This is a genomic window from Pseudomonas sp. Larv2_ips, assembly GCF_963879675.1.
In the GTDB taxonomy this organism is placed as follows: Bacteria; Pseudomonadota; Gammaproteobacteria; order Pseudomonadales; family Pseudomonadaceae; genus Aquipseudomonas.
In genome coordinates, this window is sequence record NZ_CAWOAW010000013.1 from 285,499 (window position 1) to 398,716 (window position 113,218).

The window sequence follows — 113,218 nt, forward strand, 5'->3', positions numbered from 1 at the left end:
CTGCGTACCGGCGACAACAAAACCGTGATTGTGCCTAACGGCATCCTGTCCAACGGCATCATCACCAACACCAACCGCCAGCCTACCCGCAAGGTAGTGTTCGACGTGGGTGTCGACTACGAAGCCGACCTGCAGAAGGCTCGCGAAGTGCTGTTGGAGCTGGCGAAAGACCCGCGTGTATTGGCAGATCCTGCGGCAGTTGCTGTGGTGTCGACCTTGGGTGACAGTTCGATCACGGTGTCTTTGCGTTGCTGGACCAAGACTTCCGATTACTGGGACGTGGTGTTCATGCTTAATGAACTGTCGCGTGATCGCTTGAAAGGCGCGGGCATTGATATTCCGTTTCCACAGCGCGTTATCCGCGTGATGCAGGAACCGGCTGCGAAATAACTAAGCGCAGTGTATCGAACTTGGCCGAATGGTCAGGTTCGATGCGCGCCGTTAACCTCGTTAGTTAGCTTGCTAGTTATTTTTTAGTGAAATAAAACTGCAATAAAAAAGCCGCTCCCTTGCAAACAGGGGAGCGGCTTTTTATTTAAGGCCTAGGCCTTAAGCCATCGTTGTAATCAAACTGGCAATTACAAGATGTTCAACGGGTATTGCGCGATCAGACGCAGTTCGTCGATAGACGCCGAACCGTAGTACACGCCATCAGACGAACGATAGGTCGCTTGACGCACGCGCAGGCTCAGGTCTTTTGCTGGACCGCTCTGAATCACGTATTTGGCTTCGATGTCACGTTCCCACTCTTTGCCGTTGGAGGTCTCTGCGGTGTTAGCGCCGGTACCTTTGACGTAGCGAGTCATGAAGCTCAGGCCTGGCACGCCGAAGGTGGCCATGTTCAGGTCATAACGAGCCTGGAACGATTTTTCGTCTTCTGCGTTGAAGTCGGAACGGGCGATGGAGTTGGCCAGGAAAATCGTGCCGCCGCCGTCTACGCCGTAGCCGTAGTCACCGTCACCGCTGACTTTCTGGTAGGCCAGGGTGAACGTGTGAGCCTGGATGGTGTACGCGCCTTGCAAGCTGTAGGCACGGTTGTCCAGTTTGGTGGTGCCGTCTTTTTCTGCGCGTTGCAGGCCGGCGCCGTCGCTCTTGGTGCTGTAGATGTTGAAGTCAACGGCCAGGGACTGTTCGTTGCTCAGCGCGTGAGTCCAGTTCAGGTTGGCGTAGGTTTTCTTCCAGTAGTCTTCAGTCTTCGCGTAGTAGAGGCTGGCGCTGACTTCTGGAGTCAGGGCGTAGACACCGCCGATGAAGTCGGTTTTGGTCAGGCCCAGGCTGTCACGGTAAGTCTGTGCTTGTGCCACGCTCGAGGTGAAGTGACCACCTTCAAGTTTCAGGCCCTTGATCTCGTTGCTGGTGATCGAGATACCTTGCGGCAGCTCTGGCAGCAAGCGGCTGTCATCGGAGGCGAATACCGGCGCGGTGGTGTACTGGTCGCCGACTTTGAGCACGGTGTCGGAGATGCGGAACTTAACAGCGCCGCCGCCTTTGGAGTAGTCGTCTTGCGCGCGGCCGTCTGCACCGGTAGGGAACAGTCCAGTGCCCGAACGACCCTTGCCGCTGTCGAGTTTCACGCCCAGCAGGCCGATGACATCAACACCGACGCCGATGGTGCCTTGGGTATAGCCCGACTGGAACAGGCCGTTGAAGCCCAGGCCGGTTTCGTCTACACGGCTTTTGCCGGTGTCGTTGTTACGGAAGTCGCGGCTGAAGTTCAGCAAGCGAGTGTTGATGCTGAAAGTACTGTCTTCAACAAAGCCCTTGGAATCGTCCTGGGCGGACGCCATTGCGAACTGCGAGGTGCCTGCTGAAACAGCCAGGGCGATCATGCTCCACTTCATCACGCGCATCGTGATTTGCTCCTTTGGTTTTAGGAAGAGTACTGCCGTCCCACCTGTATTTTTATCTGGGCGGCTCTTTCTTTTTTGTGTCGGCGCAAAGTTATATCACGCGGACCCTATTGACGATACTTACCCATCTATCCTTTCAGCTTCTTTACGAGGCTGTCGTAAATTGCTATTTCCATGTCGCAAATTCACAGCCCGATTGTCACCAGGCTGACAACTTAAGTGCTGTTTTCAGACCGATTTCGAAGTTTGAAATCTTCCATGATACGCACTGAATCGCTTGTGTTTTTATCGCGAAACACCTGCTTCCAAACGGGTGTCGTTGCCGACGATAGTGAGGTGAATGCAACAAGCGTGCACAAAGCGGTAACCGAATGTCATTTTTTCGTGAAAAACGTTACGGGAGTGTAAAAACCGCATAAGCACGGGCTTTTTACGCCGTTTGGTTTGGGCTTGACGTCCAGGTGTTACACCTGTGAAGAGGTACCTAAATCCTGTGCCAGAGAAAAACGTTACCGGTTGACCCCCATGAGTGGGTAATCGGCGGATCCCTTTGAAGCACAGGTGGGTCATTTTGGTGCATCCCGTCGAGGCCCGATTTAGCGTAGCTCAAATATTCGCCTGCCTCTAAAGGGTGCAAGTTTTTTATCCGCATGCATCCAGGCTTTCCGCATTCGCCGTGAAGCGTTGCGCATTCAAAGGTATGCTGGGCACCTGAAATTGACCTGCCAAACGGAGTGCCCGCGTGTTCGCCTTAGACCAACGCCTGCAACAAGACACACTGGCTATTGGGGACTTCCCGCTCTGCCGCCTGCTGCTGTCCAATGACTCGAATTACCCATGGTTCATCCTGGTGCCGCGCATTGACGGTATCAGTGAAGTGTTTCAGCTGGATGTCGCCGATCAGCACACCTTGTGGCAGGAAACCACCGCCCTGGCGGCGTTATTGAACGAAGGGTTGGCAGCCGACAAGATGAACATTGGTGCGCTGGGTAACGTTGTCAGCCAGTTGCACGTGCATGTGATCGTGCGCAAGCGTGATGACGCCGCCTGGCCTGCACCGGTGTGGGGCAAACATCCGGCCCGACCGTACACCGAAGAGCAAGTAACGGCGATACGCACCCGACTGCGCGCTTTATTGCCTGCCGGCTTCATCTTTAGCCAGGACTGAATTATGGATCTGCAAGACCGCGTCACCGACCTGGAAAGCCGCCTGGCCTTTCAGGACGACACCATTGAGACCCTCAATGACATTCTGGTCACCCAGCAGCGGGCGGTAGAGCGCCTGCAGCTGCAGATGACGGCGCTGCTCAAGCGTCAGGAAGAAATGGGTGGCCAGTTCGAGTCATCCGAAGAAGAAGCGCCGCCGCCACATTATTAAGGCGCGCCATAAAAAAACCGCGACCCAGCCAGGCTGGATCGCGGTTTTTTTTTGCGCCGAGAAAGTATCAGCGACGCGGCAATGCCGCGATCACGTCTTCGGCTTGCAGGCCTTTGTCACGGTTCATGACGGAGAACTCCACGCGCTGGCCTTCGACCAGAACGCGGTGACCTTCGCCACGGATGGCCCGGAAGTGGACGAAGATATCGTCGCCCGAATCGCGGGAAATAAAGCCGAAGCCCTTGGAGGTGTTGAACCACTTCACGGTACCGGTATCCCGGTTGGTCATGTCGTAGTTTTGCGTGGCTGCCGCTGGGGACGAACGGTAGAAGCTGATGGCCAGGTGAAGAACGATAGCGACCACAGCAATCACCAGGCTGAGCAGGATAGCCGGGTGGCCGCCGACTTCAGGCATAGGTGCCAGGAGGGTGAGGGTTTGAACGACAACGGTCAGTACCAGCAGCGCGCTGACCAGGTTTTGCAGTTGATGACGTGTGCCTTTGTTCCAGTACGGGATCACCGGTGCCAGCGTCAGGTTAAGAAGGCCGAACAAAGCCAGGTACAGAGCGTCGTGTTGTTCCAGGTAGGGAGGGCTTCCCTGTTGCAAGCTCGGTATAAAGGACAGCAGCAACGCTGCAACGCCCGTTAGCAGGTGGACGATTTTCAACATTTTGATTAACTCACGTTAAGAAGGATCACAAGGAAGAGCTGACGGGCACGGTTCGCTTCTGAACAATGGGAGGCGTTGGGCACGTGCACGGGTATCAGCCTATGTGGTGCGCCGCGCAAATTAACGGCAACCACACGCCGTCTATTTAACAGCAAAGGCTGTGCCTACTCAAATCAAGCATTTCGGGGTGTTGCAGGCGCAATGGCATTTCTGCTTCAAACACTTGTCCTAGACAGGTGCGAAGTTTTTCGGCGGCATTTCGGGGGTTTTCCTACTCAAGGCTGAGGCCTGCGCGCCGCCGATTGAACGGGGACCGCTGGGTGTTGCAAGCCTGTCATGCAGCGGGGCGATTTGCCGCACGCCAGTTGCGTGTGTCGGGCTGCACACAGCCTGCACTCTTGCTAGAGTGGTCCTGCACCTGATCAACGAATGCTCGTCAATTGAAGGGGAAAAACATGGCAATCGATATTGGTATCAGTGAAGAAGATCGTAAATCCATCGTCGATGGGCTTTCACGGCTGCTGTCCGATACCTATGTACTGTATTTGAAGACCCACAACTTCCATTGGAACGTCACGGGCCCCATGTTTCGTACGCTGCACTTGATGTTTGAAGAGCAGTACAACGAACTGGCGTTGGCAGTGGACTCCATTGCCGAGCGTATTCGTGCCCTGGGTTTCCCGGCGCCGGGTGCCTATTCGATCTACGCCCGTCTGTCTTCGATCAAGGAAGAAGAGGGTGTGCCCAGCGCAGAAGAGATGATCAAGCAATTGGTGGCGGGCCAGGAAGCCGTGACCCGCACCGCGCGCGGTATCTTCCCGTTGCTCGATAAGGTCAGCGATGAGCCGACCGCCGATCTGCTGACCCAGCGTATGCAAGTCCACGAAAAAACGGCGTGGATGCTGCGTTCCCTGCTCGAAAACCAGTAACGCTCCAGCCCCAAAAGCAAACCGAGCGGTGCCGTCCTGGCGCCGCTCGCTTGTTTCTCTGCGCTTCCTGGCGTTGTCCTACGACTATCGACTCCGCGTCTTCTGGCTGCCTGGCACGTCCTGCTGTTTTATAGGGTCACTGTCCGATGGGAGAAACCCATGGGCTGCTGTTTGGCAATGGAGTGTCAGGTGTATGTCACGCGGAGTGGGTAGTGGAGTGATGGAAACCTGCGGTTTTCATAAGATAAAAGTCGATCCTTTCGCTAAGGGCTTCGATATGGGACTGGCCAAGCCATTGTCCCGGTCGGTCAGGCTCAACGGGTTTTCCACGTGCCTGCGGCTTGAGCAGATCTATTGGAATATCCTCACGGAGATAGCCAGGCTCAATGCCTGCTCAGTCAGCGCATTGCTGTCTTATGTCGATCGGGAAGTGCATTTGCGTTACGGAGGAGTGAAGAACTTCAGTGGCTTGGTCAGGGTGGTGTGCGTGGTTCACGTATTAAAAGGCAATACGGCGTCGCACCACCCTGACTAGTCAGGTGGCACCGGGCCGGCCCGCTACCTGGCGGGCAAGGCCTGGGGCAGAAAGCCGGCTGCGCTGCTTCGATTTACCAGATATAATCCCGCGCTTTGCTGCGCGTGCCGGGTCTTTACCCACAGGGCGGGTGCAGCGCAGTAATGATCTGATCGCCGAGACATCTCCATGCCCATGTACGATTATCAATGTGCTTCCTGTGGTCATCAGTTGGAAGCCATTCAGAAAATCAGCGCAGCGCCGCTGGTCGATTGCCCTGCCTGCCAGGCACCTGAGCTGAAGAAGATGTTGTCCATGCCGGGCTTTCGCCTGAGCGGCGGTGGCTGGTACGAGACCGACTTCAAGACCGGCGCCAAGAAGAATCTGGCGGGCGGCGACAAAGCAGACTGAGTTGAACTCTACGCGCAGGCTCCTGCATTATCCGTCCCCTGCTTAACTGTATGGTGACGAGGCGAGCCTCCACCGAAATTCGAATTACGAGAAGTGAAACCACTATCATGATGCGCAGCCACTATTGCGGCCAACTGAACGAGACCCTGGATGGTCAGGAAATCACCCTGTGCGGATGGGTTCACCGTCGCCGTGACCACGGCGGGGTGATCTTCCTCGATATCCGTGATCGTGATGGTCTGGCCCAGGTGGTGTTCGATCCGGACCGCGCTGAAAGCTTCGCCGCCGCCGACCGCGTGCGCAGCGAATATGTTGTGAAAATTACCGGTAAGGTTCGCCTGCGTCCGGCCGGTGCCGTGAACGCGAACATGGCGTCCGGCGCGATTGAAGTGCTGGGCTACGAGCTCGAAGTGCTGAACGAGTCGGAAACCCCGCCGTTCCCGCTCAACGAATACTCCGACGTCGGCGAAGAAACTCGCCTGCGCTATCGCTTCCTGGACCTGCGTCGTCCGGAAATGGCCGAGAAGCTGCGCCTGCGTTCGCGCATGACCACCAGCATCCGCCGCTTCCTCGACGAAAACGGCTTCCTCGACGTCGAAACGCCGATCCTCACCCGGGCCACCCCGGAAGGCGCGCGTGACTACCTGGTGCCGAGCCGTACCCACGCCGGTTCCTTCTTCGCCTTGCCGCAATCGCCGCAACTGTTCAAGCAACTGCTGATGGTGGCCGGCTTCGACCGTTACTACCAGATCGCCAAGTGCTTTCGCGACGAAGACCTGCGCGCCGACCGCCAGCCGGAATTCACCCAGATCGACATCGAGACCAGCTTCCTCGATGAAAAAGAGATCATGGGCCTGACCGAACAAATGATCCGCAACCTCTTCAAGGAAGTGCTGGACCTGGAGTTCGGCGAGTTCCCGCACATGACCTTCGAAGAGGCCATGCGCCGCTACGGTTCCGACAAGCCAGACCTGCGTATCCCGCTGGAACTGGTGGACGTGGCCGACCAGCTCAAGGAAGTCGACTTCAAGGTGTTCAGCGGCCCGGCCAACGACCCTAAATGCCGCATCGCCGCCCTGCGCGTGCCTGGCGGCGCGAGCATGCCGCGCAAGCAGATCGACGACTACACCAAGTTCGTCGGCATCTACGGTGCCAAGGGCCTGGCGTACATCAAAGTCAACGAGCGCGCCAATGGCGTTGACGGTCTGCAATCGCCGATCGTGAAGAACATTCCGCTGGACAACCTGAACGCGATCCTCGATCGCGTTGGTGCGGTCGACGGCGACATCGTGTTCTTCGGCGCCGACAAAGCCAAGATCGTCAGCGAAGCCCTGGGCGCGCTGCGGATCAAGCTGGGCCACGACCTGGACCTGCTGACCTGCAAGTGGGCACCGATGTGGGTCGTCGACTTCCCGATGTTCGAAGAGAACGACGACGGCAGCTTCAGCGCCTTGCACCACCCGTTCACTGCGCCGAAGTGCTCGCCTGAAGAGTTGGAAGCCAACCCGGCAGGCGCGCTGTCGCGTGCCTACGACATGGTCTTGAACGGCACCGAGCTGGGTGGCGGTTCGATCCGTATCCACCGCAAAGAAATGCAACAAGCGGTGTTCCGCCTGTTGGGCATCAACGAAGCCGAACAGGAAGAGAAATTCGGCTTCCTGCTCGATGCCCTGAAGTACGGCGCGCCGCCGCACGGTGGCCTGGCATTCGGTCTGGACCGTCTGGTGATGCTGATGACCGGCGCCCAGTCGATCCGTGAAGTGATCGCCTTCCCGAAAACCCAGAGTGCTGCGGACGTAATGACCCAGGCTCCGGGCGTGGTGGATGCCAAGGCGCTGCGCGAGTTGCACATCCGTCTGCGCGAGACGCCAAAGGCTGAGTAAGGCTGCTGCGTGAAAGCGCACTGAGGTTTACGCAGTCTAAAAAGGCGCATCTTCGGATGCGCCTTTGCGTTACAAGGGTTGTGCTTTCAAGAGGAAAACCCTGCCTGGGGCGGGATTGATAAGGTTTCTAGAGAATTTCGGAGTTGTGTTATGGCTGGCCATTCCAAGTGGGCGAACATCAAGCACCGCAAAGAGCGTCAGGATGCCAAGAAAGGCAAGATCTTCACCAAGTGGATTCGCGAGCTGACCGTCGCTGCCCGCCAAGGCGGTGGTGACCCGGGCTCCAACCCGCGTCTGCGCCTGGCGCTGGACAAGGCTCTGGGCGCGAACATGAGCCGCGATATCATCGACCGCGCCGTGGCCCGTGGTGCCGGCGCCGCCGACACCGACGACATGGTCGAACTGAGCTACGAAGGCTACGGCCCGGGCGGCGTGGCGGTGATGGTCGAGTGCATGACCGACAACCGCAACCGTACTGCGGCAGCCGTGCGCCATGCGTTCAGCAAATGCGGCGGCAACCTGGGCACCGACGGTTCGGTGGCCTACCTGTTCGAGCGCAAAGGGCAGATCACCTTTGCGCCGGGTACGGATGAAGACGCGCTGATGGAAGCTGCGATGGAGGCTGACGCCGACGACGTGGTGACCAACGAAGATGGTTCTATCGACGTGTTCACCTCGTTTGCCGGCTTCTATGCGGTGCGCAACGCGCTGGAAGCGGCAGGTTTCAAAGGCACTGACGCGGAAATCGTGATGCTGCCGACCACCAGCGCCGAACTGGACCTGGACGGCGCGCAGAAAGTGCTGAAGATGCTGGATATGCTTGAAGACCTGGATGACGTGCAGAACGTGTACTCGAACGCCGACATCCCGGAATCTGTAGCCGAGCAGCTAGGCTGAAGGGCGATGTAGATCAAAATGTGGGAGCGGGCTTGCTCGCGAAAGCGGTGTATCAGTCAGCATATGAGTTGACTGACACATCGCTTTCGCGAGCAAGCCCGCTCCCACATTAGAGCTTCTCTGTATCAAAAATTGTTTTTACCCAACCCGCAGGCGTTATGACTTTAATCCTAGGTATCGACCCCGGTTCGCGCATCACCGGTTTTGGCGTGGTGCAACAGACCCCGCGCGGCTGCGTCTACGTCGCCTCGGGCTGCATCCGCACCGGCGCGGGCGAGTTGGCCGAGCGCCTGCAGATTGTCTACCGCGGCGTGCGTGAAGTGATCCAGACCTACGGCCCGGTGACCATGGGCATCGAAAAGGTGTTCATGGCCAAAAACGCCGACTCCGCGCTCAAGCTTGGCCAGGCCCGTGGCGCCGCGATTGTTGCCGGCGCGGAGGAGGGCATGGAAATCGCCGAGTACACAGCGACCCAGGTCAAACAGGCTGTGGTCGGCACCGGTGCGGCGAATAAGGAGCAGGTGCAGATGATGGTCATGCACATGCTCAAGCTCACCTCAAAACCGCAAATCGACGCCTCCGACGCCCTGGCCATTGCCATTTGCCATGCGCACACGCGCTCAAGCTTGCTGCCGCACGGCCTGGGCACGGCACGCAGTCGTGGCGGCCGGCTGCGTCTCTGATAGCATCAGCGCAATCGTTATTTCCGGTCAGGCCTCGATCTGACCCCAAGCTTTAAGGATCTGAACCGTGATTGGACGCTTGCGCGGCACCCTGGCTGAGAAACAGCCGCCGCACCTGATTCTGGATGTGAATGGGTTGGGGTATGAGCTGGAAGTGCCCATGACCACCCTGTATCGCCTACCGTCGGTCGGCGAGCCGCTGACCCTGCACACCCATCTGGTGGTACGGGAAGACGCGCAACTGCTCTACGGTTTCATTGGCAAGCGCGACCGCGACTTTTTCCGCGAGTTGATTCGCCTGAATGGCGTAGGGCCAAAGCTCGCGCTGGCATTGATGTCGAGCCTGGAAGTCGATGAGCTGGTGCGCGCGGTGTCGGCCCAGGACACTTCGGCGTTGACCAAGGTGCCGGGCGTCGGCAAGAAAACCGCCGAGCGCCTGCTGGTAGAACTCAAGGACCGCTTCAAGGCCTGGGAAGTGGTGCCGAGCATGTTTGCCCTGGTGCCGAACCAGCCGGACATGCCGGCAGGCCAGGTCGCCAGCGCCGAGAGCGATGCGGTCAGCGCGTTGATCTCCCTGGGCTACAAGCCTCAGGAAGCGAGCAAAGCCGTATCGGCCATCAAGGACAAGAACCTGAGCAGCGAAGACATGATCCGCCGAGCCCTGAAGGGAATGATTTAAGTGATTGAAGCTGATCGTCTGATCGCGGCCACTGGCCCGCGCGACCGTGAAGAAGTCCAGGACCGGGCCATCCGCCCGCTGAGCCTGGCCGAATACATCGGCCAGCCCACCGTGCGCGAGCAGATGGAGTTGTTCATCCAGGCCGCGCGCGGGCGCAGCGAGTCCCTGGACCACACCTTGATCTTCGGCCCGCCGGGGCTGGGTAAAACCACGCTGGCGAACATCATCGCCCAGGAAATGGGCGTGTCGATCAAGTCCACCTCCGGTCCGGTGCTGGAGCGTCCGGGTGATCTGGCGGCCCTGCTGACCAACCTTGAACCGCACGATGTGCTGTTTATCGACGAGATTCACCGGTTGTCGCCCATCGTCGAAGAAGTGCTCTACCCGGCCATGGAAGACTTCCAGCTCGACATCATGATCGGCGAAGGCCCGGCGGCCCGCTCGATCAAGCTCGACCTGCCGCCGTTCACCCTGGTGGGCGCGACCACCCGCGCGGGCATGCTGACCAACCCGCTGCGAGACCGTTTCGGCATTGTTCAACGTCTAGAGTTCTATAGCACCGCAGACCTGGCGACGATTGTCAGTCGTTCGGCGAGTATTCTTGGCTTGCCGCTCGACCCGGAAGGCGCCTTTGAAATCGCCCGTCGAGCGCGGGGCACGCCGCGGATTGCCAACCGTTTATTGCGACGTGTGCGCGATTTTGCTGAAGTGCGCGCCAAGGGTCATATCACCAAGGCCGTGGCCGATTTGGCGTTGAACCTGCTGGATGTGGACGAACATGGCTTCGACCACCAGGATCGACGTCTACTCTTGACCATGATCGAGAAGTTCGACGGCGGCCCGGTGGGTGTGGACAGCCTGGCGGCGGCGATCAGCGAGGAGCGTCATACCATTGAGGATGTGCTGGAACCGTACCTGATCCAGCAGGGGTACATCATGCGCACGCCAAGGGGGCGGGTGGTGACGCGTCATGCTTATTTGCACTTCGGGTTAAACATTCCGTCACGATTGGGCGAGATGCCTGTAGTAGACGAATTCCTGGATGCAGTGGACGATTAAAAAGCTCACGTCAGTCGATTTATCTGATGTTTGTGCTGTCCTAGTGGCTGGTAGCGTCATTCAGTTGCTGCAAATGTTTCAGAGAATGGAAAAAACAGTTGCCCAGCCGGATTGGCAACCTGAGGAGTAAGCACTAGAGTATGCGCGCGCAAAACGGGGATCAGTCGTTCGCACATCGCTGTCGCGTTTATTACGAGGACACCGATGCCGGCGGCATCGTTTATTACGTCAACTACCTCAAGTTCATGGAGCGGGCTCGAACCGAGCGGCTACGGGAGCTGGGCTTTGCCCAATCCCAGCTGGCAGGGGAGGACCTGTTATTCGTCGTGCATTCCAGCGAGGCGCGTTATCACGCACCGGCGCGATTGGACGACGAGTTGCTGGTCAGCGCTGAAGTAATCGAATTGAACCGTGTCAGCCTGCGCTTTAAACAGCAAGTCAGGCGGGCAACGGATGCAACGCTGCTCTGTGAGGGGCAGTTCCTGGTGGCCTGTGTGCGCACCAATAGTTTGAAACCCCGGGCCATTCCCGAAGCTCTACGTGCGGCCTTTGCCGGCGTAAGCGGCGCGGGTAAACAATCAAAGCAGGAGATTTAGCGTGGAACCTACCGTCGTCGACCATTCCTCCATGTGGAGCCTGGTCAGCAATGCCAGTGTCGTGGTTCAACTGGTGATGTTGGTCCTGGTAGCCGCATCGGTTACCTCTTGGGTCATGATTTTTCAACGCAGCAATTTGCTGCGTGCCGGTCGACGTGCCCTGGAGAGCTTCGAAGAGCGCTTCTGGTCGGGTATCGACCTGTCCAAGCTGTACCGCCAGGCCGGCAGCAACCCGGACCCGGATTCGGGCGTCGAGCAGATCTTCCGCGCCGGCTTCAAGGAGTTCTCCCGCCTGCGTCAGCAACCGGGCGTTGACCCGGAAGCAGTCATGGAAGGCGTGGCCCGTGCCATGCGCGTCGCGATTTCCCGCGAAGAAGAGAAGCTGGAGCAAAGCCTGCCGTTTCTCGCCACCGTCGGTTCCGTGAGCCCGTATATCGGCCTGTTCGGTACGGTGTGGGGCATCATGAACTCCTTCCGTGGCCTGGCTCAGGCCCAGCAAGCGACCCTGGCCACCGTGGCCCCGGGTATCGCCGAAGCCCTGATCGCCACCGCGATCGGCTTGTTCGCTGCTATCCCCGCAGTAATTGCCTACAACCGTTTTGCCGCGCGCGGCGAGACCTTGATCAGCCGTTACTACACCTTCGCCGATGAATTCCAGGCGATCCTGCACCGTAAAGTGCACACCAGCGAAGAATAAGCAGGTAATTCCCAATGGCTTTAATCGCTCGAGCTCGCAAAAAGCGCAAGCCGGTCGCCGAGATGAACGTAGTGCCTTACATCGACGTGATGTTGGTGCTGCTGGTGATCTTCATGGTGACCGCGCCGATGCTCAATCAGGGCGTGAAGGTTGATCTGCCCAAGGTTTCCAGCGAAGCCTTGCCGCAAGACAACAACACTCAGGTCCTGACCATTTCGATCAAGGCTGACAAGACCTATTACTGGAACCTTGGCAGCGAAGTCGACACCCAGAAACAGCAGGACAAGGCCATGACCTTGCCGCAGATGACCGATGCCGTGACCAAGATCATCCGGTCCGGCAACGAAGGCGGCAAGCACACCCAGGTGTTCATTCGCGGCGACAAAGTGGTCGACTATGGTTCCGTCATGGGCGCCATGGGTGGGCTGCAGAAGGCCGGCGTGGGTAACGTTGGCTTGATTACCGAGGCGCCCTGATGCAGCAACAGCGAGAGCCGTCCGCCTCGGAAAGCTACTTCTGGCCTAGCGTCTGGGCAATTGTCCTGCACGTCCTGGTGTTTGGCATGCTGTTCGTCAGCTTTGCCATGACCCCGGACTTGCCGCCAGCCAAGCCGATCGTGCAGGCGACCCTGTATCAGCTGAAATCGAAAAGTCAGGCCACCACCCAGACCAATCAAAAGATTGCGGGTGAGGCCCAGAAGTCGGCTGCGCGCCAGACTGAAGTCGAACAGATGGAACAGAAGAAGGTCGAGCAGGAAGCGGTGAAGGCTGCTGCGGAACAAAAGAAAGAAGAGGCGGCTCAAAAGGCCGAGGAATCGAAAAAGGCTGACGAAGCCAAGAAAGCTGACGAGGCGAAAAAGGCTGATGAAGCCAAAAAAGCCGATAAAGCTGCCGAAGCTAAAAAAGCCGAAGAGAAACAATTGGCTGATATAGCTAAAAAGAAGTCTGAAGAAGAAGCCAAAAAAGCTGCCGAAGAAGAGGCCAAGAAAAAGGCCGCTGAAGACGCCAAGAAAAAGATAGTCGAAGACGCGAAGAAGAAAGCCGCCGAAGACGCCAAGAAAAAAGCTGAAGCAGACGAGGCGAAGAAGAAAGTCGCCGACGACGCGAAGAAGAAAGCTGCCGCCGACGCCAGCAAGAAAAAGGCCCAGGAAGCAGCACGTAAATCCGCCGAAGAGAAAAAGGCCCAGGCCTTGGCAGATTTGCTTTCCGACACGCCGCAGCGTCAGCAAGCCTTGGCCGATGAACGTGGTGATGAAGTCGCGGGCAGTTTCGACGACCTGATTCGGGCACGGGCAGCGGAAGGCTGGACACGTCCACCTTCGGCACGCAAAGGCATGACAGTAGTGCTGCAGATCGGCATGTTGCCGGACGGTACGGTGACTTCGGTCAGCGTGGCCAAGTCCAGTGGTGACGGTTCGTTCGACAGTTCGGCGGTTGCCGCGGTCAAGAACATTGGCCGGTTGACCGAGATGCAGGGAATGAAACCAAGCGACTTCGCTCCCTATCGTTCATTCAAGATGACATTCACACCTGAGGATCTAGCCTTGTGAGAAACCTTCTTCGAGGAATGCTTGTCGTTATTTGCTGTATGGCAGGGATAGCGGCGGCGGATGAAAAGAACATCCTGGTTACCAGCGGTAGCGATCGGGCCACCCCGATTGCCGTAGTACCGTTCGGCTGGCAGGGCGGCAGCGTGCTGCCGGACGACATGGCCCAGATCGTCAGTGACGACCTGCGCAACTCCGGTTACTACGCGCCGATTCCGAAAGGCAACATGATCAGCCAGCCTAACCAGGCCAGCGAAGTTGTGTTCCGTGACTGGAAGGCGGTGGGCGCCCAGTACCTGATGGTCGGCAACATCACGCCGGCCGGCGGTCGCCTGCAGATCCAGTACACGTTGTTCAACGTGGCCACCGAGCAGCAGGTCTTGACCGGCAGCGTATCGGGCACCGCCGAACAACTGCGGGACATGGCGCACTACATCTCGGACCAGTCGTTTGAAAAGCTCACCGGTATCAAGGGTGCTTTCTCGACACGTCTGCTTTATGTAACGGCTGAGCGTTTTTCTGTAGACAACACTCGTTACACTTTGCAGCGTTCGGACTACGACGGTGCACGCGCTGTAACCTTGCTGCAATCGCGTGAGCCAATCCTGTCGCCGCGCTTTGCGCCGGACGGCAAGCGTATTGCCTACGTATCGTTCGAGCAGCGCCGTCCACGTATCTTTGTTCAGCACATCGATACAGGTCGTCGCGAGCAGATCACCAACTTCGAAGGCCTCAACGGTGCACCAGCCTGGTCGCCGGATGGTTCGCGCCTGGCGTTCGTGCTCTCCAAGGACGGCAACCCGGACATCTACGTGATGAACATGGCTTCGCGCCAGATCAGCCGTGTTACCAGCGGCCCGGGCATCAACACCGAACCGTTCTGGGGTAAGGATGGCTCGACCATCTACTTCACCTCCGACCGTGGCGGCAAGCCACAAGTTTATAAAGCGAACGTGAATGGCGGTGGCGCAGAACGCGTGACCTTTATTGGTAACTACAATGCCAATCCTAAGCTTTCGGCCGATGAAAAGACGTTGGTGATGATTCACCGTCAGGATGGTTTCACTAATTTCCGGGTTGCGGCCCAGGATTTGCAGCGCGGAACCGTAAAAATCCTCACAGATACCAACCTTGATGAGTCAGCTACTGTTGCGCCCAACGGCACCATGGTAATCTACGCCACCCGCCAGCAGGGCCGGGGAGTCTTGATGCTCGTGTCCATTAATGGACGCGTAAGGCTCCCGCTTCCTACCGCTCAAGGCGAAGTCAGAGAACCGTCCTGGTCCCCTTACCTGAACTGACGCGGCGCTACAAAAAGAAGTACTTAACACACTGGGGTTCATTAGGAGTTTCACGATGGAAATGCTGAAGTTTGGTAAGTTTGCTGCTCTGGCTCTGGCTCTGTCCGTAGCCGTTGGTTGCTCGTCTAAAGGCGGCGACAATGCCGGTGAAGGCGCAGCTGTTGATCCAAACGCTGGTTACGGCGCTAACACTGGTGCAGTTGACGGCTCCCTGAGCGAAGAAGCTGCTCTGCGCGCTATCACCACTTTCTACTTCGAATACGACAGTTCGGACCTGAAGCCAGAAGCCATGCGCGCTCTGGACGTTCACGCGAAGGACCTGAAAGCTAACGGCGCTCGCGTTGTTCTGGAAGGTAACACTGACGAACGTGGTACTCGTGAGTACAACATGGCACTGGGCGAGCGTCGTGCGAAAGCCGTTCAGCGCTACCTGGTACTGCAAGGTGTTGCTCCAGGCCAACTGGAACTGGTTTCCTACGGTAAAGAGCGTCCAGTTGCTACTGGCCACGATGAGCAGTCCTGGGCTCAAAACCGTCGCGTCGAACTGCGTAAGTAATTCGTCATGCGAACGTGCCGTCGTGCTCTAACTGTATTGGCTCTCAGCCTCGCACCGCTTGCGGTGTGGGCTGCGGTTCCTGTGGAAGATAGCAACTCTGGCTATAACAATAGCGGGAGCAGTTATCCGCCAGCGGGTTATGGCACGAACGGCGCCTATGCTGGGGGAGCGGCTACGTCCGCTCCCTCGGCACAGGGCGAACTGTTCAACCAGCTGCAACGCATGCAGGATCAATTGTCGCAGCAACAAGGCACGATTGAAGTTCTTCAGAATCAAGTGAACCAGCTTAAGCAAGAAGGCCTGGAGCGTTACCAGGATCTTGACCGACGCATTGGAGCCGGCGTTACACCTGCCGCCACTCCTGATAATTCTTCTGCCGGTGGCGCACCAAGCGCCGCCGGTGGTGCAGCAGCAGGGGCCGCGGCGGCAAGCCAAGCCCCTGCCGCCAGCAGCGAACCGGGTGATCCGGCGAAGGAAAAGCTGTATTACGATGCAGCCTTCGACCTGATCAAAGCCAAGGATTTCGATAAGGCCAGCCAGGCCTTTACCGCATTCCTGCGCAAATACCCGAACAGCCAATACGCGGGCAATGCCCAGTACTGGTTGGGCGAGGTCAACTTGGCCAAGGGTGATTTGCAAGGTGCAGGCCAGGCTTTTGCCAAGGTCAGCCAGCTTTACCCAAAGCACGCCAAGGTGCCTGATTCGTTGTACAAACTCGCTGACGTAGAACGCCGCCTGGGTCACACCGACAAGGTCAAAGGCATTCTGCAGCAGGTGGTTGCCCAATATCCGGGTACCTCCGCTGCCCAGTTGGCACAGCGGGATCTGCAGCGCTTGTAAGCGATGCCTCCCGTTTAGAAGAAACCCGCGCCTGGCGCGGGTTTTTTCGTTAGAATCCACGCCCTTTTATGAAACACGCTTCCTGGGGTTTGCGCGTTTGCGCAATTCCTTGAAGTGCCTGACGGAGGCGGACAGCCTGTTTAGCTGTTACGCCCGTGGCGACTATGCAAGACACATTACGTATTACCGAAGTTTTTTACTCGTTACAGGGTGAAACGCGCACTGCTGGCCTGCCTACTGTATTTGTACGGCTGACCGGCTGCCCCTTGCGTTGCCAATACTGTGACAGCGCCTACGCCTTCAGCGGCGGCACCGTGCGCACCCTGGACGACATCATCGAGCAGGTTGCCGGTTTCAAGCCGCGCTACGTCTGTGTGACGGGCGGCGAACCCCTGGCCCAGCCCAATGCCATCGCGCTGCTCAAGCGGCTGTGTGACGCCGGTTACGAGGTTTCACTCGAAACCAGCGGCGCCCTGGACATCTCGGCCGTGGATCCGCGGGTCAGCCGTGTGGTCGACCTCAAGACCCCTGGCTCCAAAGAGGCGCACCGCAACCTGTACGCCAACATGGACCTGCTGACCGCCAATGACCAGGTCAAGTTCGTGATCTGTTCCCGCGACGATTATGACTGGGCGGCTTCCAAGCTGATCCAGTACGGGCTGGACCGTCGTGCAGGCGAGGTGCTGTTCTCTCCCAGCCATCACGACCTGAACGCTCGCGACCTGGCTGACTGGGTGGTGGCGGACAACCTGCCGGTGCGCCTGCAGTTGCAGCTGCACAAATACCTGTGGAATGACGAGCCGGGGCGCTGATATGGCTGATCAAAAGCGCGCAGTCATCCTGCTTTCCGGCGGTCTGGACTCGGCCACCCTGGTGGCCATGGTCCGCGCCCAGGGCTTCAACTGCTACACCCTGAGCTTCGACTACGGCCAGCGCCACCGCGCCGAGCTGAACGCCGCCGCGCGCGTGGCCCGTGACATGGGCGTGGTCGAGCATAAGGTGATCGGTCTCAACCTCAATGGCATCGGCGGGTCCGCGCTCACCGACAGCAGCATTGACGTGCCCGAGGCGCCCGGTGAAGGCATTCCGCTGACCTACGTGCCAGCGCGCAACACTGTATTTCTGTCTCTGGCGCTTGGTTGGGCTGAAGTATTGAATGCGCGCGACATCTTCATCGGTGTCAACGCGCTGGACTACAACGGCTATCCAGACTGCCGACCAGCGTACGTCGAGTCGTTCGAGCGCATGGCCAACCTGGCCACCAAGGCCGGCGCAGAGGGGCAGGGCTTCCATATTCAGGCACCGCTGCAGAACATGACCAAGGCGGACATTGTGAAGACTGGTGTAGCACTTGGCGTCGATTACACGCTGACTGTTTCCTGCTATCAGGCAGACGATGACGGCCGTGCATGTGGGAAATGCGACGCCTGCCGACTGCGCGCAGAAGGCTTCCAAGCGGCCGGAGTTACTGACCCCACGCGTTATTTCTGATTTATTTAAAATAAGGTGTTGAATAATCCTTAGAAATCAGTATTATACGCGCCACCACACAGCGGGTCGTTAGCTCAGTTGGTAGAGCAGTTGGCTTTTAACCAATTGGTCGTAGGTTCGAATCCCACACGACCCACCATTTTCAAAGCGGATGTGTGTTTAGTAGGGCGGAGTTGAGCAGTATCTACTCGATCGACATGCAGCCGTCTGCGGCAAACAGTAGTTTTGTTGTCGCATGATGTCAATGTGCAACGGATTTTCGTTGCACATGCCGGGGTATAGCGCAGTCCGGTAGCGCGCCTGCTTTGGGAGCAGGATGTCGGGAGTTCGAATCCCCCTACCCCGACCATATCCGTTAAAAAAGACGCCTATTTAGGCGTCTTTTTTTTGCCTTTTTTTTGTGCGCACATTTCTTTTGCGCGCAGGATCCTCTACCAACGCGACGTTGGCATGCGCGAAACGTGCTAGTAAGCGGTAGGGCGCTGCTGCTCCGCCGGCGCGCTTATCCGTGATCGGTAGTTATGGTGATAATTTGGTTGGTCTCGCTAATTGAGCGAGCGAATACCCTGATGCCATGCTTGGCCTTCTGATCGCAGAAGACATGAGTGCAGCTAGGGTATTCATTTCTACAGGCGGATGTTCCTGATCGCTCGAAGGTTCCTGTATTTCTCCAAAATAATTGGCTACGTGATTCAAAGCTTGCTTAAGCGCTGGATTCGTCGAAAGTTCCATGGCTATAGCTATTTCTTCCAACGCTTTGGAAGAGGTCAGCTTCACAGTCGGTCTGTCTAGCCTTCTGACCGTCCCATGTGATCGTGAAGACTGTCCGCTCGAGTCTTCACGCCGGATACGCTTTAATGCCCCTTGCATCACGCTACGCTCATGCAAGACTGTGCGCATGTGGCTGTAGTCGACCTCGACATAGCTCATGGTCGTCGCTATGTTCGAATGATTCAGCAGATTTTTCGTGAGGTGGATATTGCGATCTGGTTCTTTCATCAGATCCGTGGCCAAGGTATGACGAAAACGATGCGGGGTGATTCGAGCTCCAAATTTTTGGGTCAGCTTGCGGTACATTGCTTCGACCTGATCCGACGTCATTACTCGCCCACGGTAATGCATTGAAAAACGGTTAACGTTAAACAGTTGGTCATCTGAGGTGAAGCCAGCGCGCTTCGCTTTATCCACAATTAATTTTAGGTGGGGCGCAAGACCCTCCATGATGGGCACTGAGAACTCTCGGTGTGTTTTTTCTGTCTCTCCACGGATTAGAATCATCTGCTTATCAAAATCGACGTCTTTGTAGCGCAAATGCAATAGTGCATTGAGCCGTATACCTGTGTAGTAGAAAACTTCGAACACAGCCAGCCAAAACCAAGCAGGTGTAACCTGGCTACGCTCGTGTGTGCAGCGCTCCTGAGCCTCGAGGGCTTCGAGCCAATTTCGAGATATCTGAATAAGTTTGGCATTAAGTATCTTGCTTGGGCGTTTAGCGGGGGTCACGCAAGTTTCTTTAAATGGGTTGACCGTTGTATGTTTCAGCATTTCGTGCTTTATCGCATACGACCATACCGTGCGTAGATGGCTCGAGTAGGTATTCCAACTGCGTTTTGCCTTACCATTCGCGAGAAACTGTTTTCGCCACGTAAGGATCGACCTATGATCAATTTCTTCGATTGGGGTAGCCCCGAAATGTGCGAGCATCGCTTTGGCTGAGGATTGATAAATCTTTGCAGTTGCTGGTCGAAGGTCACGCGCAAAGATGTATTCCTCCGTAAGTAGCAAGGCGGTGGTCATTGTTGCGACTCCATTGATCCTAATTTTAAAGAAAGGCTTGCGTTATCGAGAGGTACTTCTGAGAAAATTGTGAGGGGGTCCAATAGTAAGTAACCCTTCAGCTGTTTTGATTTGCGAGGGCCGATTACGTCGCAGTTCCATATGTTCAGGCTCTTCAGGGTTTTTCGATGAAGTTTTTGCTTCTCGAAACTTCGTTGAACCAACTGCCAAGCGTTAACTTGCTGTGCTTTGGCTTGCTGTTCAATGTGGGGGAACTCAAGGACGTAGCGCTTGAATATTCCTGGCGTCACCAACATAGCGGTCCCGGCTACGGTATGGACCAGTGCTTTGGTGTCGTTAATAATGATTTTTCGAGAGGCGATCCCTTGTTTTAGCCATTCAACGAATCTCTGGCCGAGCTCGGTGTTACTGGGCATTACAATGACTTCTTTATCAGTTGGTGCATGCACGCCTCCTGGGTTAGGAGAGTGGAGGGGCTCGCTATCATCCGGTTTCGAAGACGCGCTCTGTATTGCTGGCAAGGAACTGTTTTGGGCGTTTTCTAGTGGCTCATTGACATTATTTAGGAGTGCCAGTAGCGCGTCAAATTCAGCCGGATCATCCGAAGTACGTTGTGTTTTATCAGCTGATGCCGTTGGTGCCGGCGTTAATGGCGCTGGTGCAGCATTGGCTTCAGCCGCTTGAGGTGAGCTTTTCACTGGAGCAGCGCTGTGACTTTGCACCGCAAGCTCATCCACTGCATTGCCAGCCTCAACCTCAAGGGTGCCTGCGTACACAGTGGGCCGTTCGTTGGGATCACTCCAAATCAGTGAGGGTGAAAGCTTGAGCAGGGTGAAGGTATTTCGCCAGCCGCTACCGTTGTCGATCGTTGCTTTCCAGATGGCCTTATCCTGGGCGTTGGTCTGGATTACACCCTGGTCCTGCAGCATGTTGAAGAAGGGGGCGTTCGAGCTGGGTACGCCTTCAACGCCTTGAGTCAGCAAGTAGGCGCGGAGTTGATCGGCAATCGGTTTGCTGACTAGCCACAGAGCCTCTTGTGTCAGCCATCCATCTGACGGGCCATCAGGCTGATTCAGCTTGAAGGTGTCACGGACCAGGTAACGCAAACCGTCCGCCAGCTGACGTTGCAAGGACTGTTTTGGCGCTGACAACGCACGAGCTGGGTTACCGCCAAGCTCCTGGGCGACAGAGGCCTGGTCGGCCTTGACCACAATCTCGCCTAATATTCCGGCGTGCTCATACTGGCCGGCCAGCACAAAGATCAGTTGCGACCAGGCTTCGGGGAAACCGCTGAGCCAGTCTAGGATTTCCGAGGAAAGGATCTGCGCGTATATCAGTGCGGCAGCGGCCCCGTGCAATTGGTAATTGCGTCCTTTCACATAGCGAAAGCGATAAGGGCGATTGATTGGGCCGTGCCATGGGTGCCAGGTTTTACCTCCCTCCAGTTCGATGTGCACGTCGACGGCAATCTTGCCGAGGTCGTGAATCAAAGCGCCATAAGCAGCTGCGGCAGTCCACGCTTCGGCCTGGGCCGATTGAGACTCCGGTGGTGCACCGATGGGTAGGAGGTAGGTCTGTCGAATCTTCAACGCATAGGCGACGATCTCTAAGCCGTGATCAAGCATGCCGCCTGGGTGTGCATGGTGGTGGTTCTGCGAGGCAGGGAGCTGCTGGACCAACTCTGCGTAGCGCTCCAGTGGGCGCCGATAGAGCTCCACAAACTGTGAGCGCGATAACGAAGCACGCTGCCATATGTTCTCCAGCAGTTTTTGACGCCTTGGGGTCGCCAGCAAATCCTGTCCCTGGGCAGGTTTCAGAAAACCGTTTGGTGAAGGGGCAGCAGCAGGTAAGGTTTTGCTGCGGCGGAAAAATGAGAACATCACCAGCTCCATCAATGAATCATGGACTGGCTTTTCCGCTATCTGGTGGGTTTACTTCAATGGGAAAAGGTCACCGGCTGCGTTAGGGTATTTCGAGAGGCGTTACGCCATCAGTGTGACGCTTTAGGTGGCTTCGCCTGCGCAGAACAGTTGCACGACGAGGTTCCGAACCCTTTTTTATTGAGTGTCGCTCCAGGAATTGCGACTAACAGCAGGTGAGGGCGACGAGCTTTTTGCGTAGCAAGCCCTTTCGGGTAGGGCTTTTACCCTTGTGAACCATTCCATTCGCTTTTGCAGAACCCTTTACCCTTTGGGCCATTTTTGCTCTGAAAGGTGGGTATATGGCAGGAGCAGCCTGTGTAGTTCTGTGTCAGATGGCTTGCAGCAGCGATAAATCAAGACTATAAATAGTGTCAAAGCGCCTCTAGTTATGAGGCAGTCGAGGATGAGCATCATGACCACACACACCACTCCGGGAGTTGCAAGCCGCTTGGGTTATGGCTTGGGTGTGATCGTGCGCGCCGTTTGGTTCAGTAGTAATCCTACCTGGCGCTGGGTGAAGCGTCTGGCACTGATAACATTTGCGGCCTATTCATGGCACTGGTTTGCTCATGCGTTTCTGGCGGTTTTGATGGCCGGTTTCGTTTTCGCTGTCGTTGTTGTGACTTTTTCCTCGCGTCGTAAGGTGACCTCTAACGAGGTTTTTGGCGTTGGTTGGCAAAACGGGCCTGATGGTTGGGGTTATTACGATATGTATGGAAACTGCCATACTTTTGGGGATGATGATGAGTAGCGTCTTGCCAAGAGCTACTCATAACATCAGATTATTTTCCTCAGCTCTTTGCTGCCTTGCGATCCCGCTTGTTTAACATCTTTAGTGCCGCTGGTAAGTCCTTCTAGGGCATTTCCTGCACTGACCCCTGCCCACCCCAACGCTCCTACCCAGAAGACGGGCAGAATAATAAACATTGCCCCCATCACGAAGTTCAAGATCGCATCCTGAGCCGTAGCGTTCAAACCCATCACTGGATCAAAAGATAAGTGCGGTGAGCCTGCTCCATATAGGGCATCCAAGATTGTGGTATCGACCCACCGCGCCAGTTGAAACCAAAAGTCCACGAAGATCAGCGCAAAAAATACAACTGTCATGGTCATGGCTACTTTCAACTGATAAGCGCCGACGATCAGTACCAGCGGGATGCAAATCACCATCGCCATCTTCAAGAACGCCATAACCATTGGTAGCGCCTGACGAACCATGTCCATGGCCGGGAAGTAGGCCAATGAGCCCAGTGCTACCCCTAGGGTGCCGGTAACACGGGCTGCGCCATTCCACACCGTCCCGTTAATTTGTCCACCGTAGTCTGTATAAACATCTCCTTTCACCTGGTTCGACGGTGAGACCAGTTGCCGAACAAGCGAGTCGGTCACTTCGTCCTGGGACAGCCACTTCGCCCATCCAAGCATTTTTGTCATGAGGTCAGGAGATACCTGATCTTTGATACGATCTCGTAAGCCTACTCCGCTATCGGACCACCATTGTTTACATGTTGGATATCCTCCACCTCCGCTCACCTGTGGCAACCCCACATCACGCGAAGCGTTGTATGGCCAGGACGTTCTAGGTGTCTTGGAGTAGTCCGTGTCGTAGTAGCCCGAGGTGTTCAGCAAGAAGTGGGAGCCGACCCAACTGAGGTCCTGTAAGAACTGGGGATCATTGGCTTTAGTGCCCCAGTCTGGTTGACGCATGAAGAGCCGGGCGCGTGAAGGCCCGTAACAGTCGTGGGTGAAGTCGCCGATTTCCTGGGCCAGCAGTGGGTTGTTGATCTTGGTGTTGTTCACCTCCATCCGGACTTGTCGCAGGTCGGTCCCACAAGGGATGGCTGCGACTGCTCCGTTGGTTAACCCTTTTGACAGCGCATGCATGAAAGCCCACCACATGGGCATCTGCGCACTCTTTCCAGCCAAAGAGCTAAATGTCGTGTTCCAGCCGGTGTCAGCTGGTTTGGGTAAGTTGTATTGGCATTGCTGGGCTCTACTTTGATCGAACGCCAAGGTATCGAAGCTCACATTGACGGCAGGGACCGCGAAGAATGCGACAACGACGTAGCCAACATAGATGTTGGTCTCGATCCGGGCCAGTGAAAGTACGCCTTTGTTACCCTCGTCAGCCCCTTCTCCACGCACCTTGATCCATTCCCGAATCACGATTATGCAGAAGGGCAGTGCGAACAAGCCGGTATCTGAAACCATATCCCAGATACCGTTGTTGATGATCCAGCCGACCAGCGTCAGGTAGTACTCCAAATAGTCATTGGTGTAGAGCGTCACTGGACACCTCCTGCCTGATACAGCACTTTGCTCATCTCAACCATGGCAAACAATAAAGCCACCATGACCTCGATCTTCAACAGGCCTTTGCGCCTCGATTGCGGCAACCGAGCCTTGAGCTTGAGCCAGGCAACCGCCAGTGCGATATAGAGCATCACTCGCCAGGTGAAGAGCGGCCAGTAGTTGTCAACACGCCATCCTTGCCATTCCTCGACACTGTCGAACATGCTCATCAAGACGGTGCTGAGTAGAACTACGAGGCAGGTGGTTGCGAGTAAAACACCCGTTATCACGAGAAGTCCCCGCCCGATTCGCCGAGTCATTGAAAGGTTGGGGGTGGCGACAGGATCCTGATTGTCAGTCATGGCCTACACCTCACTGTTTGCTCTTGGCAGGTGATTGCAACTGATTCAGGCGGTCCGTTTCTGGATCTCCTGGAAACACGCCGCGTGAATCTTCGGCCCGAGCTTTGCCACGTTCAATGATGGTCAGTGGTGAGTTCTTCGCGAGCTGCTGACGCATGTCCAGTTCCATCTTCAGATTGCCAATTTCCTGTTGCAGCGATGAGCTTTGCTGGCCCACCGCTTGGACGGCGAGGTCATTGGCTGCAACGTTCGGTTCCCGACTGCCCGCCATCAAGGTGCGCTGAAGGGTCAGGGCCTTCTCCAAAACGTCGGACAACGCGACTTCTGAGGCAAGTCTACGAGCCAGTACGTCCTGATCCCGCTCATCCTTGAGGGCTGCTACGACGCCCCGGGTGATGGGCAGCGAATTGCTGCTCGCTGCTTCCAGGTTATCGACCGACAGAGTCTTGCCTCCGCTGAGTAACTCCTGCAGGGCCTTCAACTTGGTGTCGTAAGTTTCCTGGATCAGCGGTGTGAGCCCTACGCCTGCGGCTGTAACCGTTTTAGGGCAGCTGTCACAGGTCTGTTGTTGCTGTTCCCCCAGCACACGATTGGCAAAGGTCGTGGCCTCTTGCGGCGATGACCAGACGTTGCACACCATTCCATTGTTGCAGCTGTCCTTATTGATCGATGAGGTATCACCGGCGGCACGTTTGTTCAGCAGGTTGTAGCCTGCCTTGGTGACGTCCCCCACGATACGAATAGGTTTTTGGCCTGAACCGCCTGCTCGATCCCCCCCGACCCAGGTGACGCCATCATTGCCGCCTTTCTTTTCGACTTGTTCCACAGCCGACACTGCGTCCGTGTTGGTGGTCAGCGTCTGGCTCATTGCTTGACCCTCAGCGAGCTTGCCCCAACCCATTTGATTACCGGCGATATCCGCCATCTTTTCACCAATAGCCCGGCAAGTGCCTTTGGACCGGTCAAAGTCCAATCGGGCTTGCAGGATGCCGTTGGTAATAAGGTTGTACAGGGCCGGGTTTGCGCGTTGAAGGATCAATGCTGGCAGCGAGGCTACTGCGCTGGTGGCATTCTGTACCACCGAGCTCATGATGTTCTGGAATCCAGAGGTGGCACCGTTCAACTGGTTTTGCAGGGTGTTGCTCATGCTCATGTTTCCGCAGACCAGGTTGTTGTTCCAGCCGCCGCCGACGGAAATACTGTCCATGTTGCCGGCGCTCCCCATGGTCACGGCATTCCCCCCGCCGATGTTGTAGAGCACGTCGTCACCGATAACGCTGCCAGAGGACGAGACGTTGATTGGGTCGGCAGATTGCGCTATTGCGCTGCTAAAACAGCAAATGAGGCAGATCGCCAAAGGGGTGAGTTTCATGTGGTGCTCCGGTCGCTTAGGTTCATAGGAAGTCGGTGCTGCCGAGGAAGGTTTGGCCACGACGTTGACAGCATGAGTAAGGGCGCCAGAGTGCCCATGCATATCCGCCATCCTGCGAGTCGATGTTGGGTAGGATGGTTGGGAATGTCGCGCAGGTGGGGTTAAGCACAGGGGTAAGCTCTTGCCACTTTCCTGTCGAGGCGTCACCTTCACGCAGCGCTCCCGCTGGCCAGTAGCCGGGATAGGGAAGGGCGAGCATCGGTAAATAGACATGTGCTTGGCCGAGACGAGTAACGACGTCGCCGGCGCGCTGTGCGATGACAGCACCCGTCTTGTAGTCATCTGTCTGGTTGAGAAAACCGCTACGGGGATAGACATTCCCCCAACTGCTTGCGGATAGCAGGCTGCCTACCTCGCGCAGACCTGGGATGAGTGCTTCGGGGTATACGGCCTCCGGGACACCATATCTCCACGCAATCGGGTCGAGGGTACTGAGGAAATAAGGAACGAGCGGCAATGTTGCGCCTTTGCAGACATAACCCGAGGCGCTGGCGAATTGGCTTAACGTGGCACCACCAGGATGGCCAATAACGTCGGCCTCCTTGAACTTGATGATGTTGTTTTCAGCAACGTGGTTGGTGGTGCCGTCATTACCGGCTTGGGCCATAGGATTTGGCGTACCGAGAGGCGACATCTCAATCCACGGGTTTGCTCCCGTGTTTGAGTAGGCCGATACCACGGCGTCCGGCACGTAGTGACGAACCTTGGTGGACGTTTTGACCTTGCAACCGAAGGGCGTGCAGAGGAGCCAATAGCAAATGCCGACCACCCTGTATTCCAGGCACGTAGGTGACAGCGTCGATGCAATGATTGTCGCCGAGGTGATCGCTGCTGAAGCGCTGAAAGACAAACTGAAGGTGATGGCCAGTGACAGTGGGCGGATCGCAAAGCGTGAGCGTCTCATCGTGACAAGCTCCGTGCTCGATCAATCTGCGTGACGGCTTTAGATACGTCTGTCTCCCCGTACACAACATATCGGCGGTCGACGACGACTGCGGGGATCTTTTCTATACCCACACTCCAGGCATCTGTGACGCCCTGCTGGGCTTGAGCCAGGTCGTTTTGAAGACGTTTTCCGGCAGGGCTTGATAGGAAACGTTGAATGGTTGCTTCAGCCTGGCGCGGATCGGCAGAGAGCTGGCGAGATAGCAGCTCCTCGAGGCGTTGCTGGTCGTCGAGACGAATGATGCGCACGCCAGTAGGTGCGGATACAGGATGTGCCTGATCAGTGATGACCCATGTTTCCGCGTGGGACGCAGTGGACAAGAACAGCAGCAGTGAAAACAGCCAGCGCCGCGTTTCGCTAAGGTGGGTAAGGATCTGGAGCATGGCACCGTACCTGATATGGATTCAGGTACAGAAGACCGGATGGTCGTCTTGAGCGCAGTAAGAAATAGGAATTTGGAGGCTTTGGGTATTTGAGAGCGGCGGGTTCTTGAGGATTGGATTAGAGATGGCACTTGGTCGGCTTAAATTGACGACGCAGCGGGTTACGCAGTTAACTGGCTATCCATACAGTAATTATTCAGGCCAAGTTTATGAACGCGACCCTTCTTGGTCCCATCGCCGCTGATGGTCATCCTCTGCCGATGTACTCCAATCCTGTCTCGGCCGGCTTTCCATCGCCTGCGGCCGATCACCTGGAAAAGTTGATTTCGCTGGATGAGCTTTTTGAAATCCGTGCACCACACGTGTACCTGGCTAAGATCCAGGGCGATAGTATGCAAGGTATCGGCATTTTCAGCGGTGACTTGGTGATCGTTGACCGAAGCAAAACTGCTCGTCATGGCGATATCGTTATTGCGGCGCTCAACGCCGAGTGCGTGTGCAAGCGTCTGCACAATCGAGATGGCCAAGTGATTTTGATAGCTGAAAATCCTAAATATCCCCCCAGGTACGTAATGGAAGGCGACGAGCTTGTGATATGGGGTGTGGTCAACTACAGCGTGCGCGACCATGAGCGATAGTTCCGGCCTTGCTCCCGGCTTGCCCGTTTTTGCACTTGCCGATTGCAACAGCTTCTACGCCAGTTGCGAGCGTGTGTTTCGTCCGGACCTGGCCACCACGCCGATCGTGGTATTGAGCAACAACGATGGGTGCGTGATTGCTCGAAGCTACGACGCAAAACCTTTCGTCAAAATGGGCGCGCCCTATTTCCAGATCAAGGACACGTTGCGCCGACACGGCATCGTGGCCTTCAGCAGCAATTACGCGCTGTACGGGCAAATGTCCGAAAGAGTCATGACGCTGATTGAGTCCATGGTGAGCGACAGCGAGGTCTATTCCATCGATGAAATATTTTGCGACCTGACCGGTATGCCCGGCGATATCACCGAATTTGGCCGAAAGATCCGTGCCAAAGTCCTAAAGCACACCGGTATCCCGGTGGGTGTGGGTATTGCCCACACCAAAACCCTGGCAAAACTGGCCAATCACACGGCAAAACGCCTGCAGGCGCAAACCGGCGGTGTCGTGGATCTGTGCGATCCGTTCAAACGCGACTGGGTGTTGCGCAATACCGCCGTAGAAGAGGTCTGGGGCATCGGTCGACGCATGACGGCGCACATGCAGGCCCTGGGCATTTGCACGGCCATGGACTTGGCCAAGGCGGATCCGCTCTTGCTCGGCCGCAAATTCAGCGTCGTCCTGGAGAAAACCGTACGCGAGCTCGCTGGCACTTCGTGCCTGGCCCTGGAAGAGGCTGCACCGGCCAAGCAGGAGATCTGCTGCAGCAGAATGTTCGGCATGCGCCTGGAGACGATCGAGCCGATCAAAGAGGCGGTGGCCACCTACGCGCAGCGGGCTTCGGAGAAGTTGCGGGCACAGCATTCCCTGTGCAAAAAGATCCGCGTGAGCATCCGGACCGGCATGTTTAACCCCGATGAGGCGCGTTACGCTAACGGCGTGGTCGTGGAGCTACCCTACCCTACCAATGACGTGCGTTTGATCACCAAGGCCGCGACACAGGCGGTGGAACGCCTGTTCCGCCCTGGGTTCCGATACAGCAAGGCTGAGATTTTGTTGATGGACCTTCGTCAACCAGGTGAATTCACCGACGACCTGTTCGCGCACACGCAACCAGCTGCAGCGGACAAGGTGATGAACGTTCTCGATGAAATCAACAGCCGGTGGGGCCGTGGAACGCTGCGCGCAGCAGCGGTGCCGGCGGCGCCGGCCTGGGCAATGCGTCGTGAGTTGATGAGCCCGAACTACACCACCAGGCTTGATCAGCTCTGGACGGTGAATGCCAATTGAGGCATCAGAATTGAGGGAGTTTTCAAAATGTGCAGTCATTACGAAGCACCGGCGCCGCAGCGGGTAGCTGACACCTTCGGTGTTGAACCTTATGAACAGGGCAAGCTGGATCTGTGGCCAGGCTACATCGGGCCCTTCATCCGCAGTGCGGAACACGTCGACCTCGAGGCAGAGTCGCCGTCGCCGAATGAAGTACTCGCCGGTTCGTTCGGCCTGGTCCCTTCCTGGAGCAAAGACACCAAAATCTCGCGCAAAACCTACAATTGCCGATCGGAGACCGCGAGTGCGAAGCCGTCTTTTCGCACCGCTTGGCGTCAGTCACACCACTGCATTATTCCTGCAGCAGCGATCTATGAGCCTGACTGGCGAACGGGAAAATCCATTCCCACGCGCATAGTTCGGTCGGATGGTGAATTGATGGGAATCGCCGGCCTGTGGGAGAAATGGCACGAGCCTGGTACCGACAGGATCCTGCACAGTTTTACGATGCTCACGATCAATGCCGATGACCATCCTTTCATGCGCAACTACCATAAACCCGAAGATGAAAAGCGCATGGTAGTTATTCTGCCAAAGGGGCTGTATGCCGATTGGTTGAAAGCCACGGCCAGCGATAGCATGGAGTTCATGCGTCAGTACCCGGCCGACCGCATGGCAGTCGCCATGTGAGGCTATACCGCTGCCTACGCTAACCTGAACTGACTAAAACGAGAGTGGTTGAATGACCAAAGATGAACTGCGACAACAGCTGCAGGAGCAATTTGAGAAGCTCTTGCAAGCAAAGCCTGACGCGGTGACGCTATATGCGGCAGAGCCGGAACCCGAAACCAAGCCGTGGAAAAAGAAGCCGAGCCCGCTTGATCAGGCATTTGCACAAGACCTGGCTGAAATTGAAAAGGCCCTGCGGGCCGAGGGATAGCCCTGGGCAGCGCCTGGTACCATTTTCCGTGAACAACAGAAGCACCATAAGGCCGGGGCTATCCTCAGCCTTTTTGTTGCCATACTATGTTAGGATTGATGACTATTTAGCGCTTAGAGTGATGCATGCCCAAGGCTATCGTTATTGAAGATGAACAGCTTGAACACGCGGTGAAGGTCGCCAGGGTTAGTAGCCCCGAGAACGGCAACCGAGATGCTGCATTGTTGCTGACATGCTTTGGCACCGGCATGACCGTGACAGAAGTTTGCCGTTTACGTGTAAGCGATTACCTGGCCGAATCCGGCACGGTGCTGATTGACTCCCAGGTACGTGCAGAAATTGCCTACAACCATCGTTCAAGGCCATTGTGCTGGACCAGTAAGAAGCTGACCAACGCGATAGACGCTCACCTTGAGGAACGGCTTGTGCGCGGTCATGGCGTTTCATCCAGGGTGATGGCTTATCGGGGCCTAGACCCTGATTCACCGTTGTTCGTCTCCGGTCGAACTGGCGAGGGTTTGAAACTCAGCGCCCAGCGCCGTGACGGGAAGACGTACTACAGTGCGAATCAACTCAGTCGGTTGTACTCCAGGCTGTTCGCTCAATCAGGGATCGAGGGAGCCAGCGCGCACTCTGGACGGCGAACCCTTGCGGTCAAGCTTAAGCGCCGGGGCATTGATCTACGGCATATCAGCGAAATATTGGGCATAGAAAGCCTGGAAGCAGTTAAGAAGCTCTGTGCCGGAGATCCTGCGCGCTTGGGCGACATTGTGCGGAGAATCATTTAATGACGCTTGTACGAGCATCAAAAGTATGTTGATTTCAATTGATCTGAAAAACTTCAAGAGCTACGAGAGGGCGAGCCTGCCGTTGTCGGCCATGACCTTTTTGATCGGCGCCAATGCCTCGGGCAAGAGCAATGTGCTTGAGGCTATCCGACTTCTTAACTGGCTGGCCAAGGGGAGTCGTCTTGATGACATCACACGATCTATTCAGAGTGGGGATGCGGTGGTCCGAGGGCAAGCAAACGACCTGCTACGCGACCCTCTTGTAAGCTTCAGTCTTGGAGGTCGATTCGAGGGTATGCCGCAAAGCTGGGACCATTTTGAAATCTCGATTGGTCTTGTAGCCGATCAACTGGTCGTTACGGCAGAAAGCGTTGTGAAGCATGGTGAAGCAGTACCTCTATATCAAATAGACGGTTTGCCTAACTCCCATACTGACGAGATCAGAGTTGCATACAATAATTTCAAGCGTGGGAAGAATAAGCCCCATATCCCTTGCTCAAACCGGCAAGCCATTTTTTATCAACTTGAAACGCCTGGTCGATTCGAGTCGGGTCATCAGGAATCACAGCGTGTAATTCCCGCTGTGACAAAAGCTTTACGCGAAACCTTGCGTAATGTGGTGTTTCTTGATCCGCGCCCTGCGCTGATGCGTGACTATGCATATGTGAAAGACGACCTTATCAAAGAGGACGGCAGCAATCTTTCAGCCGTGCTCTATCAGATTTCCCAAACCTCGGAACAGAAGGCAAAGCTGCTTGCGTTCATCAAGTCTTTGCCCGAACAAGACATCACTGATATCGAGTTCATCAAGACTGATCGCAACGATGTAATGGTTCGACTGGTGGAGTCCTTCGGGCAGAAAAGCAGGAAAGTAGATGCCCCTTTGCTCTCTGACGGAACGCTTCGCGTGCTGGCTATTGGTGCGGCTCTATTGACTGCTCCTGCGGGAGCGCTGGTGGTAATCGAAGAAATCGACAATGGCGTTCACCCTAGCAGGGCGGAAACCCTAGTAAAGCAACTCCAAGCCATCGCTGCAGAGAGGGAACTGCGGGTTTTACTTACATCACACAACCCGGCGCTCATGGACGCATTGCCTGATAGTGCGTTGGCTGATGTGGTTGCGTGTTATCGCGACCCGGAAGAAGGCGACAGCCGTTTGGTACGTCTAGGTGACCTAGACCGATACCCAGAATTGGTGGCACAAGGTCCGCTAGGGCAACTCATGACGCGACGGGTTCTTGATCGATTTTTAAAAGACAGTACCACCGAGGAGGAGCGTAAGGCTCAGGCACTGGACTGGTTGGCGGGGCTTCGCCAAAGCACACAAGGAGGAGAGGAATGACAGCTGTTTGTTTGATCGACACCTCCATCTTCGTAGAGATCCTTAATGTGCCTATGAAGGCCCAGCGACACCTTGAGACGCTCCAGCAGTTAGAGCAGCGCATACACGGGAGGGAGTCGCTGTTTTTGCCGATGGCCACAATACTCGAAACTGGTAATCACATCGGGCAGAACGGTGATGGTGGCATGCGACGTAGCTGTGCAGAAAATTTTGTTCAGCAGGTTCAGGCCGCATTAGCGGGACGTTCCCCATTCAAGGCCATCAGCTTCTTGCAGGAGGATGAGATGCACGCTTGGTTGTTGGAATTTCCGGCACACGCAATGCGTGGCAGTGGGCTCGGTGACCTATCCATTATTCATGACTGGCAACGTCTTTGCTCACTGAATCCGGCGAGACGAGTTTATATCTGGTCTGCTGATAACCATCTCAATGCGTTCGACCAAGCACCTCGACTGTAATGTCCATGAATATTCCCGGTAATGCCCAAGCCCAGCACATGTTGGGCCGAGGCCGTAGACGGGGCACGAAATGCGCCCCTCATTACGGAGGATGGAATCAGTGGCTAAGTACAAAGTTGAGCAATTCGATCACGTCATCAAGGACAACGGTAACGGTTACGACAATCTGTACCTTTCTCTCACGCTCGAAAACTCGGCAGGAAACCCAGCCAAGCGCGAGTATCGGATTTTTAAGGATGAGGTTTGGACCAGCCTGCAGGCGCTGACTAATACCATCATCAATGGACTCACTTTCGCCAAGCAAACAGGCGCATGGATTGAGCTTTCTGACTTCGAGGCGCGAACTTATCTGTCTCTGGTCTTGCCTAGCGCTGCCGGCAAAACAAATATGCGGATTTCTGCTGAAAAACTTTAAGTGGGTTGATCAAAGAGTAGTTGTTGCATGCCCGCTAGCGGGCATGTCGAGAGCCGATTTATCGGGTCGTCTGCCGACAGTCACAGACACAATGGAAAAGATAGCCCTGCACGGAAAATTGGTTGAAGTACGAAGTGAATGGGAGCGTCCCGAACGCGGCTGTGGCAGCGACTTCACCTGACAACTGATTTGGCTAAGGAACACCTATGAATGATTTGGGCTTCGCCGATGACAAGCCGATCTATTCACATGATCAAGACCTGCTTGGGCGATCTGCATTCGCGAATAACCTGGCAGCGGCTATTGCCAGCTGGAAGAACAAAGAAAGTCTGGTGATCGCCTTGATGGGGGCGTGGGGCAGTGGCAAGAGCTCGATCAAGAATCTGGCACTCCAGCATTTCAGCGCAACGCCTGAGCATCAAGTCATCGAGTTCAACCCTTGGGAATGGGGTGGTCAGGAGAAGCTGAGCGCGTCCTTTTTCGATGAGGTTTCTCTCGCCATCAAGCGCAAGGACAAGAGCAAAGATGGTAAAAAGCTGGCCAAGGTGCTGCGCCAATATGGACAGAAGCTCAACGCAAGCGCGGCCCTTATGGAAGGATTCGCCAAGTACCTGCCCCTTTTTCTTGGTTCAGCGTTTGTGACGTCGACTCTCAGTGCATGGCTTGAGGAGCCAGCGGTTAAGACGGCAATGGCCGTACTGACTACGTTGTCCGTACTCGCAGCCGGTGCGCCGACGCTGAAGAAGGTCGGTAAGTTCTTGTTGGATCGTGCCGAGGGTATGGACAAGTCGGCGAAGGAAGCTGAGCTCCCTTTAAGCGAAATCCGCCATGAGGTACGCACCTTGCTGGCGAAGCGCGACCATCCGTTGCTGATCGTGATGGACGACATCGACCGGTTGTCTGCGGAGCAGATGAAGGCTTTGTTTCAACTGGTGAAAGGCAATATGGACTTCCCGAACGTGGTGTTCCTGCTGCTGTTTCAGCGAGACATCGTCGAACAAGGTCTTGAGCGCGCCGGCTTCAAAGGGGCTGAATACCTCGAAAAGATCATCCAAGTACCCTTTAGCGTACCGGTATTGTCCTCTGAGCGGCTGGAGTCGGTGCTGTTCGAGCGACTCAACGCGATCCTGGCCAGCGAGCCACAACTGGCGGCCCAATTCGATGCTGGTTACTGGGGAAGCGTATACCGGAAGGGACTTAATCAGTTTTTCCATAACCTTCGCGATGTCTACCGTTACACCTCCACGCTCGCCTTCCACTGTCGGTTGTTGCGCGGTGTCGACGTAGCCGAGATCAACGGAGTGGACCTGTTCGCCCTGGAGTGCCTGAGAACCTTCGCCCCGTCCAGCTACGAAGCCTTGTCTCGGCACAAGCTGGCCTTGACCGGCAAGGGGCGAGAAGCAGGACATGGTGAAAAAGACCGCATCAGAACGAAGGTCGAAGGTATCTGGGCGCTCGCACCTCCGGACTGTCGCGAGGGAGTAGAACGGGTCATTCAGAAGCTGTTCCCGACCCTAGATTGGGTCTTCAGGAACACGACCTACGATGGAGCCACGCATGCTCAATGGCTGCGCGAATCCAGAGTGTGCAGCACCGAGGCCTTCGATCGCTACTTCGAGCTGGCACTTCCGCTTGGTGGTGTGTCGAATTCGCAGCTCCAGTCGCTGAAGTCGCTGCTCACGGACAGTGAGAAATTTTGCGACATATTTCGCCATAAGGACGAGGCTCAGCAGCGAGCGATATTGGGCAGGTTGGAAGCTCACATAGACGACTTTCCTATCGAGCAGTCGGACTCGGTGATAGAGACCCTTTTAAACGCCGGAGAGGTCATAGTCAGTGGCGAATCGACCTTCACCTCACTGTCCCCGGATACGCATTTGTGGCGCATATTGAAGTTCTTTTTAGACCGCCACCAAGAACCGGCAATACGCAGCGAACTACTCTTGCGCGCGTTCGAACGAGCCAAGGGGTTCACCGTTCTCACGCATCTATTGAGCAGGGAATCCTCGCTTCGACTCAAGTCGGAGCCCTGCGAGCTGGATGATGCGGGCTTCGAGCAGCTCAGGCAGCTGTTTGTTTCAGAGCTGCTGAAGAAGGCCGACATAAATCCTGAAGCCTTCCTTGAGCATGGGAACTTCACGTTGTTCGCCTATCGGCTGAACGCCATGGCGGAAGGGGCGGGAAGCCAATGGACTAAGCGCCAGGTCACTACCCTTGAGCGTTTTATTCTCTTTGCCCGGTCCGTTGTGGTTAAAACCACGCAGTATGCGGGGGATGTCGTTTCTGAGCATTACTCCATTCGGAGCTCTACGCTAGACGAACTGCTCGGGATCGAGGCTTGTCGAGGCTGGATGAGCCAGGTACAGCAAGACACGCTGGATGGGCCGGCCAAACAGGCTGTCGAGCTGGTAGGCCATGCACTGGAAAAGCATCAACGAGGGGATACGTCCGATTGGGACTGACTCGACAGGGTGAAATGATTTGCAGGGGCCACCGCCCCGGTTAGCTGGCAGCCAGCGTGGCTGCTCAACCGGGAGCGGGTCCGCGCCCCGTCAAGCGTACTGAAGCAGATTGATCGAGGAAAAGTGCCCGTCGCTCGCCGTCGTGATGGCATGCTGCCTTTAATCAGTAACCAACGGAGGCCACGGCCATGAGCGCAGCAGTAGAGTTTGAAACCCAGATTGACGGCGAACAGATCAAGGGGTGGGTGGTGAAAAACGGAAGTTCTTACTGGGCGTATGGGGACTTTCGTGGCGAACGACTTGATGTCCGCAGCACCACCCAATCAGGAGCTAAAGGTAAGTGGCGTGACAAGGCCAACCACAAGGCGAACGAGTAGGAAAAAAGCCCATGGGCAGAAAGCGAAATCAGGCAATGAGCGACTTTGCGAAGCAGATCCGCCAGTACAAGAAGAAAACCAAAGGAGAGGGAGGCAGAATTGGCTTGGGCTTGGAGTCGTCTTTCAAACCGAAAAAAATAAAGCGTGATGAAGTCGTTCTCGATTCGCAGACAACGGCCGATCAAGAGAAGGAAAAATCCATCTTGTATGCTCCGGGTTGGACGTTGAGTTCCAGCGCGGACGATTGACCTAGGAAAACGCTCAGCTGCGCCCCAAGCCCGGCCCTGAAAAAGCCGGGGCCGTGGACGTAGAGGGGCGCCTCTTTCGCGTTCGCGACAGTCAAGGTAAGAAAATGTCAATCAGTCCTGTAATCCCCGTGTTTCAGTGTCCACGTGATATCGCCCTGAAGCTCTTTCGAGAAGCTGGCCGCGCTTGGAATTCAACTAACTTGGAAGAGATGGGAGATCACCTTTTCAATTTCTGTGTAACCAATTCCTCGTTGCGGGACTGGATACTGCAATCAAAAGATGAAAAGGGGGATGCGGCTTTTCATAGTGCTTGGAGGGCAAAGGCTGATGGGCTGTTTGGCGAATGTGCCGATATAGCTAACGCCTCGAAGCACCTGGTGGTAAAGCGAGTTTCGGTCAGTGTTGGAAATCAAACATTGTCCGCGTTAGGCCCAAATGGCGTGATCAAAGGCCTTGAGAAAGAACGACAAGCCTTTAGCATCGTTCGTTCAGGCGGTGAGGACATAGACCTGCTTATGTTTTTCTTCAAAATTTGCCGGGAATGGGAAGAGCATTTTGAAAATGATCCAACCCTTGATGCGCTCCCCTTCCATGGTGAATTTTTGCTCACCACTGTCTAGGAAACCCGCGATGAAATATTTCGAGTGGGAAGGTGCAGTGACCCAGGCGGTGGCCGATGCCCTGCAAGTCAGTCGCTCCGACGCTTCCGGCATTGTCGAGGCGCAGCCGTTTTACATGCAGCAATCGTGGGGCAAGGGCATGGATGCACTGCAGACCGCTGCCAAGATCCTTGCAGCCGCCCAAGGCGAATAACCGAGGAAAACGAAGGAATATCACCGCATGACATCTAATGCCCGAAATGAGGTTGCTGCAAAAGTCGATCAGCTGATTATCGACATCATTGCTACTGTCCGTCCGGTTGCTCACACGACCCTGTTGAATGGCGCTCTGGTAGAAATTGGTAAGTTGTTACTAGACCCCGCCATGCAGGAGCAAGCCGCGCCAGTGTCGCAAATGTGGCGTTTGCTGATGGGGCTCCATATTGCAGGATCTCTAACGGAGGACGATCTCTATGACTTTGCGGGGCAGTTTCGGGATTGCTCTCTGCGTCTCTATCCAATCAAAGAAGACTGAGAATTTTCCGCACAGCCCTAAAACCTGAACAAGTAGGAAACCGCACCAGGTACACCACAAGCCCCGGCCCGAAAGTCGGGGCCGAAGACGTAGAAGGATGCCCATTTTCGCGTCCTAACCAAAAGATATGGAGCGATCATGGTTATCGTGATGAAAATAGTGATTTTCGCAGCAGTATCAGTCGCCATGATTATTCCAGGTGCGCTTTACATCGCTAAGGAGTGCGGTAATTTCGGGCTAGGAGTTGCTCTTCTGCTTGTAATACTCGCAGTAACAATCGGGCATCAAAAGCAAAAGGTTCGGGAATCGAAAGAGTAAATGGCAGATTCCCCGGCGAGCATCGTACTTGCTGGCAAGGCGCCGAAGTAAGCAGGAAAAGTGACCATGGCACAACTGATCGAGGCGATACGCTCGAGCGCCGCAAAGTGGCGAGCAGGCAACCAGGAACAACGTGAGGGCGTCGTGTCGGTGTGGAACGGCGAGGTGTGAAGCGACGTGCTAACGACCTGAAAGAAGCTGAACAGTGCTCAAAAGGTGGTGCGGGTCCGAAATATGGTCCCCACCACGACGATGAATAGGGAACCCACATGAGCGCTCTGGCTCAGTATTTAAATTTTCAAGAATTCTTCCCGATGGGCCTATTCCTTGTAGGGCTACTGGCCGGCCTCCCGGTCAGCGCCGTGGCGGTGCGGTTGCCTTATGCCGTGAAGCGCCAGTGGCTACTCGATGCATCAGGGACTTTGGGTAATGTGCGGGGGCCTAACTGCGCGGGCCGACTCGGTATGGCGTGGCGACCGGATCACCTCAGCCTGCGCGTGGGTCTTACCATGCTGGGCATGGGACTGCTCTCGGGCTGGGCTGGGTTGCATTATGGGGTAGGCCTGGCTGCGTTCGCGGCTATAGTCCTGGCGGCGGGTTTGCTGACCTTGAGCCTGATTGACCTCGATCATCAGCTATTGCCGGACGTGCTGGTGTTGCCGCTTCTGTGGTTGGGGTTGATCGTAAACAGCGTTGAACTGTTCACCTCGCTGACCAGTGCAGTGTGGGGAGCAGTTGGAGGCTACCTGCTGTTGTGGATTTTTCGCGGCGTTTCCAATCGGTTCAGCGGCACTGATGGCATGGGCCAAGGCGATCTTAAGATGATGGCCATGCTCGGCGCCTGGGGGGGCTGGCAGATCCTGCCAGGCGTTTTTGTGCTGTCGTCCCTGGTGGGCACCTTAGTTGCCGGCGTGTGGATCGCGGCGGGCAAAATTGATCGCAGAAACCCAATCCCCTTTGGTCCGTTCTTGGCCGCTGCAGGTTGGCTCGCGCTTTTGTACTCGCCGGATTGGGCTGCGATCTAAACGCCAGTCCTTCACCTGGTACGACGGTGAACCAGCACTGAAATATCGACGCCGGTGAGGCCGACAAAGCTGCAGAAGTCTTCCAAGTCGATTTGGTACGCGCGCCGGGTGCGCGGGTTGTCGATATCGGCGAACCATTCCACCCCGGCCAGCTGCTGGAATTCAACGGTGTTCAGCTGACGTTCACCGGCCGGCAACAGCACGGCTGTGGAATGGGGGAGTGGGTCGGCTATGGAATGCCCGGCCCTGTAGGTCGACCTGCCGCTTGTTCAGCGGCGGCCCATTCCCAATATTCCCGGATCAAGCGCTTGCCTTCAGCCTCGGGCACCAGGTGCTGCCAGTTCTGCTGTTCCAGTTCCAGTTCCAGTTCCTGGACGCCACGAGTTAGAGCGCAAAGCTGATTGATTTAATGGTCATTATATAGGGGGTTGCTGCTCCTTTTTTGAGCTAACCAATCAATGGCTGATAACAACAACACCCCATCAGCAGGTCCCTCAAGCTTTACGGAGCGGCCTGTCGTGTTGTCTCTAATAATGACAGTAGGAGTGGCTGTTACCCCGGCTTTGATGGCCTCCGCCGCCTGCTGGTCCACATGCTGGGCGATCACTTTGTCGGTGGCTGCACAGGACAACAGGGCCTGGTTAGTAACACCAACAACGTTCAGATCCCCTTTGAAGCCCTCACCGTTACTTCCGGTCCGGTCAAAGATTTGGTCAATGGCTTGCCAGAAGGCAGGCGCACCACCAAGCACACCGGCACATTCAGCGAGCTTGGCTTCATGAGATGCGGCCGGACCGTGCACATTCAGTGGCAGGTGATGCCACTGCAGGTTTACATCCTTCTGCTGCTGTATCCAGGTTTTCAACGCGGGTGTGTACGCCTTGCAGTAGGGGCACTCCAGGTCCGCGAATTCAGTCACAGTCCAGCGTGCTTCGGAAGGGCCAAATAACCACGGACCTGTGTTGTTCGCAGATGGTATCTCACTTCGAGTGAGGGCTAAGCAGGCCATTGATGTGCCTGCCAAAACGCACCCCAGCATCACCCAAAATTTGCGAAGGCCTGTCATGCCCGAGCCTCGGCAGGCTTCGATGAAAGCAGCGCTTGTTTACGGAGGGCCTCAAGAAGAGCGTTCTCTGCATTCTCGGGTTGTGGGTGCTGTCGCAGCCAGTTGGCTAACACCGCGTGAAGTTGGGACTCGATGTCACGACGATCCACCGCACGAACCAAAACCTGTTGCAGTTCCTCTATCAGGACGGGGGCGCAAACCTCCAGCGTCTGCAAAGCATCCTCACCAGGCTGTTCAAGCAACTGGGTCAGACTTTCAATCAGGTTTTGGGTCAAGGAATTCAGTGTTCTCATACGTGGCGCTCCAAGGCCGTGACTTGCTCGGGAAATGTGATGATGTGAGGTTCGATACCGCGATAGCGGTCTAGCGTTGCGGCAACTTCAATGGCCGCGTCGAGCTCGTTGCAGCCAGTGGCCTGCATGATGTCGTAGCGTTGTTTCTTCTCTTCCGGTTCCGTCATTGCCAGCGCCAGGTACAAACTAGGTGGTACCACCCGGAACAACATTTCCATGCTTTTGGACAGCACTACACCCTCCGTAAACTTCCCGCTTTCCTTGCGTGCGGACAGCATCATCGATTTCTGAGCTGGGGTCAGTTCACGAAAGCGTGCGATCTTCTCCACCTCATCAGGCGGCATGTTCAAGCAGATCCACCACTCGATCATATTGAGCAGGGCCGATGCCTCTGGTGGCACGTCGTCAACGTTTTGAGTAGCCATCCAAAACCAGGCTCCCAGCTTTCGCCACATTTTGGTGATCTTGACGGAGTAGGGTGACAGCAGTGGAACCTTCAACTGGATGTGGCCTTCGTCAGTGAAGAAGATCAGGGGGCGGCCTTTAAATTGATCCCGCTCGGCGATGTTGTTGACCGTGTTGAGCAGCGAAATGTAGGCGATGGCCATCTGTGCGCTGTAGCCTTCTCGGGCATACGTGGCCAAGTCCACAATGGTGATGTCCGCTTCGGGCCATGGCGTACCAGGGCGGTTGAACATGTCGCCTTCAGTGCCCATGCAGAACATGGATAAGGCTTCCGCCATCTCAAGGAAGCGTGAGCTTCGAGCTGCCGGTATACCCGGTTCATGCCCCATCTCTCGCAGTGCCTCACGAATGTCTTCAGGGAGCACGATGCGTTGTTCCGCTACACATTTCTGTGCCGCATTGAGAATGCATTGACGGATGGCACTACGGTCGGCCCGTGTAAGACGTGCATCCTCTTTATCTTCACCACCGGTAATCATCAGTCTGGCCGTGATCTCCATTTCACCCAGGATGTCGCGTTGTTCATCTTCGGTTTGGCTTGCCAGGTGTTCGTCCGAGGCCTCAAGGTCATCAGCCTTGAGCGTTTTGACGTTTGCGGTGGGCTCAATCAATTTTTCGGCATCGGCGAAGGGCGCTAAGCTAACCCCTGATCCAGGTGCGAGCCGAACACGGTTAACCGTCAATCCGAGCTTCTTGGCAAAGTCCCCCAGCAGGCCAAAACTGTTGCCGGCCTCAACGATGAAAAGGCGCGGCCGATAGATGGCAACGATCTGACTAAGGATATTTGTTGCGCTGGCCGACTTTCCTGAACCCGTAGGGCCGAAGATGAACAGATGCGCGTTCATCTGGCGGTCAAGTTTGTTCAGCGGGTCGAAGGTGATCGGTGCTCCACCTCGGTTAAACAGGGTGATACCTGGGTGCCCGGTTCCGGTCGACCGTCCCCAGACGGGAGCCAGGTTTGCAATGTGTTGAGCGAACATGAGTTGCGCGTACCACTCCAGTGCTTTGCGCTCATTGGGATCAAAATTGCCGGGCAACCATCTGAGGTACGAGTTTAAGGGGGCAACCTCATCGCGGGGCTCCACGGGCTCCATACCCGCTCCCAGCAAAGCACTGCTCAGTTGCAAACTGCGCTCCTGCAGCTCCAAGTCGTCTTTCCCGCGTAGGTAAAACGCTACGCTACCCCGGTACAGCTTGTGCTTGCGGCCGAGCAACTGGCGGGCGACAGCAACGTCTTCGCGGGTCAGGATCGACGCTTGGGTGTCACCAACGGCCTTGCGTGAAAGCTGCTCCAGGTGGCCTTCAAGTATGTCCTGCGGAGTGATCACGAGGGTGATGCAGAGAATGGTGTCCTCTGGCATTTTGTCGAACAGCGCATTGAGCGCATCACCGCCCTTGCGTGTTTCACCGGTCAGGTGGCCCGTCTTGGGCGCTTCTCGCAAACGATCGAGCATCACCACGCGGTGGGGCAGGCCGTCGAAGTACCACAAGCCTTTCTCTGTATCCGACAGCGGTTCGCGGTAACACAGGTTTTGCGAAAAGTCGGTCCCGCTGGCCAGCGGCAACTCGCCTTCCACAGTTGCCGGAACCTGCTTGCAAACCACTTCATAAAAACGGCGGATATCAGCGTCTGCAGGGCCGAGATGGTCAGGCCGTGGATTGAACCAGTGAATCAACCAGTGTCGGATAGCCTGGCCATCCATGCGATGGGTTTTAATGCCGGCGTTCGCCAACCCGCCTACCAAGCGATCACAGATTATTTTTAGGTAGGGGGCAGGTGCTTGGCCGCGCACGTCAGCTTGTGCCCCCTGAGTGCGTCGGTAGACGACAATGCGGACACGGCGTTGCTGGCCCCTCCAAGGCAGTTGGCTGACCTTGGTGTCTTCAAACAGCCCACCTGGCTTGGAAATGGCTTCCAGGTGCTGCTTGATCAGCTTCAAGTATAGCTCGGTGAAGTCACTGCCCTGTGCTCGGGGTTGGATGTAGTCGTGCAGCTGCTGCAGGTAATTGTCCCAACTGGTTTCGTCCTGAGCGTACAACTGCACGACCCACGGGGAGGTTTCAAGCTCATCGAAAGAGTCTTGCAGGGCGTTTTCCAGGGCATCCCGGGCTTTGCGCAACCAGTCGGGATCTCGACCTTCGGTACCGATCGGTGTCAGTTCGAAGAACGCGGCACGAGACACGCCGTCTTCCAACAGCATGGCTCTTTCTGCCGGCAGATAGTCCACCCACGGCAGAAGATCCACGAAAGAGGGGTTCACGTCGTACATGCGGTCGACGTCAGCGGTAGTCGCTGGTTTTTTCTTTGGGTTGCGCCAATCACTCGGCGAGGGAATGCCCATGGCAGCCAGGCGTGCGAAATACCGCTCGGTCGCAGCCTCAAAAGATTCAGTCGCTGATGCCTGCACGTCGACATGCTCGGTAGCATTAGCGGCGAGGTCCGGCTCGACTCGGTCTGAGCCGTGTCTTTTAAAGCGCTCAAAAAAACTCATCAATAAGCCTCCGTGCGTTCACCGGGCATGGCGTATTGCACGCGCTGGTACAAAGGGAACACTGTGGTGTAGCCCGGGATAGGGGCTGGATCAGAGCCCGCCAAATGAGGAAATACGTACATCACCAGGTCGGGGTTGGGCAGACGCTTGAACTGGCTGTAAATCTCGTTTTGAGAAGAGCGCGTAAACCTCGAATTTTCTTCCAGAACCGTCTGATCGGTTTGCAAAGGCCTGCGCAGGTCTTGGCGGGCATCGAGCAACTGCCGGTTCCCGGTGCTGCTTGAGCCACTGGCGCCTTGATCCCAAACGTCCATCATCGTGCTGTCGCCATGGGGAAGAAGCTCGTCCTTACTGGTGGAGCAGCCAGTCCCGAGCATTACGATCACCAGGTAAATTCCGATTTTCAAAGAATGATTAGTCAAGCGCAGTCGAAGCATGACGGGCTCCTGAGCGATAGTTGACCTTGCGGCCTTGGAGTTCGTAATCGATGGTCAGCTGCTGGTCCAGGTGAACGGCAACTTTCGCCCCGGGCTGCACGTACACTGCCGCGAAGGCTTGCCCGTAGAGCTTGTTCACCCAACTGGACACATCATTGACACCTTGGCCGATGATCTTGCCCATGGCGTCACTGCCTGAGCCGCCAACTGAACCGATGGTCCCGGACTGCGGATTTATAAATGAACTGCTGTTTCCATCCGATTTGATGAGGGAGGCAGCGCCGGCGCCGGCCGCGGTAATCAGTACCTGGGAACCGATGTATTGCGAGGCGTTGCTTTTACGATCGCCACTGATGCACGGAATACCGTAGGCATCGCTGATCCAGCCCAGGCCTCCCTGGATGGTGGTTTGGTTAGCATTGTTCTGGTTATTGCTGTTCTGACTGCCATTCGTTTCTTCTTGTGGCTGTGGCAGCGTGCGTACCGTGCCGTCATTAAAGACAAAAGTCAGGCTTTTGATCTGCCCGCGTACGCAAGACAAGGTCCAGTCGCCGGACGCTGTGCCGCTGGCCACGGCGCCGGCGACGTCGGGCAAATCGATACCGTTGGCGGTGAGGTTGTCCGGGCCAATTAGCACTTTGAACGGGTAGGGGTCGTTGACCGTGCCGTCGATGGGCACTCGGCCGATCAATGCGGACATCGCGACAGAACCCATCAATGTGGAGTTCTGTGGCAGCGTATAGACCTTGCGTACCTGTTTGCGGGCCTCCTGTGGCGAGATCTCACTCGCAACGTTCTGAGCGCCCGTACGCAGAGCATTTTGGCCTCGATCTACGGACTCGCCGAAGGAGGTGGGGAAGTTAAATCCCGAGGCGGTTTGATTGGATCCGGCAGCGATGGGCTTTCCATTGATATCGACAGGAGTAGCGTCCTGTGGCTCGATCCAAACGACATCCGGTCCAGGTGCGCCTTTGAAGTCTTGCCCATCACCAGGCTGAACGCCGAATCCGATCGGCAAATCCGATCCAGACTGATTGCTGCTAGCTGATTTGCTGCTCAGGCTGTTGTATTGCTGCTGCAGCGTATCCAGGATGGTCTGGCTCTGTTGTTGTGACTCCTGTTTCATCGTTTGCTGGGCGTTTTGTAGCTTGCTGTCAACGTTGTCGTTGATCGACTGCAAGCGTCTTTGTAGCTCAAGGTTTTGTTGCTTCAACTCATCGTTGTTCTTCAGCGCATTGGACACCTGGTCTTTGAGCTGTCTGCTTTCCACGACGATGGTGCGCAGCGTGTCGCCGGGGGTATCGCCGTCAACGCCAAGCTTTTTAGCTTCCCCCGTACTGAGCACGAGCGTTTCTGGAGCCTGAGCCTGCTTCTCAGAACTGTCCTTACTGAATAGTTTGACCACCACGAATAACGCCATGATCGCGAAAGGGATGACCAGGAATTTGACCAGAGGATTACTCTTCACGGCGACCTCCTTTCGGATCGATCTGGCTGACGGCCGCCGGCAGTAACGATTCGGCCAAACCATGGCCGCGTGTCACCAGATAAACCGTTGTGGTGTCACTTGCATCACCCTTGGTGCCGAGGTACGGGTGCTGAAACGTCGCCGTTGTGAAGTCCCCCATCAGATCCCGAGGATCCAGTGCAAGTTGCTGAGTGCTGGTGTTGCGCAGTTTCACTGCCGTCACCCAGTAGTCGTCTAACCGCCACGCTCCTAATGCAGAGGCCTCGACCGGCAACGTCGGGAGCAAAGTGGTGAGGTTAAGGCCCCGCTTAAGATTGACCTGGGCGATACCGTTTACAGGCTCAACGGTGCGCAGAGGGGCATATAGCATCTGTGCGGCATAGCGTGTAATGACCACAGGGATAGGCGTCTCACGGCGAGGTGTCGGTGGATCCTCGTCTTGAACGTTGGGCTCCGACATGGTGGCCGGAGCGCGACTGGTCGTTGGCTTAGAGCTGGCCTGCCCGTAACGAGGCGAGGGACCTTCACCGGCAACAATTTTTGCAGGCTCGGGCGCAGCCTGATTTGGTTTGCCTTCTGTAGCGATGATGTCCACCAACATGATTTCGCCACTGCTCATATTTTGGAGCTGCAGGCGAGTCGGAGGTATGGGTTCTTTGGCCAGAAGGTACAGTGCGCCACCCGTGCTCTGGACGCGCAGCTTATCAACCAAATTCCGGGGCAGACCCACTCGAACATTTTGGTCGACAAAGACAATGCGTTCCTGGCCGACGATCAAAGGCAGTGCCAGTGGAATTCGGTCCCAGCGTAAAATTTCAACGGCGTTGGCCAGCCCGCAGAAGTTGAGAATCAGTAATCCGATAATCAGCAGCCGACGCATCATCATTTACCTCCCGAACGGGCAGGTTTTGCGGAGACTTCGATGCGCTGAGGGTTACTGCTGTAGCAGTCCCAAGCCAAGCCAAAAGGATTTTTTTCGGGATCAACGTCGGAACGAATGATGTGCAAGGGGTAGCGAGCCAGAGCTCTTTTTACACGCTCACCTCCGTAATGCTCGTCGGCAGTGATATCCAAGTTCACCGTCCAGTCGTTGATACTGTGCTGCTCGACATGCTGCTCCGAGGTATCGGTTATGCCTCGACCTGGTATTTCAAATACACCACGTTCGCGCTTGCGTAATTCCCCGCTGTTGCGGCGCAGTTCGAAGTCTTTTTGCAGATAAGCTTTGCAACTGGGCGTGAGGTAGCCGCCCAAACGGGCGATGTTGTTTTCGTAGTCGGTTTCCCCGTCGACAGGCCAACGATTCATTTGCTGGAAGATATACAACCCAAAGGCATACACAGACTCTGGGGGGACATCCCACCACTGACGGGTGCTGCCCGACCGGAGGTCAGGCGGCACATGAATAGTCAGATCACGCGGCGCGCTCTGCCAGCCGTAGGCCATGTAAAGACCCAGGGCAATCAGTAGGCCAATGACCAGGCGCAGGCTGTTGATATGGGACAGTTGGGCGTCCACTTTTTTTCGATAAGTCATTGAGCCCCCGTTCTACGGCAGGTCCACGCACCCGTGCGTGTGATCAGGTGGGCCTTGTTCCAGGTAGGAAGATGTCGTGCAACGCTCAGTTGCATCTGGCGGTAGAGCCAGGTGTCCGGTCGGCCGCGTTTCCAACGTCGTAAAAAACGGCTGGAGAGGGTCAGCCCAAGGATCGCAAAGAGCATGGCTGTGGCGATAATCAGCGCCCAGATATGGGTCAAAATTGCTGCCAGAATCCCAATTACCAATCCTGAGCCGGCACTGATCGCTAGGGTTGCCCACATTTCATCGGCAGTGAGGCCGCCCATGATGACCGGCTGATTGTTCAGCCGCACCGGGAGGAAAATTAGCGTCCCATCGTCAGAGAGTTCTGTCATGGCCAAGGCTCTTTAAAGAATGTTAGTTGCCTTGGTGATCAGGAAGATGGCGACACCCAAGATGGCCACACCGACAGCGGCCGTCGCTCCAAGATCAGCCCATTTCTTCTTGCCGTGTTGGATCTCGTGGTAAACGCCGAAGGCGTGCCACGCTACCCCGGTGAAAATGACGGCGCAGACGATCAGACCCATCAGCGACATGCCGTCAAAGGCGTAGTTCTGCATGGTTTGCATCAGGTTAGAGCCCTCACCTCGAGTCGGAGGTTGGGACTGGGGGAGGGCAGCCATGGACAGTTGTGGAAGAGCAAGCATGCCGATCAGCATGTAGCGTGTTTGTGAAAGCAAATTCATGGTGAGTCTCCAATACGATCAACTGAGTACAAAGGTGGTGAGGATCATGCAAAGCAGCAGGATGCGAACCAAAGAGGTCGAAGCAATCGTCCGGTCAAGGTTGCCGGTGGCCCATCCTCGGTAGCAGCTCCAGACGGCCCAGGCCCCCCACACGAACGTGATAGCCACGGCCACGCCGACGAAAAATAGGTAGCTCGACGAAGCCGGGAAACCACTCGCCGCTTGAAAGGCGGACGCCTGAGCGCCGTTCATGCTCATGGCTTGCGACCTTCGGTGGTGTATTGGCCCGAAAGCTCGGCTGGATCCCGAGGTTGGGCTCGGCTTGGCGTCAGGTAGCCCTCCAAGCCATGGCGGATGCGGGCGATGTCACCCGCCAAGCGCTGGTAATCGAAGAAGTACCGTTTGCCCGGCTCGTCTGCTACTTGAGCGCTACGACGTGCTGTGTCCTCCAAGGCATTCAACTGGCGGATCATGACGTCCAGGTTGGCCTGTTCGGAGGCAGAAGCAGCTACCGCTTGGGAGGTAGACAGAATGATCCCGAAAAGCGAGATCAGTCCTGTCAATACGAATCGGCATGTAAGGGCGGGTAGACGCAGTGTCTGGATCACGGCTAGGCTCAAGTCATTCCTGTTGCCGTCAGCTTGCCGTGATCACACTATAGTCGCCGCAAGAAAACCATATTCCGGGCCGTTAGGATTTCTTCGTACGGTAACTGCACCCTCAGTCTCGGTGGATCGAGCGTTTGAAGAAAAGAAGATAGCCGGTGGGCAAGGCAATGCCGTATGCCCAGCCCTGGGCATTTTGATTGCCAATCTGGACTTCGCCCCTGACTACGGGTTGAACGCTGATCAGTTCCCAACCCTCTTGGCCTAGCTGAGCAAGGCGCTGCTGGTGTTCCGGATCCTGCAGGAAACCTTGAATGTCAGGTTCGGTAGATGGCTCTTCGGACTTGAACATGAAGAGTTTTTTGGTTCGGACGAGATAGTTCAGCGGGGCGAATTCGGTATGGTATTCAAATGCCTGGCGACTCATGGCGACATCCTTCATGTGTGGAGCTGCCAGGTTTTCAGTATTGAGGATGTGCAATCAACCGGAAATACTCTGCGACTGAATCGGTGATTTTCGTTGCTTGGCGAAGCTGACGTTTAAGCCTGGTCGGTGTAGCATCTTAGTGAATCTCATTACTACGAGCGTCTTATGACGGCCTATCAAAAAGATTTTCGACGTTTTCAGTTTCCAGGATTTGATCACATAGGTACTTGTTTTTTAAGGGTGCGAGTGAATTCAGATGGAACGTCTATATTTCTATGTTCCCAGCTCAAAAATTACACCGGCACATCCGTGACTAATGTTGTTGAAGAAATTTTCGTAAAAGCCGTGAGTGAGTTGCAGAAATCTGGCCTATTCAAAATAAAGCGTCCACATTGGTACAGTCTCAAGCGCGAGTTGAGCTTTTCAGAAATTGTAGCCCGCAGCTCATGGGTGGAGCATTACCCCAAGGGCGTGGGCATTTCATCCGACAAAGATACATATGCGTTGGTGAGTTTTGATCGCGATCTTAAACCCGCTTGGGACTACGTCTCATTAGAGCGTGCGATAAAAATATGCGGCGTTGAAAAAGATTTCTTCCACATCTCGCAAGAAGATCTCGATTATGAGCAGAAATTGGAGTCTCCCTACTAGCCGTCTATGAGCCGCCTAACAGAGGTATCAAAGACGCTCTGCTGGGTGCAAATTCCCTTTAGCGTACTTGCCCTGCTAGAGATGTTCTTGCATCCACATAGCGCTGCATGATGGATAACACCATCGAATTTAATGCCAGTATCTTCATTGCCCGCGTCACGGCCACATACAGCAAATTCAGCTCATCGTCTTTACGACCCTGATCGATATCGGGGGACAGAGGGTCAGCGCTAAAGTCGTCATACAGGCTGACAAAGTCCCACTCTAACCCCTTGGCTTTATGCCCTGTCGTCAGTGTGATCGTGGCATCCAACTCGTTGTCTACTGACCGAGAGCGTAGTGTCTGGATGCGCTGAGGCAGATCGGGATAGGCAGCGATGATCTTGATCGATCGCAGCATCTCCGAGTCTTGGCTCACCTCGGCAATTTCAACGTATTGCGAGAAGTCCCGGTAATCGCGCAGTAACTTACGGTTTTGCACGGATTGGTTTTGGTTGCGGCTGAACAGATACAAGTCTTCCAGGTCGCGCAATGAATAACTGTCGATGCCACCTACCCAATAGATCTTAGGCTTGCTCGCTACCAAACTAAGCGCGTTCTCTATGACGCCGGTAACCGTGCGATGGATGTATGTGCGATGCGGTAGGTCTTCAGGAAGCGCACGTTTAACCTGGGTTTTGGGGCCTAACCCTTGCAGCTTTCGAGTTTCACCCTTGTAAAAAAGGATGATGTTGGCCACATGCGCGACTGCTGGACCGAAGCGAAAGCTCTGGGTCAGGTAGTGGCGCTCTGCATCGGCCATCCAATCGCTGTTGAGAGCGTCTTCGGCACCACGGAAACGGTAAATCTGCTGGTGAGGGTCGCCGACGGTGACTTTGCAGATGCGCTGTATCCTTACCAAGTCGGCAATGACCGGGTTCACGTCTTGACCTTCATCGAGCAGAATCGCCTTAAATCGCTGGCTCAGGTCAGGTTTACTCAACTGATACAGCTTTAAATATCCATCGTGGGTGATCAACATTCCCGTGTCCTGCAGGTCGATCATCCGGTTCCAGATAATTCTGGCGACACCCAGTGCACTGTCCAGAAATCGTTCCTGCGCGCTGGTGAGCATTCGTTGACCCTGAAACCTGGGAAAGTGTCCGCGGCCGAGCTCGTTATCGGCGCTGGCCATGAAGTTGTTCAGCGTACTCAGCACATCTCGTACCAGCTCCCAGTCCTGGGTATTGATGGCCCTGGCGATATCGGTGAGGCGTAAGTTATTGGTCTGTTTGGCGGCGTATTGGCTGCCATAGACCGCATAAGCCAAGCCATGCGCCGTCTTGCAGACCACATTGCGAGGAAAGCGTCCCTTGGCTGCGAGCTCGACGGGTTTGTTGTAGCAGAGATAAAGCATTTTCACCGAGGCGTGGTGGGTGGCATAACCAACCAGTGTTGTGGTTTTGCCTGTGCCGGCGAAGGCTTGGACCAGTAGCTTCTCTGCTGTTGAATCGACGATGGGCTGCTGTTCTTGTGTCCACTGCATGGGCAGCTCCTAGAGGTATTTTTTGAAGCTGGAGACAGTGATGTAAACCGATACGCCCAATAACAACGCGCACGGCAGCAAAATAAGCAGGGGGCTGACGCTGATCGGGATAGCCAGGTAAATCGTCCATGGCACGATGGCCAGCGGAATAATGGTTCCGCGTGCTTTGTGATACAGGTAGCTCGACTCACGGCCGGAGCCGAACTTGCGTAGATCACGTCGCACCAGGCCATCCACCAGGCCCGTAAACGCCGCCAGTGCAAACAGTGGGATTGTCAGTGTCAGGATGACCATTCGTACGCAAAAGGTGAGCACGGTATAAAGCATGGCCAAGCCGTAATCCTGGAACTTGATCATGACCCGACCGAGTTCGTAGCGCAGGTCGAACATGCCGGCGTGCTGAGGCGACGTGGAGCGAGCGTATTGGGTCAATGAGTTAATGCTGTCTTGCAGGCCGCTTTTTACCATCAGCCAATCATAGGTCGTTTTTGCCAGCCAGGTTGCGGTGCGTCCTGGTTCTTTGATGACAACGCTATGTAACAAGTCCTGGGACAGCCAGCCTAGTTCATGCTCAAACATCTGCTGGGCGTGCTTCCATCCAGCATCAGGCCAAAACACGTACATGCACAGCCACTCAACGAGAATGGCGCCCAGCAGTGAGCCGAACATCACCCCCAGAAAGTGGAATGGGGCTGAAATCACCATGCCCAAAAATGATTTTTGCCCTTCCTGCTGTTGCTGGGCTTTTTCCGCCATATCGGCCATCGCTTTGCTCCTTTACGCTAAGCGACTTTGTCGTCGTTGGCCATCAGGCGGAAATCGTCGACCAGGTCTTCGGGCAGCGATTCGCTTAGTGACTGATATCCCGGCGCTTGCCACCATTCGCTGTTGGTTCCTGATCCTTTACGCATTCCTTCAACCAGGGCCTGCAGATCCTTGGGCATCACCTCGTCGGGATCACTTGCCGGCAACGGCATACGGATTTTCCAGAGGTTGCCGCCTTCGATCAGGGCAAAGCATTGCCCCTTGGGCAGAGCAACCACATGCGCCGGCTCGATCATTGGCACGCTGACGCTTTGGATCTGGTCGTGGGTGTTGGAGGTAAAGGCCGTCTTGCCGTTGATTGCGTCATTGGCGCTGCTGGCCGGTGTGCTGGTAAACACCTGAACCTTGGGTAATTGATTGGTCAGCAGCTCGGCAGTGGCGGTCTCGCGCACACGCAACATAAACAGGTTGTTGAAGTTACCGATGACCTGGCCAGCTTTTGCCCTGTTACCGATCTTCGCTTCAATGTCGCTCATGGTCTGGGTATAGGCGGTGACTTGCATGCCTGCGCCGCCGCCTTTGTTGATCATTGGTATAAATTCTTCGCCCATCAGTTCGTTAAACTCATCAGCATGCACGTTGATCGCCACCTTGGCGCCGGAGGCACCGGGCAAGCCGTCGTCGATACCGAACTTGTAGATGTGACCTGCGACTGACACCAGGTCGCTGAACATGGAGTTCCCAACGGCGGCAGCCACTTCGGTATCCGACAGTGCATCCAGTCCCACATAGACCACCGCTCGTTTACGGATGACCTGCATCCAGTCGAAGATGGGTCGCGGATCTTCAAGATCCATGTAGTCAGGCGAAAGCAGCTCGGCAATTCGTCCTGTGGTCAGCTTCTCCAGCAGCGGCAGCAGGCTGGCAACGATCTTGTCGAAGTAGGTTTTATCATAGCGCACTGCTGATCGCAGACCCTCCATCACAGGGTCCGATATGCGCTTCTGAGTCAAGTACATGTCCAAGGCCACTACACGTAGTGGACGGTCCTTCATGGCGAAACTGAGGTTTTTGCGATCGATCTTGCCCTCAAGCTCGACAATGGTTTGCCAGGCTTTAGGATCATGTTCAGCAAAGTGTTTCTGTGCATACTCGATGAAAAGCGCATCGATGTTGGTCACGTGCTTGAGGATCTGCTCGTAGTCTGGCCGACGGCCGAGGGCCACCAAGGCACGTGCGATGATGTTGACGAACCGCCAGGCGAACTCACGGAATGCTGCTGAGTTGCCTTCCCCTGATAGCTGACCGGCAATTCGGGTCGCCACCTCTGAAATACGCCCAAAGCGGCCCACGGCGTTGTAACGTGCGGAGTAGTCAGGCCATCCCAGGTGGAATACATAAAATTCGTCCAGTCGGCCGGCACGCATGCATTCGATGTACATGCGTTTGAGAAGGTCGGCATCGCCTTTAGGATCGAAGACAATCACCACCTCGCGATCAAGGTTCATCTCTTCGTTTTGTGCCGCTCTGCGCTGGCTTCGATGGACTGGCTGAACGCGTCGACCCATCTGAACGCGGCGTCGAGACCGGCTACGGGTGCGTCTGATGTCCTGGGTGATAAACAGTTCCGCCAGGCGGGTCTTACCCACCCGCGTCGTACCCAGCACCAGGGAGTGACCAACTCGTTCACCCAGCGGCAAGCTAACGTCAATTTCATGGGGTTCTATACCGTGTAAACGCGGTAATCCACCCACTGGCGGCAGTGGCCGCACCGGGTTAATCGCTACGTTCCACGAGGTGGCTTTGGTCAGGAGTCTGAGTGGAAAGGGGGCGAACTCCAGCCGCTCCTCGATGCGCCGTGCCAGGGAATAGATCGAGGTTTGCTCGACATACTCGGCGTATTTGGGCAGATAGGTGTCCATCAACCGCTGGGTGTGTTTCTGAGTCCAGCGAAAGCCCTTACCGATGAACAGGCGTTCATTACTGACCGGCATGTCCTTGCTGGTCATGGTGTAGTGGGGGAGACGCCGAATATTGCGTCGATACCGCAATACAACCAAAGCCTGTCTCAGGCGCACATATCCAAGAATCAAAAAGCCAAAAGCGGACATCACTCCAAATAAGGGCGTCAGCGCAAAGGCCCAAGGGGCGTAAATACAGAGCAGAGCTGCTGCGGCACAGACACAGACCGTGTAAAGCTCGACGGCAGGACGGAGCAATGCCTCAATGGTGAAAGAACCGGCCATGGTTGGAGCCTTCTATAGCTAAGGGGTTTTCAACGGGAGCTGTTCGTCCAGCTCCTGGCTTACTTGTGATATCTCGTGTGAAGCCAATCGATCAGCTAATTTCAAGCGCATTGCGATGGCATCACCTTGTTCTGTCGAGGTCACACGACCGCCATACAGCCAGACCACATACCTCACTTGCTCCAAGATGAGCTGGCATGTTCGCGGGTCTTCCGGTTGTCTGATCACCACTGTGAGTGACTGAGGTGGTGGCATCCTTGCCTCCTATTGCTGAATGGCTGTTGCAGTGATGAGCAGCGGGTAGTGCTTGATTTCAAGACGTTGCGCCAGGTCATTCGAGGGGGCTGGGACTATCTGAAGACCATCCGCCCAACGCTGCACCTCGGCAAAGCGTTCGGCGCTGGCCACATTCACTACGATCCCGACTGCGTGTAGTTGCTGCAGTTGATCGCGGCGTTGTGAAAGCCAGTTTCTAGACAGCTCATCGTCGCCAACCAAGAACAGTGGTTGCAAACCCGGGGCATTGATTACCCGGCCTTGTAGTTCTCCAGGTGTCAGTTGGTCTGAGCGCACTGGAAACGACCCTTGACCGCGCACTCCGATGTTTTCTAACGGTGCAGACTGGCCGGTAGGTTCCGGGACCAGGTCTTGGTAGTAGGGTAGGGCGGAAACGCCGCCACGGTCTTTAACCACAATCAATGAGCTTGCATACGCCACAATGGGCGAGGCCGAACACAGCAACAGCATTAAGCTCAACAGTTTTTTCATGGGTTGTTCGCCATCAGGTTGATACCGGTGACCCGGCTGAGGTGTTTGGCAAAAGCTCGTCGGTAGCGGGCAGCGGGTTCGCCTCCGGCAGGGCGGTGGTACCGGCCAGCAGCAGTGATCCAATCGCCTCCTTTGGCTTTTTGCTCAGCCAGAATCTGGGCCGTAACCGAGAGGTTTTTGTACGGATCCAGCCCTTCGCAGGGATAGCTATAACGGTGGCCGTTGGCACCGATGTTGGTTTGTCCAAGACCGACGTCGACCCTACTTGGGCCTGCGGTCTGAAGGGCGATCATCAACGCTCTGCAAGCATCGCTGCGTGTCGCAAAGCGATATCCGGCGCCGGCGACATTCAACGTCCAGGGCCAGGGGACGATCTGGCCGCGAAGTCGGGTGCCACTCTCTTGCAGTGCAACGGAGTACAGCACCTCGGACGGAACGCCGGCAGGCAGGGCAATCAACTGATAGGCCGGTGGCGGAACCTCGGCACCGTTAGCAAATGCCGCGGTGAGCAGTAGCCCCCCCGTTAAAGCCGCGTGAATTACAGACGCTGCCATTGTCCATTCACCTCGCGTACCACGGCCGGCAGCTCACCGCCGAGTCCAAGGCCAAGCCAGCGGCCGGCATCGTGATTCAGTGTTATCTGGCGGCTGCGTACGCTGGTTGGCTCGATGCCAGCCAGGATTGCCCAGCGGCGGATGGTCTCGTCGTCCCCTTGGCTGCCCACGAAGTAGAGATCGAAGGGTTGTTTCTGAGCCTGGAGGTCTTTCACCCGGGCAATACAGCTGGTGCAACGGTCTTGAACAAATACGGCTAATCGACCTGAGCCTTTGAGAGCATTTGTCGCGCCGGAGGTTTTAGGAGACAGCGACTCTGATGAAATTTGAATGACTTTTTCGTTGGGGTATAGGCGAGCGAAGGCTTGGTCATACGCCTTTTGATAAGCCAGTTCCTTGTCGATACGTTGCCGTTCAGCTTGCACCTGCAGTTCAGCGTAACGCCGGCGTTCTTCCGCTGATTTAGCTTCGATACCCAGTGCAGTCAGAGGATCCAGTCCTGGTGAATAGATGCCCCGGGGACCTTCCATGACGGTGCGATAGCGACTCCACTCTTGGGGTGTTAATCCCCACTCGCGGGCCAGTTCTGTCTGGCTGGCCCCTTGAGAAGAGTTCTGGGTTTCGCTGTTTTGCGTACTGGTGATGGACGTAGAAGGCCCAGGTGCAGCTGAGCAACCATAAGCCATCACAATGGCTGCCAGACCAATAATCAACGAGGCATTTTTAGCGTTCATTTTCTTTGAGAGTGTGAGAAGGCCAAACATAAAGGAGGTCCTATTGCGCGACGGTTATGGTTTGCGGCGTTCCTGCCACCTCGAATCGTGCGGATTTGCCGTCCAGAGCGTTTAGGCGCCAGGCCGTACCGGCCACGGCATCACCCGGTCGGATGAGGTAGATCTGGTTTAACTGCGTGCTGCCAGGCGGTGCTACGGACAAAAAACGCTCACCGCCCCGGTATTCAATACCGACGATGGTGAAGGGCGGCGCTTGCGGTGTGATAACGCTGGTACTGGGCTTCTGAGCGGGACGAGGCTTGCGTACAACAGCTTTGGGCTTAGACGGTGGGGCTGAAGATTGCTTGATCTGGGCTTGGCTTAATTCGTGAACACGACTATCGAGGGTTTCGACATTTGCCTTGAGCACCACTAGCTCACCTGAAGACGCAACATTACGAGAGAGATCCTGCACTGATTCGGTTGCTTGTTTCGCATAGGCCTGTGCGGCATCGATCCGATTTGACAGTGCTTGTTGTCCGGAGCGGAAGTCATCGTTGCTGACCCACTGCTTGCCATCAACAGTGTCCAGCCGTTCATCGACTTTGCTCAGGCGCGTCAGCATTGCATCGAGGGACTCTTTATCAGCAGTCGTAGACATGCTGATCCTGAGTAAGGACAGTTGATAATGTTCATAGGCCAGCATGCCTGTCAGGGCGACGAGGCAGAGGCTGAGTATCACAGTGGTTCGGGTAGGGCGTGGTAGGTTCATGGGCGTCCTCGCGCAGAAGCGAAGACACCCTCTCAAACACGGCTAGTGGGGTGCAGCAGGAAATAGGTTTTCCAGACTGCTTTGTTTTTAGGGCATGCCGTTGTGAACGGTTTGCCCACGGACAGCTAGGCTGCACCGCAGTGACGGACTTCTACTTCGCGATATTTCTGAACAAACCCTTCAACTGTAGATTGCCCGAGTCAACCAGGTGGTTGTCATCATAGTATAAAGCCACTCCATTTTTAGATCCCATGCATTGCCCATCTGGGCAAAGGTAAGGAGTCGGATCGATAACTGTGGCGTTACACTGTTTCGCGGCAGCATCTATTGCATTGTTGGCGTCGTAATTCCGCTTCTGATAGCTCATAAGAGATATCGAGATATCTGATTCATGTTGAAAAATACGTTTATGCAAATTTAATCCTTTATAAACGCTAAAAGGCATTTCAGGGATAGGTCTAACGATATATACAGGATGATTTTTAGCGATAGAGCAAACAGTCTTCGAATATTCTGAAGTGTATGCATTGATAAATTTCTGACCTTGAAGATGCTCTTGTCCAGTAATATAGGTGCGATAGCTGTTTCCACGGTCTGAGTCTAAGTACATAGCTGCCCGACTAAACAGGACAACTGGGATTCCGTGGTAGGACTTAGCCAGCGTATCCATTTTTTCGCGCATAAAGCCATGACATTTATCAGCTAGCTCTTTGTCATGCATCTCAAAATTTTGCAATATCGGGCAGCCGCCACGCGCCCAAGATAAAGCCGCTTGTTTATTCTCCATTTGCACTGCTGCTGCAGTGGACTCTGCGTGACTGTCACCGAACAATATGACAGATATGTCTCCTGAGCCAAGCTTGCAATCAGCTGCACCATAAGGGTTGGGGTGGCATTCGCGTTCATAAAGCTTGCTGGTGTATTCCGGTCTACCTAAGTCGACGTAAGCAAACCGTACTCCAGGATGGTCTTTGACCACGGAGGATAGGATTGCAGAGATACCAATCATGACCAAAACAGCACATGCATATTGTATTGCTGCTTTGCGTGGCAATATTTTTTTGTTTGTTCTCGATTCAATAAAGTAAAAAGAGAGGGTGCCTAGTACAAAAGAAAGAATAACTGCGGCTACCACATGGGGAAGGCTGTTTAGTAATCCGCAGGTGTACAGGAATACAACTAGTGGCCAATGCCATAGATATACAGAATATGAAACCGTGCCTGTATATTGTAATACTCGATTATTGCCAAAGATCGATTGCGAATTTGCTGAAATTACAAGGGCCGCACCGAGAACAGGAACCAAGGCAAGATAACCCGGCCAAAGGTCTTGCTCAGTAAAGCAAAAAATACTTAAGAGAATAGCGGCCAGGCCAAGGCCTTCGCACGCATATCCAATTCGTCTACTGACGTGCAGCGGGTACAAAAATACCAATCCGCCAACGATTAGCTCCCAGGCGCGAGTAGGCAGCATATAAAAAGCGAAGACTGGGTCAGCCTTCGAAAAGTATATAGAAGTTCCCAGAGATGCAAGGGCAAGAACAATCAAAGATATTTTGGTTTTTTGAGTGCCAAGTAATTTGTGAAGGCCCATCACAATCAGTGGATATACCAGGTAGAATTGCCATTCGACAGATAGCGACCAGGTGTGCAGTAGCCAGTTTTCATGCAACGGAGCATCAAAGTAGTTCCCAGTTTTGGCGAACATAAAATTTGAGTTGAAGAAAAGACTGCTTTTGATCGACCGGATAGCGTCACGGTAGTCATCTAAAGGGAGATAGATGAATCCAAATATCAGTAATGCCACGCACAACGTTAGGAGAGCCGGAATAATACGGCGCGCTCTCGATACATAAAAACTAAGGAGCGAGAAGGTCTGTGCTTGCAAACCGTTGAATATAATTCCGGTCATCAAGAATCCGGAAATCACAAAGAAAACGTCGACCCCAATGAACCCCCCACCAAATCCACTGATCTGGAAGTGGAAAAGCACTACGGATAGAACCGCCAGTGCTCGTAGTGCATTTATACTTTTCCGGAATTGCATCTTCGCGTCCATGATCACGTACATAGTGGGGTGGCATTGTAGTGGCCATGGAGTCGTATTTGAACAAGAAAATGGTGTTCAGCCTCAGTAGTTTTTATCGTCGATGATCCATGGATCAGAGGGTGATCGTCCGCATCATTTTGCACATGACAAGCTGAGATTAGCTTCTGAACAAAAATGGCCACCCGAAGGTGGCCATACAGTTATGCAGCAATCAACTGTCTTGCAAGTGCCATTTCAACCGAGTCCCCATCCTGGTTTAACGAATCAAGGCCCGAATCGGGAACATCTCCCGACGTGCTTTGCGCCACGGCGATCTTTTTGGCCATCAACTGCAGACATGTGATCTGAGAGCTGTTGGCATAGCCAAAGAAAATCACCCGCACGGCTTGCTTCTGCCCAATCCGCCAAGACCGCCGAGCTGCCTGTTGAAGGGTGTACACGTTGTACCCAGTCTGCAGGAACGCGATGGTCGGAAAGTCGAGCAGATCCAGACCGGTCTTTACCAGCTCAGGGTTAGTGATCATCACATCGACCCCACGATCTACCTGGTCGAGAATCCAATCCTCGCGCCTGGCGGTATCGACTGACGCCCTTAAAACCGCCACTTTCAAACCGGCCTGTTCCAGCAACCGTTTGAGGCGTGAAGTGGTGTCACGAGTGCCGCTGTACACGGTGTAGGCCAGGACTTTGCGGCCTTTGGCTTTTTCTGCGAGGCAGAGGTCGAGCAATGCCTGTTCCTTGGGCATACTTTGTTCATCTGCAAAGATCGACGGCACAAAAGCCAGCGTGTCCTTGCTGCGTGGATGTTTGACAATCTCCGGCCGGAAACAGCAGTCTGGCCAGGCCAGCAGTACGTTGAGTACAACCCCCAGAAGGGTCGTGTCTCGGCGTGCCAAAGCCTGGCGAAGCTCCTGCGTCAGTTTCCCTGCTAACTGCTGATAGGCCGATGCCTGTTCTGCAGACATGGCTATGTCGATAAACTCCTCTTGGTACGACGGCAGCACATTCCCACCGATATCTTTGAGTTTCAGGAACACGGTGAACGGCAATACGAAACGGTGAATGCCTTTAGGACCGAAGCCTGGGGCTTTTACCGTACGCACTGAGAGCTTTTTACCCTTGGCAGTTTTGTGTGACTCGTTATCTCGTTCGGTGTAGATATCCTTCAAAACGCCGTGATCACGCATGAACGACATGGCCGCAGGGGCCATGCTTCCACGTGCGTTTGGTCGGTAGCCGTCCTCGATCATGCGGCGGGTAAGGATCCGAAACAAAAGATAAAACAAGTCGTCGGCGTAGCCGCCCATGAGCGTACCGGTCAGCAATACACACTTTCGTGCTTTGGCTGCCAGTACACCCATGGCCTGGCCCTGAGCCGAACCACTGTTTTTGTACTCATGGCCTTCGTCCACCACCAGCAGGTCGAAATACCCATCAGGCAAGTAGCGCTTGATGAATTCAGTGGGTTGGTAACCGCCTTCACCAAAACCAAACTCGATGTTGGCCATGGCACGTTCCATGCGCTTGGCCTGGCGGTCGTTGAAGATGAAGTTGCCTTGAGCGTCCATCAGGTTGATGAACTCGCTGACGTTATCGATCAGCATCGAGGCGAGGAAGTCTTCTCCGAAATCGTTCAGCAGTTTGTCTGCGCGCACTGGGCCAATGGTCGGAATGCGGCACATTGACTTCAGAATGGTTGCTCGGCGTGTTCCGTTTTCAGCTTTGCCTGGGCGCATAAGCGTCCAGAGTGGGCCTTGACAGTGAGGGCAGCTGCGACGGCGTTCCTCTTGGTGAAACTCTTCGACGGTGACCCGGTTGCCTTCCTGGTCTTCCAGTAGCCGTCCGCAGTCTGGACAACCTGCTAGTCGGTGCTCGCCACCAGCACGACGTGGCCAACACACCGAGCGCCAATGAAACCCCATCCGCATGCGTACGCGCCCGAGGATGAAGAACTCTTGCCGCCCGTCGTAGGGCTCTTTCAGTTGGTCGCGCAGCTTGAGTAGCTTGACCAGGCTGTCGGGTCCATTGAGTACCCAGACGCGGGCGTCTGGGACAGTTTCGAGAATCTCTCGCCGCCACTTGTAGACCAAGTGTGGTGGAGAAACGACCAGCGTACGGCGATAGCCAGCTTTGTGCATGACGGCGGCTACAGCGATGGCCATCATGGTTTTGCCAGTCCCCATCTCTGCGTTGATCACCGCAGCCTGCTCGTCACGATCCAGCAATAACGCTGCAACGGCTTGTACCACTTCGGCCTGAGCGGAAAATGGCTGACGTTTGAGTTCATCCATCACCCGTTGCCGGGCTGGGTCGATGTGACCGGCGTAGACCGGTGGGTTTGATCGGTTGAGTGAGTCCAGCAACTCATCACCGAACTCGTCGATGAATTCGGTCAAACCGATGGAAAGAGGTGAAATTGGGGCGTGTGATAGGTCGTTCATGGTTGTTTCTCCTAAAAGGATAAAACAGGGCATGCACGACACCCTCACGGGTATTGTGAATACCCTGTGGGTTGGATAGGGGAGTCCCCTATGGGGTTGGTGGGTCAGTAGTCCGATGGCAGCAACAAGGTTGTTACGCTTCGGTCGGCTTCAGTGATGATCCAGAGCCGGGTTTCATCCCCGGCGTTGATGTCGTAGCTTGAGAACAGACGCTCTCCGGTAGTCAGGGCTCGCTGGTTACTACTCCAGTCTTCCTGGGGCAGTTCCCCCCAGTCGCCGGAGAAATGCCTTCGCAAGTAGGTACTCGGATCGAGGTGTCCATGCTCCACCAGGTGGTGTACGGATTGGGTCAGTACCAATTGTCCAGCTTCAAACGACAGGCGTGAGGTGGTGTCCGGAACCACCGTTGCAATTACTTCAACAGCTTCAGGTTGTCGTTCCGCCGAAGAGGTGATGGTGACAACGCGTCCTTGGTTGGGAGATCCCGGCGTCATGTCCCATGCCCGAATGATCGGCACGAAACGATCGGTCAGGATCCTTACCTCAGAGACGTTACCGTCCTGATCTTCGGTAAACTCGGTCTTGTGGACCTTGTCTTTATAGGTATCGCCTTTGAGCACCAGTACCCGTCCGGACTTTGAGGAAACGACGCCCGATATCGCGCCGGCAGCCAGGGCTAACGCCAAGTGCCAACGGGACAGTTCTCGTACTGGTGGCCTTGGTTGAACACCCGTTTGACCAAAGTGCAGGGTGAAGTCTGGCCACATACCGCGAAGCTGTTTAACTTCAGCGCTGAGCTGCTCCGGTTCAAGGCTGATGCGATAGAAGTGCTCCAGTTCGCTGGTCGACGACAGGACCCTATAGGGCTCCCAAGACCAACTCTCAGGTAACACTTCTGCATTCAACGTCCCGGCGCCGATCGCCTGAAGTCGTGCGCGTGTGTATTTCACGTCTTGTGGCCGAGCCAGATCCTGTCGTCGGATACGAATACCGAATATCACCACCTGTTTGAAGGTTAGATCCGCTGCGCTATAAATCCGCAGCCCGGTGAAATGATTGCAGAGCCAACCGCACAGCTCATCGTCCAGGACGTAGTGCGGCACGATGAATACCAACACGCCGCCGTATTGCAGCAGCGGGAGCGTTCGCTGATAAAACATCTTCTCCAAGCGGCGGCGTCCGTTGCCCTGGTACTGCGACGCGCCAGAGTGATCGGAGACCAAATCTCCATAAGGTGGATTGAGCCAGAGTAGACCGAAGGCCTGACGACTGATCATGGTGTCCATGAGGTCGCTGTGCAGAACGCGATCCAGCAGCGTCCTACAATGTTCGGCACGCTCTTTGTCGTATTCAACTGCGAATGTGCCTGTGCGGTCTCGCCCAAGAAAATGAGCTGCTTCGGCCAGGGCGACCCCTTCGCCGGCACATGGATCGCAGATCCGCATCTTACCGGTGGGAGAGGGGGCCAATGCCTGCAGCGTCCGTTCCAGAGTCGTCTCGTCGGTAGGGTAGTAGCCATTGCGAGCGAAGTTGCGCGCCAGGCGTGGGAACATCAAGGCCATGATGAGGCTCCTGAATCAAGGCTCAAAACTGAGCGTGGGTTGAGAGATGCCCCTGGCGGATCAGATCACCTAGGGCGGGTTCAAGTACGTCGAGCTGCAGCGACAAACGCCAGGCCGAGATAGCACCTAACGATCCCGGTAGGGACTGCAACATGTCGTGTTGGGTGAGCACTTCCATAACTGGGTTATGCCAATGCGGTAGCAGCGGTAATGGGCATGTGTCCATGACCAGGGGCCAAAGCTTTTGATGAGGAAGCTGCCCGTTCTGTAGAAGGGCGTAGGAGAAGTGATTGGCCCGGTCTGGATACGCGCAGCGCCGGTCGAACAGCCATAGGTGTACCAGGCTGCCGAATAACGTCCCGCGAAATTGCCGGGTGGTTCGTTTCTCCAGCATGTCGACGTTGGGGAAGACTGGAAGACTCCGGCCGTCGACGACGATATGAAACTGGTCCAGGCCGTTTTCAGCGGAGCCGAGGGTCAGTCTGGCCAAGAACTCCTGCAGTGCTGTGTCACGGCCCCAGGCCGACAGAAACACTAAGTTGCGCTGCTCGTCGCAGGCACAGGCATCGACATACAGATCAGGACATTCGTCGACCTGATAGAGTCGTGTGAATGAGTGGGTGGACATTTTGCAGCCTCCGGAATGGAGGGCAGCTCCAGTCCCTGAAGGGCAGGTCGCTGCCCCTCTGGGTTATGGATGATGTGTTATTGAGTGCGCTTGAATGAGCGGGTGTGTGGATCGAAGCTAGTGGTCGTGTCGCCCTGGAACAATGGCGATTGACCTATCATGTAGAGGTTGAGCCGGTACAGGGGCCGCAGTTGCAAGGCAGCGTCCGCTTGCGCCTCTGTCAGTCCAATTTCGATGAAGTGCTCGCGCATTTCGTCATCATCGGACACTTCGTTGTTGGTCAGTTGGTCTTCGACGGTCAGCAGGATGTGCTCACCGATGTCTGAGAAAATCGGATTCATGGAGTGTTTCCTTGGTGGTGGAGCTCCCGCAAGGTGGGAGATTGGCAGCTCCAGGTTTGTTGTTTGAAGTCCAGCACATAGCCAAGCTCGCCGAGGCGAGTGCATTGCTGACGCAGGCGCTGCCGGTCAACTGTGGTGTCAAGTTTGACCGTATCCCCCAGTGGCCAGATCGTGCCAAACAGAATCGCGTCTTGCTCAGTGGCGTTCTCCGAACTGGGTAGTGGCATCCCAAAGGGGGCGTCCTCTTGTGATGACGCTTTGTCGACGTTGCTTACCGCGGTTGTGGTGGTCAGCGCTTTGCGCTGTCGCGCAGGCCTTGTTTGAGTTGAAGACGACTCTTCATCTAAAGGATCTGGCTCGCTCGGTGAAAGCTTGGCAGCGTCCTCCGCCGTCAAGTTGTCCACGTCGTCGAGACTCATGCTTTCGAGCTTGGCCCGGATCTCAACCACTAACCGGCCGGCGGTAGAGTAGTACGAGGGGCGTATTTCAGTGATGAGGAAATCGCCTCTGTATTTGCCTTCATCGTATTGGTCGAGAAGCGCGTCTTTGATAACGAACTCGCCGATTGAGGTTGATAGTCGGCCGACGTTGAAGTCGCCATTGCGGCCGCTGATAGTGCGGATGGCCAACTGGCCTGGGATGTTGATCATGGGCAGCTCCACACTGCATGGGTGTAAGGCTACGAGTGCATTACTCGCACAATGAAAAAAGCCCGACAGTGTCGGGCTTGGGGTGGTGCAGTGAGTTCTGAAGGGTTTATAGGCAGGAGGTATGGGTTTCTTCCTTGAGTGAGATGTACAGATAGAATGAACCTGGCGGCGATTCTATGCGGTCAAGTTTTAGGTCCAACCAGACTCGATCCGAATTGTCGCCGGCAGGCAGCAATCGATAGAGCCCGAAATGGATTTGTGAACAGTCAGGCTGCATATGCAGTTCTCGGTAGGCCTCCAGGACGACATCGCCCAATCGGTTACTGATTACTGATACATCCTGTGGGTTTTCAATATGCACCGCTTCTTGCCAGGCCCGGGGCGTCAGAACGACCGGAAGTTTGAGCAAGTCAGACGATACGAGGTTATTGGTAGTAAGCATGTAAATCTCCAGGTGCGAAAACCACCTGGCCCGTTCGGGAGATGGTTTCCCGATGGGTCTTTATGCTGATTTGGAATCAGCTTGATAGTCAGCCAGTGTTTCCTGGCGGGTTAGTAGTATTCGGGGTGCATAAGCTCATCTTCCAACTCCCAACGAGCCCTTCGATATTCCTTGAGAAGTCCGAACTCCGACAACATTGGGCTGTTTTCGGGATTGAATTCATCTCGATGGTCCATCTTTGCCAACGTGATCACCCTATCCAGTACTTCTAACCAAAGATCTGAAGTAAGGGGGTAGCGCGGGTCTTCATCGGGATCGAGTGTCGGGTTGCTCGGCAGTAGCTTATCCAGCTTGCTATAAACACTAGCTTGAGCAGCTAAAAGACCGATTTCGGTCAGCAGCGGCAGTCGTTGAGGATTCATCATCATGGTTTATCTCCTGCGTTTGGAAATCACCAATCCCGAAGGGAGGCGTTCCCTTCGATATGAATATTGAAAGGCGCCCAGGGGGCGCCATGATTTCAATCATGCTGATTGACGTTGTTCAGGATCTGGCTGTCCTTTGCCGTCGTCATCCGAATCATCTCCAGCAGCACGATCCTGGGCAGGAAGGGGCTCAGTAGAGTCTTTCGGTTTGGCTTGGTAGACAGTATCGCCATCGACCTTGATCCAGCCGATAAAAAGAAGACGTCCTTTGAGGCTTGCCCCAGGTTGACCCTTCTTATCGCCCTTTTCATAGATAAAGCAGTCGGTCCAGATGTCACCGATACGGAAGCTCACAAGGACCTTCTTTCCTGCATCAACAGCAGCTTGGCTACGACGAATCAGCTTTTCAGCTTCGGCGCCGACGACATTACAGTCGATGTAGGAGTACTCGGTGTCGTCTGACGAACCGCGTAATGCAGCAACAGTGACAGCCATGAATGGCTTGCCCTTGCCGCGAGGTTTCACTTCACGGATACGGTTGAGGTAACCAATACCGGTGGTGTGAAGGTCGAAGAACTTGGTTTCGTTGGTTTGAGTAGTGCTCATGGTGATTCTCCAATTTCGAAATAGCAGAAAGCGGAGAAACACTTCGCCCTTGGGGGAAAGTATTCCCCGCGAGGGTGGGTAGAGCAGACAGTTGAGCTTAGTGCAGCATGAGTTTCATAGCGGCAATCATCACACCAGCTGTTGCTGAAATCATGACGCCCATGCGAATAGTCAACTTAACCTCAAGCTGAGATATCTCTGTTCTCAAATCAGCTGCAAGGTCAGTACGAAGAGCTGCGATGTCCGATTTAGTGGCCAAACGTGAAAACATATCAGCCTCCAAAGCATCAATTACAGCGTTTGCTTTCTGTTCCGGAACGTTGATCGAAATCAGCGCTTGGTAGAGAGCCAGTTCGGTTTTCATCAGACCTCCAAAAATTTGAGAGGCCTGCCCTGACGGGAAAGGCCCGTCATGGGTAGGAAAGGTGCTTCCATCGACAAAGTCGACTGATCGCGCTACCGGAAGCTATGGCGATCTTGGGAGTGGATCAATGCGGTAAACCGCATCGTAGTCTTTCGGATCCAGACTACATGGGCATGTTGCTGACGACGTCAGCTATACATGGACACAGCATGAAAATCCTGTTGCTGATTGTCAAGCCCCAGGTGAAGGGTTTCAGAGAAACCTCCCCAGCGGGAGGTTTCCTGCTGGGGTGAATGAGGGAGGTTAGCAAGCAGCAGGTGTCAGCTGTTGAGCCTTACCCCGTGAGCGCGGTTTGCGCGTTGTCTTTTCGATCACTCGGGTATTTGCCGCATACCACAGGTTCAAATCAACACCCTTGGCACGAACCATCGCTGGCAAGTGATCCATTTCACGCACCATGCTGTCAGGGACGCATGGTGGTGGAAGCAGCCCATGAGATTTAGCCTGTGCCTGATCTGCTGGACGTATGTTCGACTTCTTCATGGCGCGCCAAAACTCTCGGGCAACAACGCCGAGTGCAAAACCGAAGTTATAAGTGAGTTTGGACATGGTGATTCTCCTGCAGGTTGAAATGCGGAGAAAGCACTGGCCCTATCGGGGAAGTGATTCCCCGCGAGGTGAGTAACATCAGATGCTTCTATCGACGATTGTCGACCGACCGCGCTACCAGAAGCTCAGCAGTCTTGGGCGAATCAACACGATTGACGTGTCGCAACCTTAAAGATCCTGGTTGCCTGGGCATGATGCTGACGACGTCAGCAATACACGTCCATATCATCGAAGGGGGGATAGTGATGTGTCAAGCGGGGAGGGATATTTCGGGGAGGTCAAAGCAGGTCCAGTTTTGCAGGAGAAGTTACCGAGAGTAGCTGGTTCAACAGTCACTCTCGGATTTAGTACAAAGCGTCTTTCAGAAAAAAATACCACCTGTGTGGTGTAAAGGCGTCATCGATCCCTGGGCTGTGATCTGAACGTCTCACTTCCTACACCTGGCCGATTATCGTGGCTGAGGCCAGCAAACATAAGGCACGCATCCGCGCACAAAGGGAGCCCTGCGTTTCGCCGGCGGGCCACCGGCAGGGAAAAGCAGCTACCAAAGGGTAGCCTGATAATCCTTCGAAAGATCATCAGGCTACCCTTTGTGTGAGCTTTAAAAAATGTGGGCCACAACACCAGTGTGGCCCTGAGATTACTGTGCTTCGAACCTCAACAAAGCTCTATGTGCCTTTGAACTCGCAATTCACGAGTTAGACGGCTGCGTGTCTGGCTTGAACAGGGAGACACAGGGAGAGCTTTGAACCAGATTCGCACGCCCTTCCCGGAGCTCAGCGTGCTTTGGGGATGGAGATGAGGCGAACCGCATCTCCGGGCGCTACTGATGACCGCCAGTAGCCAACGGGGTGGAAACGTTGTTGCGTACATTATGTTGTTAGGCTGGGCGATATGCAACATAGCCAGTTTTGACCTGGGCGTTGGTCAGTTCACTGCAGTGATGGCACCGTCAGGTATAACAGATGGAATGGGGATACCGGTCACTCCAGCTTTCGGGGAGACAAGCACTCCCGCGCGATTCACACCAACGGTAGTCGACTGAATCAGATCGACCAGCGTCGATGGCATCCCTGCCGGCGCCGTGCCGTTGTAAAAGGTGTAGGTTGTTCCGGCATTGATGTAGGCCTCAATACCGAGCGGTTTCACAAACCACGTCGGCAGGTTCAGTGCAGCGTCATCAGGTATTCCAGAGAAGCTTGGATTGGATTGCGCGAATCCAGCGGCAGCGGATCGGTAAATCAGAAAGTTGCGTCCTAGCGAATCAATAGTGGCGAAGTCGGAAGCGGTTTGCGCTTGCTGTTGGTTTTCCATCAAGATCCCCGTTGCAATGATCAGAATCATCAAAACAGCCCAATTCAATGTCATGGTCATCGCTCCTTGTAACTAATTCAATCAGCGAGCTGGCAAGCTGCTGATTGGTCTACGGCTTGCTACAGGAATAACTTAAACAAGGGTTGCAGCCACCAATTTGGATACCTCCAATTAAGTTTGGGACTAATCCAGTCGGGCAGCTATAGCCCCCCGTGATTCTGTTTACATACAGCCCTGCGATGCCTGTCATGAAACCAGTTCCTACCCCAGCTGGATCGCCCTTATTCGCTGTCCATACACCTTGCTGACAAGAGAGCATTATTCCCGCTGCACTCTTTGCAATGAGCGTGCGATCGCTGCAGGCGGAACCTTCTGTAGCAAGTCCACCGACGGAGATGAATTCGTTGGTAGCGATTCGATCGTAGGCAGTTATTTTGCCGGTTGAAGTGATCTTCCCACCCCAGAGCTGGCCGCCGGTTGAGAAGTTTTTGTCGTTGTACACCTGGACCCAATCGGGGCTGTTCTGATAGATACCACCTCCCCATTTTTCGCTGTACCAGCCAGTGTCGCCCCGAGTTCTGAACCATCCACCCGTGTACGTTTCGCCCGTGACGTTCGCGGTCGACGCGTTCACATTCGCCGTGGCTGTGACATTGCGCGCTGTCACGTCGGCACCAGTCGTAACGTTGCCAGAGGCGGAGATGCTCCCTGCATTATTAATGTTGTGATTGCCCATACCGAGGTCAGTATTCATCGTGTTGAGCTCAGGGTGGTTTGGCACAGCATTTCGATACAAGTAGTCGTTGGCCAAGGCGCCGTCCATGAGAAACAGTGCACTGGCAGTGTGGCCTGGCCCAGGCGCAATGGAGTAATTACTCAGCGCGACTTGCCAGCCACCGCGGATGCCTTGAACGACGTTAGGATTGGTTGTAGATATAAAACCACCAGGTCCTCCAAGGTTTTCAGCAATGGCACGCACCCCCATTTCTGGAAGTTTCTGTCCGCCCGTGGTGACCACAATCGCTTCTAGCTGATTGGGATTGGGTTTTCGGGCAAGGCCTAGGATGGTCTGCCCGAAAACATTGGTGGGACTGTAACCTGCAGGCAGGTAATTAGCGTTGATGAGCATCGGCACCGTAATTTGCACTGGCACGGTCGCCGACGCGTTGGCGAGCACTACGTTGAAATTGTCTTTCAGGTACTTGGCCTGGGCCTCTGAAATAGTTCGCTGTTGGTCGGCCGCAATTCGATAATCCTGGGCATCCATTTGTTTAATTTGCCAAACCATCGCCAAAGTCACAACGACACCAAATACGAGCAATCCGATTGCCATATCCAGGCTTAAGAAGCCTCGCTGTTTGTTTTTAATGGTCATTCCAGAGGCTCCTTGAAGATTGGTTAGCGATGTCTTGGCCGAGCAGTGTGATCTTCCCTGCATGGACTTTTTCTCGAATGCTGGGACCGTCATCTCCCGAGAAGAGCAGGCTCTGTAGGGTGAGTCGACGGCTCCCGTCACTATCCATCGACAAAGACTGATGGATGACTGCCACCAGGCCTTTTGAAAGAAGTTCTCGGGCGTTTTTCAACAAGGGCTCACCCAGGGCCGCTAAACGCTCAATGCCATGCGTGACGCTGCCGGCATGGCCCGTACAGATAATGAGATGACCGTTGATTGAGGCCTGAATGACTTGCGCAGCGGTTGGCCCGTCACGTACCTCACCTACAAACAGAAAGTCCGCCCTTGTTCGCAGAGCAAGGACTAAGGCCTCCTCGTAGCCACCCATGCGCCTGGAAACAGGGACTTGAATGCACCGACCCTCTCCGTGTCTACCATGCAGGAACGGCTCTGGTGGATCCTCAACCGCCAGGCAGATGCCGCCCCAGGCTTCAAGGCGGGCTTTTACAAGGGATGCAGCACTCGAGGTTTTCCCTGCACCCATCTCTCCGCAGATGAAGATCAGACCGCGTATCGTGTCGCTCATCAGGGCATTCTGGAGGTGGTCGGGCAGGCCAAGCATGTCCAGGGGGCGAATTTGAACCGACGACTTGCTGAGTACAAAAACCGGCTTGCCGTTTAGATCCACCAACTTTGTGACCCGAAGGACAATGCCATCTTCGAGCAGGGCAAACTCCGGATCTTGGGTCGCGGCGTACTTCTCTTCGCATAGCTGACGGATTCGTTCTAAATCAGCCCGCCATTGGACGGGCGCCTCGACTCTTCTCGCCTGTCCTGGGAGTCCTTTGGCGTCGGCAAAACCGTCGCCAAGGTACAGGTCGACGAATTCTGCATCGGAGATCACGCTCACACTGGACTCCTTAGTACGAAGTCCAGGCGATGGTATTGGCATCCGATGAGCAACTGGTCGCAGCGGCTACCGCTGTGATTTCGCCGGCAATGGCAGTACCACCGTTGATCGCCGTCGTGGTCTGTTTGTCCTTGGCCATGTTGGACGCAAGCGTGATGCAGGCATTCTTAGGAAGGTTGGATTCGGTGATGGTGAAGGTCATACCATTACTGGTCACAGTCACGGCTCCGTTCCAACGGTTGGATAAGGCGTTGCCGTTAATGCTCATACCGCCCGTGGCTTCCAGGTTGATCAAAGACGGGGCCAGGTTGGTACCGGCTGTTGCGTACCCAGTTGTGCTTTTCAGCCTTTTTGTATTGCTCAGCAAGGTGCCCAGGTTGCTCTGTTCGATGGTGACGTCCGAGCTGCCGAACGTCCTGTACCCCATGAACACGATAAAACCGAGTGCCACGGCGATCAGCATCAGCCAGAACATCCCGTCCAGGGAAAGAAATCCGCGTTGGTTTTGGCGGCTATTTTTTGTCATCTTTACGACCTCATTTGGGTTTATTTAAGGGTTTCTGTCACATTGCCGGCCAACTGGAAGATGCCGATCACCACCAGAATCATCATGATTCCCATGGCCATCGAGGACACCCCAATAAGCGACTTCGCGATGGCCTCGACACGCTGGAGCGTTTGCTCCAGCCAACGGTTGGAAAATCTTTCCATCGATTCGGCGAAACCTTTGCGGGTGGCGAGCACTTCAAGAAAATGCATGGCCATTGGGTCTGGAAACTCGTGGCCAGCAAGTTTCAAGGCGGTACCGAAGTTTTTGCCGGCACTGACACCGTAATGAATGGCGCTCAACCGTTCCCTGAGCCACGGAGAGGCGTTGCGCTGCAGCGACTTCAATGCATCGAGCTGGTTTATGCCTGATCGCAACATCACAGCCATGTTTAAAAGGAAGATCGATCCGTGCAGCGCCTTGTAGACCGACCACGGCGGGAGCTTTTCTGCGCGCACTCTGAGCGTTTGTAGGATCTTGTTCATCTGCAGCTTCCACGTCGGGCTTGCTGCGGTGATTTGAAGTCCACAAAAAACCGGTAGAGTTACAACGGACGTCAGGATGAGCGCGACCAGGCCCACCAATGTCACTAGCCCGTAGTGAGTTACGAAATTGGATAGCGCGTAAAGAAACGCCGGCACACCTGTCCAGGCGTCGGGATTGGAGCGCTTTGTCATTGAAGGCACCATCCACATGGCGATGACGTAAAGCAGCGCTGCCATAACGCTCCACACCACTGAAGGGTAAACTGTGGCTGAGGCCACCAGCTTGCCGATCCTCTGGCGTATTTCAATGATCCTCACGCAGTCTCTAAAGGCCTGCACCAGGTTGCCGGTCTCTTCCCCGGAAGCGATCAGTGAGTTTTCGTCATAAGGCACCCAGCCTTCGCATGACACGCTGAACGACTTACCTCCTTTGACCGATTGCGCGATTTCACGACAGGCAATCGACACGGGATGCCGTTTTTGGCCGTTATCACTGAATGCTCGCGCAACAGTATTCAGGGCATCCTCAAGTTGAACGCCATCCCCATGGATGCCCATAAGGCTTTCATAAAATTGAATTCGCTCGTTCTTGCCGAACTGTTTGGCGTAAAAGGTTTCTGCCCAGCGGTTTAGCACGGCTCTGACTTCACTCAGCATGGGCGAGCTCCAGGGTTTGCCGGTCAAAGTCCAAGGGCCCCACCATCATTTCGGCGTGACGTGGATCTACCAAACCTTGTTTGAGCTTGAGGATTGTGTGGGCAGTTTTAGTGATGCCGCCCATTTCCTTCACCCAGTAACGACGTGCTGCACTGGCCCCTTTTTTATTGAAAACGTGCATGAAATTGTTGTCGGTGATGAGCGCCTCCGCGGCTACCGTACGATCAACGACACCCAAACCTTTGCATTGAGGGCACCCAGGGCCTTTGAGATAGGTCAGATCGACCGCGTCCAGGACGCGTAGGCGTTGCGCCAATGCACCGTTGAGCTGGTCCAGGTGAGCTGCGGCAGGTACACGACAGTGAGGGCATAGCACGGGAAGCAAGGACTGATTGACGATGCTGGTCATCAACGCGGGATCTGTCACAAGGTAGCGGTCTACCCCCATATCAATTAGCCGCTGAAGCCCTGCTACCGCGTTATTGGTGTGCAAAGTAGAAGACACCAGGTGCCCGGTCATCCCGCCACGAAAAGCCGCTTGGGCCGATGCCAGGTCTCTGATCTCCCCATACATCAGGACGTCCGGATCGAGTCGCATCGTGTTGGTGATGCCGTCGCTCCAGGTTTCTCCAGAGCCCAAAGGGGACTGGTTGGCCATAATTGGATATTCGGGCGGATCCTCCATGGTCAAAATGTGTTTTGTGCCACCACACTCTTGATAGAGCAGGTTCAGGTTGACCTGCTGAGTCTTGGATTTGCCGGAACCAGTGGGGCCGGTGATCAAGTTCACGCCATAAGGAAAGCTGCGGATACGGCTAAACGCCTCAATTTGCTCAGGGAGAAAACCGAGAGCCTCAAGGGTCATTTTGGTTTTGTCGTCATACAGCAGACGCAGAACCATCAAAGGACCCTCTACGAGCGGCCTGGTGGCAACCCGGGCACCAAACAGACCAAGTTGATCTACGTAGGATCGTTTGATACGTGCGTCCTGACTGACTTGTGGTTGGTAGTGTTCTTTAGCAACATCACACATGCTGTTGTAGAGTGATGAGCAGAGCTCAAGACCCACCTGGCTTTGATGCTGCTCTGCCTCCCACAACAGCCCGTGAATGCGAAAGAAGATCCTGGTGATGTCGTGACCCACTACAAAGTGAACATCGCTGGCATTATCTCGATGGGCCTTTCCTAGCAGCTGCACCACCTGCGCCTGGCGTTTGGTCTCGGTTGTCGAGAGGGCTCTGCCATTGGCGTCGTCATTAGCCTGGTAGAGCGCCTTGATCGAGCTCATCGGGCAGATCTTGACTTCAAACTGATGATTCTTGTGTTCCAACTCATCCTCGAATGCCATGACATAGGCATCCGTTTGGTGCTGGGCGGACACATATAGAATTCCATCGCTGGTCAATGCGCACAGCTGACGTAACTCCGGTCTAAGCTCGAAAGAACCGCCAGGCGCAGTGAGCAATTGCTGATGCGAATTCAGCAGCGCGGCAGCGGCCTCATCGAGAACTGGTTCCGCTTCAGTATGTATTTCAGTCAAAGTCGTCATTGGCTCGTACCTTCACCGTTGTCCTTGGATCAACCCGGGCAGCGTGGTGGCTGACGGGATAGTGCTGGAGACGGGGTTGTTGGTACTGGAAGCGCTTCCCGGTGGAACATTGGAAAACCCGAGGGGGAAGCGCTTGCCATCACGTTCCAGTGTCACGCTGTCTACGGTGAGGTTCGCCACTCGGTAGCCTCCTGGGAGTTCCCGCGCCGAGGCGTCTGCGTTCACTTCAAATCCGCTGCTGTAGAGCAACGTGGCACGAAGCCGCCTTGCGGAGCCGAATATGGCCTTGACGACAGGCAGTTCTTGCTGAGTATCGGTAGCGCGTGTGGCGGTAATAGGTGGTGGGACTAGGCCTTGAGGTACGAATGAGGCTGGAGACTGGGCTGTTGAATGGTTGTCATCGCCGTTGATTGACCGCTGAGCCTGAGCCCTTTCCGCCTGCGCTTTGAGAAGGATCGTCTGGCTTTGAACGATGGCCAGCTCTCCTACGTTGACACCGGAGACACTGTTTTCCGCTGCCCAGCCAATAGAGGGTCCGGCAGCAATAACCAGGCAGAAAAACTGCTGAATTTTACTTCGCATAAAGGTCACCTATAACTGACCACTCAAGATGGTCGGCTTTGTAATCCGCTTTGATTTCTGTAAGACGAAGCCCCTGACTTGGAGCGCCGGATAAAGAGTCGAGTGGTGTAATCCCCGTGGTGTAGCGCAACTCGAATTGCTTCCACTGAGGAGGTGGTGGGGGTGGTGGAGCAGGCTGACCAGGTAATGCCGGCTGGATGGGCACTACGACCGGCACCTCTTTCAAAACGGGGCTTTGGCCGAAGCTGTGCAGCCAGGAAGACAAATTCGCCAGCACGACGATCGCTTCCTTGAGTGGTTCATCACCGGCTGCTGGCAAGGAAATGTCGAGCTTCAACGTGGCCGAATTGCCGTCGTCAAAGAAGACCGGCCGATCAGCATAGTGGCCCTGTGTTGCCTGTATCAGAGCGTCTGCTGTGCTATTGCCCGTGCGTTTGTACGATGACAAGACCTTTGCACCGTCGCAGGCGGCGCTTGTGAACAACCAGCCTTTGATGGACAGGGCAGACTGATAAATGCCGCTGCTGCAACCCTCAAGGAAGTCTTGGACAGAAGGGCGTTTAGCCCAAGGATGCTCCAGCGCCTGGGGCAACTGCTCCACGCCAGATTCTTGCTGCAGCCTGGCTAACTCTGCCAGGCGAAGTTGTTCGGCCTGGAAAGCTGCTTCTTTGGCTATCCGGTCCTGATGACTCTGCCATTGAACCCACGCGATGATGCCGGCAGCGATCAGCGCACCAACAATCACAAGTTGCACCAGTTCCGCTTTGGATAGCCCAAATACGAGTGGTCGAAGCCGGTATTCACGTTTCAGATGCGAGGGTTGCAGCAGCTCTTCCACGTCCAGTGGTTGACCACCCATTTCAAACTCTGTGGGTAGGTACTCTTGGTCGAAGTTGATACCGCGACTGCGTTGCTGAACGACTCTACGACGAACCTCGGCACCGGTGCCGATCATGTCGCACCCGGAGATCACACCTCCTTGATACACCGCGACGAGGGCATACTGGTCGAGGTCAGCGTCCGTTCTCCAGGCCGCAATCCACGAGTCTCCCAATTGACCAGCGAGCGTCGCTGCGAGGGAGTACATGCCTTTGGTGACTTCGTCGCTGCGCGCAACGAAACCAGCCTGAATGATTGCCGATGTTCTGCGAATGGCGACGATATCTAACTGGTGTTCACGGCCGTACTGCCTTGCTTCCTTCATGTGTCCAGTGACACTGCCCAATGGATGCCAGCGTAGGCCTGTGACGAACGATTTTCCTCTGTGCTGCAGCACCTGCACGCGCGCCGAGCGAGTGCTTTTGGCGATCTCCGCGACCATGGCTTACCCCTTGAATGCTCTGCAACGCAGCAAAGGGCTGGGGCAAGAGCCCCACGGATCGTTGGCGGCTGGAAAATTCAGGGCGCTCGGGCTGCCAGTGTCGCTATCAACAACAGGTGTAATCAGCACGACCAACACATTGTGCTCGGTGTTGCGGATGCGACTACCGCCCAGGCCGAAGAATCCAGGATCACCGACACCGGATTTGGTCGCGTTTTCGCTGTTCTCCTCAAAGCCCGTCAGAACCAAGGTTTGGCCGCTACGCAATTTGACTTTGGGAGACAGGTTCTTGGTGTCGTAATCGGCGGTTTGAACGCTGGAACCATTGCTGGTGAAGGGGGTGAAGGTGGGTTTGCTGCTCATGCTCAGGGTGATCATGAGCAGCAGATTGTCCTGATCAATAATCCGAGGAAGCAACATCATGTTGAAACCGCTGGTGATCGTCGCCGGAGTCAGTGAGGTTGACGATCCGACAGAGGCCGTCGTGGTTGTCGAACTTGAGGCGATGTAGCTTTGGACATTGCCGATCTGAATAGGGGCCGGTTGCAAATTGAGCGTAGTCACCGACGGCGAACGGACATTTGAAATTCTGCCCTGCTCCGACAGTGCCTTTATGATCAAGTTAGATCCCGCCCAGGGCGACCTGGAGGTGTCCAAGATGCTCAGAGAGCCTGAGACCGCATTTGCGCCAATGCCCGTTGTGGCATTTTTAAGGGAGAAGCCCCACTTGTTGTTCAGGTTGGTATAGACCGCGGTCCAGTCCAGACCATTCTGGTCCTTATCGCTGAGGGTCACCTCGAAGACTTTGACGTTGAACAGCACCTGGCGCGTGATGCTGCGGTTGATCGAGTTCAAGTATTTCGAAACGTTGGAAAGGACTTCAGGACGGTCGTTTACCGTCAATGTCCCTGTTGATCGAGAAAGGAACATACGACCCTGCGGCTGCTGGCTTAGCATCGCTTGGACGTTTTTTTCGATATCTCCGATCAGTGATGTCTTGATTGAGACGGTTGTGCTCTGGTTACTGCCAGACTCGCCCGAAGCGCCAGATGATGAAGATCCGCCGCCCCCTCCGGAGCTCCCACTGCCAGTGGAGGTCAGCAAACCGGATTTCACAGTGCTTTCGATGACCTGATCATCACCAAACGCCCAGACATCGAAGGTTTTGGTATCGAAGTAGGTAACGTGCACGCTGCGATCATCGGATAAATAGTTCCATGCCAGGCCCTGTTGAGCGGTCACCTGATTCAACAAACCAGAAAGCTTGCCGCTGTACTTAACTGGGAATGTACGAGTCGCAAAGAGCCCATCCATACCCGTAGATCGGGCGTTGCTCGGCATGTTGCCGATGACACCGGCTGGCATGAAACTGGACAGGTTATCCGGTGATGCCATAACCGGTGGCGTATTAGATCCTGCGTTACCTTGATTGCGAATGGATAGAACGCTTGGGTCGATCGCATCTGGAGCCACGATGACTGGAACTCCACACTCGCTCGTGATGTAGTTCGCGACCTCTGCGATCCCAACGTTATAAGACGGGCGATAAGTAATGTCGCAATCCATGGACAGCGGCAAACCGCGCTTGGCGACCATGGGTTGTTTTGAGACCCATGGCTTGTCGCTGAATACCACGGTTTCGCGTGCAGGCTCTTGTTGCTGATTGCGAAGGAAGCGGCTGTATTGAGAGGCGGTCGCGGCGTCGTTTTCGGCACGGCTGGCCGACTCATTCACCCGCTGCAGTGAGCAGGAACTGATCAGAGTCATGATCAGCAATGAGGCTGTGCCTCGGATCCAGAGGCCTGCAGTCATCATTTTTTCCTCTCTGCGATGTAAAGCACCAACTGTGCTGGGCTGCCGTCTACGACGAATGAGCGAGGGGCTGAGTCGTACAGCGGAAAGATCTCTTTGATAGCCTCCTCAAAGCTGCCCTCAAACCGTAGCGGGGCGTCGATGGGGTAATCCAAGTCGTCGACCTTCCAAATTAGCGTCCACTTAGCCCTTGCTGCCCAGGCTTCTACGGTTTGCCGAAGGGTTGAGCCACTGGTTGCCGTCCATATCTGGGCCAGCGGCTTTGGAGCGGTTACCACTGCGGGAGTAGGCTTTGGCGCGACTGAGGTACTTGGGGCAACGTTTCCAGACTTCCCAATGCTTGCAGGCTGAGTGGTGGAAGCGTTAAGCGCCGAGGTGACTGACGGGCTCGCTGTGGTTTTCCCGGAAGAGGTCGTAATAGAGCCATCCTTGGCGGGCACTGCTGGGGTAGATACTGGGGTTGCAGCTGCTGGTGCTGCAGGAGCAGTTTTTATCGGCGCCGGTGAGGGCACGGCGACGACAACGGTACCGGGCGTTTCGCCGCTGGTAGTGTTTTTCGGAGTCGCTGAAGCCAAAGGAGTGGAAGGTGCGGAGGTAGCAGCCACTTGCATTGGAGCAGTGCGCGATGATTCCGGGAGCTGGTAACCAGGGCGCAGCACGTAACACACCTGGCGATTCACTTCATCCACCTTCACCTGCCAGGCCGGACCCGCGAGCACTTGCAGCGTGTTACGCAATGTCATTGGCCCAAGCTTGTACTGGGCCGCTGGGAGTGGTCGCGTGTAAAGGATGTTGACGTGACCGGTGTCGGGCGAGCACAGCGTGTAGCCTGAACGATCCACGACGTATTGCATGGCATCGCGCACATTGGGGTGCATGTTGGCAGGAATGCTGATGTCAATGATCTGAGCCATCAGGTCACGTTGACCCGAGTCAGGCAAGGTACTGACCAGGGTGTAACGACCGTAGCGCACGACCGGTTCCTTTTCAGGCACGGCGCCGCTGGGGTAGAGGTCCGGCGTCAACATATCCGGGTTACGACTACTATCAAACGCCGGCTTAGGCGTCTGCGGCGTATGAGTTGCGCAACTGGCGACGAGTGCGAGCAGGGAGAGTGTGGTGAAGTGCCTGATCATGTGCCGAAAGGCCCCCTTTGATGATGGAGGCACAGTGACAGCTAGTCATAGACGACGCAGCAGGAAATAGAGAACTGCGTCGTAAGGTTTTTAAGCGAGCGTTAGCTTTGCTAGAACGGCGATTTCTTACGCCAATGAAAATGATCGATTTGTTTTCGCACGCCTGCGGTTTTTTTCAAGAAGAGCCCACATGCTCACGCAAAATGCTGCGGCTCCCCCAAGGTCCATGCAGAACTGATCCGTCTGAAAAAAACCATGAGCTGCAACCTGGCCCATTTCCCATTGCAGGGAGAGCAGGACATAACTACATGCTAAAGCACCCGTCCAATGGGTGAGGTAACTGGGTCGTACCCTTGTCGTCAGCCATCTACGAAACTTCACAAATGCCAATATTCGAATCTCCGACTTTATGAAATGTGGCTTATTTGTAATGGAGGTGGCGAATAGAATTATCGCTACAAATGCAGCTGGTACCGCGAAGCCTGTGGTGAAGTGTTCAACAAGGCTCGCATTTCCAAATCCAACAAGCTTGAAAATGGCACGTATTGGGAGGTGTGTCTCGTAGCGGCTTAAGAACGCAAATAGCGCACACATGAGGGCGGTGGCTACTAGAAAGTACAGCTTAACTGGAAAAGACGTTCTTCTCATAACTACCCTATAACCATTTTTCTATCTTCGCGAATTTTACACATAAGGCGGGTGCTTAAACCAAGCTGTCTGCACAAGAATATTGTGGAATCCAGACTTGAGGAAAGCCTAATGAACTGCTTACAAGTAATTCACCAGTTCGGATCTAGCGTTGGCCACTGCATCCGGCTCTATCAGGTCGCTCGCTAGTTGTCGTTTATCCATCAGCATTTGCCATAGCATCTGATCAATGGTGTTCTCCACCAGCGGGATTTTCACCACAACCATGCGTAGCTGCCCATTCCGGTAGGCTCTATCCTCAGCCTGATCCTGTAGTCCTGGCGTCCAGGGCAGCCCCAGGAACATGACATAGTTGGCAGCAGTCAGGTTATTTCCGGTACCGGCGGCAGAGGTGGTCGCAGCGAACACTCTGGTGTCAGGATCACTTTGAAAACGGTCGATCGCTTTTTGGCGTTTGCCGAGGGAGTGACTGCCTACCACGGTAACGCAACCGTATCCGGCTTGCTCGCACTCCGCTCGCAGGGTGCTGACAGTGTCCTTGAACTCACAGAACAAGATGACTTTGTCTTCCACATCCAGTTCGCACAGCAGCTCCATGACGACCCGAACCTTCACCTGCTCCAGCAATTGGCGCAATGAACCGAGCCTGGCGAGACTTGGTCTGTCTTCAAGGCGTATCCGGTCGTATTCACGACGTTCCTCGACTGAAAGCTCTACCGGCAAAGTCTGACGCTGCTTGCCCTTGAGATCTGTGAGCACGTCTTTACGTCGACGAAGCATCCAGTCGCCAATCGCATCTCGAAGATTCTTGCGAAATTCCGGACTGCCGGCGAACTGTTCGCAGAACTCTTTCAGTGACAGCTTTCCAACGGGGTGCCCTGACAGTCGTAGAAGCGTGTGAAGTTCTGATTCTCGATTGAGCACCGGAGTCCCGGTCAATAAATAGCGATTGGGAACCTTGGCTGCAATGTCGAAGCCATGGCGCGTCCACGCGGCGGTGGGCTCTTTCAGACGGTGAGCCTCATCGATGATCATCACTTCAAAATGGCCGGCCTGCAGGACATAGTCGCCCAAGCGCTCGTAGTTGATGATTGTCCACTGCAACGACGGATCAAAGACCTGCTGACCTATTCTGGCTTCGGGATACACCATCTGGATTTCACGTTGCCAGTTGATAATCAGAGTCGACAAAGTGATGACAAGGATGGGGCGGTCTCCCGCTCGAATAGCGGCAGCGATGATGGCCTGACGTGTTTTTCCAAGGCCCATATCATCGGCGAGCAATGCACTGGTCCGTTGCAGCAAATGCCGGATGCCCGCTGGTTGATGGCTGAGCAATGAATAACTCGCCAGGGCCAGATCGATTTGTTCAGTGGTGAACTCGGTCCGCTCGATGGATGGCACAGCGGCAAGGTAAACGTCGGTTGAAACATCTTCGTTACCAGACGGAGCCGCGCGCTCTTGGGGCGGACCTCCGAGGCTGATGCGAGTTACTTCATCTGCGGGAACAATAGATCCGTCGGTCAGCAGCTCCTGCACGGTGTCGAGGATCTCGAACTGATCTTCAGAAAGCCCCAGCTCAAGTATGAGGTTTGAGCGCACCAGTTCGGCAGTCGAATCAATGCGCCAAGACTTGGACTGGCCAAGGAACACGCCGTGCATACGGCGAGATACAGCAACGGCTCCAGGGTGATAGTCGCCAGACAACAGAATGCCCCCCTGAGCCAGTGGAGCAATTCTGAAAGTTAAACCCCAGGTGAATGCTTGCCGGTCTGGTGATTGTTGCGCGTCTGCAAATTTTGCGGAGAAGGTCTGCCAGCTCTCGTTGAAACGGCTTTCGGTCAACTCCATCAGGCGGTGAAAGAGCAGATTCAGGTCGTCCAATAACTTGCCTTTCGGCAATCGCCAATATCGATGATGTGGATGCTCCGCGCGACGGATGTAGAAACCATCACGCTCAAGAAACAGGCGGTTGGCCCCCTCGACGTACTGCAGCAGGATCCCGAAGTCATAGCCGTCGAAGGTCACCTTTTCGACCAGTTCCTGCCGGCCGTTTATGAGACGCGGACGGCTCATGTTCTGCTCAGGCGCAGGTTGATCCATTCCGCGCACCCTTGAGCGTGTAGTTGTTTCCGGTTTCGATTTGTATAGCGAGACATGGATAGGGTTTGGTCGGGCCATTCCAGATTGATGGCCAGTCCACCCGATTTGATCTTTGCCCAAAACCACTGGTAAGCCCGGTCAACCCTTGAGCCCGATTTAGGTGTGCGATTGCGGAGCCCCCTCAGTTGTATCGTGACCAGGTGTTTAGGAGTCAATGTTGCCGGTGTCTCGCCCCAGGCACTCTCATCCATTTGGATTTCGGCAGAGGCCAATGATTGCCCGTTTTCGCGTACTGAAAAAAGACGACAGTTGCCCCGATAAGCGCTGTAGTCGTAACCATCAATGCAATGGCCCAGCGCTCGATGTTCTGCATCAAGGTCCGCTGGGCATGTCAGCTCGACAATTTGCAGCCCATTCGGGCTTACGAGTGGTGTGTCGTTTGAACTAAGCAGCGGTCTCCACGGAGTTAAAGAGTCTGTTTTTGTTTGCGGATCTGCGGCATCAAGAGCTTCACGTATGTCTATCAATGCGAGGTGAAAGCTATCCACTAAGCTGGCGATCTGGTGATAAGTTGCAGTACCAATGAAGCTTTTGAGTTTTTGCAGTGCTTCGCTGGCATCGGGTCCGTAGCTCTGATGTATGTTGTTGAAGAGCTCGTTCAGGTCTCGCAAATCGTCCGCGATTTGGGACCAACTGGGATCCGACCAATCAGTTGGACACCCCGACAGCAGCCTGTTCCAGTCCTGCGTTTGCTCACGCAGTTGATATGGGATTTTATCCAGCAGGGCGAAGAACGTGATCCAGTGCGCTTTTTTAAGGGGACGTCGATTGCCAAGTGAGGCTCCTAACAGCAGTCGATGCCAGGGAGCTTCAGGCCCCTCACGATTGATACGGGTCAATGCACTGCCGGTATCGTATACACGTTGTTGCCCTAAATAGCGCACTGCAGTACGCGGCGTCTGTAGCAGCCACGCCAGGGTGTCGGTAAGCGGAAGACCTGCGTCTGCAATGCGACCTATCAGGCACTCTTGAGCGATGATCAAAGACCCATCGTCGCTCCAGTTTGGGCGGCATTCTTGAAGTTCGTCCCACGGGCAGGTCATGTATACCTGCTCCTGCTTATCCCACGGCCATGGCCATTGATCTACCAATACCAGAAGTGGAATCAGTACCGGTTGAGCTTTAAGCGCCTGCAATCGGCGTATCCGGTCGCCTTGAGCCAGCCAGTTATAGAGCTTTGGGGAAGGGCATTGCGCCGAACGGATAGCGAACAGAAGCTCCTGGTCCAGGCACTGGCAAAACTGCTTCAGCGTGCTGCCAATCTGCTTCAGGTAAAAGCGGTTTCGAGGATTGAAGTACCGATTGTTGCTCACCATTGAATCGTGGCCTCTGCGACTGAAGCATCCGAGATCTTCAATCGATAAGGCTTTCGCCCTCTCTCCAGCCGACTTGCAGAAAGAGGTCAGGAGGACGTCTGCATACCAGCGTTTTTCAAACCTGAGCAAGAGCTGCTGGGCCACTAGTGCGGTGGGTTTTTTCTTGTGGACGCGGTCCTTGCCAGTGATTTTGCAGGCCTTCACCAGATGACCATCGAAGTACTGGAGGTGATCGCCGATTCTGGCCAACACTGGACGTATTTGATCATTTGGTGAGGGCAGGGTGACGCACCAGCACCGAGTGTGAACGGTTGACCTCAGGTAGGTTTCTATGAATGAGGTCAGTCGGGCGGGCGGTACGCTAAAATGCAAAGCCCAGGTCTGAGCAACTTCAATTTGTCGGTCAGAGAACTTCTCCAGATGCGGCGCTAAGAGGCGCAGTCCCAACACCGATTGTCTCTTCTGTTCGCTCACCCATGACCTCCTCTGCAATTTCGCAGAGGAATGTCAGGTATAGGCGCGGTCGGCTTCCAGGGTTAATGCGTAACGGCGTTGACGGTGATTTGTATCGACAATGGCAGAGGTCAACCCCCTCTGGGTTTATTGAGATCGGGTTTGCCATTCAAGTTTGGAAAACTCACCTTGCAACCATTCGATTTGAAGCCCGTGCACCCCCAAAAGTCATATCCACCGTCTCCTTTCTTCTGCCGCCTTGCGAGGGGCTGATTGCATTTCGGACAGTTGAAAGCACCACCAGATGCAGCTGCGCGTGGCGCGGAGGTCATGGCCACACTCGGCATTCCACGTTGCTGAGACAGTTCCTCTTCCAGTCGCTTATGCAGACGTGCAACGACGGCGCCGTAGGTGTCTTGGCCCTGGGCGATTTTGTCCAGGTCGCGCTCCAGCTCCCGCGTAAAATCCAGCTCCACGAAACTGAAGAACCCTTCCAGCTTCGCGATAGTTTCCTCCCCTAGCTGCGCCGGTACCAGCTTGCGGCTCTTTTCCTCGATCAGGCCTTTGTTGGTGATGTTCTTCAAGATCGAGGCGAATGTACTGGGACGACCGATACCGCGCCGTTCCATTTCCTTGATCAGGCTGGCCTTGGTGTAGCGTGAAGGTGGTTGGGTTTTCTTTTTGAGCAGTTCGCCGCTGTGGACTGACAGAATCTGTTTTGGAGTGAGCGCTGGCACGGGGTTGTTTGCTTCTGCGTTTTCCTCCTCATCCGTATCATCGCCCTTGAGCACCTTCAGCCATCCCTGGTGGCAGAGTGTTTTGCCCGATGCAGTGAAGCGCAGCGCTTTTCCGCCAGGACCAATGGCGAGCAGCTTAGCAGTGCACACGTCGTAGATGGCGGCTTCGAGCTGGCTGGCCAATGCCCGAACCCAGATCAACTTGTACAGGGCCAGTTCGTCATCGTTTTCACCAGCGGATCTTTCGGACCAATATGTTGGTGTGATGGCAGGGTGGCCTTCCTGCGCGCCTTCCGCGGACTTAAACGTCCTCCGTTCGTCGACGGCCGTCATCCCGAGGGCTTTAGCAACCGTTCGAATATCGTCCATGGCTTCATCCGGAACATTGGGGTTGTCCGTCCGGTGATAAGTGATCACGCCTTGCTCGTACAAGCGCTGGGCCACCTGCATGGTTTTGTCCGGATCCCATTTCAACGCGTTGCTGGCGGCCTGTTGAAGAGTGGATGAGATGAATGGTGCAGGAGGATGACGCTCGGCCTTGCGATCCTCGCAGGACTCCACGACCACATTTCGAGTGCCGGCGACGTGCTGAGCCAGGTTGCTATCCTGAACATAGGGGAAGTCCTTGCTTGCGAAATCCGGTACCGGTTGCCACTCGGCATACCAAGTGGTGCCCCGACTTACATCGGCAAAGAACAGACGCACGCCAAAGTGATTGATCACCTGAAAGTTGCGGATCTCGCGTTCGCGCAAGACCACAAGAAACACGGCGGGTGATTGAACGCGGCCAGCGGAAGTAGGTTTGCCCATCAGGCGCCGCAACTCTTGGGTCACCAGGTACCCCACCAAGCGGTCAAGCACACGCCGGCATTCCTGTGAGGCAACTCTGTTCAGATCGATTTGTCGAGGATTGGCCAGTGCCTCTTCAACGCGCTTGAGAGTGATCTCGTTGAAGGTAATGCGTTTGTAGGATTTGACCGCCAGTACCTGCTGGATGTGCCAGCTGATGCTTTCACCTTCACGATCAGGGTCGGTTGCGAGGTAAATTTCACTGGCCTGTTTCGCTGCTGCCTTGATGGTTTTGACGGCCCTGGCGCTCTTATCCAGGATCTCATACACGGGTGTGTAGTTTTTACGTACTCCGGTGGTGATCATGCTGTCGTCCTGACCTTTGGCCGGCAGGTCGCGGATGTGCCCACCACTTGCAACCACCTGCCAGTCTTCGCCTGGGCGTAGTTTCTTCATCATTGGCTGGAGCTTTTTCAGCTTACCAGGTGCTTCGATGATCAATAGCTTCACGTTGTGTCCCTCTCAAATAATCAGAGCGGGACTGTTGCGTCAGGCAGGTAGGGCTTCAATAGGAAATGGTCAATGCGTGGGGGAGGGCATTATGTGGCTATAGGTCCAGCGATAGCTGCTGTGCCTGGGCAAAGCCCTTTAGCCACGACGCACGCATAGCGGGGTGTTGGTAAGGGCAGTCATACACCCGTAGCCCTTTGCGCGCAGCGGCCGCACCAGTGGCAAAAACCGTCAGGTGAGGGTTGTTGGAATGTCGCTTGTCAGAGGTTTTAGGCAAGAAGGCGTTATCACCCATGCCGGTTGCTCCTCGATGCTAAAATTCATCTACCAGCAGATCCGCGCATGGCGCGATTTTTTACGGGAAATTGTTACAGTCAGATGCCGGGGCGTCGAACCAATCGGCGGCCTTTAGCCAATGTACGAAGAACTCGACAGATTGACCACTTCGACGTTGCAAATCGTGTAAATCGCCATGAAGCTCAAGATCCTCAGACTCATCATCCCAGTTGAAAAGTTCGAAGTAGTTGGTGTCGTAGCGATCCGGATTTAAAAGCTCTTGTATGAATCTTCGTGCGACGAATGAGCTCATGTCACTATAGTCATTCGCCCAGACGTCTTTATCACGCCAACCAGCTTTGATCCAGGAGGCGAGTTGAATGTTATCGGTGATACCGTAGTAGTCTGCTGCGTTTACGTCGCTTTCATCACAGTACCGCCAGTAAAGCCGCCCCAAAGTGGGGTGATCCGCTGCTACCAGAAGCCAGCCATCTGGACACCTCACCTCATCATCGTCCCGCATTGTCATACACCTTAAGGCTTCACGGTTGGGGAGGGAAAGACGTTGAGGGTTTCCCTCCACCACAAGCTTCACGATTGGGGGCCCGAAATTAAGCCCCTGTTATCAGAACGGACGGTCAGGGTCCGGGTACTCGTCGAAATCAGGCGCAGGCTGCGGACTGGATTGATCACGTGACGTGCTGCCTTGGCTCTGCGAAGGTGACAGGGTCACGCTCGCAATCCTGTGCGGCAAGATGGCGACCCGCGAGGCTTGAACCTTCAGAGCTGCATTTTCCTCACCGTCTTTTTCCCAGCGATCCATTACGGCTCGGCCGGAAACGATCACGCGCATGCCCTTCTGAAATAGGTGCGAGTAGTGTTCAGCATCTTTGTGCCACCACTCGACGTTTGCCCAGAATCCCCCTCGATCTTCGTATCCGCCTTTACCGTCCGGAATCGAGTTGTCGAAGTAGACGTTGGCCCGCATGAGCCTTCGTGGGTCCTTGTTGCCGTTGGCGAACTCTTTGAATTCCGGGGTGGAGCCGATATTGCCTTCCCAGCCTTGTACGGGTGTGGACATGAGTGTTCTCCGACGTTATGGATGTTGCGTTTGATTGGTGAGCTGCTGCAGTCGAGCGGTGTACACGGCCTCTGCCTGGCCCATTTTTTCGGCGCACTCGGCGGCCTGTTTGGTAATCGAGTGCAACAAACTCATTTGCATGTTCAAGGTGATGCGCTGCAGCTCCATCACGTAGAGGTCCTGCAGCATGGATTCCGGTGTTCTGGGTGAGCTCATCATCTCTGCCCAAACTCCCACGCCCATCCGACGGTCCGTCACTTTCTGCCAGCGCAGAAACTGGGTACCGGCTTGGGTGTTCTGTTCAGTGAGTCGCACTGGAACAAGGGTGAATGGATATTGGCGGGCCTGGCTCAGTACTTCCTGGGCAAGAGCTTTTAAGTCCGATTCTTGAGCTCGGCAAAGATCGGCAAATTGGGTCAGCTCCCCCTTACCTTTAAAAGGCTTTAAAAGGCCTTTTAGTGAGGCGGCCTGTTGCAGTCGCTGGAAGGCTTCCTGTTGCAGTGGCCGGAAGGCGGTCTGTTGCAGCGACCCATCATTGGAGGGAGTCTGGCCCATGATCTTTAACCCTCAACGGAGTCATCGAGATGATCATCCGTCTCGGTTTGCTGCTGACCGCGGATGATCGGTGGCGCGAAATTCGAACGGCGGGTGCCTTCCAGGATGTCCTGTGGCAGCTCACCGTAGCGCTCGTACATTTTGCGGGCTGCTTCAGCCTTGGCATTGTTAGCGGCGAAGTCATCGCGTGCAGCGCCGGAGTATTTGTAGATCTGGGCCAGACCAAAAAGTCTGCGCAGTACGGCTGCGCCTTCATCTATCCAGGTTTCCATGTCATGACGACCGACCAGACCGACATGCTGGGCCAGCAAAATGCGCCTGACAATTTCGTCGTAGTTAGTCAGCAGGTACACGGCCTGGAAGCCGAGTGGATTTGCGATATATAGAGGGAGGCTGACAGGCTGGATGGACAGATTCTCGCTGATGCTGATTGCCGGGGGAAGGGAGGCCATGGCTGTGTCGAGACGATCTTCGATGGTTTTGAGTGCCTCCTTTGAATCGCAGATTTTCTCTTCCAGCAGGATCATCCACCAATCTGAATACGGATCATCCTGCTGTGCGCCACGTGACATGCGATTGACTACAGTGCAGAAGCCAGACAATCCGATGATGCCAACCTTGACATCGTTTTTTGGGCGTCCCATCCAGATCCGTGCAGCGTGATGCGTGTGAAGGGTGAGCTTCACATCGCTGCGTAGTGAGCCAATATTGAGCCGGTAATTGTCAGCCATGGTGCAGTTATTCCTTGGAAAGAGGATTGACATGGCCATGCTGCAATTGGGCTGCTAAGGACGCAGCAATAAATCCATAGTCAGACGGAAGGGGATTTGTTGAGGCGTCTATATATAGAAGGAGGGCTAAACCCCCTGATTGGCCGCGTCCATCGATATCCGTTCCTGGCTGGGTGTTGTGGGCCACAGCACTTAGCCGACGGCCACCACAGATTACGGATCCTGTCAGTGTGATGCTGGCCGCATCATCCAGTCGGTAGTTATGTGGCCCACATAGCTTCGAGTTGCCACCTGGAGTATCGAATCCCTGGTGAGTGTTGTGGGCCACAGCACTTAGCCGACGGCCACCACAGATTACGGATCCTGTCAGGGTGATGCTGGCCGCATCATCCAGTCGGTAGTTATGTGGCCCACATAGCTTCGAGTTGCCGCCTGGAGTATCGGATCCAGTCGGGGTGGTGTGGGCCGCAGCACTCGGCTGACAGACATTTCCGTCTGAAGTCATGGATGTCTAGTTCTGCGAGGTTTCAGCAGGTGCAGCATCTCGCTCAGGGTCTGATTGGCGGTGTGTATCGATTCCGGATTGCCTGGAATAGCCACCGCTTTTGCCGAATGATCAATCTTTTCGGGCCTCTTGTCTGCCGGAGGACTTGCAGCGTTCTTGTGACAGAGGCTAGAGGCTACCTTGTCATCAGGACTCCAGTTGCTGTTGAAGTCGCCCCGAACCGCAATGGCGACAAGAGTCATCAAATACCCCAAAGGGTTTCGAACGCTTCCCGTGTCACAACGGTGCACCCATTGCTTGATGAGCGCAGGTTTCACCTCTGGAGGAACTTTCTGCAACGCCACAAGGGCACTCTGTTTCTGATCCGTGGGCAGCCGGTGCAGAGAATCCAGGAAATCTACAGCCGTGTCATCTGACGTGTGCGGTACATGTACAGAGCTTTTACAAACATCATTGTTTGTATCTGTATACGTACTATATGAGTTCGGATTCCGAACTGAGTCCGAACTCAGCGATTTACGGCTGAGTTCGGATTCCGAACTCAGCTCAAAAGCGATTCGCTTATCGCTTATTTCACTGAGTTCGGAATCCGAACTCACTGTGGAGGCAGGTGTATTTTGCTGAGTTCGGATACCGAACTCAGGCGCAGTCGAAGGCTGCAGGGCAGTTGCCTGAACCCATGACTGACTGTTCAAGCGAGCTTCGATGATGTTCAACCGAGTTGGTAAGCGCTCACCAACATCCGGATCCGCGGCGAACTCCTTCCAGGCAATTTCAGCGACTTCACGAATCGCCTTGGTCTGATGTTCCATAGATTGAGCGAGTAACTGCAGATAGTCTTTGTCGAACTCCAGTGCTTCACCGGGTGTTACGGGTTCATCGTGAAGGAGGTAGACGTTGCCTTGAACCTGACCACTGAGGTCATTACGCACGCGACGACCGAGGCTGAGCCAGCGAGTCAGGCGAAGGGTGACCAAGGCTTTTGATACCGTTTCACGGGACGCCGGTCTGCCGGGTAGCATGCCCAGGTATGGCCGTAGCTGCTCATAGGTGGGGAACGCCGTCATGCCGTCGTCATTAATCAGTAGGCGGAATACCTGCCAGGCATTTCGCTCAAGCGGAGACAGTCGATCATCCAGAAGCAATCGACGAGGAACTGTCTCATGAGGGTTACCGCTGAAAATAATGCCAGAGTAGGGCGCTGAGCCCTCAATCCCCGGGGGGGTCGACTCTTTTTTCTGACGCAGATGAGCCTCAAGATGCCCTGATGCAGAGTCTAGAAGTGTCGAGAAGGGGAGCCGGGACAACTTCATAGATCGTTGTCACCTTGCTCCAGTGTCACTGCCGGTAGGGCCAACTGATGGTTGGCTGATGACACCAACTTCAAACCTTTTGTGAATCCAGCGCTGGGATGCGAAGGCGGATAAAGACCCTCTCTGATCCAGGACTGAACGCGATGCCAAATAATCGCTAAGCTGAGGTTTTCCGTGCCTTCAGCTGAGTCTGCGCCCTGTGGGGCATTGAGTTCTTCTGCCACCAGCATGGCCACGTCCAGCAACGCCAGGCTGTCATCCAGCTCAACCTGATGCTCTTTCATCAAGTGGGTCCAGCGGTACCAAAGCTGGGCATCCATTTCTTCACTGAACTCTCTCCATCGTCCACGTCGTGCCGTTACGCCGATCACCAGCCTTTGCAGGGCGACGTCTTGGGGTGACAAGCCAAAGAACTGTTGCAGCATCTGCGTCGTAGCGCCCAATCGGAGAGCACGTTCAATCATGCGTACCTCCTCGTCAGAACGTTGTGCTCCGGTCAGCAGCTTCTTCACCATGTCCCCATCAATCGTGACGCTGCACCAGGAAACGGGAGTGTTAAGCAGCAAGCTCAGCACCGAAGGTTGTTGAAGCTGGGCCAAAATTTCGGGCTCCAATCCCATCTCTATGCAGCGACGGAGTTGGCCGTTGCGCATGTGGTGCAGCACCTGAGACAGGATGGCTTCATTGATAGGTGTTTTGGACATACGACTCTCTCCCTGCCATCGACCCAATCAGCTAGATGAACTCGGATTGTTGTTGGCCATTGACTTGATTTCTAAGTCGATCAAACGTCTTGCGAGACGAATAATTCGAAAGAGTTTCACCAGCGCGCCATCGCTCAGACGATTCGTGTTATCTGGAGATTGATCCTTGGCATAGGGTTGACCCAAAAGGATCTGGCCGAGCCCCGCTGCAAACTCGAAGTCGGTAAGCGCGTCGACCTGTAGTTCAGGCTGTTGCTGAATCATCTTCAACGCGATGGCGGTCGATCCGCTTAACGACTGAAGCAGAGTCAAGGTGTGATGAGCTGTGGCAGTGACTTCTATGTCTTCACTCGGGTGGCGATAGCTGAAGCCCACACCGCCGTCCACGTCCAGGAATTCACCAGGTGCATTTACTGTGCTCGCCACTTCCCGTGCCAACTGAGCTATATGCTGACGCAGGGTGACCGGATTATCGATCTCGCGTTCGATGTACCAGAGGTCAGAAATGGGATTCAGCCCACCGGCTTGGACCGGGATTGCCACCAAAGCATTGGCAGCAAAGTCAGGCAGTATTTCACCATCAAGCGCTGCGACTTCGCGCTTCATCTTTTCGACCCTTGCCGAAGTCGTCACTGGACTCGCAATGTGCCCGTCCAGTCGACTCTTTTGCTCTTCGAGACTCATGTGCGCCAAGGAAGGTGGCGTAACCTGCGGTTTGATTGGATCTTTGCTTTTTTGTTGTGCTGTGTTGGTTTGAATCGCTCCCCCGGTTTGGGGGGCGGGCGACTGTTGTGCCGGGTTTTGAGGCGGAGGGTTACCGATCTCGGTCGAGCTAACACCCTGCGGAATACCACCCAAGGTTATGGTGGGTTCAGGCAATTCGAGTATCGGTGTGGATCTTCGCAGTTGGTCCTGATTCTGGGTAATTTCCAGCAGAATTTTCTCGTACCCGAGATTCAGTGGCTTTTGCAGTTGTGCAATCAACTCGTCTTGAAACCGCTGAAACAGAAACTCTTCGGCATCTCCCTCAAACTGAGCCAGAACATCTTGGAAGACTGTTTCGAACTCAAGAGGCAGCTCGTTTCCTTGCTGCTGATAATTACGCTCCCAGCACTGAAGGGCGGTTTTTCTCAAACCTAACAGTTTTATAACTCGATCAAATCCGAGGCCTGAGTACAACATTGCGGGAATTACAGGTAGCAAGTAGCGAACAGCATCTTGCATTCTGCTGATATGGGGCTGAGAGATCGGATACCCGTCAGCTTTCAAACGTCGAGAGAGTTCACTTTGAGATATCGATCCGCCTGCTTCTTCCTCATATAGCGTTCTTGCCTTATCGACACCAATTGCCCGCTCGATGAACAGCAGTTGCCCCTGCAGATCGTTTTCGGCCAAGTGCCCGGTGAGAGAGATAATCTCCCCCCGGACTGCATCCCATGGACGAAACAGGCAGTGGAACCTGAAGAATTTCTCGTCACCGGTCTCACGATACAATTCATTGAGAATCGCCAAGCGAGTGTTGCCTCCGTTCCGGATCCGGAACTTCTCCTCACCAGGCTTACGGGTCACGGGCGGTGGCGTATCCAGGCCACGCTGACGGATCGACTCCTTGATGTCGTCGTATTTTGGGTTGCGCGTGGTCCGTGGGTTCTCGTCATAAGGCAGCGTCTCATCCAATGTCAGCAACATCGGTGTGTCGACGATGGGATCGCTCAAGCGGGCGGCTGCAGGCGACTTGGATTCGAAGCCAGGCAACTGCAGCTTTTCTTTCATGCTCTGGGCCAATGACGGTTTCATACTCTTGCCCCAGCTTGCTCATTGGCCGGAGCTGCGGCCAACAGTTGGTCGATGATCTTGTGGGCTCGATCCAAAGCGGCTTCAAGCCCCGCGGTCGCTTCCAGGCGGTGAACGATTTCCGAGTTCATTGACCGGGTGTTTTCACGTGCCTGCAGTGCGATTCGCTCGCGCATTCCGTCCGGAAGGCGGACTACGAATTTTTCTTCGAGCTGACGTTTGGTTTCATTGCTCATAGCGTTCTCCATTACTTGTCGGGCAGGGGTATGTTCAGCGACGTTTCAACTGATCACTGAGTTGGGTAGGCAAACCTTTGATAGTGAGCGTGCTTGAAGCCTCGTCGTACTCGATCTTGTCGCCCAGCAGGTGCGCTTCGAAGCTGATGGATAAGCCCTCGGCACGGCCGGTGAAACGCCGGAACTGGTTGAGGGTGCGCTTATCCGCTGGGATCTCCGGCGACAGGCCGTAGTCCTTGTTGCGGATATGGTCGTAGAACGCTTTTGGCCGATCTTCATCGATCAAGCCCGACAGCTCTTCCAGGCCCATGGGCTCGCCGAGCTTTGCCTGGCTGCTGGCATAGTCCAACAGGGTCTTCGTTTTCTCGCGTGCGGATTCATCCGGAAGGTCTTCGCTTTCAACGAAGTCGCTGAATGCCTTGAGCAGGGTGCGGGTCGCGCCCGGGCCGTCAACGCCTTCCTGGCAGCCGATGAAGTCGCGAAAGTACTCCGATAACTTCTTGCCGCTCTTGCCCTTGATGAATGAGATGTACTGCTTGGATTGCTTGTTGTTCTGCCACTCGGACACGTTGATACGCGCTGCCAGGTGCAGTTGGCCAAGGTCTAGGTGACGCGACGGGGTCACGTCCAGTTCGTCCGTCACTGCCACACCTTCACTGTGATGCAGCAGGGCGATCGCCAGATAGTCGGTCATGCCTTGCTGGTAATGCGCGAATAGCACGTGGCCACCCGTAGAAAGATTTGACTCTTCCATCAATCGTTGCAGGTGCTCGACTGCCTCCAGGCTAAACTGCGTGAAGTCCTGGTTACCGTCGAAGTACATCTTTAGCCAACCACTGAAAGGGTATGCGCCGGACTCTGCATGGAAGAAACCCCACGCTTTACCTTGCTTTGAGTTGTAGGCTTCGTTGAAGTCGGACAACATATTTTCTAGGGCTTGCGACTTCGCCAATTCGTGTTGGTTGGCATGCAGGACCGCAGGTGTGCCGTCGGGCTTCTTGTCGATCAAGTGAACGATGCAATGTCGAATAGGCATTAGATGGCTTCCAGAGTACGTTGAGATTGAGTCCGATCAGCGCGACGAAGTCGGGCTTTAGCGTTGAGGCCTGAGCGGTGATCGCTTGAGGTAGACGAGGTGTAAATGGACCCAAGCCCAGCTTTGGTGAACTTGATGTGGCCACCGTGAGTTCGAGAGACGGTCCAGCCGTTTGCCTCGGCAAATTCCACCAACTGGCGAAGGTTTTCGTGCTGTCCACGTAAACGGCTGACAGTCATTGATCAACATCCTTGTCTGCCAGAACATTGCCCGCCTGAATCGCAATGATTTCAGCCTGGTCACCAGGAAACTTGGTACCCAGCTCATGTAGAAAATGACGTGTTGCTTCACGAGCGCCTGGCACGCGAAACACAACGCTGCAGTGTTGAACTGGCTCTGGATGTTGCAGGTGGGACATCACAGCCACTTTCAAAGAGCAGCTTTGGAGATGACGGGGTACCCAAATCGACCAGAAATAGCTTGAGAGCAACGCTCCTGCGCAGAGCAGTTCGACGGTGAGCGTTGAACTTGCTGTTTCGGATACTTCTATGTAGCCGAGCTCCTGAAACTCGTGAAGATCTCCACGCATACTCAACGGGACCACTGTGCTGTGGTCACGAGCAAGGCGACCAATAGCTTGAGCAAGAGCGTCCAGTTCAACGGGGTTGATCCCCGTTTTATGAGCGTGAACCACGGCCGAGGATTCGAATCCTGCACCGGCATGAATGCTTGGGAAAAGCGAGGCGTTACTGTGCATCTGGCACCTCCAGAAGCTCCTCGATGTCATAGCTATTGCAGGTTGGGCAAATCAGCACGTCCACTTCACCGTCAGGGGAGGCCGGTACAACTCCACTCACCTGATGTATCGGATGGTGACCGTCACAGTGACGGCACCAATGAGAGATAGCGGGAGTATTTTTCATGGCTGAACCCCTTGCCAGCCACTGCTAGCACTGAGATTTGCAAAGCGGGTTTGGTGTGGAATAAAGGCGGTGCGCACCGTTCCGGTCGGGCCGTTACGAGCCTTGCCGATGATGATTTCTGCAATGCCTTTGTGTTCGGTCTCCGGGTGATACTTCTCGTCGCGGTACACGAATATGATCAGGTCCGCGTCCTGTTCAATGGCACCGCTGTCACGCAAATCGGCGTTTATTGGGCGCTTGTTAGGGCGGCGTTCCAGTTCCCGATTGAGCTGAGAAAGGGCGACTACAGGGCAGTTCATCTCCTTGGCCAGCGCTTTAAGTGCTTGGGAGATAGCGCTGATTTCATTCGCCCGGTTTTCTTGACCTGGGCAGCGCATGAGCTGCAGATAATCGATAAGGATCAGGCTCGGGTGGCCGAACCGGCGAGCCGCACGGCGGGATTTAGCCCTGATCGCACCAGGTGTAAGACCTGATGAGTCGTCTATAACCAAGCGCTCACCGTAGCTATTGATGCGCGAAACCGCGGCGGTCAGTTTCGGCCAATCTTCGTCATCGAGCTTGCCCTTCAACAGCTTGCCAAGGTCGAGATGGCCAAGGATGGCCATCAGTCGATAGATCAGCGCTTTAGCTGGCATCTCCATGCTGAAAACCTGGACAGTACAATCACGCTTTGCCTGCAGCGCTGTGTCCACAAAGTTCAAGGCCAGGGATGTTTTACCCATCGACGGACGTGCGCCGAGGATGATCAAGTCGGCTTCCTGGAATCCAGATGTCATTTCGTCCAGGTCGTCCAGGCCTGAAGGCACACCGGTCACCACTACATCACCATTGAAGTGCTCATCGATTTGCTCAACCACCGCCGTCAGGCACTTGTTGATGTTGACGAATTCCGATGCGCTTCTACCTTCACCCAAGGCGAAGAGTTGCTGCTCGATGGATTCCTGAACTTCCGTGGCATCTGCCTGCGGATCTGTAGCTTCGCGAGAGCACTGGTAGCCCAGGGTCATGAGCTGCCTGAGCTGAGAGCGGTTACGTACGATGAATGCGTAGTGCTCTATGTTCGCCACTGAAGGAGTATTTTTCGCCAGTTCGGCGAGGTAGGCGAGGCCACCCGCTTCTTCGGGATTCTCCAATGCGTCATGTATGGTGACGATATCGAACGGAATGGCCTTGTCGGCCAGGCTGGCAATGGTCCCGAACAGCAAGCGATGGTCGTGTCGGAAAAAATCGGAGTAATCCAGTTTGTCCGCGACGAGATCCCAGGCATTATTGTCGAGCAGCAGCCCGCCTAATACGCCTTGTTCGGCCTCGACGGAGTGGGGTGGAGATAGGTCGAGATGATTCATTTCAACCGCCCCTGATCTATCTGCATAAAGCCGCTGCCGGTAGCTGCACCCAGAGCTTTGACCATGTCCACTTCGACCTTGGCCGAATTGATCATCACCTGCGCAACTTCGGCCACGGCTTTGGCGCGATCGATTTCCATTGGCTTGTCTGGATCCAGCAGGCCTTCAATGGCGACGAACAGGTGATTGCGAAGATCCTCAATCTTGTTTTTCATGTTCAGCCTCACGAATGGTGCGCTTGAGTTTGCCGACAGCGCGGATTACGGACTTCAGCTCTTCCGGATAGCGATGGATGGTGTTGCGGCGCATACGCTCCGCTCGACTGAGCAGCTCAAGATTGTCGATAGCGATATGGGCCTTATTACCGTCCTTGAAGCACACGCAATGGTTGATAGGGACGGGACCGTTATGCTCCTCCCACAGCAAAATGTGCACACCTTGCCAGTCAACTGGTGGGTAACCGGTGTCAGTGATTTTTCGCTGCAGATACCCATCCGGTGTTGTGCGCAGGCTGCCAATCGGAAGCCAATTCTCGGGCCGGGTTCCTGCCTTGAACTGTGTTGTTCCCATGCGGCCGACTGAGGGAAGTCCCTTAACGCCTTTGTTCCAAGGGGTCATGCCCTTGGCAAAGCGGTGCTCAGTGCCAGTTCTGCCATCAAATCGACCACAGAGATTGCTGCTTAGAAATTCAGCGCTTTTGGATAAGCCAAGGCGTTTGGCCTTTGCGTAAACCTGATAGACGCTGAGTCCGATTTCATCGGCCAGTGCCTGGGTAGTTTCGTTGGGGTAGCGGGCAACGAGCATGCGCTCCTCAGCCTCACTCCAAATATGATGCTTTTGAATCTGCACCAATCCCAATCGGGAGCGCGCATGCTCCAAGGTAGCCTTGGCCAGAGGGGACAGATATTGACGTGTCATTGCCCACCTCCGGAAATGAGAGCGGGGTGGCCTGTTTTCCCTACGCCGCGATGGAGCTGGACGTTTTGCCCTTGATTCCAACCTGCGGTCATCGACCCGGTATCGTGGCCTTTGGCTTCGCGGGACTGGATCTCGAAGGTTTTCAGCATTGGATGGTGGTGTTCCAAGTAAGCGCTGATAGCTTTGCTTGTTTCACTGTCCATTGAGCCGGCGAATTCAGCCACTTTGTAACTCACGGCGTTTATCCAACCTTCTGCGAACAGGGCACCTCTACGGCGCTTGGTTTTCAGTTGGCATCGCTTTTGTTGGGCTACATGCTCACGGCGTGCTGCCACCAATTGGTGATGCAGTGCGGAGTACGCATGCGCAGCGAGCTCTGGCGAAATACCTTTGCCCAAGAACTTGAAAGACCAGCCCTGTAAAGGGTTGTAGTAGGCAATGTGTTGGCTATCGAACGCTCGCGCACACGTCTGAGCGAGCAGGTGAAGCCAATCTTGGGGAGCTCGGCGGGTATGTGTGGCAACGCTCGCTTCATCAACCGTGTGAGCCGCAACTTCGATGGCTTCGAGGTTGTACTGTTTCATCAGGTTTCGGGCTTGGCGAAGCGCTGTTTCAACTTCATTAGGCGATGCACCGTTGGAGTTGGCCAGTGCAAAGCATTTAGCTACTTTTTCAAGAAGTCGTTGCTTATCCATCACTCATCCCCTTCCTGCTGGGCACGAGGGGAGAGCGCCTCTGACCAAAGACGCAATGTTTCCTCTTCATCCACTGAGAGATAAACCCGGGCGCGACAGTCTGAAACCTTCTGTTTCAGCACATTGAGACGGTCCTGGACGCTGGAACCATCGTCGTAAGCAATTTCCTGCTCGATAGCTTGCACAACGTCATTACGCAGAGAGAGGACCGTGTTTATCCAGAACGCACTTGGGCTGGTCCAGCCAATGAGCTTTCGTGTGCGGGCAGGCGACAGGTAGTCACGGAGCTTGAGATTGAACTCACCAGGGGAATAACCATTCCTGAAAACGTCTGCGCGATTGAGCGTCAGCGCGGTTTTAAGAATCTCCAGGAGAGGTTCCAGAGCAGCTGGATCAGGGACAAAAGGTCTCAGATATGTATCAGCTACCAGTCGCTTCGCTTCTGCATCTCGTGCTTGTTGACGCCGCTTGGCCACGCTTTCGTCGCGGCCGCGCTTCTCCTTTGCGTGCTTTATGTTCGAATTCAATGACTCGATAAGCTTCGCGGCGTCCTGCAAAAGCTGACGCTGTTCAAAGCTCAAATGGGCACCAATGCGGCCGGGTAGATGTGTACCGCTCGTCAGAGAGTGGATGTCACGAGCGGTCCCACTTAGTTTGGCTTGCAAGCTGCGTAATTGTTGGGCGCTGTAGTACTTGCCAATCTCAAGGATGACGTCTGCAGTAATGCTGCGAGCATCGGTGATAGAAGGCTTTGCCATCTCAACGATCCTCCCTCACCAATTTGGCTACCCTCTCTTCGGTCATGGCCTCGAAGCGCTCGCGCCATTCAGGGAAAATTTCAATGGCCAATTGGCGGATGACGACTAGGGCTGCTGGGGATTTGCGGTTGGAAGGCTGGCGATATTCCAGGCGATGTGCTGGAACGCCGAGGGATGCAGCGCTGCGAAACACCACTGCAGTAGGAATAATGCTGTCCAAAACGCTGATTTCTTCATTGTCTTGGAATATTTCGCGCACTGACTGCTCGATCACCTGCGCGTCGGTGGTTTGATCGAGGTTGTTTATGGCGATCCGCACGGGAGGGATTTTCATCCCCAGGCGCCCGTAGGCGCGGAGCCCATCCAACATCTGCATGGTTCCACGGCTGAATTCGCGTGCTGCGAGCATGTTGGGTGGAAGAGGGGATATGACCAGGTCAGATGCCAGAACCACCATTTCTAGCATGGCCGATCTAGCACCTTGGGTGTCAATCAGTACCAGGTCGAAATGACCTTCGAATGCCGGCATCAGATTGGATAGGCGCAATCTGCCGTCCGGTGCCTGCAGGAGCAAGCTGTTCAGTTGGTTATTTTCGTCGTTCGAGATCACCAGGGACAGATTGGGAATTGTCGTGCTGGAGATGATCTTGAGGGAGTCGGTGATATTGAAAGCGAGCAGATCATAGATGCCGCCCTGAGCTTCCTCGACCAATTGGTAATACGAAGAGAGCGAAGGCTGGGCTGGATCCAGATCGATCAGGAGGGTACGAAGGCCTGCGTCCGCGCAGAATGCGCCGAGGTTGGCCTCTATGGTGGTTTTACCAACGCCGCCTTTGGTCGAAACGACCGCAGTGATTTTCATGGTTTGGAGCCTCTAATGTGAATTCATTAGAGGCTGCATCGAAAATCGGGTAGATTTTGGCCCATAACCAATTGGTTTCGAGACCTGAAAACCAGTTGGCTTTTAACCAATTGGTCGTAGGTTCGAATCCCACACGACCCACCATTTTTGGCGGTTTAGAAAATCCGGAAGGCCCACGCAAGTGAGGATTTCCGGGTTTTTTTTTGCCTTTGATTTGGGCCTTGCGACGCCAGGCTTTACTGCGAGCCCTTGGCATACAGACTTATCGCAGCCTGTGCATCGATCAATAGGTAAACCCAGCCCGCTCGGGCTGAGCCTGCCACCAAGCCCCCAATGCTTTGCCACGCCGAGCGGTTAGCCAAACCGCCCGGTAATGTAGTCCTCAGTCTGCTTCATCTTCGGCGTGGTAAAGATCTGGTCGGTCTTGCCGTACTCAATCAATTCCCCCATGAACATGAACGCGGTGTTGTCCGACACCCGTGCGGCCTGCTGCATGTTGTGGGTCACGATGATCACCGTGTACTGCGTCTTCAATTCCGTAATCAATTGCTCGATGCGCCCGGTGGAAATGGGGTCGAGCGCTGAGGTCGGCTCGTCCAGCAGCAACACTTGCGGGCGCAGCGCGATGGTGCGTGCGATGCACAGTCGCTGTTGCTGGCCACCGGAGAGGCTCTGTGCACTCTGGTTGAGTTTGTCTTTCACCTCATCCCACAGGGCGCCGCCGCGCAGGGCTTGCTCGACGCGATCGTTCATTTCGCGGCGGGAAAGTTTTTCGTGGTGGCGCACGGCGTAGGCGATGTTGTCGTAGATCGACATCGGAAACGGCACCGGCTTTTGGAACACCATGCCCACGTGGCTGCGCAGGCGATTCATCGAGTAGCCGGGAGCGAGGATGTTTTCGCCGTTGAGCAGCACTTCGCCACGGGCTTCCTGCTTGGGGTACATCGAGTAGATGCGGTTGAACACGCGCAGCAAGGTGGATTTGCCGCAGCCTGAAGGGCCGATGATGGCGGTGATGCGTTTTTCCGGGATATCAATGTCGATGGCGTTCAGCGAGCGCTGGTTGTTGTAGAAAAACTCCAACCCGCGCACCTGGATTTTGGTTTTTTCGTGAGCAATGCCGGTGGCGTCCATCAGTGAGACCTATTGCGTAAAAGAATCAGGCGGGATGTCAGGCTCAGCACCAGCACGAACAGCGTCAGCACCAGTGCACCCGCCCAGGCGAGCGCGTGCCAGTCATCGAACGGGCTCATGGCGTACTGGAAAATAACCACGGGTACGCTGGCAATCGGCTTGAGCAGGTTGCTGCTCCAGAACTGATTGCCGAAGGCGGTGAACAGCAAGGGCGCGGTTTCCCCGGTGATCCGCGCCAGGGCGAGCAGGATGCCGGTGACGACGCCGGCCTTGGCCGCTCTCAACACAATCTGCAGCGTCAGCTTCCATTGCGGTACACCCAATGCCAAGGCTGCTTCGCGCATGGTCGAAGGTTGCAGCTGGAGCATTTCATCGGTGGTGCGCACCACTACCGGGATCACCAATAACGCCAGGGCCAGGGCGCCGGCGATGGCGGAAAACCCGACCTGATGGTTGGTCAGCAGGTTCAGCGGCAGGATGACGCCGGTGTAGATAAACAGGCCCAGCACAATCGACGGCGCCGACAGCAGGATGTCGTTGATAAACCGCACCGTGGTGCCCAGGCGCGAGTGGCGGGCGAACTCCGCCAGCCAGATTCCCGCCATCAGCCCGATGGGCGTGCCGATCAACAGCGCGATGCCGGACATCAGCGCGCTGCCGTAAAACGCATTGGCCAGTCCGCCTTCGGTACCGGGTGGCGGAGTCATCTGGGTAAACAGGCGCAGGTTGAGCGCCTGGAACCCATTGATGAGGGTGGTCAGCAGTATCCACGCCAGCCACAGCAAGCCAAAGGCGGTGGCGCCGCAACTGAAGAACATGGCCACGGCGTTTTTAAGCGCGCGTTTGCGGTACAGGCGTTCGTGAGTATTCATAACCCTTCCTTACGCGACAGGCGCATCAGCATCAGGCGCGCCAGTGCCAGCACCACGAATGTCACGATAAACAGCAAGAAGCCCATGGCGATCAGCGCGGAGCGATGCAGGTCGGTGTAGGCTTCGCTGAATTCGTTGGCGATGACCGAGGCAATCGAGCTGCTGGGCATCAACAGGGACGCGGAAAACTGTTGCGCGTTACCCAGTACGAAGGTCACGGCCATGGTCTCGCCAAGGGCGCGGCCCAAGCCGAGAAAAATCCCGCCTACGACGGCCGAACGGGTGTAGGGCAAGACGATGTCCCACACCACTTCCCAGGTAGTGCTGCCAAGCGCGTAGGCCGATTCTTTCAACGGCGTGGGCACACTACGAAACACCTCATGCATCACCGAGGTGATAAACGGCATGATCATCACCGCCAGCACGATGCCAGCAGTGAGCATGCCAATTCCCAACGGCGGGCCCTGGAACAGCGAGCCAACAAAGGGCAGGGCACCCAGGTAGTCATTGATCAAGGGCGAGAGGTGTTCGGCCATGAACGGCCCGAACACGAACAGGCCCCACATCCCATAGATGATCGAGGGGATACCGGCGAGCAGTTCAATGGCCGACGCGACCGGCATCTTCAGCCAGGGTGGCGCGACTTCGGTGAGAAAAATCGCAATGCCGAAACTCACCGGCACCGCAATCAGCAAGGCCAGAAACGAGGTGACCAAGGTGCCGTAAATCGGCACCACAGCACCAAAGTGGTTGTTCACCGCATCCCATTCGGTGCTGGTGATAAAGCTCCAACCAAAGGTCTTGAACGCCAGGCCGCCGCCCCACAGGGTCGAGGCCGCAATGGCACCCAGCAGCACCAACACCAGCATGGCTGCGCCGAACATCGAGCGTTTGAACCACAAGTCGTGGCGTTGATCGCGGGTGGCACGACGGTCGCCCGCGGTGTCGCCTGCGTGAGTAGTCATAACCAGCGGGTGGACGGTGTCGTTCATATCAGATGTGCTCACCGCCTCCCGCAATCAATGAGGAAGGCGGTTGTAGGGCGAATCAGTTGGCGAAGTCAGACTTCCAGTAACCTTCGATGCGCGACACCAGGGAGTCCGGCAGGGCTACGTAGTCCAGCGCTGCTGCCTGTTGTTGGCCTTTTTCCAGCGACCATTTGAAGAAGCTGAACGCTGCCTGGCTTTGCTCGGCATTCTTGGGCTGCTTGTACATGATGATCCAGGTGGTCGCCGTGATCGGCCACGCGCCTTCGCCTGGGGCATTGGTCATGATCAGGTTGAAGTCTTTGGCATTGGCCCAGTCGGCGGTGTCCGCGGCTGCCTGGAAGGCCTTGGCGTCAGGTTTGACGAATTTGCCCGACGCATTCTTCAGCTGGGTGTAGGTCATTTTGTTCTGCAGCGCGTAGGCGTATTCCACAAAGCCGATAGAGTTCTTGATCTGCTTCACGTAGGCCGAAACGCCTTCGTTGCCTTTGCCGCCCACACCCACCGGCCACGGCACAGTGGTGCCGAAACCGATCTTGGTTTTCCAGCTGTCACTGACTTTGGCCAGGTAGTTGGTGAAGTTGTAAGAGGTGCCCGAACCGTCGGAGCGGTGCACCACGGTGATGTTTGCCACCGGCAGGTTCAAGCCAGGGTTGAGCGCGGCGATGGCCGGGTCGTTCCAGGCCTTGATGTCACCGAGAAAGATCTTCGCCAGCACGTCGCCGTCGAGCTTCAACTGGCCCGGCGCAATACCTTCGACGTTCATCACCGGCACGATGCCGCCGATCACGCTGGGGAACTGGCCCAGGCCGCCGGCCTTGAGCTCGTCGGCGGACAGCGGGGCGTCGGAGGCGCCGAAGTCCACGGTGGCGGCCTTGATTTGGGCAATACCGCCGCCGGAGCCGATCGACTGATAGTTGATGCGGTTGCTGGAGTTCTTGCTGTAGTCCTGCGACCACTTGGACAGCACCGGGTAGACGAAGCTGGAACCGGCGCCGGTAACGTCAGTGGCGTGGGCCACGCCGCTCAGGCACAGGGCGGCGAACAGAACAGACAGACTTTTTTTAGTCGGCAACATCACGACAACACCTCAAGGGAAGGGGTAAGTGGATAGGTCCACCTGTCCAGGACGTGACGATTTAATTCCTGAGATATGTCTGTTTAATGACGGTTTGGCTTTATGAAGAAACATTTAGAAATGTTTGCGCCGATGAACGCGGGCTTGCCCACGTCCACCGCCGCCGTGCTGCTTAGTTGATGCTTTGGTCGATCCCCGCTTGCAGCACCTGGTTGTCACTGTGCCCGCCCACTCGCAGCGGCCCAACGTTGAAGGCTTGATCCTTACGCGTGGCGTCGTCCTGTTTCTGGGTCAATTCATCCTTGGCCCCCAACGCCAGATTGACCGGTGATTTGGACAGGTTCAGCCCCACATCCGCGCGGTAGTCGCTGCCAGTCAGCGTCGTTGCCGTCACCTTGGAACCGCCCAAGTCGACCTTGCCATTGTCCGCACTGATCCGCGCGCCCGTGAGGCGAGTTTCACCACTCACCTGCAGGTTGACGGCCTGGGTACCGCGCAGGCCCGACGCTTGAGTGACGCTGTCTTTCACCCCATGGCTGACGTCCAGCTTCAACGTCGGGGTGTAGGACGTGTTGCCGCTTTTGTCGCCAAACAGCACGCCTTCTGCGGTATCGGCCACCGCACTGCCGGTGGTGTTCTTGCCGCTGACGGCGTAGCTGTCAGTGGTTTTTGGCCAGACCTTGTCCTTGAGGTCGGACAGCCGAGAGCCCACGGCCTCCTTCTTGTCCGCCAGGTAAGCCTTGGCTTTGTCCACGCCTGTACCGAAGGCGCCACGCGGCTCGGGGTTCACGTCGTAGCTGCCGCTGCGGGTGAGTTTTTCGCCGAGGCGCTCCTTGGCGTTGCCGACGCTGTTGACCACGCTGTCCTTGGCCGAAGCCAGGTGCTCGGTGCCTGTGTCCACGGCGTTTTCGAGCTTTTCACGGTGCTTGTCGAACGCGCCCTCGGCCTTGGCTTGCACCTTGTCCTTGAGCGGGCCGCTGGCCTTGGCCAGTTTGTTGACCACGCCGGGCTGGTTTTTTTCGGCATCCAGCTTGGCGTCGACGTTGACCTGGGTGCTACTGACTTGATCCTTGCGGCTCTCGACAACGAGGTTGCCGCCGACGTTGCCACTGACGTGCTGCGCTTCAATCCGCGCGCCAGCCAGGTGCGTATCACCGGCACTGTTGATGATCACGTTATCTGCCTTGATCAGGCTGTTCTGCTGGGTGGTGCCCTGCAGGCGATCCACGTCGACCTTGGCCCGCGCATTGATGGCGTGCTGGGTCTTGGGTGTGTCGTGCTCACCGGCGTCGGCCAGGGTGGTTTTGCCGCCGCTGCCGCCTGCGCCCAGGGTCACGCCCCAGGTGTTATGCGCCTGGGTCGATTGCGCCGATTCTTGCAGGATGCCGCCGTTCTGCGCCTCCAGATTGACGCTGTCAGCCACCACCTGGGTGCCTTGCAAGTGGATGGCATCCGCCGTGGCGGCGCCGCTGGTGAGGCTCACGTTGCCGTTGCTGTGCAACTGGCCGACGCTAACGCCTTGGTCGTTTTCCGCGCCTTTGCCGATGTTGAAGTTGGCGCTCAGGCTGCCAGTCGTGCCGCTGCTTTCGGCGCTGCTGGTCTTGCCGGCCCCCAGCGTCAGGCCGCCGCCCAGGTTGCTGGTGCTGCTCACGTGAGTAGCGGTGGCCGCCTGCAGATTCAGCTTGCCGCCGGCGTTGAGGCTGATGTCACCGGTCTTCGCGGTGCTGCTGCCGCCCTGAGTGCCTTGCAAAGTCATGTCGCCACCGCTGCTGAGCTGGACCGGGCCGTTGCCCTGCAGCGTCGCGACGCGCGCCTGATTGTCGTGGGCGTCCAGGCGCTTGTTGTCCAGTTGCACACCGGCACCGAGGTTGATGTTCGTACCGTTGCTGCCCGGTGCCGTGCCGACGGTCAATGAACCGCTGCCACGCAGGCTGTTATCGGTGTTGTTCTGGGTATCGTTGGCCTGGTTCAACGCCAATTCGCCACCGGCCTTGAGGTTGACGCCGGCCTGGCCGCCGTTGAACTGGCTGCCTGCATAACGCGCGTCGCCCTTGGTTTGGATGTTCACACCCTGGGCTCCGGCATAGCTGCCAACCACCGCCGTGCTGCCGGACTCGCGTACATCGCTGCTGCCGCCCGCGCCGCTGCCGCGAATGTTCAAGTCTTCACCGGTGCTGGTGTAGACCCGCACGCCGGCCTTGGCGTCCACGCCTTGCTCGCTGCTGCTGTGGGTGTTGGCGGCCGCCGTGGCGAGGTGCTCGCCGGCCTTGATCTTGAGCCCGCCCTCGCTGGCGCGGTATTGCGTGCCTTGATCCTCCAGGGTGTTGGCGACATTGACCTGCACCGTGCCACCACTGAACTGGCTGACCACAGCAGTGCTGTCCTGCTGTGTGCGGGTCTTGTTGGTGTGGCCGACTTCCACATCCAGCCCGACATTCGGTTGCTCCAAGGCATCCAGCAAGCCGGGCTGATGGAATTTGGCCTGGGCCACGCCTTCGACGGCTTTTTCGATTGGCCGGGTGATGCCTTTGTATTCAACATTGGCACCGACGTCGGCGGTCCAACCGTTCTGCTTGTGTGTACTGGTCTGGGTGTTATGCGCCGCCTGGTTATCGACCTGGGCCGCATTGACCTGCAACGCGGACCCCGCCTTCACCTGCGCGCCCTGGCTGGTGAGGGTGTTGCCGGCGTTGATCGTCAGCGTGCCGGCCGACGTCACGCGGCTGGTGTGCGCTGTGGTTTTGTCACGGGTGTCATTGCTGCTCTGATGGCTGAACTGCGCACCACTGCCGGCTCGGTCCAGGCCGCCGGTGTAGTACACGCCGCCGGCAGTGGTGGTCGCGTCAGTTTGATTGCGGGTGCTGTCACCGGTCGCCAGCAATTCGACGTTTTTACCCCTCACGCTCGCATCGCCTGCTGTGGCTTTAAGGTCGGAGCCTTTGATGCTCACCTCGCCACCCGCCGTCACGGCCAGGCTGGCGCCGCTGAGGCTGGAGGCCTGCTGCTTCGTGGTAGCGGTTTTGCTGGTGTGGTGCTGGTCTGCATAGTTCACGCCCGCCCGGTATTGGCGGCTGCCGTCGGCGGTTTCCTTGGCGTAGCCATCAAAGCCCCGCGTGTGAGTGCTGGTGGTGGTGTGGGAGGTGTTTTCAACCGAAGCGACTTTGATGTCACCCTTGGCATCCGCTTGCAGTTCGCCTGCCGCAGAAACCTTGGCGCCGCTGACGCTGATGTCCTTGGCGCTGCGCAGTGTGAGGTTGCTGTCCGAGCGCAGGTCGCTGGCGACCACGGTGCTGTCCTTGAGGTTCTTGCGACTTTCATCCTTGCTGATGCCGAAGAACTTACTGTGGTTGCTGTGGCTGTTGTCGTGGGACGTGTCTTGCACGCCGTCGATCACCAGCGAGCCGTTGTCGCTGATCACGCTGGCCTGTTGGCCGCCGCGCGCCTGGCTGCCGCTGATGCGCACCTCGTCGGCCTTGACGATCAGCTTGCCGTCGGCGTTGACCTTGCTGCCGGTGTTCAGGGTCTTGCCCTTGTCGCCGTCGCCGTTCTTGCCGAAGAAACTGCCGCCAGTCAGGTCGCCGGAGTAAGCGTTGTCGCGGCTGCTCTGGGTGCGGCTGGCGCTGGTGATGTCCACTTGGCGGGCGGCCAATTGAATATCGCCCGCCGATTTCAGCTCGGCGCCCTGCAGCTGCAATGTTTGCTGGCTGGTCAGCGCCAGCGCCTTGCCGGCCTTGAGGCTGCTGGTGACGCTGCGCTGTTCGCTGCTGGACTTGTCCCAGTTGGCTTTCCACAGGTGCTTGCGATGGTTGCCCTGGTCGCGGGTTTCATGGGTTTGGGTGGCGGCACTCAATTGCAGGTCGGCGCCGCTGTCGACGCGCAGGGCTTGGCCCGCTTCGACGGTGCTGGCCTTGATCTCGGTGTTGGCGCCAGACGACAGCGCGGCGTTTTGCTGCGCGACGACGCTGTTGCCGTGCTGGCGCGAGTCCTTGTCGGTGGTGGTGCGCTCGTAGGTTTCGTAGGTGAACAGGAAGTTGCTGTTGTTCCACTGTTCACGCTTCTCTTGCAGCGTGCGGCTTTCCAGCGTGCTGAGCGTCAGGTTGCGGCCGGCGTCGAGCTTGACGTTGCGCCCGCTGACGTCAGCGGCAGCCAGGCTCAAGTCCTTGGCGCTGTGCACGTCGACATCGCCCTGGCGACTGTGCACGCCAGCGCGGGTGGCGGCGAGGCTGTCGGCGTGGACCTGGCCGCTGATATCGAGGTCGCCGGCCGAGCTGACCTTCACCCCGTCGCGGCCTTCGACTTGCACCGCGCCCACCCGCACGCCGGCACCTTCGGCGGTGCTGATGATGTTGATGCGGCCAGCCTGCATGGCCCCAAATAGACGAGCGTCGATGCGCTGGTCCTGGGTTTTGCTCGCCGGGTCGACCTGGCGCACCTGGCCGCTGGCATAGTCAACCTGATTGCGCCCCACCGTGAGGTTCAATTGGTCACGCGCGCTGAGGCGCCCGTCGCTGTCGATGCGCGGCGCGATCAGGTTGATCGAACCCGCGTCGTTTTGCAGGCCCTGGCCTTGCACCGTCAGTTGGCCGCTGGCATCGCGCGTGTTCAAACCTTGCAGCTTGCCGTCGTTGAGTTCAGGCCGGCCCACCACCAGGTTGGCATTCGGCGTGTTGATGAAACTGCCGCCGTTGACGGAAATCCCGTTGGGGTTGGCCAGCACGTAATCGGCGGCGCGGCCAAAAATCTCCTGGGCGCCGTTGATGGCCGAGGCGTTGCGGCTCACCACTTCGTTAAGGATCACGCTCGCCGCCTGGCCCTGGAACTGCGGGTTGGCCGCCAACTGCCCGGCGAGTTGCGATTGGCCGGCCTGCAAGGCGTTGTTCAACACCACGCCCTGGCGATCGACGTTGTAGTCCAGGAACTGGTTGTGGGACAGGCCACCGGCGTTCGGCGCGACGATGTTGACGATGGGCACGCCGCCCTGGTTTTGCAGCTGCGGGGTACCGCCAGGCCCTTGGACGACGCTCAAGCCACCGGCCAGCACCAGCTGCGGCAGCAGGAACAGGCTGGCGATGGCCCAGCGCAGTTTGCCCTGAGGGGAAAGGTGAAACGTATGGGTGTCAGTCGGCATAAATATATTCGCTCTGTGTTGGCTGATCCGCGACGTGCGTTGTTCGTTGCAACGCTGCTGAGGGGGCCAGGTACGGCGGTTGACTCAGGCTAAAAACCGGTGGTTGCTCATATTTGCAGGCTCAAGCGCGTCAGCCAGACCTCCGGCTCCTGGCCAAACCCTGTGGGGGTGTTGAGGTTGCGTTGGTAATCGAGGTCCAGTTGCACGTTCTTCCAGCTGAGGTTGAGCCCGGCACTGGCCCCGCTCAGGCGTTGGCCCGGTGCGCCGTGTTCGCGCTTGACCCAGCCGTTGTCCAGGCCCAGGCGTGGCGTGATCTTTACCGGCAGGTCGCTGTTCAGCGGCAGGCGCAAGGTGTTGCGCCACACCGCGCCGATGGCCCCGGACGCACTGTTGTCGCGGTAGCCGCGCACCGCCGAGTCGTCGGTGCCCAGCAATTGTTCGATGGCGGGCAACGTATCCGGGCTGTATTGCGCCGAGAGCTGGCTCTGCCATTGCCACGCTTGGCCCTGCCATTGGCCGTTGCGCCATTGGGTGAGGTTGGCGCGGTACTTGTGGAATTGCGCCTGGGGCAGGTTGTTCTGCGCGTGGTCAGCATCGCGATCGGCGCCGAACCAGGTCAGGCCCTGGGCGTAATTGACATCGAGGTTCCACACCGCGCTGTTGAGCCAGAACAGATTCACGCCAGCCTCGGCCACAGTCAGCGTCGGGCTCTGGATGCCCAGGCGAACCTTTTGCAGGTAGCTGTCGACGTCCTTGTAGGCCAGTTGCAGGTTGGCGCTGAGTTGATGGCTTTGGTCGCGCCACAGCACGCGGTCGGTGCGCAAGCTGACCTGATCGGTGCGGCCACTGTTGTAAAACGTGGCGCGGCTGAGCTTATACGGCGAGCGGTATTCGGTGTGGCTGGCGAACAGGCTGTAGGTCCAATAACCATAAGGGATCGAATAAAACAGGCTGTTGCTGCGGCTGTAGCGCGGGCCGTGGTTGAGGGTGTCGCTGAAGCTCAGGTTGAGCGCATCGTTAAGCTGCAGCGGGCTGTCCAGGCTCAGGCTGATGGCGTTGCGATCACGCCCGGTGCCGGCGCTGCCGAGGTTATCCACGCCCAGCCCCAGACCCCAGCGTGAGGCGCTGCTGCGCGAGCGCAGGATAATGCGCGAGGCGCCCGGCGCACTGCCAGGGGCGATGTCGGCAGTGAGGTCGACCGAGCGCAGACGGTTGAGCTGGTCCAGGCCTTGCTCCAGGTCGCGCAGGTTCAGCGGCTTGCCGAGCATCCCCGCAAACGCGCCGCCTAACGACACCGGCAGGCTTTGGTCGGCCAGCTCGATGGCTTCCAGGTAGCCTTCTTCGACGTGAATATCCAGCGGCTGACCGGCAACGGGCGTGCTGACGAGGTACGGACGGCTGGCGATATAACCGGCTTCGACATACAGCCGGGTGATCTCGGCCAGCAGGCGATTGATCTGGATAACGCCCATGCAGGGCGCAACATAGGGGGCGATGTGCTTGTTCAGCTCAGCCTTGCTCAACAGCGTGACACCGGCCAGGCGTGTACCGCTCAACGGCCAGCAACGCTGGTCCCTGGTGATGTCCGCAGGCAGGGCTGGCGTGGCGGGTTGCGTACCGAAGCTGCCTCGTTGCATCTGCCGTTGGCGCTGCTCCAGTTGTAATTGCTGCAGGTCGCGCTGCTGTTGCTGCTGCAGGCGCAACGCTTCCTGACCTGGCTGCGGCGCATCGGCGGCGGCAGCCGGCAGCGCGCACAGGCAGAGCAGGGCAATACCCAGTCCGCGCAGATAACACCGGCGTTCGGTTGAGGGCTGACTCGGCACTCGACATCCTTAACGTAGAAATACTGACAAACGGCCGCTGAGCCAAACCTTGGACTCAGGGGACTTGCCGCACTTGAGTCATCATTAAACGGTTTGTTACATCGGCTGTAGGATTTATTACGTAAAACGTGAGGAATACCGCGTTATTCAGTAAAAAAATGCACAAAGGTGGTGCGAGCGCGGGGCCTGGGCGCGGGTTGGGGGTTGGTTTTACGGGTTTTGGTGGCAGTGCCAGGGTGCGGGTCGGTTTTTGATTGTTGCAGAGGAGTGGCTTAATCGAAGTGTTTATAGACGGGGCGGGTGCGGCCCCGTCTCAGGCTTAGCTTTGTGCGGTGAGGTTCAAGCGACTCTTGACGACTTTCTGCAGGAGCACGGCCAGTGCTTCGGTGGAGTAGGGCTTTTGCAACAGCACAAAACGCTGGGCTTCTTCCTGGGCGATACGTGCGTATTCGTCGTTGTAACCCGTGGTGAGCACCACCGGCAGCCACGGGTAGAGGGCTTCGAGTGCATCGAGCAATTCCAGTCCGCTCATGCCCGGCATGGAAATGTCGGAGAACACCACCTGGAAGCTTTCCGGGTTTGGCGCGAGGGCCTCGAGCGCACTGTTGGCGTCCGCGACCCAAAGCACTTTGAAACCCATTTGCTCCAGGGTCTGCGAGGTGTAGAGGCCGACGTCGGGGTTGTCCTCAACCATCAGCACGCACAGGTCCGTGGCGATGGGGACGTCGTAACTGTCCTGGATGACGGGCATCAAGCCGGCCTCGACCTTGGGCAGGTACAACATAAACTGGCTGCCTTTGCCGCATTCGCTTCGCACCAGGATTTCACCGCCCGACTGCTTGGCAAAGCCGTACACCTGCGACAACCCCAGCCCGGTGCCCTGGCCAATGCCCTTGGTGGTGTAGAAGGGTTCGAAGATGGCGTCGAGCTTTTCCGGAGGAATGCCCGAACCGGTGTCGCTCAACTCAATGGTCACGTATTCGGCGACTCGCACCGGATGGGCGCGCACTGAAGGCAGCCACGTAGCGGTTGCCACCCGGATCGCCAATTGGCCATTGCCGGCCATGGCATCCCGGGCATTGACCACCATATTCACCAGGGCAGTGTCGAATTGGCTTTCATCGGCGTTGATAAAGCAGGGTTCCTGCGGCACCTCGATGGTGACCTTGACGCGTGAGCCGGTCAGGCTGTCCATCATTTCGCCCACGCGCAGTACGCTGTTGCCGACGTTGAAAACCTCCGGACGCAGCGCCTGGCGGCGCGCGAAGGTCAGCAGTTGGGCGGTCAGGCGCGCGGCGCGGTCCACGGTGCTGGCGATGGCTTCCACGTACTTGATGCGCCGCTCTTCGCTCAAAGAGGGCGTCTTGAGCAAGTCAGCGCAAGACTTGATGACCGTCAGCAGGTTATTGAAATCGTGTGCGACACCGCCGGTGAGTTGGCCGATCGCTTCAAGCTTCTGCGATTGACGCAGGGCGTCTTCCGACAAGCGCAGGGCTTCCTTGGCTTCTTCTTCGGCCTGGATATCCCGGCCCACCGCGTGGATGTAGTCGCTGTCGGGCACGGCGGTCCAGGCGATCATGCGGTAGCTGCCATCCTGGTGGCGGTAACGGTTCTTGAAGTTGGGAAAATTCTTGCCGTCCCCCAGGCGGCTGACCGCCGAGGAGGAGACCGCGAGGTCTTCCGGGTGCACCAGGGCCAGCAGCTGGCTGCCCACCAAATCATGTTCGGTGTGGCCGAGCATGCGTGTCCAGGCCGGGTTCACCGCAGAGATGACGCCGTCGAGCTGGGCGACCAGCATCAGGTCCGGCGACAGGCGCCAGATACGATCGCGATCGCGGGTACGCTCCATCACCCTTTGCTCAAGGGATTCGTTGAGTGTGCGCAGGGACTCTTCGGCTTCACGCAGGGCGGTGATATCACGCGAGACACACAGGATCTGTTCCGGCCGGCCGTCGCTGTCGAGGATCGGGCTGACCTGCACATGCCACCATTTCAGGTTGCCGGCCAACGTCTCGGCAGGGCCGATGAAACTTGCGCTTTCGCCGTTTTTGGCGGCTTCTACGGCAGCCTTGGCATCCGTGTTTCCCTTGGCCTGCCAGAAGTCGGGCCAGGGGCAGCCGCGGATCGCGTTGAAGTCACTGACTTCCATGATTTTCATGCCGCCTTCGCTCATGAAGGTGAGGCGGGCATCGAGGTCCAGAACCTTGATGCAATCGTTGATGCTGGCCAGAACGCGCTCGGTAAACGCTTCGCTTCTGCCCAAGCCGGTGGCGGCCAGCTCGCTTGGCTCTGAGCCGATCCCGACAGTGGTATTCATTTGAGTTTGGCCGAATGGGTTAAATGGGCCTTATCATGTCATTACGATATCTATCCCACCAGCGACTTCCGCACGTTCGGTGCTGACTGGCGCCGGCAAAGCGTTGGGGTTGACGCTCAGGCGTCGGGTACTCGCGACGCGTCAGCCAGACACCCTCAATGCAATCGCGCGCACCCCGTGCCCACGTGTGACTGGGTTCAGCTTTCAAGGGCGGCCCGCCCTGGCGTGAAGGGCAGATAAAACCGGGCGGTCACGATCAGGTTCAAAGGTCATAAAAAGACGCTTAAAAACGAGCAAAGTCTTTGAAAAATCTAGAATTGTCCGACAATCCCGCGCATGAAAAACTCTTCATAAACGCCGCGCTCGAACGTTGGTAGTTTTCCCGGCGCTGACCAATAATTCGAGTCCTAATAATGAATAACAAAACTCTTAAAGGCGCCCTGGCGCTTTGCGTTTCGCTTGCCTCTACACAACTGCTGGCCGGTGGCTTCGCCCTCAATGAACAAAGCATCAGTTCAATGGGCACCGGTTACGCCGGGCGTTCTTCCTCGGCCGACGACGCCAGCACGGTGTTTGGCAACCCGGCCGGCATGTCGCGCCTCAAGCACAATGAAGTCAGCATCGGGGCGACCTACCTGGATGCCAAAACCAATATCAAGGACGCCAGCTCCAGCCAGGGCGGCGTCGATAATCCCGGCACCAACAAGGGCGACATGGTCCCCGGCATTGCCGTGCCGATGGGTTACCTGGTCACGCCGATCGATGAGCACTGGGCCTTTGGCCTGGGGATCTACGCACCGTTTGGCCTGGTGACCGACTATGAACACAGCTTCCAGGGCAATGGCTTTGGGAATAAGAGCAAGATTCAAGTCCTCACCGTGCAGCCGACCGTCAGCTACGCGTTCAATGACAAAGTGTCGGTAGGTTTCGGCCCGACCTTCAACAAAATCAGCGGCGAGCTTGACTCCAAGGTACCGGCGTTCGGGCTGGGGACGGAAACGGCCAAGATCAAGGGCGACGACACCGCGATGGGCTTCAACGCCGGTATCCTGGTGCAGGCGCTGGACAGTACCCGCGTCGGCCTCACCTACCATTCGCAAGTGGTGTATCACTTGAGTGGCCATACCGACGCCTCGGGCGTGCTCTCCGACCTGTTGGATGGCGGGGCACAGAAGTACGACGCCAAGCTGAATGTGACCACGCCGTCTTCCGTGGACTTTTCCGTCACTCACCAGCTGACCGATGCCTTGACCCTTTACGTGGGCAGCACCTATACCCGCTGGAGCCAGTTGAAGAAGATCACGGTGAACAATTCTGGCGTGTCCGAACTGACGGCTGAGCTGGCAGGCCTGGATTCCATCACCGAGCAGGAGCACTGGCACGACACGTGGTCCCATGCGATCGGCCTTTCGTATCAGCTCAACAAACAACTGGTGCTGCGCACCGGCTTCTCGGTGGACCAGACGCCGACCAACAACACCGACCGTTCCGTACGTATTCCTACAGGCGACCGTACCGTGTTCAGCCTCGGTGCCGGCTGGACGCCAGTGGATAACCTGACCTTTGACGTGGCCTATTCCTACCTGAAGGAAGAGCCGATCAAGATTCGCGACAACAACCCTCAGTTGGCACTGACCTACGATGCCAAGTATGAGAACAGCGCCAAT

The 113,218-nt window shown here is 55.9% G+C and carries 116 protein-coding genes, 2 tRNA genes and 2 pseudogenes (2 of these 120 running past the window's edge); 42 read left to right on the forward strand and 78 right to left on the reverse strand.

Annotated features, from left to right (window positions below; all coding sequences use genetic code 11):
* Positions 1-390 carry the final stretch of a mechanosensitive ion channel family protein gene (locus tag AACV02_RS05760; RefSeq protein ID WP_119736964.1) on the forward strand. Its footprint begins 453 nt before the window's first position, so 390 of the gene's 843 nt are visible here — the last part of the coding sequence; its start codon lies off the left edge, out of view; the stop codon is at positions 388-390.
* 188 nt (positions 391-578) lie between these two features.
* Here the strand turns inward: AACV02_RS05760 and AACV02_RS05765 are convergent, their stop codons facing one another.
* A complete protein-coding gene (locus tag AACV02_RS05765; RefSeq protein ID WP_106578382.1) occupies positions 579-1,850 on the reverse strand; it encodes an OprD family porin in 1,272 nt (423 codons plus the stop codon).
* A gap of 742 nt (positions 1,851-2,592) precedes the next feature.
* Here AACV02_RS05765 and AACV02_RS05770 point away from each other — a divergent pair.
* Positions 2,593-3,018, forward strand: a complete 426-nt coding sequence (locus AACV02_RS05770; protein WP_106578383.1) for an HIT domain-containing protein — start codon at positions 2,593-2,595, stop codon at positions 3,016-3,018.
* Between the two features lie 3 nt (positions 3,019-3,021).
* A complete protein-coding gene (locus AACV02_RS05775) occupies positions 3,022-3,228 on the forward strand; it encodes a SlyX family protein (protein ID WP_017847119.1) in 207 nt (68 codons plus the stop codon).
* A gap of 67 nt (positions 3,229-3,295) precedes the next feature.
* On the opposite strand, the gene AACV02_RS05780 is transcribed toward AACV02_RS05775, so the two are convergent.
* Positions 3,296-3,898, reverse strand: coding sequence for a cold-shock protein (locus AACV02_RS05780; RefSeq protein WP_106578384.1), 603 nt, complete (start codon positions 3,896-3,898; stop codon positions 3,296-3,298).
* A 455-nt stretch (positions 3,899-4,353) separates the two neighbouring features.
* On the opposite strand from AACV02_RS05780, the gene AACV02_RS05785 reads away from it, so the two are divergent.
* The 19 genes from AACV02_RS05785 (at position 4,354) to AACV02_RS05875 (ending at position 18,329) form a co-directional block, all read left to right on the forward strand.
* Complete coding sequence (locus tag AACV02_RS05785) at positions 4,354-4,827, forward strand: Dps family protein (protein WP_003193874.1); 474 nt, start codon at positions 4,354-4,356, stop codon at positions 4,825-4,827.
* Positions 4,828-5,020: 193 nt separating this feature from the next.
* The gene (locus AACV02_RS05790; RefSeq protein ID WP_119736966.1) at positions 5,021-5,362 is read left to right on the forward strand and encodes a ribbon-helix-helix domain-containing protein; all 342 of its coding nucleotides are present in this window, start codon (positions 5,021-5,023) and stop codon (positions 5,360-5,362) included.
* A 168-nt stretch (positions 5,363-5,530) separates the two neighbouring features.
* Positions 5,531-5,752: an FmdB family zinc ribbon protein gene (locus AACV02_RS05795; RefSeq protein ID WP_017139808.1), complete on the forward strand. Its 222-nt coding sequence runs from the start codon at positions 5,531-5,533 to the stop codon at positions 5,750-5,752.
* A 107-nt stretch (positions 5,753-5,859) separates the two neighbouring features.
* The gene (aspS, locus tag AACV02_RS05800; protein ID WP_056858570.1) at positions 5,860-7,635 is read left to right on the forward strand and encodes an aspartate--tRNA ligase; all 1,776 of its coding nucleotides are present in this window, start codon (positions 5,860-5,862) and stop codon (positions 7,633-7,635) included.
* A 150-nt stretch (positions 7,636-7,785) separates the two neighbouring features.
* Positions 7,786-8,532: a YebC/PmpR family DNA-binding transcriptional regulator gene (locus tag AACV02_RS05805; RefSeq protein ID WP_106578386.1), complete on the forward strand. Its 747-nt coding sequence runs from the start codon at positions 7,786-7,788 to the stop codon at positions 8,530-8,532.
* Between the two features lie 158 nt (positions 8,533-8,690).
* Positions 8,691-9,215: a crossover junction endodeoxyribonuclease RuvC gene (gene ruvC / locus AACV02_RS05810; RefSeq protein WP_016975450.1), complete on the forward strand. Its 525-nt coding sequence runs from the start codon at positions 8,691-8,693 to the stop codon at positions 9,213-9,215.
* A gap of 67 nt (positions 9,216-9,282) precedes the next feature.
* A complete protein-coding gene (ruvA, locus tag AACV02_RS05815) occupies positions 9,283-9,894 on the forward strand; it encodes a Holliday junction branch migration protein RuvA (protein ID WP_025854761.1) in 612 nt (203 codons plus the stop codon).
* A complete protein-coding gene (ruvB, locus tag AACV02_RS05820; RefSeq protein WP_003193867.1) occupies positions 9,895-10,953 on the forward strand; it encodes a Holliday junction branch migration DNA helicase RuvB in 1,059 nt (352 codons plus the stop codon). It begins immediately after the preceding gene.
* A 140-nt stretch (positions 10,954-11,093) separates the two neighbouring features.
* Positions 11,094-11,549 carry a tol-pal system-associated acyl-CoA thioesterase gene (ybgC, locus tag AACV02_RS05825; protein WP_071484353.1) on the forward strand — a complete coding sequence of 152 codons (456 nt, stop codon included), beginning with the start codon at positions 11,094-11,096 and terminating at the stop codon, positions 11,547-11,549.
* A gap of 1 nt (position 11,550) precedes the next feature.
* Complete coding sequence (gene tolQ / locus AACV02_RS05830; RefSeq protein ID WP_003209819.1) at positions 11,551-12,246, forward strand: protein TolQ; 696 nt, start codon at positions 11,551-11,553, stop codon at positions 12,244-12,246.
* 23 nt (positions 12,247-12,269) lie between these two features.
* Positions 12,270-12,722 (forward strand): protein TolR, encoded by a 453-nt coding sequence (gene tolR / locus AACV02_RS05835; RefSeq protein ID WP_161630238.1) that lies wholly within the window; start codon positions 12,270-12,272, stop codon positions 12,720-12,722.
* Positions 12,722-13,795 carry a cell envelope integrity protein TolA gene (gene tolA / locus AACV02_RS05840; RefSeq protein WP_119736968.1) on the forward strand — a complete coding sequence of 358 codons (1,074 nt, stop codon included), beginning with the start codon at positions 12,722-12,724 and terminating at the stop codon, positions 13,793-13,795. Before tolR ends, tolA begins: the two co-directional genes overlap by 1 nt.
* A 17-nt stretch (positions 13,796-13,812) precedes the next feature.
* Positions 13,813-15,093, forward strand: a complete 1,281-nt coding sequence (gene tolB, locus AACV02_RS05845) for a Tol-Pal system beta propeller repeat protein TolB (RefSeq protein WP_043205819.1) — start codon at positions 13,813-13,815, stop codon at positions 15,091-15,093.
* A gap of 55 nt (positions 15,094-15,148) precedes the next feature.
* Positions 15,149-15,649, forward strand: coding sequence for a peptidoglycan-associated lipoprotein Pal (gene pal, locus AACV02_RS05850; protein ID WP_003209827.1), 501 nt, complete (start codon positions 15,149-15,151; stop codon positions 15,647-15,649).
* Between the two features lie 6 nt (positions 15,650-15,655).
* Positions 15,656-16,489, forward strand: coding sequence for a tol-pal system protein YbgF (gene ybgF / locus AACV02_RS05855; RefSeq protein WP_119736970.1), 834 nt, complete (start codon positions 15,656-15,658; stop codon positions 16,487-16,489).
* Positions 16,490-16,653: 164 nt separating this feature from the next.
* Entirely contained in the window at positions 16,654-17,301 is a 648-nt protein-coding gene (queE, locus tag AACV02_RS05860) for a 7-carboxy-7-deazaguanine synthase QueE (protein WP_106578389.1), read from the forward strand.
* Between the two features lies 1 nt (position 17,302).
* On the forward strand, positions 17,303-17,980 hold the full coding sequence (gene queC / locus AACV02_RS05865; protein WP_119736972.1) for a 7-cyano-7-deazaguanine synthase QueC: 678 nt from the start codon (positions 17,303-17,305) through the stop codon (positions 17,978-17,980).
* A 63-nt stretch (positions 17,981-18,043) separates the two neighbouring features.
* Positions 18,044-18,119 (forward strand) — tRNA-Lys (locus AACV02_RS05870).
* 133 nt (positions 18,120-18,252) lie between these two features.
* Positions 18,253-18,329: transfer RNA gene (locus AACV02_RS05875), tRNA-Pro, on the forward strand.
* Positions 18,330-18,499: 170 nt separating this feature from the next.
* Here the strand turns inward: AACV02_RS05875 and AACV02_RS05880 are convergent.
* The gene (locus tag AACV02_RS05880; RefSeq protein WP_119736974.1) at positions 18,500-19,777 is read right to left on the reverse strand and encodes a site-specific integrase; all 1,278 of its coding nucleotides are present in this window, start codon (positions 19,775-19,777) and stop codon (positions 18,500-18,502) included.
* Entirely contained in the window at positions 19,774-21,657 is a 1,884-nt protein-coding gene (gene mobH / locus AACV02_RS05885) for a MobH family relaxase (RefSeq protein ID WP_119737173.1), read from the reverse strand. The genes AACV02_RS05880 and mobH overlap by 4 nt, the downstream gene beginning before the upstream one ends.
* Positions 21,658-22,111: 454 nt before the next feature.
* On the opposite strand from mobH, the gene AACV02_RS05890 reads away from it, so the two are divergent.
* Positions 22,112-22,450 (forward strand): hypothetical protein, encoded by a 339-nt coding sequence (locus AACV02_RS05890; protein WP_157986804.1) that lies wholly within the window; start codon positions 22,112-22,114, stop codon positions 22,448-22,450.
* A gap of 26 nt (positions 22,451-22,476) precedes the next feature.
* On the opposite strand, the gene AACV02_RS05895 is transcribed toward AACV02_RS05890, so the two are convergent.
* The 5 genes from AACV02_RS05895 to AACV02_RS05915 are packed head-to-tail and all read right to left on the reverse strand — an operon-like array spanning position 22,477 to position 27,114.
* Positions 22,477-23,988, reverse strand: a complete 1,512-nt coding sequence (locus AACV02_RS05895) for a conjugal transfer protein TraG N-terminal domain-containing protein (RefSeq protein WP_119736976.1) — start codon at positions 23,986-23,988, stop codon at positions 22,477-22,479.
* Positions 23,985-24,353 (reverse strand): hypothetical protein, encoded by a 369-nt coding sequence (locus tag AACV02_RS05900; protein ID WP_119736978.1) that lies wholly within the window; start codon positions 24,351-24,353, stop codon positions 23,985-23,987. The genes AACV02_RS05895 and AACV02_RS05900 overlap by 4 nt, the downstream gene beginning before the upstream one ends.
* A 10-nt stretch (positions 24,354-24,363) precedes the next feature.
* Entirely contained in the window at positions 24,364-25,725 is a 1,362-nt protein-coding gene (locus tag AACV02_RS05905; RefSeq protein WP_119736980.1) for an integrating conjugative element protein, read from the reverse strand.
* A 22-nt stretch (positions 25,726-25,747) separates the two neighbouring features.
* Positions 25,748-26,689: a TIGR03756 family integrating conjugative element protein gene (locus AACV02_RS05910; RefSeq protein WP_119736982.1), complete on the reverse strand. Its 942-nt coding sequence runs from the start codon at positions 26,687-26,689 to the stop codon at positions 25,748-25,750.
* Positions 26,686-27,114, reverse strand: coding sequence for a TIGR03757 family integrating conjugative element protein (locus AACV02_RS05915; protein WP_119736984.1), 429 nt, complete (start codon positions 27,112-27,114; stop codon positions 26,686-26,688). The genes AACV02_RS05910 and AACV02_RS05915 overlap by 4 nt, the downstream gene beginning before the upstream one ends.
* Positions 27,115-27,323: 209 nt before the next feature.
* Here AACV02_RS05915 and AACV02_RS05920 point away from each other — a divergent pair, with 209 nt between their 5' ends.
* The 17 genes and pseudogenes from AACV02_RS05920 (at position 27,324) to AACV02_RS06000 (ending at position 38,526) form a co-directional block, all read left to right on the forward strand.
* The gene (locus AACV02_RS05920) at positions 27,324-27,752 is read left to right on the forward strand and encodes a LexA family protein (protein ID WP_119736987.1); all 429 of its coding nucleotides are present in this window, start codon (positions 27,324-27,326) and stop codon (positions 27,750-27,752) included.
* Complete coding sequence (gene umuC, locus AACV02_RS05925; RefSeq protein WP_119736989.1) at positions 27,742-29,040, forward strand: translesion error-prone DNA polymerase V subunit UmuC; 1,299 nt, start codon at positions 27,742-27,744, stop codon at positions 29,038-29,040. The genes AACV02_RS05920 and umuC overlap by 11 nt, the downstream gene beginning before the upstream one ends.
* Before the next feature lie 27 nt (positions 29,041-29,067).
* Complete coding sequence (locus AACV02_RS05930; RefSeq protein ID WP_119736991.1) at positions 29,068-29,709, forward strand: SOS response-associated peptidase; 642 nt, start codon at positions 29,068-29,070, stop codon at positions 29,707-29,709.
* A gap of 52 nt (positions 29,710-29,761) precedes the next feature.
* The gene (locus tag AACV02_RS05935; RefSeq protein WP_119736993.1) at positions 29,762-29,959 is read left to right on the forward strand and encodes a hypothetical protein; all 198 of its coding nucleotides are present in this window, start codon (positions 29,762-29,764) and stop codon (positions 29,957-29,959) included.
* Positions 29,960-30,084: 125 nt separating this feature from the next.
* Positions 30,085-30,747, forward strand: a complete 663-nt coding sequence (locus AACV02_RS05940) for a site-specific integrase (RefSeq protein ID WP_119736995.1) — start codon at positions 30,085-30,087, stop codon at positions 30,745-30,747.
* Between the two features lie 25 nt (positions 30,748-30,772).
* Positions 30,773-32,089 carry an AAA family ATPase gene (locus tag AACV02_RS05945; protein ID WP_119736997.1) on the forward strand — a complete coding sequence of 439 codons (1,317 nt, stop codon included), beginning with the start codon at positions 30,773-30,775 and terminating at the stop codon, positions 32,087-32,089.
* Positions 32,086-32,547, forward strand: a complete 462-nt coding sequence (locus tag AACV02_RS05950) for a hypothetical protein (RefSeq protein ID WP_119736999.1) — start codon at positions 32,086-32,088, stop codon at positions 32,545-32,547. Before AACV02_RS05945 ends, AACV02_RS05950 begins: the two co-directional genes overlap by 4 nt.
* A 100-nt stretch (positions 32,548-32,647) precedes the next feature.
* Positions 32,648-32,962 (forward strand): hypothetical protein, encoded by a 315-nt coding sequence (locus AACV02_RS05955; RefSeq protein ID WP_157986805.1) that lies wholly within the window; start codon positions 32,648-32,650, stop codon positions 32,960-32,962.
* 206 nt (positions 32,963-33,168) lie between these two features.
* The gene (locus AACV02_RS05960; protein WP_119737003.1) at positions 33,169-35,424 is read left to right on the forward strand and encodes a KAP family P-loop NTPase fold protein; all 2,256 of its coding nucleotides are present in this window, start codon (positions 33,169-33,171) and stop codon (positions 35,422-35,424) included.
* Positions 35,425-35,612: 188 nt separating this feature from the next.
* Complete coding sequence (locus AACV02_RS05965) at positions 35,613-35,801, forward strand: hypothetical protein (RefSeq protein WP_119737005.1); 189 nt, start codon at positions 35,613-35,615, stop codon at positions 35,799-35,801.
* 11 nt (positions 35,802-35,812) lie between these two features.
* The gene (locus tag AACV02_RS05970) at positions 35,813-36,049 is read left to right on the forward strand and encodes a hypothetical protein (protein ID WP_119737007.1); all 237 of its coding nucleotides are present in this window, start codon (positions 35,813-35,815) and stop codon (positions 36,047-36,049) included.
* 104 nt (positions 36,050-36,153) lie between these two features.
* Positions 36,154-36,669 (forward strand): hypothetical protein, encoded by a 516-nt coding sequence (locus tag AACV02_RS05975; protein WP_119737009.1) that lies wholly within the window; start codon positions 36,154-36,156, stop codon positions 36,667-36,669.
* A 10-nt stretch (positions 36,670-36,679) separates the two neighbouring features.
* Positions 36,680-36,862 (forward strand): hypothetical protein, encoded by a 183-nt coding sequence (locus tag AACV02_RS05980; RefSeq protein WP_119737011.1) that lies wholly within the window; start codon positions 36,680-36,682, stop codon positions 36,860-36,862.
* 27 nt (positions 36,863-36,889) lie between these two features.
* Positions 36,890-37,183, forward strand: a complete 294-nt coding sequence (locus tag AACV02_RS05985; RefSeq protein ID WP_119737013.1) for a hypothetical protein — start codon at positions 36,890-36,892, stop codon at positions 37,181-37,183.
* Between the two features lie 138 nt (positions 37,184-37,321).
* A complete protein-coding gene (locus AACV02_RS05990; protein ID WP_119737015.1) occupies positions 37,322-37,501 on the forward strand; it encodes a hypothetical protein in 180 nt (59 codons plus the stop codon).
* A 66-nt stretch (positions 37,502-37,567) separates the two neighbouring features.
* Positions 37,568-37,669, forward strand: a pseudogene (locus AACV02_RS05995) (antirestriction protein ArdR); the annotation flags it as partial.
* Between the two features lie 101 nt (positions 37,670-37,770).
* Positions 37,771-38,526, forward strand: a complete 756-nt coding sequence (locus AACV02_RS06000) for a prepilin peptidase (protein WP_119737017.1) — start codon at positions 37,771-37,773, stop codon at positions 38,524-38,526.
* 44 nt (positions 38,527-38,570) lie between these two features.
* On the opposite strand, the pseudogene AACV02_RS06005 reads toward AACV02_RS06000, so the two are convergent.
* The 13 genes and pseudogenes from AACV02_RS06005 to AACV02_RS06065 form a co-directional block, all read right to left on the reverse strand.
* A pseudogene (locus tag AACV02_RS06005) lies at positions 38,571-38,729 on the reverse strand (tyrosine-type recombinase/integrase); the annotation flags it as partial.
* Between the two features lie 203 nt (positions 38,730-38,932).
* Positions 38,933-39,592: a DsbA family protein gene (locus AACV02_RS06010; protein ID WP_119737019.1), complete on the reverse strand. Its 660-nt coding sequence runs from the start codon at positions 39,590-39,592 to the stop codon at positions 38,933-38,935.
* Positions 39,589-39,885, reverse strand: coding sequence for a hypothetical protein (locus AACV02_RS06015; protein ID WP_119737021.1), 297 nt, complete (start codon positions 39,883-39,885; stop codon positions 39,589-39,591). The genes AACV02_RS06010 and AACV02_RS06015 overlap by 4 nt, the downstream gene beginning before the upstream one ends.
* Positions 39,882-42,842 carry a conjugative transfer ATPase gene (locus AACV02_RS06020; RefSeq protein ID WP_119737023.1) on the reverse strand — a complete coding sequence of 987 codons (2,961 nt, stop codon included), beginning with the start codon at positions 42,840-42,842 and terminating at the stop codon, positions 39,882-39,884. The genes AACV02_RS06015 and AACV02_RS06020 overlap by 4 nt, the downstream gene beginning before the upstream one ends.
* Positions 42,842-43,279, reverse strand: a complete 438-nt coding sequence (locus AACV02_RS06025; protein WP_119737025.1) for a TIGR03751 family conjugal transfer lipoprotein — start codon at positions 43,277-43,279, stop codon at positions 42,842-42,844. Before AACV02_RS06025 ends, AACV02_RS06020 begins: the two co-directional genes overlap by 1 nt.
* Positions 43,257-44,747: a TIGR03752 family integrating conjugative element protein gene (locus AACV02_RS06030; protein WP_119737027.1), complete on the reverse strand. Its 1,491-nt coding sequence runs from the start codon at positions 44,745-44,747 to the stop codon at positions 43,257-43,259. The genes AACV02_RS06025 and AACV02_RS06030 overlap by 23 nt, the downstream gene beginning before the upstream one ends.
* A complete protein-coding gene (locus AACV02_RS06035) occupies positions 44,737-45,630 on the reverse strand; it encodes a TIGR03749 family integrating conjugative element protein (protein WP_119737030.1) in 894 nt (297 codons plus the stop codon). The genes AACV02_RS06030 and AACV02_RS06035 overlap by 11 nt, the downstream gene beginning before the upstream one ends.
* Positions 45,630-46,283, reverse strand: coding sequence for a PFL_4703 family integrating conjugative element protein (locus AACV02_RS06040; protein WP_119737033.1), 654 nt, complete (start codon positions 46,281-46,283; stop codon positions 45,630-45,632). Before AACV02_RS06040 ends, AACV02_RS06035 begins: the two co-directional genes overlap by 1 nt.
* Complete coding sequence (locus tag AACV02_RS06045; RefSeq protein WP_119737035.1) at positions 46,280-46,660, reverse strand: TIGR03750 family conjugal transfer protein; 381 nt, start codon at positions 46,658-46,660, stop codon at positions 46,280-46,282. Before AACV02_RS06045 ends, AACV02_RS06040 begins: the two co-directional genes overlap by 4 nt.
* A 12-nt stretch (positions 46,661-46,672) precedes the next feature.
* Entirely contained in the window at positions 46,673-47,011 is a 339-nt protein-coding gene (locus AACV02_RS06050; RefSeq protein WP_019819650.1) for a TIGR03745 family integrating conjugative element membrane protein, read from the reverse strand.
* A gap of 18 nt (positions 47,012-47,029) precedes the next feature.
* Positions 47,030-47,269, reverse strand: coding sequence for a TIGR03758 family integrating conjugative element protein (locus tag AACV02_RS06055; protein WP_019819651.1), 240 nt, complete (start codon positions 47,267-47,269; stop codon positions 47,030-47,032).
* Entirely contained in the window at positions 47,266-47,574 is a 309-nt protein-coding gene (locus AACV02_RS06060) for an integrative conjugative element protein, RAQPRD family (protein ID WP_232005465.1), read from the reverse strand. The genes AACV02_RS06055 and AACV02_RS06060 overlap by 4 nt, the downstream gene beginning before the upstream one ends.
* A 157-nt stretch (positions 47,575-47,731) precedes the next feature.
* Complete coding sequence (locus AACV02_RS06065) at positions 47,732-48,043, reverse strand: hypothetical protein (protein WP_119737037.1); 312 nt, start codon at positions 48,041-48,043, stop codon at positions 47,732-47,734.
* 165 nt (positions 48,044-48,208) lie between these two features.
* Here AACV02_RS06065 and AACV02_RS06070 point away from each other — a divergent pair, with 165 nt between their 5' ends.
* Positions 48,209-48,694: a hypothetical protein gene (locus AACV02_RS06070; protein ID WP_157986806.1), complete on the forward strand. Its 486-nt coding sequence runs from the start codon at positions 48,209-48,211 to the stop codon at positions 48,692-48,694.
* A gap of 58 nt (positions 48,695-48,752) precedes the next feature.
* On the opposite strand, the gene AACV02_RS06075 is transcribed toward AACV02_RS06070, so the two are convergent.
* The 56 genes from AACV02_RS06075 to AACV02_RS06350 all read right to left on the reverse strand — a co-directional run bounded on the left by AACV02_RS06075 (position 48,753) and on the right by AACV02_RS06350 (position 111,551).
* Entirely contained in the window at positions 48,753-50,219 is a 1,467-nt protein-coding gene (locus AACV02_RS06075) for a UvrD-helicase domain-containing protein (protein ID WP_119737041.1), read from the reverse strand.
* Positions 50,220-50,228: 9 nt separating this feature from the next.
* Positions 50,229-50,984, reverse strand: coding sequence for a TIGR03747 family integrating conjugative element membrane protein (locus tag AACV02_RS06080; protein ID WP_084375837.1), 756 nt, complete (start codon positions 50,982-50,984; stop codon positions 50,229-50,231).
* A gap of 17 nt (positions 50,985-51,001) precedes the next feature.
* Positions 51,002-53,230 (reverse strand): type IV conjugative transfer system coupling protein TraD, encoded by a 2,229-nt coding sequence (gene traD / locus AACV02_RS06085; RefSeq protein WP_119737043.1) that lies wholly within the window; start codon positions 53,228-53,230, stop codon positions 51,002-51,004.
* Positions 53,231-53,494: 264 nt separating this feature from the next.
* The gene (locus tag AACV02_RS06090) at positions 53,495-53,998 is read right to left on the reverse strand and encodes an integrating conjugative element protein (protein WP_119737045.1); all 504 of its coding nucleotides are present in this window, start codon (positions 53,996-53,998) and stop codon (positions 53,495-53,497) included.
* Positions 53,995-54,552 carry a lytic transglycosylase domain-containing protein gene (locus tag AACV02_RS06095; protein ID WP_119737047.1) on the reverse strand — a complete coding sequence of 186 codons (558 nt, stop codon included), beginning with the start codon at positions 54,550-54,552 and terminating at the stop codon, positions 53,995-53,997. The genes AACV02_RS06090 and AACV02_RS06095 overlap by 4 nt, the downstream gene beginning before the upstream one ends.
* Positions 54,537-55,316 (reverse strand): TIGR03759 family integrating conjugative element protein, encoded by a 780-nt coding sequence (locus tag AACV02_RS06100; RefSeq protein ID WP_119737049.1) that lies wholly within the window; start codon positions 55,314-55,316, stop codon positions 54,537-54,539. Before AACV02_RS06100 ends, AACV02_RS06095 begins: the two co-directional genes overlap by 16 nt.
* A 10-nt stretch (positions 55,317-55,326) precedes the next feature.
* Complete coding sequence (locus tag AACV02_RS06105) at positions 55,327-56,037, reverse strand: methyl-accepting chemotaxis protein (RefSeq protein WP_069552971.1); 711 nt, start codon at positions 56,035-56,037, stop codon at positions 55,327-55,329.
* A 151-nt stretch (positions 56,038-56,188) separates the two neighbouring features.
* Positions 56,189-58,084, reverse strand: coding sequence for an acyltransferase family protein (locus AACV02_RS06110; RefSeq protein WP_119737175.1), 1,896 nt, complete (start codon positions 58,082-58,084; stop codon positions 56,189-56,191).
* Between the two features lie 203 nt (positions 58,085-58,287).
* A complete protein-coding gene (locus AACV02_RS06115) occupies positions 58,288-60,528 on the reverse strand; it encodes a DEAD/DEAH box helicase (RefSeq protein WP_119737051.1) in 2,241 nt (746 codons plus the stop codon).
* Between the two features lie 104 nt (positions 60,529-60,632).
* Entirely contained in the window at positions 60,633-62,090 is a 1,458-nt protein-coding gene (locus tag AACV02_RS06120; RefSeq protein WP_119737054.1) for a DUF6094 domain-containing protein, read from the reverse strand.
* Between the two features lie 22 nt (positions 62,091-62,112).
* Positions 62,113-62,718 (reverse strand): hypothetical protein, encoded by a 606-nt coding sequence (locus AACV02_RS06125; protein ID WP_119737056.1) that lies wholly within the window; start codon positions 62,716-62,718, stop codon positions 62,113-62,115.
* Between the two features lie 77 nt (positions 62,719-62,795).
* Positions 62,796-63,059, reverse strand: a complete 264-nt coding sequence (locus AACV02_RS06130; protein ID WP_119737058.1) for a hypothetical protein — start codon at positions 63,057-63,059, stop codon at positions 62,796-62,798.
* Positions 63,056-63,709 (reverse strand): DUF3275 family protein, encoded by a 654-nt coding sequence (locus AACV02_RS06135; RefSeq protein WP_119737060.1) that lies wholly within the window; start codon positions 63,707-63,709, stop codon positions 63,056-63,058. Before AACV02_RS06135 ends, AACV02_RS06130 begins: the two co-directional genes overlap by 4 nt.
* A 106-nt stretch (positions 63,710-63,815) precedes the next feature.
* Positions 63,816-64,151 (reverse strand): hypothetical protein, encoded by a 336-nt coding sequence (locus AACV02_RS06140; protein WP_119737062.1) that lies wholly within the window; start codon positions 64,149-64,151, stop codon positions 63,816-63,818.
* Positions 64,152-64,261: 110 nt separating this feature from the next.
* Entirely contained in the window at positions 64,262-64,579 is a 318-nt protein-coding gene (locus AACV02_RS06145; protein WP_119737064.1) for a hypothetical protein, read from the reverse strand.
* A 96-nt stretch (positions 64,580-64,675) separates the two neighbouring features.
* Positions 64,676-65,182 (reverse strand): STY4534 family ICE replication protein, encoded by a 507-nt coding sequence (locus tag AACV02_RS06150; RefSeq protein WP_119737066.1) that lies wholly within the window; start codon positions 65,180-65,182, stop codon positions 64,676-64,678.
* 97 nt (positions 65,183-65,279) lie between these two features.
* The gene (locus tag AACV02_RS06155; RefSeq protein WP_119737068.1) at positions 65,280-65,546 is read right to left on the reverse strand and encodes a hypothetical protein; all 267 of its coding nucleotides are present in this window, start codon (positions 65,544-65,546) and stop codon (positions 65,280-65,282) included.
* Positions 65,547-65,849: 303 nt separating this feature from the next.
* Positions 65,850-66,155 carry a hypothetical protein gene (locus AACV02_RS06160; RefSeq protein WP_119737070.1) on the reverse strand — a complete coding sequence of 102 codons (306 nt, stop codon included), beginning with the start codon at positions 66,153-66,155 and terminating at the stop codon, positions 65,850-65,852.
* Positions 66,156-67,082: 927 nt separating this feature from the next.
* A complete protein-coding gene (pilM, locus tag AACV02_RS06165; RefSeq protein WP_119737072.1) occupies positions 67,083-67,523 on the reverse strand; it encodes a type IV pilus biogenesis protein PilM in 441 nt (146 codons plus the stop codon).
* Positions 67,524-67,578: 55 nt separating this feature from the next.
* Positions 67,579-68,844, reverse strand: a complete 1,266-nt coding sequence (gene pilV / locus AACV02_RS06170; RefSeq protein ID WP_119737075.1) for a shufflon system plasmid conjugative transfer pilus tip adhesin PilV — start codon at positions 68,842-68,844, stop codon at positions 67,579-67,581.
* Entirely contained in the window at positions 68,834-69,775 is a 942-nt protein-coding gene (locus AACV02_RS06175; RefSeq protein WP_119737077.1) for an ATPase, T2SS/T4P/T4SS family, read from the reverse strand. The genes pilV and AACV02_RS06175 overlap by 11 nt, the downstream gene beginning before the upstream one ends.
* A gap of 10 nt (positions 69,776-69,785) precedes the next feature.
* On the reverse strand, positions 69,786-70,301 hold the full coding sequence (locus AACV02_RS06180) for a type 4 pilus major pilin (RefSeq protein ID WP_177413677.1): 516 nt from the start codon (positions 70,299-70,301) through the stop codon (positions 69,786-69,788).
* A gap of 20 nt (positions 70,302-70,321) precedes the next feature.
* On the reverse strand, positions 70,322-71,464 hold the full coding sequence (locus AACV02_RS06185; RefSeq protein ID WP_119737079.1) for a type II secretion system F family protein: 1,143 nt from the start codon (positions 71,462-71,464) through the stop codon (positions 70,322-70,324).
* Positions 71,454-73,013, reverse strand: a complete 1,560-nt coding sequence (locus AACV02_RS06190; protein WP_119737081.1) for a GspE/PulE family protein — start codon at positions 73,011-73,013, stop codon at positions 71,454-71,456. The genes AACV02_RS06185 and AACV02_RS06190 overlap by 11 nt, the downstream gene beginning before the upstream one ends.
* Positions 73,014-73,025: 12 nt before the next feature.
* The gene (gene pilP / locus AACV02_RS06195; RefSeq protein WP_119737083.1) at positions 73,026-73,595 is read right to left on the reverse strand and encodes a type IV pilus biogenesis protein PilP; all 570 of its coding nucleotides are present in this window, start codon (positions 73,593-73,595) and stop codon (positions 73,026-73,028) included.
* On the reverse strand, positions 73,585-74,916 hold the full coding sequence (pilO2, locus tag AACV02_RS06200; RefSeq protein WP_119737085.1) for a type 4b pilus protein PilO2: 1,332 nt from the start codon (positions 74,914-74,916) through the stop codon (positions 73,585-73,587). Before pilO2 ends, pilP begins: the two co-directional genes overlap by 11 nt.
* 3 nt (positions 74,917-74,919) lie before the next feature.
* A complete protein-coding gene (gene pilN, locus AACV02_RS06205) occupies positions 74,920-76,728 on the reverse strand; it encodes a PilN family type IVB pilus formation outer membrane protein (RefSeq protein WP_119737087.1) in 1,809 nt (602 codons plus the stop codon).
* Positions 76,728-77,864, reverse strand: coding sequence for a PFGI-1 class ICE element type IV pilus protein PilL2 (gene pilL2 / locus AACV02_RS06210; RefSeq protein WP_119737089.1), 1,137 nt, complete (start codon positions 77,862-77,864; stop codon positions 76,728-76,730). The genes pilN and pilL2 overlap by 1 nt, the downstream gene beginning before the upstream one ends.
* 768 nt (positions 77,865-78,632) lie before the next feature.
* Positions 78,633-80,588, reverse strand: a complete 1,956-nt coding sequence (locus AACV02_RS06215) for a DEAD/DEAH box helicase (RefSeq protein WP_119737091.1) — start codon at positions 80,586-80,588, stop codon at positions 78,633-78,635.
* The gene (locus AACV02_RS06220; protein ID WP_119737093.1) at positions 80,585-82,465 is read right to left on the reverse strand and encodes a hypothetical protein; all 1,881 of its coding nucleotides are present in this window, start codon (positions 82,463-82,465) and stop codon (positions 80,585-80,587) included. Before AACV02_RS06220 ends, AACV02_RS06215 begins: the two co-directional genes overlap by 4 nt.
* Before the next feature lie 110 nt (positions 82,466-82,575).
* Positions 82,576-84,480 (reverse strand): type I DNA topoisomerase, encoded by a 1,905-nt coding sequence (gene topA, locus AACV02_RS06225; protein ID WP_119737095.1) that lies wholly within the window; start codon positions 84,478-84,480, stop codon positions 82,576-82,578.
* Positions 84,481-84,577: 97 nt separating this feature from the next.
* Positions 84,578-84,775, reverse strand: a complete 198-nt coding sequence (locus AACV02_RS06230) for a CrpP family ICE-associated protein (protein ID WP_069786025.1) — start codon at positions 84,773-84,775, stop codon at positions 84,578-84,580.
* A 60-nt stretch (positions 84,776-84,835) separates the two neighbouring features.
* On the reverse strand, positions 84,836-85,279 hold the full coding sequence (locus AACV02_RS06235) for a hypothetical protein (RefSeq protein ID WP_119737097.1): 444 nt from the start codon (positions 85,277-85,279) through the stop codon (positions 84,836-84,838).
* Between the two features lie 102 nt (positions 85,280-85,381).
* On the reverse strand, positions 85,382-85,837 hold the full coding sequence (locus AACV02_RS06240) for a single-stranded DNA-binding protein (RefSeq protein WP_069786027.1): 456 nt from the start codon (positions 85,835-85,837) through the stop codon (positions 85,382-85,384).
* A gap of 15 nt (positions 85,838-85,852) precedes the next feature.
* On the reverse strand, positions 85,853-86,392 hold the full coding sequence (locus AACV02_RS06245; RefSeq protein WP_119737099.1) for a DUF3158 family protein: 540 nt from the start codon (positions 86,390-86,392) through the stop codon (positions 85,853-85,855).
* A 5-nt stretch (positions 86,393-86,397) separates the two neighbouring features.
* On the reverse strand, positions 86,398-87,123 hold the full coding sequence (locus AACV02_RS06250; protein ID WP_119737101.1) for a PFL_4669 family integrating conjugative element protein: 726 nt from the start codon (positions 87,121-87,123) through the stop codon (positions 86,398-86,400).
* 501 nt (positions 87,124-87,624) lie between these two features.
* The gene (locus AACV02_RS06255) at positions 87,625-88,941 is read right to left on the reverse strand and encodes an STY4528 family pathogenicity island replication protein (RefSeq protein ID WP_119737103.1); all 1,317 of its coding nucleotides are present in this window, start codon (positions 88,939-88,941) and stop codon (positions 87,625-87,627) included.
* Positions 88,938-89,645 (reverse strand): DUF2857 domain-containing protein, encoded by a 708-nt coding sequence (locus AACV02_RS06260; RefSeq protein WP_119737105.1) that lies wholly within the window; start codon positions 89,643-89,645, stop codon positions 88,938-88,940. Before AACV02_RS06260 ends, AACV02_RS06255 begins: the two co-directional genes overlap by 4 nt.
* Before the next feature lie 27 nt (positions 89,646-89,672).
* Positions 89,673-91,442 (reverse strand): ParB family protein, encoded by a 1,770-nt coding sequence (locus AACV02_RS06265; protein WP_119737107.1) that lies wholly within the window; start codon positions 91,440-91,442, stop codon positions 89,673-89,675.
* A complete protein-coding gene (locus AACV02_RS06270; RefSeq protein WP_020303012.1) occupies positions 91,439-91,675 on the reverse strand; it encodes an Arc family DNA-binding protein in 237 nt (78 codons plus the stop codon). Before AACV02_RS06270 ends, AACV02_RS06265 begins: the two co-directional genes overlap by 4 nt.
* A gap of 34 nt (positions 91,676-91,709) precedes the next feature.
* Positions 91,710-92,711 carry a nucleoid-associated protein YejK gene (yejK, locus tag AACV02_RS06275; protein WP_119737109.1) on the reverse strand — a complete coding sequence of 334 codons (1,002 nt, stop codon included), beginning with the start codon at positions 92,709-92,711 and terminating at the stop codon, positions 91,710-91,712.
* Complete coding sequence (locus AACV02_RS06280) at positions 92,711-92,950, reverse strand: type II toxin-antitoxin system HicA family toxin (protein WP_119737111.1); 240 nt, start codon at positions 92,948-92,950, stop codon at positions 92,711-92,713. Before AACV02_RS06280 ends, yejK begins: the two co-directional genes overlap by 1 nt.
* Entirely contained in the window at positions 92,947-93,468 is a 522-nt protein-coding gene (locus AACV02_RS06285; RefSeq protein WP_119737113.1) for a hypothetical protein, read from the reverse strand. The genes AACV02_RS06280 and AACV02_RS06285 overlap by 4 nt, the downstream gene beginning before the upstream one ends.
* Positions 93,469-93,630: 162 nt before the next feature.
* On the reverse strand, positions 93,631-94,980 hold the full coding sequence (dnaB, locus tag AACV02_RS06290; protein WP_119737115.1) for a replicative DNA helicase: 1,350 nt from the start codon (positions 94,978-94,980) through the stop codon (positions 93,631-93,633).
* Positions 94,977-95,195, reverse strand: a complete 219-nt coding sequence (locus AACV02_RS06295) for a hypothetical protein (protein ID WP_119737117.1) — start codon at positions 95,193-95,195, stop codon at positions 94,977-94,979. Before AACV02_RS06295 ends, dnaB begins: the two co-directional genes overlap by 4 nt.
* Positions 95,179-95,898, reverse strand: coding sequence for an HNH endonuclease signature motif containing protein (locus AACV02_RS06300; protein WP_119737119.1), 720 nt, complete (start codon positions 95,896-95,898; stop codon positions 95,179-95,181). Before AACV02_RS06300 ends, AACV02_RS06295 begins: the two co-directional genes overlap by 17 nt.
* Positions 95,895-96,593, reverse strand: coding sequence for a DUF2786 domain-containing protein (locus AACV02_RS06305; RefSeq protein ID WP_119737121.1), 699 nt, complete (start codon positions 96,591-96,593; stop codon positions 95,895-95,897). Before AACV02_RS06305 ends, AACV02_RS06300 begins: the two co-directional genes overlap by 4 nt.
* On the reverse strand, positions 96,593-97,351 hold the full coding sequence (locus AACV02_RS06310) for a hypothetical protein (RefSeq protein ID WP_119737123.1): 759 nt from the start codon (positions 97,349-97,351) through the stop codon (positions 96,593-96,595). Before AACV02_RS06310 ends, AACV02_RS06305 begins: the two co-directional genes overlap by 1 nt.
* Position 97,352: 1 nt before the next feature.
* Positions 97,353-98,213, reverse strand: coding sequence for a ParA family protein (locus AACV02_RS06315; protein ID WP_119737125.1), 861 nt, complete (start codon positions 98,211-98,213; stop codon positions 97,353-97,355).
* A gap of 354 nt (positions 98,214-98,567) precedes the next feature.
* Positions 98,568-99,347, reverse strand: a complete 780-nt coding sequence (gene pstB / locus AACV02_RS06320) for a phosphate ABC transporter ATP-binding protein PstB (RefSeq protein ID WP_106578391.1) — start codon at positions 99,345-99,347, stop codon at positions 98,568-98,570.
* Positions 99,347-100,219 carry a phosphate ABC transporter permease PstA gene (pstA, locus tag AACV02_RS06325; protein WP_106578392.1) on the reverse strand — a complete coding sequence of 291 codons (873 nt, stop codon included), beginning with the start codon at positions 100,217-100,219 and terminating at the stop codon, positions 99,347-99,349. The genes pstB and pstA overlap by 1 nt, the downstream gene beginning before the upstream one ends.
* Positions 100,216-101,211, reverse strand: coding sequence for a phosphate ABC transporter permease subunit PstC (gene pstC, locus AACV02_RS06330; protein WP_119737127.1), 996 nt, complete (start codon positions 101,209-101,211; stop codon positions 100,216-100,218). The genes pstA and pstC overlap by 4 nt, the downstream gene beginning before the upstream one ends.
* 55 nt (positions 101,212-101,266) lie before the next feature.
* Positions 101,267-102,283: a phosphate ABC transporter substrate-binding protein PstS gene (gene pstS, locus AACV02_RS06335; RefSeq protein ID WP_119737129.1), complete on the reverse strand. Its 1,017-nt coding sequence runs from the start codon at positions 102,281-102,283 to the stop codon at positions 101,267-101,269.
* Between the two features lie 172 nt (positions 102,284-102,455).
* Positions 102,456-107,411 carry a hemagglutinin repeat-containing protein gene (locus tag AACV02_RS06340; RefSeq protein ID WP_119737131.1) on the reverse strand — a complete coding sequence of 1,652 codons (4,956 nt, stop codon included), beginning with the start codon at positions 107,409-107,411 and terminating at the stop codon, positions 102,456-102,458.
* Between the two features lie 107 nt (positions 107,412-107,518).
* Complete coding sequence (locus AACV02_RS06345) at positions 107,519-109,234, reverse strand: ShlB/FhaC/HecB family hemolysin secretion/activation protein (protein WP_119737133.1); 1,716 nt, start codon at positions 109,232-109,234, stop codon at positions 107,519-107,521.
* 319 nt (positions 109,235-109,553) lie between these two features.
* A complete protein-coding gene (locus AACV02_RS06350) occupies positions 109,554-111,551 on the reverse strand; it encodes a hybrid sensor histidine kinase/response regulator (RefSeq protein WP_234452525.1) in 1,998 nt (665 codons plus the stop codon).
* Between the two features lie 413 nt (positions 111,552-111,964).
* On the opposite strand from AACV02_RS06350, the gene AACV02_RS06355 reads away from it, so the two are divergent.
* Positions 111,965-113,218, forward strand: partial view of an OmpP1/FadL family transporter gene (locus AACV02_RS06355; protein WP_119737135.1) — the 5' portion only. The gene runs 33 nt beyond the window's last position; only the first 1,254 of its 1,287 coding nucleotides appear in the window; its start codon is at positions 111,965-111,967; its stop codon lies beyond the right edge, outside the window.

Bases quoted from the DNA above. Each gene is read 5' to 3' on its own strand.
- AACV02_RS06100 (WP_119737049.1), bottom strand. From the start codon at position 55,316: ATGTTTGGCCTTCTCACACTCTCAAAGAAAATGAACGCTAAAAATGCC.
- AACV02_RS06125 (WP_119737056.1), bottom strand. From the start codon at position 62,718: ATGTCCACCCACTCATTCACACGACTCTATCAGGTCGACGAATGTCCT.
- pilL2 (WP_119737089.1), bottom strand. From the start codon at position 77,864: ATGATCAGGCACTTCACCACACTCTCCCTGCTCGCACTCGTCGCCAGT.
- AACV02_RS06295 (WP_119737117.1), bottom strand. From the start codon at position 95,195: ATGAAAAACAAGATTGAGGATCTTCGCAATCACCTGTTCGTCGCCATT.
- yejK (WP_119737109.1), bottom strand. From the start codon at position 92,711: ATGCCTATTCGACATTGCATCGTTCACTTGATCGACAAGAAGCCCGAC.
- AACV02_RS05905 (WP_119736980.1), bottom strand. From the start codon at position 25,725: ATGAAACTCACCCCTTTGGCGATCTGCCTCATTTGCTGTTTTAGCAGC.
- AACV02_RS06315 (WP_119737125.1), bottom strand. From the start codon at position 98,213: ATGAAAATCACTGCGGTCGTTTCGACCAAAGGCGGCGTTGGTAAAACC.
- AACV02_RS05970 (WP_119737007.1), top strand. From the start codon at position 35,813: ATGGGCAGAAAGCGAAATCAGGCAATGAGCGACTTTGCGAAGCAGATC.
- AACV02_RS06130 (WP_119737058.1), bottom strand. From the start codon at position 63,059: ATGAATCCGATTTTCTCAGACATCGGTGAGCACATCCTGCTGACCGTC.
- AACV02_RS06045 (WP_119737035.1), bottom strand. From the start codon at position 46,660: ATGACAGAACTCTCTGACGATGGGACGCTAATTTTCCTCCCGGTGCGG.
- AACV02_RS06135 (WP_119737060.1), bottom strand. From the start codon at position 63,709: ATGATCAACATCCCAGGCCAGTTGGCCATCCGCACTATCAGCGGCCGC.
- AACV02_RS05990 (WP_119737015.1), top strand. From the start codon at position 37,322: ATGGTTATCGTGATGAAAATAGTGATTTTCGCAGCAGTATCAGTCGCC.
- AACV02_RS06270 (WP_020303012.1), bottom strand. From the start codon at position 91,675: ATGAGCAATGAAACCAAACGTCAGCTCGAAGAAAAATTCGTAGTCCGC.
- AACV02_RS05915 (WP_119736984.1), bottom strand. From the start codon at position 27,114: ATGCTCCAGATCCTTACCCACCTTAGCGAAACGCGGCGCTGGCTGTTT.
- AACV02_RS06285 (WP_119737113.1), bottom strand. From the start codon at position 93,468: ATGCACAGTAACGCCTCGCTTTTCCCAAGCATTCATGCCGGTGCAGGA.
- AACV02_RS06255 (WP_119737103.1), bottom strand. From the start codon at position 88,941: ATGAAGTTGTCCCGGCTCCCCTTCTCGACACTTCTAGACTCTGCATCA.
- queE (WP_106578389.1), top strand. From the start codon at position 16,654: ATGCAAGACACATTACGTATTACCGAAGTTTTTTACTCGTTACAGGGT.
- AACV02_RS06080 (WP_084375837.1), bottom strand. From the start codon at position 50,984: ATGGCCGATATGGCGGAAAAAGCCCAGCAACAGCAGGAAGGGCAAAAA.
- AACV02_RS06090 (WP_119737045.1), bottom strand. From the start codon at position 53,998: ATGAAAAAACTGTTGAGCTTAATGCTGTTGCTGTGTTCGGCCTCGCCC.
- pilO2 (WP_119737085.1), bottom strand. From the start codon at position 74,916: ATGGTCGCGGAGATCGCCAAAAGCACTCGCTCGGCGCGCGTGCAGGTG.
- AACV02_RS06180 (WP_177413677.1), bottom strand. From the start codon at position 70,301: ATGACAAAAAATAGCCGCCAAAACCAACGCGGATTTCTTTCCCTGGAC.
- AACV02_RS06350 (WP_234452525.1), bottom strand. From the start codon at position 111,551: ATGAATACCACTGTCGGGATCGGCTCAGAGCCAAGCGAGCTGGCCGCC.
- AACV02_RS06260 (WP_119737105.1), bottom strand. From the start codon at position 89,645: ATGTCCAAAACACCTATCAATGAAGCCATCCTGTCTCAGGTGCTGCAC.
- AACV02_RS06020 (WP_119737023.1), bottom strand. From the start codon at position 42,842: ATGAGTTTTTTTGAGCGCTTTAAAAGACACGGCTCAGACCGAGTCGAG.
- AACV02_RS05900 (WP_119736978.1), bottom strand. From the start codon at position 24,353: ATGACTGACAATCAGGATCCTGTCGCCACCCCCAACCTTTCAATGACT.
- AACV02_RS05890 (WP_157986804.1), top strand. From the start codon at position 22,112: ATGACCACACACACCACTCCGGGAGTTGCAAGCCGCTTGGGTTATGGC.
- AACV02_RS05780 (WP_106578384.1), bottom strand. From the start codon at position 3,898: ATGTTGAAAATCGTCCACCTGCTAACGGGCGTTGCAGCGTTGCTGCTG.
- AACV02_RS05945 (WP_119736997.1), top strand. From the start codon at position 30,773: ATGTTGATTTCAATTGATCTGAAAAACTTCAAGAGCTACGAGAGGGCG.
- AACV02_RS05930 (WP_119736991.1), top strand. From the start codon at position 29,068: ATGTGCAGTCATTACGAAGCACCGGCGCCGCAGCGGGTAGCTGACACC.
- AACV02_RS05785 (WP_003193874.1), top strand. From the start codon at position 4,354: ATGGCAATCGATATTGGTATCAGTGAAGAAGATCGTAAATCCATCGTC.
- AACV02_RS06040 (WP_119737033.1), bottom strand. From the start codon at position 46,283: ATGACTTATCGAAAAAAAGTGGACGCCCAACTGTCCCATATCAACAGC.
- AACV02_RS05960 (WP_119737003.1), top strand. From the start codon at position 33,169: ATGAATGATTTGGGCTTCGCCGATGACAAGCCGATCTATTCACATGAT.
- AACV02_RS05940 (WP_119736995.1), top strand. From the start codon at position 30,085: ATGCCCAAGGCTATCGTTATTGAAGATGAACAGCTTGAACACGCGGTG.
- AACV02_RS06110 (WP_119737175.1), bottom strand. From the start codon at position 58,084: ATGCAATTCCGGAAAAGTATAAATGCACTACGAGCACTGGCGGTTCTA.
- AACV02_RS05805 (WP_106578386.1), top strand. From the start codon at position 7,786: ATGGCTGGCCATTCCAAGTGGGCGAACATCAAGCACCGCAAAGAGCGT.
- AACV02_RS06150 (WP_119737066.1), bottom strand. From the start codon at position 65,182: ATGAGCACTACTCAAACCAACGAAACCAAGTTCTTCGACCTTCACACC.
- AACV02_RS05790 (WP_119736966.1), top strand. From the start codon at position 5,021: ATGTCACGCGGAGTGGGTAGTGGAGTGATGGAAACCTGCGGTTTTCAT.
- AACV02_RS06185 (WP_119737079.1), bottom strand. From the start codon at position 71,464: ATGCTGAGTGAAGTCAGAGCCGTGCTAAACCGCTGGGCAGAAACCTTT.
- dnaB (WP_119737115.1), bottom strand. From the start codon at position 94,980: ATGAATCATCTCGACCTATCTCCACCCCACTCCGTCGAGGCCGAACAA.
- traD (WP_119737043.1), bottom strand. From the start codon at position 53,230: ATGGCCGGTTCTTTCACCATTGAGGCATTGCTCCGTCCTGCCGTCGAG.
- tolB (WP_043205819.1), top strand. From the start codon at position 13,813: ATGCTTGTCGTTATTTGCTGTATGGCAGGGATAGCGGCGGCGGATGAA.
- ybgF (WP_119736970.1), top strand. From the start codon at position 15,656: ATGCGAACGTGCCGTCGTGCTCTAACTGTATTGGCTCTCAGCCTCGCA.
- AACV02_RS06000 (WP_119737017.1), top strand. From the start codon at position 37,771: ATGAGCGCTCTGGCTCAGTATTTAAATTTTCAAGAATTCTTCCCGATG.
- AACV02_RS06120 (WP_119737054.1), bottom strand. From the start codon at position 62,090: ATGGCCTTGATGTTCCCACGCCTGGCGCGCAACTTCGCTCGCAATGGC.
- AACV02_RS06055 (WP_019819651.1), bottom strand. From the start codon at position 47,269: ATGAGCATGAACGGCGCTCAGGCGTCCGCCTTTCAAGCGGCGAGTGGT.
- AACV02_RS06305 (WP_119737121.1), bottom strand. From the start codon at position 96,593: ATGGATAAGCAACGACTTCTTGAAAAAGTAGCTAAATGCTTTGCACTG.
- AACV02_RS06250 (WP_119737101.1), bottom strand. From the start codon at position 87,123: ATGGCTGACAATTACCGGCTCAATATTGGCTCACTACGCAGCGATGTG.
- mobH (WP_119737173.1), bottom strand. From the start codon at position 21,657: ATGTTCTCATTTTTCCGCCGCAGCAAAACCTTACCTGCTGCTGCCCCT.
- tolA (WP_119736968.1), top strand. From the start codon at position 12,722: ATGCAGCAACAGCGAGAGCCGTCCGCCTCGGAAAGCTACTTCTGGCCT.
- AACV02_RS05765 (WP_106578382.1), bottom strand. From the start codon at position 1,850: ATGCGCGTGATGAAGTGGAGCATGATCGCCCTGGCTGTTTCAGCAGGC.
- AACV02_RS06050 (WP_019819650.1), bottom strand. From the start codon at position 47,011: ATGAATTTGCTTTCACAAACACGCTACATGCTGATCGGCATGCTTGCT.
- AACV02_RS06035 (WP_119737030.1), bottom strand. From the start codon at position 45,630: ATGATGCGTCGGCTGCTGATTATCGGATTACTGATTCTCAACTTCTGC.
- AACV02_RS06015 (WP_119737021.1), bottom strand. From the start codon at position 39,885: ATGAGAACACTGAATTCCTTGACCCAAAACCTGATTGAAAGTCTGACC.
- AACV02_RS06190 (WP_119737081.1), bottom strand. From the start codon at position 73,013: ATGACGACTTTGACTGAAATACATACTGAAGCGGAACCAGTTCTCGAT.
- pilM (WP_119737072.1), bottom strand. From the start codon at position 67,523: ATGACATTGAATTGGGCTGTTTTGATGATTCTGATCATTGCAACGGGG.
- AACV02_RS06070 (WP_157986806.1), top strand. From the start codon at position 48,209: ATGACGGCCTATCAAAAAGATTTTCGACGTTTTCAGTTTCCAGGATTT.
- AACV02_RS05975 (WP_119737009.1), top strand. From the start codon at position 36,154: ATGTCAATCAGTCCTGTAATCCCCGTGTTTCAGTGTCCACGTGATATC.
- AACV02_RS06245 (WP_119737099.1), bottom strand. From the start codon at position 86,392: ATGGGCCAGACTCCCTCCAATGATGGGTCGCTGCAACAGACCGCCTTC.
- AACV02_RS06010 (WP_119737019.1), bottom strand. From the start codon at position 39,592: ATGACAGGCCTTCGCAAATTTTGGGTGATGCTGGGGTGCGTTTTGGCA.
- AACV02_RS06065 (WP_119737037.1), bottom strand. From the start codon at position 48,043: ATGAGTCGCCAGGCATTTGAATACCATACCGAATTCGCCCCGCTGAAC.
- AACV02_RS06235 (WP_119737097.1), bottom strand. From the start codon at position 85,279: ATGCGGGACGATGATGAGGTGAGGTGTCCAGATGGCTGGCTTCTGGTA.
- queC (WP_119736972.1), top strand. From the start codon at position 17,303: ATGGCTGATCAAAAGCGCGCAGTCATCCTGCTTTCCGGCGGTCTGGAC.
- umuC (WP_119736989.1), top strand. From the start codon at position 27,742: ATGAGCGATAGTTCCGGCCTTGCTCCCGGCTTGCCCGTTTTTGCACTT.
- pilP (WP_119737083.1), bottom strand. From the start codon at position 73,595: ATGCGAAGTAAAATTCAGCAGTTTTTCTGCCTGGTTATTGCTGCCGGA.
- AACV02_RS05910 (WP_119736982.1), bottom strand. From the start codon at position 26,689: ATGAGACGCTCACGCTTTGCGATCCGCCCACTGTCACTGGCCATCACC.
- AACV02_RS06095 (WP_119737047.1), bottom strand. From the start codon at position 54,552: ATGGCAGCGTCTGTAATTCACGCGGCTTTAACGGGGGGGCTACTGCTC.
- AACV02_RS05880 (WP_119736974.1), bottom strand. From the start codon at position 19,777: ATGACCACCGCCTTGCTACTTACGGAGGAATACATCTTTGCGCGTGAC.
- AACV02_RS06310 (WP_119737123.1), bottom strand. From the start codon at position 97,351: ATGGCAAAGCCTTCTATCACCGATGCTCGCAGCATTACTGCAGACGTC.
- AACV02_RS05935 (WP_119736993.1), top strand. From the start codon at position 29,762: ATGACCAAAGATGAACTGCGACAACAGCTGCAGGAGCAATTTGAGAAG.
- AACV02_RS06145 (WP_119737064.1), bottom strand. From the start codon at position 64,579: ATGATGATGAATCCTCAACGACTGCCGCTGCTGACCGAAATCGGTCTT.
- ruvC (WP_016975450.1), top strand. From the start codon at position 8,691: ATGACTTTAATCCTAGGTATCGACCCCGGTTCGCGCATCACCGGTTTT.
- AACV02_RS06240 (WP_069786027.1), bottom strand. From the start codon at position 85,837: ATGTCCACACCCGTACAAGGCTGGGAAGGCAATATCGGCTCCACCCCG.
- AACV02_RS05795 (WP_017139808.1), top strand. From the start codon at position 5,531: ATGCCCATGTACGATTATCAATGTGCTTCCTGTGGTCATCAGTTGGAA.
- AACV02_RS06115 (WP_119737051.1), bottom strand. From the start codon at position 60,528: ATGAACGACCTATCACACGCCCCAATTTCACCTCTTTCCATCGGTTTG.
- AACV02_RS06160 (WP_119737070.1), bottom strand. From the start codon at position 66,155: ATGTCCAAACTCACTTATAACTTCGGTTTTGCACTCGGCGTTGTTGCC.
- AACV02_RS06230 (WP_069786025.1), bottom strand. From the start codon at position 84,775: ATGGGTGATAACGCCTTCTTGCCTAAAACCTCTGACAAGCGACATTCC.
- AACV02_RS05950 (WP_119736999.1), top strand. From the start codon at position 32,086: ATGACAGCTGTTTGTTTGATCGACACCTCCATCTTCGTAGAGATCCTT.
- pstB (WP_106578391.1), bottom strand. From the start codon at position 99,347: ATGGACGCCACCGGCATTGCTCACGAAAAAACCAAAATCCAGGTGCGC.
- AACV02_RS06025 (WP_119737025.1), bottom strand. From the start codon at position 43,279: ATGCTTCGACTGCGCTTGACTAATCATTCTTTGAAAATCGGAATTTAC.
- AACV02_RS05980 (WP_119737011.1), top strand. From the start codon at position 36,680: ATGAAATATTTCGAGTGGGAAGGTGCAGTGACCCAGGCGGTGGCCGAT.
- ybgC (WP_071484353.1), top strand. From the start codon at position 11,094: ATGCGCGCGCAAAACGGGGATCAGTCGTTCGCACATCGCTGTCGCGTT.
- AACV02_RS06105 (WP_069552971.1), bottom strand. From the start codon at position 56,037: ATGAACCTACCACGCCCTACCCGAACCACTGTGATACTCAGCCTCTGC.
- AACV02_RS06280 (WP_119737111.1), bottom strand. From the start codon at position 92,950: ATGACTGTCAGCCGTTTACGTGGACAGCACGAAAACCTTCGCCAGTTG.
- AACV02_RS05985 (WP_119737013.1), top strand. From the start codon at position 36,890: ATGACATCTAATGCCCGAAATGAGGTTGCTGCAAAAGTCGATCAGCTG.
- AACV02_RS06140 (WP_119737062.1), bottom strand. From the start codon at position 64,151: ATGCTTACTACCAATAACCTCGTATCGTCTGACTTGCTCAAACTTCCG.
- AACV02_RS06265 (WP_119737107.1), bottom strand. From the start codon at position 91,442: ATGAAACCGTCATTGGCCCAGAGCATGAAAGAAAAGCTGCAGTTGCCT.
- pilN (WP_119737087.1), bottom strand. From the start codon at position 76,728: ATGACTGCAGGCCTCTGGATCCGAGGCACAGCCTCATTGCTGATCATG.
- AACV02_RS06300 (WP_119737119.1), bottom strand. From the start codon at position 95,898: ATGACACGTCAATATCTGTCCCCTCTGGCCAAGGCTACCTTGGAGCAT.
- AACV02_RS06075 (WP_119737041.1), bottom strand. From the start codon at position 50,219: ATGCAGTGGACACAAGAACAGCAGCCCATCGTCGATTCAACAGCAGAG.
- pstC (WP_119737127.1), bottom strand. From the start codon at position 101,211: ATGAACGACACCGTCCACCCGCTGGTTATGACTACTCACGCAGGCGAC.
- AACV02_RS06340 (WP_119737131.1), bottom strand. From the start codon at position 107,411: ATGCCGACTGACACCCATACGTTTCACCTTTCCCCTCAGGGCAAACTG.
- AACV02_RS05775 (WP_017847119.1), top strand. From the start codon at position 3,022: ATGGATCTGCAAGACCGCGTCACCGACCTGGAAAGCCGCCTGGCCTTT.
- pstS (WP_119737129.1), bottom strand. From the start codon at position 102,283: ATGTTGCCGACTAAAAAAAGTCTGTCTGTTCTGTTCGCCGCCCTGTGC.
- aspS (WP_056858570.1), top strand. From the start codon at position 5,860: ATGATGCGCAGCCACTATTGCGGCCAACTGAACGAGACCCTGGATGGT.
- AACV02_RS05965 (WP_119737005.1), top strand. From the start codon at position 35,613: ATGAGCGCAGCAGTAGAGTTTGAAACCCAGATTGACGGCGAACAGATC.
- pal (WP_003209827.1), top strand. From the start codon at position 15,149: ATGGAAATGCTGAAGTTTGGTAAGTTTGCTGCTCTGGCTCTGGCTCTG.
- AACV02_RS05920 (WP_119736987.1), top strand. From the start codon at position 27,324: ATGAACGCGACCCTTCTTGGTCCCATCGCCGCTGATGGTCATCCTCTG.
- pstA (WP_106578392.1), bottom strand. From the start codon at position 100,219: ATGAATACTCACGAACGCCTGTACCGCAAACGCGCGCTTAAAAACGCC.
- pilV (WP_119737075.1), bottom strand. From the start codon at position 68,844: ATGACCATTAAAAACAAACAGCGAGGCTTCTTAAGCCTGGATATGGCA.
- AACV02_RS06215 (WP_119737091.1), bottom strand. From the start codon at position 80,588: ATGAGCCGTCCGCGTCTCATAAACGGCCGGCAGGAACTGGTCGAAAAG.
- AACV02_RS06155 (WP_119737068.1), bottom strand. From the start codon at position 65,546: ATGAAAACCGAACTGGCTCTCTACCAAGCGCTGATTTCGATCAACGTT.